This is a genomic window from Paraburkholderia nemoris, from assembly GCF_905221015.1.
Classification (GTDB): Bacteria; Pseudomonadota; Gammaproteobacteria; order Burkholderiales; family Burkholderiaceae; genus Paraburkholderia; species Paraburkholderia nemoris.
The window spans coordinates 115,344-230,686 of sequence record NZ_CAJNBO010000015.1 but is presented as its reverse complement, the minus strand read 5'-3'; the positions used below and the strand labels follow the sequence as shown (position 1 = coordinate 230,686).

Genomic DNA, 115,343 nt, shown 5'->3' with positions numbered 1-115,343 from the left:
GGAAGAGACCATACGACGGTGGATCGCTCGCGTCTGCGCCTTCCCGTTGGAGCGTCACATCTACCGGTCATGAAGTTGGAATCTATCGCTTAGGTTAGGGCAAGAATGGAACCGGATGCAGATGCCAACTGCACACACTTGCTTCCAAGACGTCCTAAGCGCGGAAATTGTGACATCCAGACTCGCGGTACAGAGGGAAATTTCGTGAGAGGAACTCCCGTGAGCAGACGGGAAAAGTGGCTCATCGCACCAATCCAAAACTGGCCCATTACACGTGAGCCCTTTGGCCGCAATATCTGCGGCATCCACTCGCTGCCTTCGACTTGACCGGACGTAGTCAGCAGGTCGATCTATACGCCGTTGTAAAGATGAATGTTCGTCCACTCCACACGCCGTTCTTCTTTTGCGATACGGAGTTCATGATGTGCGCACGATCGCCGTCGCAAGCAACGATTGCCTGTTATTCCAGCCTCGCCAACGAGTCCCGAGAAGTGACACGTATTGCAACCCCGAAAATTGCCGCGTCATTCACGCACCGCGACCACGCTCGAAACCATATTCAAGGCGGCGATGTAAATATTGGTCGTGGAAGGCTTGCAACTGACGAGCCCCAGACACGCGCTCCCGACGTGGAGCCGAAAATCAGAGCATCGTTCTTTCCGGCGCAGATGAACGAACCGGAACCGGCGCCCGCAAAGAACAAGCACTCAACCGTGCCCTTAACTACGGTTGACGGCGATCCAACTGAATTGAACGGCTTCGAGACGTGTCTCGTGTGCGTCAACGAATGGAATGTCGACTTCGCCGCTCCCTGCTTCGTGGCGCAGAGGGCTGACAGTCAGGGAATCATTGATACGTTGTCGTTGTCCGTGACAACCATGGAAGCGACCGCGTACCCCATCAAGGCAACCGCATATTTGTACAACGGAAATTCTGGTGCCTATGTCGGGTCGCTCGATCTCCGGTATTTCGGAATGCGCATGCCGCGTACGCTTGTTTTCGATGTCGCAGAGCACCGCTTACCCATATCGACACTGATTGAGGTCCGCTTCGGTATTGACGGAGGGGGAACGCCGCGGATTCCGCGGCCGCCGATCATTACCAGCGTAGCTCTTCTTCTCGGGGAACGTAAATTCCACGCGCAACAAAGCGTCCGCATCGCGATCGCCAACCCTTGAAGGAGATACTCATGAGTTACCAAACAGGTCTTAGCGGCTTATCAGCAGCGTCCACAGATCTTGATGTGATCGGCAACAATATCGCCAATGCAAATACGGTGGGGTTCAAAAGTTCGACAGCACAGTTCGCAGACATGTACGCGAACGCCGTCGCTACAGCTGCGAACAGCCAGGTGGGAATCGGCACCCGTTTGTCGACCGTTGAACAGAATTTCGCCAACGGCACGTTCACGGAAACCAACCAGCCACTCGACGTAGCCATCAACGGAAACGGCTTCTTCCAATTGTCGAATGGCGGTTCCGTGGTCTATTCGAGAAACGGCGTGTTTCATCTGGACAAGAGTGGTGCAATTGAAAACGCGCAGGGTCAACAACTCATGGGCTATTCTCCCGGACCCAACGGGAAAATGAATGCAGGCAGCGTCGGGCCGATAATCATTTCCACGGCGGACGTGCCTCCTGTAGCGACGAAATCAATTGCAGCCGCTTTCAATCTTACTTCCACCGATCCCGTCCCTTCGAAAACGCCGTTCGATCCATCCGACTCGACGACGTTCAGCTATAGTCAACCGGTGCCGATCTACGATTCGCTCGGCGGCGCTCAGACTGTATCGGTCTACTTCGTGAAAAAAGCAACGGGTTCTTATGAGGTGTACGCGACCTTGGGTTCGTCATTGACTCCAGTCGGTCCGAACCCAGCAGGCGATCTGGGAGCAATCACGTTTGACAATTCGGGCCGCCTGACTTCGCCAGGCGCTTCCAACCTTAGCTTCACCATCCCTAACGGTGCGGACGGTGGGGTCACGACGCAATCCTTGTCGCTTGATTTGACAGGTACGACCCAGTATGGCGGGAAGAACGGCGTAATCAGTTTGCAGCCAGACGGCAATAGTTCGGGGCAACTCACGTCGTTCTCCGTTGGCCCTGACGGAGTATTGACCGGCTCGTTTTCGAACGGCGCCACGCTTGCCCTTGGCCAGGTGGTGCTCGCGACGTTCAACAATCCGAATGGTCTCGTGAATCTTGGAAACAACGCGTACGCGCAGACGTCTGAATCTGGTGTTGCTCAAATTTCCACTCCCGGTTCGACCAACCATGGGGTGCTGCAAGGCGGTGAGACCGAAGACTCGAACGTGGACTTGACCGCGGAGCTTGTTCATTTGATCACGGCGCAGCGCGACTACCAGGCAAATGCACAGACGATCAAGACTCAGCAGACGGTGGATCAGACGCTCATCAATATATAGTGGATACGTCATGCCATGAGTTGATGGACGATTCGATAACGTGATGCTGACATTCTGTTTTTGCGCGAAGCCTTGTACCTTGTGCAGAGACAAGATGCAAACCTTACGAATATCGGACCAGATATGTCTGGCCTCTTCGACGCCTGAGGGACGGCGGGTGGTTTTCGTGCCGACTTGGTCTCGCGTTGATCAGCAATAGCCCGCGATGCCGGCGGTACAGAGAGGCGCGCCCGGTGGCTCTGCCATGGGGGTTCGTGTGCGAGTCCTATGAGCAAGCCACACATAGCAAGGCAGAACCACCGCGACGATGCCCAACAACCACACCTGCCACCCGGCTTGGTGAAGGTGCGCGAACAATGCGCCAAGTCGATCGGCCAACAGCGCACCCGCGAGGAGACCAGCGCATGCCCATACGCTTACGCTGGCGCAGTCGTGCAAGATAAAGGAACGTGTTTTGATCGCCATGGCTCCGCAAAGAGGAACGGCGATCAGCGAAAGCCCGGGAACAAATCGGACAATCATCAACGCACGCGCGCCACGTCGAGAAAAGAAGTACTCGAATCTGGCAATGTACGATTGCCTCGTGAACGACAGCTTGCATATCAGCTGGAGGGCGCGTTTGCCATAGTGCTTGCCGCCTTGAAACCAGAGGAAGTCGCCAAGAACACCGCCAGAAACGGCGGCGCCGAGCAGAATGACGAAGTGAAGCAGGGTACGCGCGAAGTCATATCTCGCAGTAGCGATGCTGGCACCGAGCGTCATTAGCGTCGTGATGGAAGGAAACGGCAGACCGAGCGATGAGGCAAGCACGCTGAAGAATACGATCAGCGCGCCATACCGAGAAAGCAGTTCATGGGAAAACATTGTGTTATCCTGAGAAAATGATTTCGTCGTAGTGGTAGCACTCGAACGGAAAAGACCTGCACGACGGTTATTCGTACCCTTTCCCGGTTGATTCAGAAATCGTTTGCGTTGATAGCGCGCGAAGTAAATTTGAACGCATATCGTATGCGTGTCTTGTTCGGTATAGAAGACTGCGCACTGCGGTTTTCGTGTTGCTGGAAAAGCAACAATCAGCGGGGGCTCACATGAATCTTCTGGCATGGAGTGTGATCAAAAAGGCCGCACGTGTATTTCCCGAGTGCGTCGCCCGCTGACAGGCTGGTCAAGGAACTCGTGCGACTCGCCACGTTGCGATTTGAACTCGGCGCAGCCCCGATGGCTCGCTTCGATAGTCCGATTGTGCGCATACAGGTTCAGACCGCTCCAGCCAGCCACAGCGCGACGTTGACAGAGTAGCGGTGGATGTCCCGCAGGGCTTGCTGCTCGGTCTGCATCCCGTTCCCAGGAGGCTCACTCACAAAGCTCGGACAACCAAGTCGCGTGTCCCAGTTGTAGTCGGCAAAATGATGAAAGGTACTTTGAGCGACTGCGGGACCTCCCCGGATCGAAGGTTCGAATGCGACTGCAAGATTGAAACTCTTTCCCGTTGCTTTGCTTTTGCCTCGTGCGATCACTCGAGCTGGTTCATCGTCAGGAGCGTCAACGGCGCCCTCATGGGGATGTGCTGGCAGGAACCGGATTGCGCCGCTAGGAGAATCAGGGTCCGCCAATACTGGATGTGTGGGGCCAACGATCGTGACCTCCTGAAAGTCTCCGTTTGTGCCCGAGTGAAAATTGGGCCAGGAGATGTGGGTTGAGAACGGGTCGTCGGCCACACGTCTGGATTGGTCGGGATCTAAATTGCGCGTGTGAAAGTGGTGTGCCTTGCCCACCCCGCCTAAACTGCACAGTGAACTGCCCAGATCCATGTGATCCCTGGTGACCAACAGGCCGCGACCTGCGCGTCGGAATCGCGTGATTCCCTCGCAATCTTCCGAGGTCAGACCGTCGCCTTCGTCAACGGCAAACAACCACAACTCGTCGAACCCGGTTTCATCAAGGCGAGAAAGAATTGGGTCCGGCTGCCCGAGCCGCTCGCGGTCCCGAGCAACGACATTGAACGTCACGCGCCCTTCAGAATCCTGACGTGTCCGCAGTAATTCTGCCAGGCGGCTGAATCGCGCAATCGACCAGTTGTCGCTGCAAGGCAGGATGGTCGTTTGAAGCAGGATCTGGATGGTACGCATGATGGTTAGTTAGTCGCGGCGATCAATCACGAGGCGGAACGAGCTGCTTGGTAGAGGAGGGGCACTTTGGCGTTCTCCCGACTTCGGCGCATCCGCGAGCAGGCGGCCGAACGACAGGATGGCGACAAGCTCCGGATAGAGAATGCGTTTCATGGCACCTCTATCATTCGGTTGGTGGATGCGGGATCAGGCGCCTGTCTGCGAGTGACGGAGCCATTCGTCGAATCCGATGCGGCCGAGGCGCGCATCGCCCAACGGCACGAGCGAATGCTCCTCGACCAGGCCGCCGAAATATCGGGCCTTGGGGTCTCTCACGACCTCACGCCGATCGCCGGCGGCCTTCAGATAGCGGGCGATGATTTCGTTGAACGGCACTCGTTCTGGGCCGGCGATCTCGACGATGCCGCTTCGCGGCGCCGTGAGCGCCACATCGGCAACGATCGCAGCAACGTCGTCAGCCGCGATGGGCTGGAACAGGCCTGGTGAAACCCTGATTACGTTTCCATCCGCACTTGACGCGGCGATGCCGCCGAGGAATTCCATGAACTGCGTGGAGCGGATGACGGTGTAGGGGATGCCGGAGGTCACGATCAGCTTCTCCTGCGCGACCTTGGCGCGGAAATAGCCGTTAGCGGGCGTTCGGTCGATTCCGACGATGGACAGCGCGACATGATGCCGGACGCCCGCTGCTGCCTCGGCCGCGAGAAGGTTGCGGCTGGAAGCCTCGAAGAATTCCAGCACCGCTTTGTCTTCAAATGATGGTGAATTAGCGAGGTCGATCACCACCTGCGCGCCGGCCACTGCCTCCTTGAGTCCCTCTCCGGTGATGCTGTTGATACCGCTTCCGGGCGAGGCAGCGACGACCTCGTGGCCGTTCTGGCGCAGAATGGCCACGGCCTTCGAGCCAATCAGGCCGGTGCCGCCGATGACGACGATCTTCATGGTTTGCTATCCTTTGTCGACGACTCGATACCCCAATCGGGCTCGAATGCAGGTGAGGAAAAGTCTGGGATTTTTCGCGGATGAATCGATCTGATTCGCGATATTCCCACGATCAACTCACACTTTAGGGACCGGCAATCGGGCTGCCGTGAGACCGATGACCACGGGTGGCCGGCGCGTGAGTCCAACTGTCCGTCACGGCGTTGGTTTTCGATGGACGGCCATCCTCGGTGTTGCTGGTTGGCGTGGACTCCGACAGAGCATTTTGCGGGTCGGATGTGCCCTGAGCATGCGCTACGCTCGTCTAAGCACATCGTGATCGTAGGCGAGCGGCGCCTGTTGTGGTAGACACGCAAACAGACACACGGTGTTGTCCGCTCGGCACCAGTCAAAAGCGGGCCCACGGACTTTCACCCAGTGGAAAGCGCCGCCCTTTCACTGCGCACGTCATCTACGGACAATTATCCGCACTCACGCTCGGACACTCGGACATCGGCTCCGTTTCTGGCAACGGACGTAAGCGGGGCAATTGATACCGATGCCGTTCCGTCTTGTTGATTGTTGTCGTCGAGACAACATGGTGAGTTCGCTCGCGGGGCTACTAGCCCTCGATGTCGGAGTCTACGATCTGTCCTGACGGTGCCGCGCAAGCGATGCCTGTGATGTCGCTTGTGTGCGCGGCCGCCATCGTTCTCCGAGTTCGGGAATCATACTCAGCGATCTCGACACTCGCCGCTGAATAAAGCAGGCACCCGTTGCTATGAGTTCGGTGCTTATCGTCGACTTCGTAATTTTCCAACCGAAGGCAATAATCATGTCGCAGAAAATCCTGATAGTGGGTGCCGGCTTCGCTGGAGTGTGGGGTGCACTAGGCGCGGCTCGCGTGCTCGATGGTGCAGGCGTAAGGAGCAGTGACGTTGAAATCACCTTGATCTCCCCGAAAGCGGAATTGCAGATTCGTCCGCGGCTGTACGAAAGCGAGCCGCAGCGGATGGCGGCACCGCTGCGTCCGCTGCTGGACGCCGTGGGCGTGAATTTTCTGGAAGGCAGTGTCGAAGAGATATCCGTTCATGACAGGACGGTAAGTGTCGTGTCGGCCAACGGGTCGACGCGTTCGCTCGCCTATGACCGGTTGCTGTTGACCAGTGGCAGCAGATTGAACAGGCCGCCGATTCCGGGTCTGGCGGAGTACGCATTCTCTGTCGATCGCATTGAGGACGCGGTAGCGCTCGACAACCACTTCACAGAGCTGGCGAAACTGCCGGATTCGCCAGCACGCAACACTGTTGCAGTTGTCGGATGTGGCTTTACGGGTATCGAGGTCGCAACTGAATTGCCTAAGCGAATGCGCGAGCAGTTTGGTGATGACGCGGCAGTTCGTGTAGTCGTGATCGGATCCCAGGACGATATTGGTCCCGATCTCGGCCCCAATCCTCGACCGTATGTATCTGAAGCCTTTGACTCGCTGGGCGTTGAGACGGTACTTGGATCTGGCGTGGTCTCGGTCGATGCGGACGGGGTTCGTACTGCGACGGGTACCCGTATCGAAGCCATGACCGTGATCTGGGCGGGTGGAATGCGTGCCAGCTCACTGACAGCGCAAGTTTCTTCGCATCTTGACCCACTTGGACGCGTCGAGGTGACACCTGATCTTCGCGTGGCAGAAGCACCTGAGGTATTTGTAGCGGGCGATGTTGCGCGAGCTCGGAGCGACGATGACGGCCACTATGCATTGATGTCCTGTCAACACGCTATCGTGATGGGGCAATTCGGTGGGCACAACGTAGCCGCAGATCTGATCGGTGTTCCGACACTGGAATATAGACAGCCGTTCTATGCGACTTGCCTCGACCTTGGCGAATGGGGCGCTGTTTACTCGGAAGGCTGGGATCGACAGATCAAACTGACGCATGCGGAAGGAAAGGCGCGCAAACAGATGATCAACACGCAATGGATCTATCCGCCAGCGCCGAACCGTACCGAAGCGTTGGCAGCGGGTAACCCGCAAGCTTCCCCCAGCTAACCCGTTGGCGCCGCCTAAGCTGTTGCGATGAGCGGAGTCGGTCAACCACGTGCGGCAGCGGCAATGAACGTCTTCAACAGGCAATCACACGTTGCTGCCGCTCGAGGGGCGTTGAGTCAGTCAACAACGGTCACGATATTGACAGTCCCTTGTCTGGCCATCTTTGCATACGGACACAGGCGTTCCGCGGTTCGAACCATCTCTTCCGCCACGCATCGGTCAACGCCCGGCATCCGAACCCGGAGATCGATGACCAATGCATAGCCTCCATCCATGGGATCACGACCAAACGAAACCTGCACCTCCACAGCAGTATCGTTGATCTCCATTGCGGCGCGTTTCCCGATCAGGTTTAGCGCCCCGTGAAAACACGCGGCAAAGCCCGCCGCGAACAACTGCTCGGGATTGGTCCCGTTCCCGGGTCCGCCGAACTCGGTGGGTAGCCGCAGTTCCACGACAAGATTTCCGTCATCTGAACGGGCCACGCCAGATGCGCGACCGTGTCCCGTCTCGCCGCCGGAAACGGTGACAGTCGTTGTGTACAGTGGATGAAAATCCCGGCCCCGATACCTGTCGAGGAGGGAAAGCGGGGGAGCTTGCAGCTTCTTGTCGTCCATGGTGCGGTCTCGAGTTCAGTGATGCGCGTTCCGGCTCTCAGTCGTCAATTTGTCGAAGCCTGCCTTATCAGGGCGGCCTGCACCTGCAGGAGCAAGCACGGTCTCCGGGACTTCGAGGCGTTGCATGGAACGAACGATCATATAGTAAATGGGGCGACTTCTCGCCTACCCCGATTTCTGGTTGGCGACGCGACAACGCCGCCCCCATGGTAGATGAGCGCGGATGGTAACGGTAGAGTCGTCCAGGGAGACATGATGTTTCCGGTTTGGCGCCAATCCAAATGGTCACACGAAACTGGAGCGCTTCGACACGCGCTCGTGGCGGTTGATTCCGTGTTCGCGCGCAGGCGTGTCGATGGGCGACGGATATCAAGACTGGCGGGTCTCGATCGAGCCGGGGTAGGCGTATGAAAGTTGCCTAGACCCAAACGCACCGGCTAGATGAGAGCGGCCGCGTTCAGCAATTTTTTTGCAACAGGCAAGTGCTAGACTTCTACACGCCAGACCTCCGTGTGACGGCGCCGCATGCGGAATGCGGCCGTCTCGACGGGTATTGATATTCGGGCGTCAAGCTTCTGTGGATGCACGAAGATCCGGTGAGACGGAGCGGAATAGGAAACGCCTGTAGGGAAATCCTGACAGTCCTTGATGCAGTCGCTGGTATCTGTCCAGCTGGAGGCTGAGTCCCGGACTGTAGTGCGACGGTCGTCTCGGGTTGCATTCACAGGCGTTTCCCGTCTTGCCAGGGCAGCTTCAATCACGGTCACTTCATAGCTTCAACACGATAGTCGTTGTCGGCGCCAGAACGCATGCTGGCGCCCCGGACGGCTCACCCGTTCATGTCTCAGTAGTGGGGCCATCAATGGATCAATCGGATACATCGCAGCGAGGCTTTCGCGTTGGCTTGCCCAATAGCGCTGACGCCTTGTCGACCTGTTTTGCGACGAGCTACGCAGGGATCATCGCGTTCATGGCGGTCGCGACCGAGGGAAGCTTCGCCAAAGCCGGGGAACGATTGGGGGTCGGGCGCTCGGCTGTCTGTCGAAATGTTCAGAAACTTGAAACACAGCTAAGCACTCGCCTTTTTCTCCGAACGACAAGGTCAACAAACCTGACACAAGAGGGCGAGAGGTTCTTCGAGAACTGCAACCAGGGCGTGACCCATATCGTCGAGGCAATGAACGACATGCTGGATCTCCGCCAAGGTCCACCTCGTGGTTTCCTTCGGGTCCGCTCGACAGTTGGATTTGGACGCAAAGTAATTGCTCCGCTGCTTTTCAGGTTTTCCGAGGCCTACCCCGATATCGCAGTCGACCTGCTTCTGGATGAAAGGCCAGCCGATTTCGCTGCAGAACAGATCGATGTCGCGTTTCGCGATGGGTTTATTGAGGACTCCAGCATCATTGCGAAACAGTTGATTCCAATGCAGATGGTACTCTGCGCATCCCGTTCCTATGCCGAAGAGCGGGGACTGCCATCTACGCTGGAAGATCTGGAGCAGCACGACTGTATCAACTTGAGATCCAACGGTCGCGTCTTTGAGTGGGATTTCAAGGTCGACGGCCATATGCGGAAGTATCTGCCGACCGCCAGATTGACTTTCAATGATGCAGACCTGGTATTGCAGGCAGTCCTGGAAGGTCGCGGAATCGCCCAGATGCCGGGCTATCAGATATGTGATTACATCGCGCGCAATGAACTCGTCATGGCCTTAAGGCGGTATGTGCCGGACGACCGGGGTCACTACATCTGCTATCTCTGCCGACAGAATTTGCCGTCACGCATTCGCGTGTTTGTCGATTTCATGACGGAGGAGATTCGGGCGCTCAACCCGTTTTGCCTGGGAGAATTCAATCCGGACTATTTGGAAAGCGGGCGTCAGGCGTGAAGCTATTCATGCCACCCTAGGTGGTGCGATCACAATATCGATATGCTTCGCGGTCACAAATCCTACCCACATTGCACAAAAAAATTGACGGCGATAATGACCGGCTGAGGGCTTCAATCACTTCCCTCCTCAAAGAGCCATCATGGTCGAAGAAATCGTACATATCCCGGCCCGCCCCGAAACCCTTGCGCGCCCTTCAAATACTGCGTTTAGGGCCACCGTGCTCATGTATCGTGGCGCTGCCTCAATTACAAACGTAGCCGCCTCAATTCCGTCAAGATGCCCACATGTCGAACGGACATTGCCGTCCGATGGCGCCGCTTGCCTCAGCATCCATCATTTAGTTTGCAAATCGGTCCATCAATTTGTGTGTGCACGCTCATCCGGCCAGCTTCGGCGAGCGGTACCGTGGCGGCGCCTATTGGTGTCTACGCGGCAACAGTGAGTGGTCTGATGCGTATCTACCGAGGTCGGGACTCGGCGCCTACTATTCCAACATGGCTTCGCGATTGACTCGACTGACTTGACAGGTCGTTGAGATCGTTAGTGGAGGGCGTCATGTTTCGTCTCGGACCCCTGTCGGTGTTTGTAGGCTGGATCATGCTATCCGCGGTCAGTGTCGGACTTGCAATTGCTGTCTCGTTCAGCGGCATTTTCTGAGTCAGATATCTGCTTCCCAAACGCGATCTTCCATAGCCAGCGAAGCATGAGGACTGAAAGACCCGGCTCGCAAGCGGACATCCAACTGGATCGGCAAGCCGCATGGGTGTGATTGAGGCGACCGCGCCGCTCCATCTTCCTGGCCTCCCAATTGTCGGTGGCCGGTGAATGTAAATCCACTGTGATGAAGTGGCCACTTTTCCTGAGGGGAGCCTCCTCGGAAGGACTCGTTTTGCCTTCGGTTCCGGGGAGGGGGATTGGCTCTTCGGTATGTTGATGAACGAGCTCCGCCGGTGGTACTGAACGCATCACGGATATGACATTGGTAGCTCGCCATGGAAACTCCATATGTTGATTGGCTCGCAACTTCGCCGGCGTTGACCGGCACAGAACGCGTCATAGCGGTTGGTGCCCATCTTGTCAGTGAGCGGGAAGGCTATACACACCACGGAATTTATGTCGGAAATGGGCAGGTTATTCATTATGGGGGCTTTCATCATTCCGCGAAACGACGCCCCATTGAATATATTCCATTGCACGGCTTTGCAGCAGGAAAGGGAATAAAAGTTCGGTCTGAACCAGACGCCATTTATACCGGACTTGATGCTGTGGCGAGGGCTAGATCTCGCCTCGGCGAAGACCAATACCGGTTGCTGACCAATAACTGCGAACACTTCTGCACATGGTGTGTACTAGGCGTCGGGCGGAGTGAACAGGTACGTCAGTGCTTAAGGAATCCGTGGACAGGCATCAAGACGCTCTTTGCGCTTGCGAGGACGGAATGTATGCCCCCCATGACCGCGCGAAGCCGACCCGCCGGGGCAGTCGCTGTTTAGGCTGCGCTGCGTGTCGTCGAGGCCGCACCAGATGTGCACCGTGTTTCTCTACGAAGAACTCTTTTACTCAACGATCCGATAGGCCAGAAAATGAGCATTCAGTCACACACCGGACAGCGCGCATCACGCATGCCCAAGCTGGGTGTCTCGGCGATGTTAGCGGCGGTGCTGTCGGCGTGCGTGAACTACGCCGGCATCCACAGCGACGCGAAAACGGCTGAGCCGCAACAGTATGCGACCCAGCAAAGCCTTCCCGCCGAACAAGGCCATTGGCCCGCCGCCAACTGGGCCGACCAGTTCGGCGACGCGCAACTGAAGGCGCTAATCGACGAAGCGTTGAGGAGCAGCCCGACGCTCGACCAGGCGCGTGCCCGTGCTGCGGCTGCATCGGCATACAGCGAAACCGCGAAGGCGAGCACGATGCCACGCGTCGACGCAAGCTATTCGCTTACGCGTCAACAGTTCTCGAATACAACATTCGTGCCGCCTCCATTTGGTGGGGCGTGGCAGACGGAGAACAAGGGCCTGCTGAGCGCTTCCTATGACCTCGATCTGTGGGGCAAGAACCGTGAAGCGCTGAAAGCGGCAATCTCGCAGCTTCAGGCGAGCCAGGCCGACGCGGAAGTTGTCAAACTGACGCTGACCACGTCGATTGCCCGCACGTACAACCAACTTGCGCGTCTGTATGTGTTGCGCGACATCGCGCAACAGGAAATCACGCAGCGCGAGCAGATCGACCGTATCACGGCGGGCCGAATCGCAACGGGCCTGGAAACGGAAGTCGAACGCAAGACCGCACAGGCCAATCTTGCAACGAGCCGCGCGACGCTGAAATCGTTCGATGGGCAGATCCTCAAGACGCGTTATCAGATCGCCGCGCTGCTCGGCGTGGGTCCCGACCGTGGCTTGCAGATCGCACGGCCGACGCTTGGTATTGGCGACGAAGTGCGCCTGCCCGACAACTTGCCCGCCGACCTCGTAAGCCGCCGCCCGGAGATCGTCGCTGCGCGCTGGCGCGTCGACGCGATGACGCACGGCGTGAAGGAAGCGAAGGCCGAGTTTTATCCCGACATCAACCTGAGCGCCGCAATCGGGCTCGACGCTTTCGGCTTCGGCCGCTTCTTGACGGCAGCGAGCCGCACGGCATCGGCCGGTCCGGCGATCCACCTGCCGATCTTCGACGCAGGTGAACTGCGTGCGCAACTGAAGGGCCGCTATGCCGACTTCGACTATGCCGTCGCGACCTACAACCAGGCGCTCGTGACAGCGTTGAGCGAAGTCGCAACGCAACTCGCCGACGTGCGTTCGACGGATGCGCAGCTTGTCGACGCGCAGACCGCGCAGGACGCCGCTGGCAAAGCCGCCGAACTCGCGCTTGTGCAATACAAGGCCGGTCTCACGAATCAACTGACCGTGTTGAACGCCGACGTCAATGCGCTTTCCACCAATCAGAGCCTCGCGAATTTGCGCATGAATCGCGTCGACCAGCAGATTGCACTGGCTGCCGCACTGGGCGGCGGTTTCGTCGACACGTCGAACGCAAACGCCGGAGCAGCGCCGCGCGCCGATGCGTCCGCACCCAACACGCCTGTCGTCGCCGCGCGCTGAGCGGCTGCCTACCGAATCTGTCTGGAGACTTGAAATGAGCGAAATCGATGCAACGGAGCGCCAGGAGACCCAAGTGGCGGGCGCGAAACATGACGCGGCACAGACGAAAGCTTCTGTTGCAACGGAACCCACCACAGGCAAGCGCACGGTACTGCTCGCGCTGCTCGGCGTGGCTGTCGTCGTGTCGGCGGCGGCTTATGGCGCGTATTACATGACCTATGCGCGCTATCACGAATCTACCGACGATGCGTACGTCAGCGGCAACCTCGTGCAACTGACGCCGCAGGTGGCGGGCACCGTCGTCGCCGTGAATGCCGACGATACGCAGATCGTTAAGGCCGGCGACCCGGTCGTCACGCTCGACAACGCTGATGCGAAAGTCGCGCTCGGCAACGCCGAGGCGACGCTGGGACAGACGGTACGGCAGGTGAGCAGCCTGTACGTGAACAACGATTTCTATGCGGCGAACGTCACGCAGAAGCAGTCCGATCTGGCTCGCGCGCAGGACGATCTGCGCCGCCGCCAGGCCGTTGCCGATACGGGCGCCGTGTCGGCCGAAGACATCGCGCACGCGCGCGACACCGTGACGGTCGCGCGGGCCGCGCTCGATGCCGCGCATCAACAGGCACAAGCCAACCGGGCGTTGACCGACCGCACGACGATCGAACAGCACCCGAACGTGCAAGCTGCCGCGTCGAGGGTGCGCGATGCGTATCTCGCCTATGCGCGCAACACGTTGCCCGCGCCCGTCACAGGCTATGTCGCGAAGCGCTCGGTGCAGGTCGGCCAGCGGGTGTCGCCGGGCACGCCGTTGATGGCGATCGTGCCGCTCGACGGCGTGTGGGTCGATGCGAACTACAAGGAAAGTCAGTTGCGCAGCATGCGCATCGGTCAACCCGTCACGCTGACGGCCGATGTGTATGGCGGAAAGGTGAAGTATCACGGCCGCGTCGTGGGCTTCTCGGCCGGCACGGGCAGCGCATTCGCGAGCTTGCCGGCGCAGAACGCGACGGGCAACTGGATCAAGATTGTCCAGCGTCTGCCTGCACGTATTCAGCTCGATCAGAAGGAACTCGAAGCTCATCCGCTGCGCATCGGCCTGTCGATGGATGTCGATGTCGATACGCGCGACGACACAGGCCCGCAGCTCGGCGCGGCGATGAACACGTCGTATCGCACGGATGTGTTTGCCGAATACGGCGCGCAGGCAGATGCCGAGATCGAGAAGATCATCGCGCAGAACATTGTCCCATTGCATGCTGGGTCCACGGGCAACGTCGTATCGTCGATACCGTCCGCAAAGCGCGACGCAAGCGACAAGAGCGGCGCTAAACCGCGAGCAGGTTAAATCGCATCCCTGGGTGCGCCTCGTAGTCACGCCCTGGTTTATTCAATAGTCTGACAGGCCGGATCAATGCGCCGGACCTGTCGAAAACTTCAGACTGGAAGCGAGATGAATTCCTCGACGCAACTTGCACCGCCTCCGCTGACAGGCGGAAAGCTGGTTCTCGCGACAATCGCCGTCGCGCTCGCGACGTTCATGAACGTGCTCGATTCATCCATTGCCAACGTTGCAATTCCAACCATCTCGGGCAATCTCGGCGTATCCGTCGACGAAGGCACATGGGTGATTACGCTGTTCTCGGCGGCCAATGCCGTCGCGATTCCACTGACGGGCTGGCTCACGCAGCGCGTCGGCCAGATCAGGCTGTTCGTGGCTGCGATCGTGCTGTTCGTGTTCTCGTCGTGGCTGTGCGGCGTTGCGCCGAACCTGATCGTGCTACTCGCTGCGCGCGTATTGCAGGGCGCCTTCGCGGGCCCGCTGATTCCCCTCTCGCAGGCGATTCTGCTCGGCTCGTATCCGAAGGAAAAAAGTTCGACGGCGCTGTCGCTGTGGGCGATGACGGCAACGGTCGGGCCGATCGCGGGACCCGCGCTGGGCGGGTGGATCACCGATAGCTACAGTTGGTCATGGATCTTCTACATCAACATTCCAGTGGGTCTGTTTGCCGCGGCCGTGACGTGGATGATCTACCGCGACCGTGAGACGCCGGCGCGCAAACTGCCCATCGACAAGGTTGGCCTGATGTCACTCGTCGTGTGGGTCGCGTCACTGCAAATCATGCTCGACAAGGGCAAGGATCTCGACTGGTTCAGCTCTCCCGTGATCTGCATTCTTGCGGTCGTCGCGGCGATCAGCTTCCTGTTCTTCCTGATCTGGGAGTTCACGGAGAAGAACCCGATTGTCGATCTTCGCCTCTTCGCGGGACGCAATTTCCGAGGCGGCACGATTGCGATCTCGGTCTCGTACGCGGTGTTTTTCTCGAACCTCGTGATCTTGCCGCAGTGGATTCAGGGTTATCTCGGCTATCGTTCGGTGGATGCGGGTCTCGTGACCGCGCCGCTTGGGATTTTCGCCGTGCTGCTTGCGCCCGTGATGGCGAAGATCATGCCGAAGTCCGATGCACGGGTGCTCGCGACGCTGGCCTTCCTCGGCTTTGCAGGCGTGTTCTTCATGCGCTCGCACTACACGACGGGCGTCGACCCTTATACCCTGGTGCTGCCGACGCTGCTGCAAGGCATTCCCATGGCGCTCTTTTTCACGCCGCTTACCGCGATCATCCTGTCTGGGCTGTCACCCGACAGGATTCCGGCGGCCGCCGGCCTGTCCAACTTCGTGCGTGTGTTCGCAGGCGGCGTCGGCACGTCGTTGATCTCGACGGGCTGGAACGACCGCACGATCCTCCACCATGCGCAACTCGCCGAACAGTCGAGCGTGAACAACCCCGACTATATAGGTGCCATCGCGAACCTCCACACGACGCTCGGCGGTGGCATGGATCAGGCCGTGGCGTTTTTCGAACACTCGCTGAATGCGCAGGCTGCGATGCTGGCGCTGAACGATATTTTCTGGCTCTCGTCAATGATCTTCATTGTGATCATTCCGCTCGTCTGGCTCACCAAGCCCGGCAAGGGCGGTGCTGGGGCGGCGGGTGCTCATTGAGTAAGACCACTTCACATACGCGAGGAATTCAATGAAGCTACTTTGCCGTCTTTTGTCCGCCACAAGCCTGTCTATCCTTCTGGCTGCGTCGGCCGTTGCGCAGCCGCCGACCGACTTCAATCTCTCGAGCCCCGACATTGCTCCTGGCGGCAAGGTAGATAACAAATTCGTGCTCAACGCGTTCGGTTGTACGGGTGGAAACGTGTCACCCGCACTTGTCTGGAAAAATGCGCCGGCGGGGACGCGGTCGTTTGCACTGGAGGTATACGATCCGGATGCGCCGAGCGGTAGCGGTTGGTGGCACTGGACGGTTTACAACATTCCCGCAGCCGTTACACAACTGCCGCGAGGTGCCGGCAACGATCCGTCCCGTTTGCCTGTCGGTGCCAATCCCGGCATGAACGACTTCCAGGACACCGGCGCGGTTGGAGCCAACGGTAACTATGGTGGCCCCTGCCCGCCGGTGGGCGACAAGCCACATCGTTATGTCTTTACGTTGTATGCGTTGTCGGTCGACGACTTCTATGCCGCAGCGGGCATTCCGAAGACGGGCACCGCCGCCTTGCATGGCTTTGCACTGAACAAGGCGTTGGGTGACAAGGTGCTCGGCAAGGCGTCTTTTGCTGCTTACTACGGTCGGTAACGTACGGCCGGACGACCGAGCGTGCCCGGTCGCGGTGACAGAAGAGCGCCCTTCGCGGGCGCGTCATACGCAGTCGGAAACGAGCGTTTCAGTCGTTCATGTCGGTTAGCTCATCATAGCGGACCGCCTTACTGCGACAGCACCGGTTTTGTTCATGTTCAAGTTTCCTCAAGGCATCAAGCAGGCGGCGTTATGAGTTGCTGTCGTCGTCCGGCGGCATAAGCGCGACGACGTTCTCAATTCCATGCCGTGCCATCTTGGTGTAAGGACAAAAGCGTTCCGTGTTACGCACCAGTTCCCCGGCGACGGCGCGCTCGACACCGGGCAAACGGACGCGGGTGTGCGCCGTCAGCTTGAACAAGCCATCGATCGGGTCGCGGCCGAAGTCGACCGTGACGTCCACGGAGGCGCCGGGAATCGGAATGCCCGACCGGGCCGCAAGCAGACTCATCGCGCCATGAAAGCAGGCTGCGTAGCCCGCCGCGAATAGCTGCTCCGGATTGGTGCCGTCGCCAGGGCCGCCTAGTGCCTCTGGTATTCGCAGGTCGACTACGAGCTGGCCGTCGTCGGAGCGGGCAATGCCCGACGCGCGTCCGTGACCCGCGTCGCCGCCTGTTACGGTGACAGTGGTCGAATACAGCGTTTGCGCGTCTTGCCCGTAATACTTGTCGAGCAATGTCAGCGGTGGCGGACGCAATGTTGTCATGGCGTGCCTCGTGGGTGCTTGCCGCTTATCGTGCGGCGTGCGTCTCTTTGAACGACGTCGAAGTTCACGGTGCCACGACGTGCGTTGGCGCCCGTCAATGCTTCCTTCAGATCTTCGCCGGTCATTGCGTTGACACCCGATGTGGGCGACGCCGCAACAACGGCGTGACCGCGTGCGCGCAAGTCCTTGGCGACTTTACTGTCGATGAGTTCCGTGCGATCAATCACGACAATTCTCATGATGTCTCTCCATGAGCACGTGCGCGGCTGTCAAGCCGCTGGCAATTTTTAGAATCCGGCTTGCATCAGATTGCGTATGTGCTTTGCGGTGTTTTGCCGGAGGCCGCGATTAGCGTGCCGTGTGTACAGGAAGCATCTTAGGCGTGCGCTACGTCATGCGGTAGGGCCGCCAAGGGATCCGTCGTGTTGCATAAGAAGCATCAGTCAGCGCAGCGTCGTTCTGAGGGGCATCATTCGACGGCCGATAACGTCGTCATCGTTGTCAGACACTGCAGATCGAGTGCTCTCGTGTGCTCGGTCATGTAGTCGATGAACACACGGATCCGGGCCGGAAGATGCTTGCGGCTGAGATAGCAAAGGTAGTGACCGCCGTCTTCGGGTGCATGCTGCGCGAGGCAGCGGAGGAGCTGTCCGTTGCCAAGCAGGTCGCAAACCTGATAGGCCGGCAACTGCGCGATGCCCACCCCATCGAGCACCGCCCGCAGGATCAGATCCTCGTCGTTGAACGTATGCAGCGCGACAGGCTGGCGCCGCTGCGCGAGACCGTCGACCTTGAATTCCCACGCCCGGACGCGGCCGGACGCCGTCCGGAAGTTGATGCAGCAATGATCCGCCAGTTCATCGACATGCCGCGGCAAGCCGTGAATTCGCGCATAGGCGGGCGACGCACAGACGATCATCTGCATCGGAATCAGCTGCCGCGCTACGATTCCGCTGTCCTCCATGCGTCCGTCGCGAAACGATACGTCGACGCGATCGGCAGTGAAATCGGCGGGGCGATCGTTTAGCAACAGTTCCAGGACGATCTCGGGATATTGCGTGTGAAAGCCTCGCAGCAGCGGCGCGACAATCTTGCGGCCGAAGCCGGGCGTCGAGCCGATGAGAAGATGGCCGCGCGGCGGTCCGTTGCGCAGCTCCCGCATGTCTTCCAGCGCCTGGGTGATGCGCTCCATACCCGGTTGACAGTTCTCATAGAAGAGTTCGCCTTCGCGCGTCAGCGATGTGCTGCGAGTCGTGCGCAGGAAGAGACGTGTGTCGAGTTGCGCCTCGAGTTTCTGCACGTTGCGGCTAACCGACGAGCGACCAATGCCGAGGCGATCGCCAGCACGGGCAAAGCTGCCTTCGCTGGCAACGGCCAGAAAAGAGACGACGCCAGCGTAACTGGTCGCAAATCTGCTTGCAAACGGATCGTCGGCGCCGGCGGCGGGGCAGCGTGATGGGAAAGCTGAAAGGGGGGCGGGGGTCGGGGAGTCCATGCTAGGCCAGACGTATCAGCATTGTCATTTGTGACATCGTGCGCCGTTTTTTTTGCGGTGGATGTGTGGGCGTGCTGGCGGCGTTACTTCCCCCGGTACGAGGAATGGCCGAAGCTCTCGATTGGTCAATGGGCCAGGGGCGGCTGGAGGCGGTCGCCCGTGGATTCTTGTGGCGTCGAAGCGTCAGCTTTGACTTCGGTACAGGTCGGGGAAGTCAAGCAACAGGAGCGGGCTCGCATTCTGAGGGAGCAGCGTGCCTGGCGAAGTCCCTTTCTGAATCGTTGTCGTGGTAGCACCGGGCGGATGGATAGCAGGTCTTCCCCGTGGAAGATGGCCTCGGCATCAGCTAACGGTTCGTCATTCTGGAATGACCATCGCCGCCAAGGCGCCTCTTGTGGACACGCCTGCAATCAATGCGCGAAAAGGTTTCTCTCTTCTTCACTGATTGCAGCGTCGCTCATCCCTATTATTGGCTCGACGTCGAAGCCCGCCACACGCCATGCATCGATACCGCCAGTAAGCGGCAATGCAAGCTTGACGCCGGCCAGTCGCAACCGCTTGGCCATCCATGCAGCAGAGACTTCGTTTGGACATGAACAATAGATGACGAGCGTCCGGTTCGCCCCGTGGCGCTCCACGATCTGCGGCAGTTTCCGTTCATCGGCAAATACGGCGCCTGGAATGACAAATGGATCGAGCATTCTCCGCTCGGCGGAGCGGATATCGAACAGGATTGGCCGCGGATTGTTCGCGAGCAATGCATGCAATTCGCCCACGCTGATCCGAGCCTTCTCGAGCGCTTTTGCCAGCATGATTCTCCGGCAGTATCGATACAACACATAAAGCACCAGTGCGATACCAATCACGATCAACGCTTGCCAGCCAAGATGTGAGATAAGTACGAAAACCACGTCGATCTGCGACGCGAATAGCGCACCGATAGCCAGCCCAACGGATGCCCACAGCGCAACGCCCGCGCAATCATGCAAGACAAAGGAACGCAACCTGACCGCCATCGCACCGCACAGCGGCACGGCAACGAGCGACAAGCCAGGTACGAAGCGCGCAACGACCAGCACGCGGACTCCCCAGCGCCCAAAGAAGCGCTCCGTCTTCCTGACGCACGTTTCGCGCGAGAGCGACAGTTTGCAAACGGTATGGAGCGTGCGCTCGCCGTATCGTTTGCCACCCTGAAACCAGATCAGGTCGCCCAGCACACCGCCAATCACAGCGGAGCCTAGTATCGTCGCGAAATGAAACAATGTCGATGACGCAATGTGTATGGCGAGCGCAGTGCCTGCTCCAACGGTGATCAATGTCGGTAAGACAGGCAACGGCAGGCCAAGCGAAGAACCAAGCACGTTCAGGAATACGACTAACATTCCGTACCGCGCGATCAATTCATGGGACAACATGGTGCTCTCCTTGTGGCCTGCACATACCCGTCTTGAGGATCGTTCATCGCTCCGCCTGAACCGGGCTGCCTAACGCTCGCCCCATAGTGACCGGCATATTGACGGTGCAGGAACGAAGAACGCCATCGCCCGACCACAACTCGCTGCGACGCCAGTACATAAACAATGCGGCGATCTGCATGTTGCTGAAGTAGCCTTGCAAGCTCGGCCACACTGCGTCATGAACAGACTGCCGGACCATGGCCGCAAGATGTTCGGCCCAGGAAAGTACAGCTTTCTCACACGGAGAAAATACACCGGCGCAGCGCCATGCGCCAATGTTCTCGGTTTTTGCCGCAGGCACCCCTGCCTTACGGGCACGGCACAGATGATGTTGAACGCACAACAAACAACCATTGATTTGTGACGCGCGCAGATCAAGAAGCGCGATCAGGCTTTCGTCAAGCCTGTTGGTCGCATCAAAACACGGGGTATTTGGCGACGCCGCCGCGCCCTGCATCAGACGGCTGAAGCCCTGATACGACTCCCAGGATGCATACGCCCCGATGCCGCGCTCGCCACATGACCGGACCGTCTTCGTTCTCGTTTGCCATGGCGTCGCGTCATGGCGCACTCGAGGCAGGGATGTCTGGTTCACTTTTGCCTGATCAGCAGAAATGGAACGGCCGAGGGAGGGAGTCGATACGCGCTACTTTGCGCCAGACAGTTCTTCTTCTGGCGAGCGTTTCGATGGCGGCAAAGCTTCTTTGCCCAGCCCGGCGATTTCGTTAACCTCCTGTCGATAGCGATGCACGTCCCGCGTGACGAAGCCGATTTCGCGGCTCGGGATATCGAACCACTCGGGGTGTCCGAACGAACGGCGAATATCCTCGAGGCCGCTCGCCCAATGCTCGCGCATCGTATCCTTGCTGAACTCATAGTCCTTGTAGTGCCCCTCGAACGATTTGTTCTTGTAGATCAGGTGCACGACATTTACCGCACTGCCATCCGCTGTTTTCTGCGCCTCTCGCAACAACGGGTGCGCAAGCCGCACTTTTTCAGGAATGTGCTCGAGCAGCGCCTTGATCATCTGCGCGTGCTTCTGGTTCTGCGACATGAATGCGGTGATCGCTCGCGTACGGCTTGAATATTGAATGTCCTTGGTGCGCTCGCTGACGTCGAGGAAGTCGCCTGGCAGCTTGCCTCGCGAGCTCCACAGATCGATCTGGAAGACGAGTATGTCCTTATGCTGGCTTTCCTTGATGATCTCGGTGAGTGGCGTGTTGGAGACCAGTCCACCGTCCCAGTAGAACTCTCCATCGATCTCGACGGCCGGAAAGCCCGGCGGAAGCGCACCGGATGCGATGAAATGCTCCGGTGCCAGACGCATTGTCGAATTGTCGAAATAGACCAGATTGCCCGTTCGCACATTGACCGCCCCAACGGATACGCGAATATTCCCGTCATTGATGCGATCGAAGTTTGCGTACCGCAAAAGCGTTTCACGCAACGCCGACGTGTCGTAGTAGCTGACCTGATCAGGACGTTTCCTGCCCAGCCCTGCGAGAGACATATGCGTGCGCGGGGAGAAGAACCCGTCCTGACCTTCCACCAGCGTGCGCGTCGCGGCCCATGCGCTCGACCACCTGCGCCCCATATTTTCAAACCCCGGCCATGCCGGAAAGCGTGCACCGATATGTGAGAAAAAATCCGCCGGCTGACTGATCGTGTTCCAGAAGCCGCGCAGCGCTTCCGCCCGGTCCGCAGGCGCATTGCCGGCGATGATCGCCGTATTCAGCGCACCGATGGATACTCCGGATATTCGCGTCGGTTCCACGCCGACTTCGGCCATACCTTCATACACGCCGGCCTGATATGAGCCCAGGGCGCCGCCACCCTGCAGCACGAGTCCGATTTCGTCATATGCGGGGAGCTTGATGCGATGGGGCTGCTGCAGCTTATTGCGCTGGCTCGGATACATGGTCGTCTCCTTACTGCATGAACCAGCCGTGGCTGACCACAATCGACTGTCCGGTGAGCGCGCTCGACTCGAAGCCGGCGAGGAATGCAACCGTGTTCGCGACATCGGCAAGCGACGTGAATTCGCCGTCGACCGTCTCCTTCAACATTACGTCCTTCACAACCTGCTGCTCGGAGATTCCCAAGGCCTTCGCCTGCTCGGGGATCTGCTTGTCGACCAGCGGGGTTCTGACGAAGCCCGGACACACGACATTGGCGCGCACGCCACGCGGTCCGCCCTCTTTCGCGACAACCCGGGCGAGACCGAGCAGCCCGTGCTTCGCGGTCACATACGCCGACTTGAGCTGCGACGCGTCGTGCGAGTGCACCGAGCCCATGTAGATGACAGCGCCACCCTTGTTCGACGCGTACATATGCCTGATGGCAGCCTTGGTCGTCAGGAATGCGCCATCGAGGTGAATGGCCAACATCTTCTTCCAGTCGGAAAATGCGTAGTCCTCGATCCGGTTGACGATCTGGATACCTGCATTCGATACGAGCACGTCGATGCCGCCCAGCCGGCTCACCGTTTCGGCCACACCCGCATTGACCGCTTCTTCGCTGGTTACGTCCATTGCAACGGCGATTGCTTTACCACCGTTAGCAACGATATCTTCAGCGACCTTTTGGGCGTTTGCGAGATTCAGATCCGCGATCACGACCGTCGCGCCGTCTGACGCGAGCTTGCGCGCGCACTGCTCGCCGATACCGCTTGCTGCACCCGTAACGAGCGCGACCTTATCATTCAATGCCATACGTCCTCCGAGAGCTTACTGGTTGACTGCGAGTTTCAACGACTCGGCGGGGGCGAGATAGTCATAGACCACTTCGCCGACATCGAGCGTGAGATTTGCAATGATGTGACGTGCGCCAATCACCTTGCGAACAGGCAGATCGGCAACCGATGCGAGTGCGTGCGGATGCAGCTCGAGCGCTGCAGGCCCTTCCCACGCTCCGATCACATCGACGTCACGCAGGAAGAAGCGCACCAGTTCGCAAATGCGTACCGAGCCATCGACGTGCGGAATGACCTTGAGCAGATAGTTGGGCGTGTCGGCGAGCTTGCGGCGCTCGGCCGCCGTCTCAAGTGCGCGATACTTGTAGCCCATCGTTCCGGTGGCGATACGTTGCGTTCCGTAATCGAGCGTGCCGAGCAGGGTGTCCTTGCCATCGACGCAGAGCTTCGGTGAAGCCAGCTTCTTGGGAAAGCCCCAGATTTCGCGTCCGCCTGCGATTGGACCTTCGTCGTCGAGATACATCGCGTGCGTGAAGTTGGCGCGATTGCCGTCCTCATCCAGCACTGAGATCACCTGGCCGCTTTCCGTGTAGTCGCCGAACCCCGACGAATCGGGCATGCGGATGAATTCGTAGTGGACGATTGCGTTGTCGACCGTCAACGGTTCCGGAACGGCGGCCTTAAGCGCATCCATGTCCGTTTCATACGAAATGATGAAGTATTCCCGATTGATGAAGCGGAAGGGCGGACGCGGATACGCCGGATTGTGCACGGGCATCGCAAATGCGTTGTTGCGGATATCTTCTTCTGTCACGGATCGTTCCTCGGATGGTGAGGGTTGCGTAACGCGCATCGCAACAGCTTTTGCTGCCGCGGCTAATGACGTGCGCGTGCAAGGCAGTGAAGACTTGCTGTGCGCGTATGCACGTTTGTTTTACAGTGTTGTGTTTCACGGCTTACATCAGGCAGCGTGTGCCGTCACCGTCAGGACAAAGCGTAAGCGTGGTCGTCTTGCGGCAGTAGCCCTGCAAAGGAGCTCACCGTGTTGCCTCGGCGACAACAATCAATGACAGGCGGATAGGACTTTGCCGCGTTGTGGAGGTGGTCGCGTAGAATTCTTGAGGTTCCCAGCGACCAATCATGGACTGTTGGTCGAGTCCTGCCAGCCTAACCGGTGCTTTTCTTCTGTCTTGCGATGGAGTTGTTTGCCGGACGTGTGCAGGTAGTGGTTCGTGCTCGTGGGTGAGGCGTGCCGCAGGTTGGCGCGTACTGTACGCAGATCGGTGCCGCCGGCAAAGATGCCCTTGACGATCGTGTGCAGCGCGGCGCGCGTGAGTGGCTTCATCGATCTGCCAAGCGGAAGCACGAGCGGCGTGTCTTCATGGGTTTTGTCGCAGCAGGGCTTGCGGAGTAAAGTCGAATCGGTATGCAACGTACTGTTTACGTTGCCGGTTTGTAGAATTGATCTGCGGTGGACGGATGGGTTCCGCGAGCACATTTCATCTGCCCTTTGATGATCAGGTGCATAGTCTCAATGCCGCACAGAAAGATCCGGGCACAGTGAGAAGTCTTGAATCCCGGCATGGGCCGCGGTCGTCGCTTGACCGCCCGATGGTCCTGTTCGATCAGATGATGGTCACCATCTCAGGCGCGCCATTCTGGAGGCGCGCGTCGAGCTGGGCCTCAAGTTTCTGCACGTTGCGGCTAACGGAGGAGCTGCCGATTCCAAGGCGAACGCCCGCCTTTCCGGGTGCCAGCGCCAATATTCCATACGAAATCATCGCAGGTGGCGCGGCTTGTAACGGTAGACATGTGAACGGACTCACAGTGTTGTTTGCGAGCGACCAATCGCCGAGTTGAGACACGCCCGTGCCGGGGAGAGATCGATGTTCAGCTGTTCAGGTGTGTTGCCGCGACGCGTACGCGCATGTCGGGGTTGCGCTGCATGAGAATACGGACGATACGCTCGCCGTCTGTTTCGAGCGACTGTACCGATTCGAGTTTGCCTTCGATAAAACGCAGCAGCTCCCATCGATCGTTGAGCACAATGAGCTTGACGTCGAGTCTGCTGCCATAACGCAGCGACTACGCATAAAAAATTGCGCGATGCGCCGGCCACCCGTCATCGGTGTCGGGAAGCTTGCGACTTTGCCGCTGCCCTCACCAATCAGCATTGCGTTTTCGGCCAGCAATGTGTTGATCACAGAGAAGTCGCGGCACTCGAGCGCCAGACCAAACGTGCGCAGTGAACGAATCAGCATCTCGCGTGGCACCACATAACGTGGACGTTCGCTGCGTACCTCTGCTTATGCACGGTTTACCAGTTAGCAGCAAGTCGCCTCCGTCTTGCCGATGGCTTGCGAGACTTCGTCATAGTTGGCGTCGAACACCTCACGCAGGGGGAATACTGCCCGTGCTTCCGGCGTCTGTCGCTAGAGCAGCATCAGAAAAGTCAGGGAGACGTCATCGGCGCGTTCCGCAGCCCCCTCTAGCGTAGCCGGGAAATCCTAAGTCATTCCGAAGAGCGGCCCGTGCGCCATATTCACCATCAGCTTGAGTTACTTCGACAGATGCAGTGCCTTCGATAGCACGACCCCCCGCTGTGGGCTCATCAGCCAGATTGCGCGGATATCAACATAGAGCCTGGAGATTCTTATCGTGATGTCAGTAGGCTCGTCATCAGTAGGGTCGCTGTGATCGATCCGGTCGTTGAGATAGGGTGGCACCAGGCGACCTATGAGAACAATCGCGTAGTCCCCATTCGCTTCGGCGTACGCAGCCCGTGAGAGCGTCACGTGTCCGCGAACCGTGGTCTTCTTACTTTCGCCAGACTCGAGTTCAATCATATCGATATGCTGAATGAACCCTTTTGACCTCGCTTCCGGCGCGACCACGAGCCTTCGCCCGCTGGGTCCGCTTATCGTCTTTTTGAGGAGGATGCCTGTGTGATTATCGTCACCAGACAAATCCACGTTTACCGTCAACAGGTGCTTCTCTGCCTGATACCTCATCCCATACTGGACGGGTACAACAAAAGTCAGGTCCCGATCGAGATGGACTACCGTCAAGTCAGTATTGTGGCGCTGCCTGCCGGTGGGAATGCGTATCAGGCTCAGGACACGATCGCTCAAAGAAGGCGAGCCGGCACTCAAGTGCTGATTCACCATCCTGTCCCGAATGGCAACCGGGTCGTCGCCTACGAAAGGGTGCCCTGAAGAAGAATCTTCGAAACCGGAGACTTCAATGTCCGCCGCACGCGACACTGCGGCCGCATTTGCTTGTGTTCCGACTTCTGCCAGCATCAACACACATACGAGGACGCGGGCGGCGTTGGATAAGACTCGTTTGAATTTCAGATGAAACACGATAATACCCCTCGTATTCCAACACGGGCTGTCGCAAAGCCATGCTGGTTCGATTCAGATGCGCGACCGATCCACCCTGACTCCCACCATTGCTTCTGCCTGCAAACTCATGTGTCTAACGGTCAGTGAAACATCCAGACAATGACGACCAAAACCTGGCGGGTTTCGTAATGAGTCCACCGGTGCTCCACACAGTCGAAGGGAGGTAGCGGCTACCATGTTGCTCGGAAGTCATCGTAGGTTCAACGCCTGCATACCGGTAGATAGCTAGAGGAACTCGTAGCGTTGCCTTTGCGGCAACAATTCTCACTGCCGCGATATTTCACAGTGCGTGTGGATCTCAGCCGAGTGGCGTGCATCGAATTGCCGGTCTAGAGAGGCTTCCCGGTAAGCCGGTTTTGTCAACGTCTGAGGTCGGGAACGTCTGGAATCACCGATACCGCCGCGGCGGCGAGGAAAGCCAACAGTCTATGGCATTGGGTTGGGCCGTAGATCGCCGATTTTTATCAGATGAGCGCGCACGGGACGAGACTGCCGAATAGTCGGCGCGATGCGCTAAGAGGGGGCGTGTGCTGCAGGTTTGCTAGAGCATGGTAGGAATCCATATTCGAGATGAGTTAGATCCTCGATCGCGCAGTCGTCCAGAGGAAATCGAGGTGCCAGACGAAAGCAGGGCTCTCTTAATGATAGATTCAGGGAGCTTGATAGAAGAGTAGTGCTAGGGATACCTGATAGGATTCTCCCGCCAAAGTGAGAATCTCACCCGGTAACCGAACCAAAGTAGCATGCCATTTTGGGGATATTTTTGGGGGCATATGTTGTAGCCCTAATTTATCGGATTGCTCACTCGCCTGGCTTTGCGCCAACTGTTCGAGTCCGGTCCCCGCACCAAAGATTCTTCCGACTGATTCCGACGAAATCCGGGAGCTGCCTCCCGCGACATAAGGCACGTCGGCTCTTTATGCTCTGCCGTGTTCCGGCCTATCTCGCGTGTCTTTAGGCGCTGCCGATAGACCAGCTCCCGCTTGCCCCGCACCCACTCACGTCCGCTCCATCTTTCGCATCCTCTTTGCCTCATACATAGCCTGATCGGCCCGATCAATAAGCGTTGTCATCTCGACGCCATCGTCGGGGAGAACGGCTGCGCCGACACTGACATCGAGGTCGAGCGCGCGCCCCTCGAACTCGAACGGCTCACGAACCTGCTCGACCATGCGCATGCCCAGCCTCTCGGCATCTGCTTTGGAGTGGATACCGGGCAGGATGACGGCGAACTCGTCGCCACCCACGCGCGCCACCGTGTCCGAGCACCGCGCCGTCCGGTTCATGCGTAGCGCCGCTTCCCTGATCGCCGCATCGCCCGCGCGGTGGCCATAGCGGTCGTTAATAGGTTTCAGGTCGTTGAGGTCCAGATTGAGAATGCCGAGCGTCGCTGAAGCTCGTTGCGCTTGCTGAATCGCCTGCCGCAGCCGGTCGTAAAACAATGCGCGGTTCGGCAACCCCGTCAGCGCATCGCGCGTGGCCAGATAATAAAGCTCGCTGGTTGCGTGCCTCGCTGCATGAAACATTGCGGCTGCGATCAGTTCGGACATCAGTTCGAGAGCGCGGATATTTTCGTCGGTGAACGCGTTAGCCGCTGCGCCTACGACCTTCAGCACGCCCACCGTCGTATCCCCATGCCTGAGTGGCGTAACGATCATCGAGCGCAGGCCCACTCGCTGACACGCCTCACGGTCGACGCGCGGATCGGTTTCCGAGTCCTCACATCGCAAGATGTCGCCGGTTTCCACGCATAGACCGGACAGGCTGCCAGTACGCTTGAGCCGCAAACCCAGCAGCGAGGAGGCAATGCCCGAACTCGCTCGGTAGACCATTTCATCGCCTTCAGCAAGCTCGACCACCGCGCCATCGGCCTGTGTCAGTTGCTGGACACGTTCGGTGACAAAACTCATGACACCGCCAAGATCCAGTCCGAGCTTGGCAATCTCCGTCTGTGCCCGCACGATCGCCAGAAGCGTCTCGTTGTCGGGCACAACGTTGTTGAAGGCAGTCTGCAAGGGTCTCTCCGAGGACAAATTGTTCGGAGACATTCTACGGGACAAATATTCCATGACCGACCTGCGAATGGATCAAGCATGCGGGTCATGCGGGCGTCGCATCCTCGATCCAACGGGCAACCACGCAGTAAAGCGAGGGCATCGGCGCCGGAACGAGTGTGGCCCGGGATTTCCTGACGTTATTTTCAGCAAAGCCTTACAGGCCCGCCGTGGGAACGAAACATCATCTTCCGCTGTGACGGGCCACGTGCATTTCTGTGAATTCGATCTGGATTCAAGTCTTGAACGTCAGAGTACGCGTGAGATCGCCCATCGGAGCCTGGCCGCGCGCGCGCATTTCGTTGTCGCGTTGCTTGATGCCGTCGAGCGCTTCGAGCCGGAACACGCGGGTAACGAAGCGCAGGATCGACGCAGTGTCATAGACAGTGTGATCGACATAGCCTTTCTTCGCGAACGGCGAGATCACCAGCGCCGGCACGCGCGTGCCCGGCCCCCAGCGATCGCCTTTGGGCGGCGCCACGTGATCCCACCAGCCGCCGTTCTCGTCGACCGTGACGATCACGACCATGTTTTCCCACTGTGGGCTGCTGCGCAATGCCTTCACCGCATGTGTGATGTGCCGGTCGCCAGATGCAACGTCGGCGTAACCGGCATGCATGTTCAGATTGCCCTGCGGCTTGTAGAACGTGACCGGCGGCAGCTTGCCTGCTCGCGCGTCGGCGAGAAAACGGTTCGTGCTTTCGTCGTCGCCGAGTCCGCCGTCGCGCAGGCGCTTCGCACGCGCGGCGGTGCCGGGCGCGAGGTTTTTAAAGTAGTTGAACGGCTGGTGGTGGTACTGAAAATTCGGAATCACCGGCGTGCCGTTCGTCAGATTTGCACCGTGCTTCTCCAGCGTTTCGCGGAACGCGCCCGCGTACCAGGCCCAATCGATGTCGCGCTTGTCGAGCTTGTCGCCGATGTGCTCGTGCGTCTGCGGCGGCACCGCCATCGCATTCGCATCGAGCTTGAAGTCGACCACCGTGCCGCTCGCGTCCAGCGTCATCGGCGTTGGCGCGTACGGCGGCATCATCGTGTTGACCGCGTAGCTGCGCACAGTGCCGTCGGCCAGCGTTTCGGGCGGCGTCAGCGCGCTCGGCCCGAACTTTGGGATGCCATCTTTCGCGCTGGGCGGAGACGCGTCCAGCGGCTTCAGATTGGGATCGTCCGGCTTGCCGCTGACCGTTTCGGCAATCTGGAACTTCGCGATGCTGTTGACCGGGTCGGGATAGCACGGCGGGGTGGCCGAGATCAGATACTGATGGTTCAGGAATGAGCCGCCGAAAGCGCCTTGGAAGAAGTTGTCGCACAGCACGTATTCGGCCGCGAGATCCCATAGCCGCAAGTCGTAGCTGGTGTTCGCATAGTGACCCATCGTGAAACCGGCGGAGTCGGCCCACGCGACGAACATGTTGTTCTTGCCGCCGTTGATCTGCATCTGGTTCTGATAGAACACATGCCACAGATCGTGTGTGACGAGCGACAGCGGCAAATTCTCGCCGCCGGGGCCGCGCAACGGGAACGGTGCATTCGGTAGATTGGTCTGGTATTGCAGTCCGGCTTTGTACGTGACGCCATCCGCGACCTGGTCCTTCAGCAGCCAGCCGCCCGGTACGACGGGCAACTGTTTGAGTACGGTCTTGCCGTCGCGGTCGAGTTGCAGATAGTCCGCGGGCTTGAGCGATGACAGCGGTCTTTCGACGCCCGGAAAATTACCGAACAGATTGTTGAAGCTGCGGTTCTCGGAGAAGATCACGACAACGGTTTTGACATTGTCGCGCAGCGCTTGATCAAGGTCCGGATTCGGCACGTTGTCGGTTTGGCCGCTGGCGGAGCGGTCCGGCGCGACACACCCGCCCAGCCCGCCACCCGCTGCGACGGCGGCAAGTCCGGTGAGAAATGTGCGGCGGCTGGTGTTTGGCTTGTCCAGTTTCTCCTGAGTATCGGAGGGCGGATTCGAAGGGACGGAGGGGGAAGAGGGTGGTTGCTTTTTCAAGTCATTCTCCTTGTATCTATCGTCGTCGATCGGAAAGCCGCACGGCGTGCAGCGATGAGGGTTTCTACTGGATTACAGCGTGCTGCCGGAAGTCAACTCGCTTCGCAGTGCGCGTGAGGCCAGAAGGAAGACGAGCAGGCCGGGCAGCAGAAGGACAAAACTGGCAACTGCGGCAGCGGGAAATATAACCCCCCGCGCCGTCGAGCTGAAAATACAGCAGAACTGGCAGCCAGTTGCGCGAGTAGCGGCACCGGGTGCATTTGCGGATTCGGCATGGTGTCATGCGAGATCAGCCTGAAGCAGGGCGCGTGACGCGTTTATGATCTACGTCCTTCTTCCATGCAGCGCAAACTGCCGTGCAGGTTTCAAACTTGATGCTCCGCTTATCCGTTTCTCTTTTCCGACGCATCCTGATGTCAGCAGAAATCGATTTATGCGTGGCTGCAGTAGCCGGCAATGCCGCAGCGCAGCCACCGTCTGATATCCGGGCCGTGTCTTCAGTTAAAGAATGCAGACCGGACGAATTTGTATTCGCTTCTCGCGCGGGAAAATGGGCTCATCTCGCATTCGGCGTTGACGCGCGAGCAGCGGTACCAGAATGGCTTCCGGCAAACTCGGTCATTTTCGAGGAGGTGAAGGACGTCGAGCATGCTTCAATGTTCTCAGGGTTGAAAGCGATACTGATACGCCCGGACGGGTATGTTGCCCAGAGTGAAGAGGAACATCACGTCGGCGCTGCTTAGCGCGCAATCGAACAGCTCTTATGTTCGTGCCACAATACGCGCGTCGGCACGTCTACATGAAAGGAGACACGTTTGAGCAAGAGCGCCGCGGCGACCACCGAGACATGGCATATGGATGACGCCACGGCGGGCGTGTGGATTCGTGCAGCCCATCTCGGCCGGAAGATCAAGGTCGAGAAGGGCAAGATGATTTATCGTCAAGGCGAACTCGGTTTCACCTTTTACTTTCTGCTTTCCGGTCGTATCCAGGTTTCGATTTTTCAGAGCGACGGTACCGAGTTCATGCTTGAAATGATGGGGCCGTGGTCGATGTTTGGCGAAAGCCCCGCTATGGATGGCTTCCCGCGCATTGCCACAGCCATCGCAGCCGAAGACTCAGAGCTGATCGAGTTTGACATCAGGGTCATCACCGGGACAATTCCGTCCTGTCCGGAACTCGCCATTTCACTGATGCGCATCGTTGCGCTCAAACAGCGGATTCTGGCGTCCCGCATCCAATACCTCGCGCTTCCAAAGCCGGAGATGCGAATCGGCGAGCTACTGGGGCGGATGGCTGAACTGTACGGCGAGAAGCGCGAGGACGGCACGCTGATATCCATCCCTCTGACTCATGAGCAAATCGCCGCCATGACGGGGGCAACGCGAGTCACCGTCACCCGCGCATTGAAGCGGTTGACGACGCTCGGCGCGATTGAACTCCGGCAGCGTCGTATCTGGGTGCTCGACGCGTCCAAACTTCTCGGTTGATTTGGTATCTCGCTATACAGACGGTAGGTCAGCTGGTCACTTAAAGTGGTCACGTAGGAATCAATTTCCCCGTACTACACCAGTTGATTGAAGGACTGTCATGAGCAAAATCGAGCGCCTGCGTCTTCCTGAAGATGATGCAACCTTCGGAAGCAATCGCATTTTCGACCTGTTCCAATACTCGCCGGCGGTGATGGCTAACGGGCTGGTGTTCATCGCTGGGCAAATCGGCCTGCGTGCCGACGGGTCGATTCCCGAAGATCCGAAGGAACAGATCGACGTTGCATTCAAGCGTATCGAAGCCGTGCTCAAGCATATGGACCTCGATTTCACGGATGTCGTCGAGCTCGTTTCCTATCACGTCGATGTCGGTTCGCAACTCGCCACTTTCCGCGAAGTAAAGGAGCAATACATTCGCTCGGACTTCCCGGCGTGGACCATTCTCGGTATCGCCGCGCTGGCTCGCCCCGAGCTTATCGTCGAGATCAAGGTCGTCGCTGCGACCCGCAAGTAAGGTCCACTTTCGCCGGCTGCGGCCTAAATGTCGAATGAGAGTCCGCTCCCTCCGGCTCAATTCACGGCATATATTTTGGAATGCTACTTAGTATCATGACCACTCGAGTGAAAACTGACGGATTTGCGTTCGTCGAATTCGTCTCATCCCGGCCCATGGAGCTCGTCGAGCTATTCGAGCACCTTGGCTTTCGCCTTCGCGGCAAGTCGAAGAGCGACATGCTCCTGATGACGCAAGGCGCGGCTGCATTCATCGTCAACGGGAATCCGAATGCGTTCGAATCTCGGCATGGCGCGTCGGTGCGTGCGATTGGGATTCGCGTCAACGACGCGAAGGCAGCACACGAGCAGGCGTTGTCCGGTGGTGCTGTTAGCGCCTCCGCGGAACAGGAAGGCGAGTTTGTCCTCGACACGCCGACGATTCTCGGTATCGGAGATAGTCTGGTGTACTTCGTTGACCGCGACTTCCGAGAAATCTTCTCGCTTCCGGTCGAAGCCCGAAACACACGGGAAGGTGACGCCAATATCCTGGCCGTCGACCATACGTCGAATATTGTGCACCCCAAGAATCTTGATCTGTGGGCCAACTTCTACCGCGACACGTTTGGTTTTGCGGAGAAACAGTATCTCGAAGTCAAAGGCCACATGTCCGGAATGCGTGCGCGCTCAATGGTGAGCCCGTGCGGTCGCGTGTCGATTCCGGTGGCCGCTGCCGCCCATGACCAACCCGGCGTGCTGAACCAGAACGATGAATTCATCCGCGACTACGGTGGCGAAGGGATTCAACACATCGCGCTGCTGACCTCCGACATCGAAGACACGATTCAAAAGCTCAGTGCTGCCGGCATCGAGTTCATGGCGGCGCCATCGCGGAACTATTACGACGGAATCGATGGGCGTCTTCCGGGGCACGGCCTTGACATCGAACACCTGGCTGAACGCGGCATCCTGGTCGACGGCAAGGGGCCACAGAAGATTTTGCTTCAGCGTTTCACGAAGCGCCAGATTGGGCCGGTCTTCTTCGAAATAATTGAACGCCGTGGAGAAGACGGATTCGGCGAAGGCAATTTCAAGGCCCTGTTCGAATCGCAGGAGAAGGATCAGCAGCAACGCGGCTCGCTCAATTGACCGCATAGCAGGAGGGCGCCCACGGTCCTTGCTGCCGATCCGTTCACTGACCACCATGAAGGAGTGAAGCCATGACAGAACAGGACATTCGGGACCATCTCCTTTCTCGATATGACGTATGGATGACCGCAATAGCGGAGAAGAACATCGACGCGATAGCGTCAATCTACGCGAGTGATGCCGTATATATGCAACCGGGACAGCCGCGGCATGTTGGCAAGGACGCGGTTATCGCCGTATGGCGTACGTATTTCGCGCGCCCTGATTTCAAGGCGCTCTACACCCCATCGCTGACCGTATCCGCGAGCCTTGATATCGCCTACGACGTCGGCAACTACGTCGTCAGCTTGACGCGGGAGGGTGAGCCAATCGAGATCCGTGGAAAATACGTGGTCATATGGAAGATGGAGAAGGGCGATTGGGTCGTTGCTGTCGATATCGATAACACGGACCACCCAGTGTGAGTATTGTGCGCACCGCACGCGAGCGAACAGGTCGCCGTCTCAGGCAGCAAAAAAGATTAGAGACAAATTATGGCGAGACGTCTGCGCTTGAAAGATTCCCGTCGACGCCGCAGATGTTTCGCCAATTAGATGCATAGACGCATATTATGCATGTAGTAGGTACGTGTGCATGAGCATTATTCAGCTAAGCCTGGTTCCCTTCCCACGCTCTATCCACCGGGTAATCGCATATCTCGCCAGCCAAGCGGGTTAACCCCGCTTGGCGTCGCGTCAAAACGATCCTACCGTTACACACATTGATTGAACGACCGGACGGTTTATTAATATCCGAGGCGGTCAATCAGGCGGACGTGTTCCCTCAGATTACCCATCTACTTCCCGTTGCCGGGCAGCGATCCTGCTCGTGCCGACGAAAGCGAAGAACCCGACTCTCCGGCCGCGACGGCAATAAATACGAAACCTATATCTGGAGATACCAACGTGAAGAGCTGGATTGAATGCAATGCCAGGCGACTCGCTGTCGCATTGGCGGTGGGAGGGTGCGTCCTCGCACTTTCGGGGTGTGGTAGTTCGGACAATGTCGCGTCGCCGGCGCCAGTCGATTATGCGGCGCTGTGCACGAAGATAAACGGCCAGCAGTTCAATGGCATTACGGTGACGGCAACTTCACGCATCGCGGCCGCTGGTGGCAATCCGGGTTATTGCAAGGTGAGCGCAACGGGAGCCGCCAGTACCACGCTCGACATCGAGGTCGATCTTCCCGACAACTGGTCGAAGCGGCTGCTGCAGCAAGGTGGTGGTGGTTTCGACGGAAGCATCCCAACCGTCGAAACCACCACCGCACAGTTCCCGCTCATCAAGCCATTGGCTCGGGGGATTGCCTATACCGCTTCGAATGGCGGAAACCGTACCGGTAATCCGGCGGATCTGCTGACGAATGCAACGGCGGAGAAGGACTACGCGTATGCATCGACGGGTATCACGGTTCATTTCGCCAAGGCAGTAATTACCGCCTTTTACGGTTCCGCGCCGAAATATACGTACTTCAGCGGTGCGTCGAACGGTGGCCGCGAGGCCTATCTTGCCGCCCAGAATCAGCCCGGGGACTACGACGGCATCATCGCCGGCGACGAGAGCATGAACATGGGAACTCAGGTAACGGCGATGCTCAATATTGCAACGCTTGCCGGTTCCGCTGCGATGCCCTCAAGTGCTCAGTGGACAGCAGCGTATTCCGCGGCGGTCGCGCAATGTGGGAATGCCAACGGCGTGATTCTGAATCCTGCTGCCTGTACCTTTGATCCATCGACCTTGCAGTGTGGTGCGTCCGGTGCGCCCGCAGCAACCTGTCTTTCGGCGGCGCAGTTGCAAACCGTGCAGCGGATCGTCGCGCCATTGTCGACTAGCGGGGGCCAGTTACTGTTTTCCGGGTACAACTGGGCGGACTTCGGCTCCATGTTCGGAGTCGGCTCGTATGGCGGGCTGGGTGGCGGCTTCGCGGCGATTGCCACGGGCAATGCGAATTGGCTGCTGCCGGCAACGGCATCAGGCAGTCTGCAAGCGAACTTCAACGTCGACACCTCGTATCCGGCCATTGCCGCTGGGCTGCAAAACGTGGGAGCGGATCACAGTCTGCAGGCCATCGCGCAATATCTGATGGCAGGCAAAAAGCTGATTTCGTTCAACGGAGCAGCGGATCCGTTGATTTCACCACGCGACCATCTGCGCAACTGGCAAACCGTCGTACAGCTTGCCGGGTCCGCTGGAGGTAATGCACGCTTCTACCTCGAACCAGGAGTGGGCCACGTACTCGGTGGCAACGGTCCTGATCAGACAGACTATCTCGGCGCGATGATCGCGTGGGTCGAACAGGGTACCGCCCCGGAGCAATTGGTACTGACGAAATTCGATTCCAACGGTAATGCGACGTCGTCCCTGCCTGACTGTCCGTACCCGACCGTGCCGCACTATTCGGGCTCCGGCAGCGTGAGCGCCGCGGCCAGCTACACCTGTGCCGCAAGCTAGACACGCGTGAATACCCGCCAATAAAACGGGGCAATCTTATGAAACGTGCTACATCAATGCTGAGCCTGCTCGCGACCACGTTATTCTTTTCGGTCGCGGCATCGGCGGCGATTATCGTCGACGGGAAGTGGAAGCTGCGCAACGACTGACCGTGTAGCGCCTGGAGTTGAAGCTGGTGTCGAGCCCGCGGCACCAGTTCTACTCAACTCATGGCGGACAAAATGCCTACCTGCAAGAACAGTCAGACTGCACTAGATGTGTGCGTGCATGCAACTGACGTCCTTTCTGCGAATATCTGCGAAAATCCAACCTGAAGAATCGCGCCACACGTCGAAGGCGTGCCAGCATGCACGCCTTCCCGCTGCCTTCACGCGGCAGGCCGCGGCGAGAAATCTGTCAACACAGGGTATCGCAATGCAAATATTCATCGGAAATGGACAGGCGCATGAAAGGTAGTGCAACCGGCATCGGGCGCAAACTCGAACTCCTGTATGGATTGGTTGCCTCGCGGGTATTTCACCACGCGTCGACGATGTTAAGCGGCGACGTGACCTTCGCGCGCGTCATCTCCCTGTTTCACCTCCATCATCACGATTCGCAGACCATTGCTGAACTGGCCGAGGCGACTGGCCTGAGTCATGCTGCGGCCAGCCGTATGGTCGACGGGTTGTACCGGGAGGGCGTGGTGGATCGTCGGGAGGCGGCCGAGGATCGCAGGCAGAAGTGTGTTGAATTGACACCTGATGGCCTGAAAAAGATAGAGGCCATGCGCCAGGTAACAACTGAGGCCTATGCCGAGATGATGGCGCAAGTGCCAAAGGAGCTGCGTATCCGGCTCGACGAGATCCTGGTGGAACTCGCGCCGTACGTGATCCCTTCTGAACCAGAGCGGGGAGACCGTCCGCGTAAACCCCGGTCGCGTCGCTAAAGCTGAGGAAACGCAACCATGAGCGATAAATCGTCGGGCGAATATGAAGAATTGGTGTCAGGCGGCAGCCGCCACCACCAGATTTTTCCAACGCTGAATGAAAGACAGTTTGCACTATTGGAGAGGTACGGTGAGCGACGCAGGCTGAACACGGGTGATGTGCTGTTCTCCGAAGGCGATCGGCACATCCCCATGTTCGCCATCGTCTCGGGAACGATCGAGGCGACCAGAGGCTCAGGAGACGGTCTCCATGTGCTGGGCGTGCACGGTCCAGGCTGCTTCACCGGTGAGGTCGGAACACTTGCCGGCCGCGCCGCGGTGGCATCGGCGCGCGCCACCAGTGATTGCGAAGTCATCGTGATCGACGAGGAATCGCTGCGCGCGCTCGTCATCGCGGAAGCCGAATTAAGCGAAACGATCATGCGTGCGTTCATCCTGCGTCGGGTCGCTTTTATCCGCGACCAGAGCGGGGGAATTGTGGTCATTGGCAGTGCGGCGTCTGCGGCCACGTTCCGTCTTCGGCACTTTCTGAGCCGCAACGGTCAGCCATCTGCCTACTTCGATATCGTCGAGCATCAGGAAGCGCTGGCGCTTCTCGAACGCAATGGCGCGACGGAAGCGGATATACCGGTGGTCATCACGCTACAAGGTCACGTTCTGAAGAGCCCGACCCACCGCGCCGTGGCCGATGCAGTTGGTCTCAGTCCCGACAAACTGAATGGCGAGCGGTTCGATGTGGTCGTGGTCGGCGCCGGGCCGGCTGGTCTTGCGGCTGCGGTATACGCGGCCTCCGAAGGCTTGAAGGTCGCGGTTCTCGACACCAAGGCACCGGGTGGCCAGGCGGGCACCAGTTCAAAGATAGAAAATTACTTCGGATTCCCAACCGGCATCTCGGGTCAAGCGCTTGCCGGTCGCGGCCTGTCGCAATGCCGCAAATTCGGTGCCGAGGTCGGCGTACCCATTGAAGCGCTCGGCATCGATTGCCAGGACGCACCGCCTTTTCACATTCGGCTCAATTACGACGAGCACGTCTATGCTCGCGCCGTCGTCGTCGCGACTGGCGCGCGTTATCGGAAACCGCCGCTGGATCGCCTTGAGAATTTCGAGGGACGCGGCGTTTACTACAGCGCGACTTTCATGGAAGCCGCGTTTTGTGCCAACGATGAGTTGATCATCGTTGGTGGCGGAAATTCAGCCGGTCAGGCAGCGGTTTTCCTCGCGGGATTTGCGCGGCATGTCCACATCGTGATTCGCGGTGACGGACTCGCTACGAGCATGTCGAATTATCTGATCCGACGGATCGATGCGGCGTCCAACATTACCGTTCATCAACGGACCCAAGTTGTGGAGTTGTACGGGGAGGAGCGGCTTGAATCGGTTAAATGGGACCGGCAAGGGCAGGTCGAACACAAGCCGATCCGGCACGTCTTCCTGTTTCTCGGTGCGCAGCCCAGTACCGGCTGGCTCGGCGATTGTGTTGCGCTGGACAAGAACGGCTTCGTGCTCACGGGCACCGATGCGCTTAAGGCGTGTCCGCCAGACCGTCCACCTCGATTTCTGGAGACGAGCCGGCAAGGCATCTTTGCAGTTGGCGACGTTCGCAGTGGTTCGGTGAAGAGGGTCGCAGCTGCTGTTGGAGAGGGCGCCGCTGTCCTTCAGTCGCTGCATGAATATTTGGCTCTCTATGAGTGAAGTCTGACTGCAAGTGTCGGTAAATTAGCGGCGTTCGGACCATGCAACGCCGTAGCAATACGTACCTCATGCGGGTGGTTACGACCAAGCGTCGTAACGCACCCCGCGTCCAATCCGGACGACTTTTCGTCCATGCCGCATCAAGCGCATAGCTCGCGACAAAAGTACACAAATCCAGACAAACGGCTCGTGGACGGAAGAAATACTTCCGTCTAACATTCGCCCGTTCTTGTAAAAAACGGTAATACACAGTCGACGTCAATAGTCGATTTGCCCGATCTCATCAACAGAGAGGTCTGGATTTCCGCCGGGTAATCGCTCTGAAAATCTGGAATTTCATAGTAGATGAAATCATCGATGGAATCGTTCGCTCTCTCGCTGCCGGTACTCATGTACCACCATGTTTCAGAGTCGAATGGCTCGCTGAATATCTCACCCGAGTGTTTCGAATCGCAGATGAACTGGCTGGCACGCAACGGATATGTCACGCTCACCGCGGACGAATTCGCGCGCTTCCTGCGCGGTGCGCCCATGCCTGATAAATCGATTCTTCTGACATTCGACGACGGATACCTGGACAACTATATTCACGCGCATCCATGTCTCGAGCGCTACGGTTTCAATGCCGTTATGTTTCTCGTGACTGGTCGCATTCATGACGGTCCAGTTCGACCCGTCATCACAGCTCGCGCGGCCAGGAGCATGTCGCACGCGGAGTGCGAGCAACGCGTCCAGGCTGGCCGATCGGACGATGTCACGGTGCGTTGGAGCGAGATCGAACTCATGCGTAAGGCCGGAACTTTCGAGTTCCACAGCCACACGCACAGTCATCGCCGCTGGGACATATTGTGCAGTGATTCGGTCAGCAAGCGGCATCGCATCGCACAGGATATCGAAATATCTAAATGTATTCTGGCCGATCGCCTGGGTATGGTATCGACGCATCTGTGCTGGCCAGAAGGCTATTACGACGACGACTATATCGCGGCTGCTCGGGTCGCTGGGTTCGAATATCTATACACAACGAGGAACACTCGCCGCAATCACCCGGGTAGCGATCCATACGAGATTCATCGTATGGCGGACAACGGCAAGAGCGCGGAGTGGCTGGCGCGGAAAGTACGCCGCTATCAGCATCCGCAGTGGGGAGCCGCTTACTACTGGTTCAAACGACTTAGAGAATTCAGAAAGGGCGTGCGTCTATGAGAATTCTCTACACGATGGACGCTGCGCCGCCATGCCAGACACGCTCCTGTTGATCGAAGACGACCTTCCACTCGCTGCACTGACGGCTGAGTTCTTGCGCTCCGAAAATTTCGAGGTTGCGATTGCTCACCGCGGCGACGTGGCTGTGAAGATGATCGATGCGGTACGCCCGGATCTACTCGTTATGGACGTCATGTTGCCGGGCATGGATGGATTCTCCCTGTGCCGCGAGATTCGGTCCTCCTATTCAGGGCGGATTCTCATGATGACGGCACTGGACGAGGACGTAGAACAGTTGATGGGCTTCCATGTCGGCGCCGACGACTTTGTCGTCAAACCGATCGATCCTCTCTTGCTCGTGGCCCGTATTCGCGCCCTGTTGCGAAGGGACATTCGCCGTCCCAAACCTGGCCGGGTGTTCGACCACACGTTCGGGCATTTCCGGCTAGACCTCCATGCTCGAAGGGCCTGGCTGGACGATAAAGCTGTCGCGTTTTCGGTGGCGGAGTTCGACCTCCTGTCGATTTTCGCTCGCCATGCCGGCACGCCGCTCAACCGGGAGCAATTGCTTCAGAACCTCCGCGGCGTGGAGTACGACGGCCTCAATCGTTCGATCGATATGCGTGTGTCCCGGCTGCGGAAAAAGTTGGCGAACCTGCATTGCCCGGTGACGATCCGCACCATCACTACGCAGGGCTACCTGTTTGCCGAGCTATCGGGCGAGGAGTAGTTCATGCGGCTTTCACTGAGACGTTGGTCGATCATTGTGATCGGCGTCGGATGGACTGGCTCGATCCTTGGCCTGTTGTGGCTGTCGGCTTCCGCTGCGGTCGGCATCAGCGAGTACAGTTTCCGCCAGTTGATGACCGGACCCGGCTACCTGCTTGCGGAGCAACTTCGACCGCTGTCGACGGCGCAGCGCGAGCAGCGGTTGATACTGCTACGCCAGCACTTCCAGTATCCGATCGAGCTAGTTGCAGCCGACAGCGTCGAGCTGCCGCCGCAAGCGCGCACCATGCTCCTGCATCTGCAGGCCGCACAGAACAGTGATGAGGAGATCGCCTACTTCTCACTCGACGACGACACGTTGATTCAGTTCGGGCCGATGTGGGGCAGCGCTGCGCTGACGGATGTACTGGGTTCTCCGGTTTTTCTTTTGACCGCCGTAACCGCAAGTGCTCCCATCCTGGGCTTTTCAGTCGTCGCCTGGCGGCGCAAGCAACGATGGTGCCGCGACTTGCAGGAGATCACTGCCTGCCTTTCTGACATGGCGCGCTCGCCGGCCATCATGTTGCCTGCCGTCGACAGGGAATGGATGCCGCTGGTGCTCGCCATGCGCAGGCACGTCGAAGACCTGTCCGCCATGAACGAGCGTCACAAGGAGGTGTCGCAAGCGGTCTCGCACGAGTTGCGTACCCCTCTTGCACGGATGCGCTTTGCCATGATGCTGCTCGGCAGGAGCGAGGACGTCGCGACCCGGAACCGTCTCCAGGAACGACTGCAACTGGATGTCGACCGACTCGAATCGCTTGTACGCGCGAGTCTGCGTTTCGCCAGACTGACCGATGCACCAGCGCGCGTTGCCCGCGAACCTATCGCGGTTCTGACATGGCTGCGTGAAGAGCGCATGGATGTCGACGACAAAGGTTTTGTGATCAACGTCAACGCACAACCGGAACATCTCCAGTTCACTGGCGACAGAGACCTGCTGCATCTGATTGCCCGCAATCTCCTTGAGAACGCGCTCGCGCATGGTCGCTCCCACGTCATTGTGGGTGCCCGCCTCGACGAGACGCGGCAGATGATCCTGGAGGTCGAGGACGATGGCCCCGGCATTGCCGCGGAAGACCGCGAACGCGTGTTCGAACCTTTTGTCAGGCTCGCGCCCGGTGGTGAGGAGAGCTCGGGATTCGGACTCGGACTCGCGCTGGTACGGCGCGCGGTGTATTTGCAGGGCGGCAGCATCGGCATTTCAACCAGCGCTTTGGGCGGTGCGTGCTTCCGTGTGACCCTGCCGTTGCCCGCATGACCCCGCGGCGGTTGCCCTGTTACGCGCGGTGACAACACCGCGTATGCCTGTCACTTATGCTCGTTTCAGACGTTGTGCGCTGACTGCGATGTTGATGCTGCGCTCGATCACAACTTGTCTGCAACGAACCGACTGGGAAGCTCATGCGGGACATCAAATCAAAGTTCATGATTCTTTGCGTAACAGCGTGCCTCGGCGCCTGCGGTGGCGGCGATGATGCGACTGCCAGACCCGAAGCGGCAAAGCGCAGGGTGCAGAAAGTCTTGACGGCAAAACCCTATGTCGGGGGCACGATTCTGCCCAACCACATTTCAGCGGCTGAACGTGACAGCCAGGTGCGGGCATTCTATAGAGAATGGAGAACCAGGTATGTGGTGCAGGAATGTGGAGACGGGCGTTATTTCGTCAAGGTCAATGCGGACCACCGACCTGTTGGCGGTGATACGGCGCCGAAGACAATCACCGTATCGGAAGCCCACGGTTATGGCATGTTGATCACCGTCATGATGGCGGCACATGACAATGACGCTCGCGACATCTTCGACGGTATGGTCCGGTACTTCCGCGACCACCCCGCGGTGTCGAGCCCGCATCTGATGGCCTGGAATCAGGTAGAAGGTCGCGCCAACTCGGGCGGCACGTTCCGCGGGAAAGTCAGTGCGACCGACGGCGATCTGGACATTGCGTATGCATTGTTGCTGGCCGACCGCCAATGGGGCAGCGACGGCGCGATCAACTATCGCCAGGAAGCGCGGGAAGTGATGCAAGCCATTCTGCAGTATGAAGTGCACCCCGCAGGCAAACACCTGATGATCGGTGATTGGGCCGGAACAGATGGCGACCCGGAGATCGAATACACGACACGGTCATCCGATTTCATGCAGTCGCACCTGAAGGCTTTCTTCACCGACAGCGGCGATGCACGATGGCTGGCGGTCCGTGACCGAACCTATGTGATCGTTAGCGATATCCAGCAGCACCACAGCCCGAATACTGCGTTGATGCCGGACTTTATCTTCCACCTGGATGGGGAGCCCAGGCCCGCGAAACCACGTTTGGTCGGGGACCCGAGAGACGGCGAGTATTCGTGGAACGCGGCTCGCTATCCGTGGCGGGTCGGGATGGATTACCTACTCTACGGCGAGCCGCGTGCGTTTAATGTACTCGGCACGTTCAACAGTTGGGCGCGATCCGCCACGGGTGGAGACCCCGCGTCGTTCGCCAGTACCTACCATCTGAATGGCGTGCCCGTTGCGGCTGAGGGCAGGAACAGCCTGGCTTTTGTTTCCGCGTTAGGCGTGTCGGCGATGATTAACCCGGACAACCAGGAATGGCTGAACGCGATCTGGGAAAACCTGCGCGGCCAGAGCCTGGAGAACAACGACTACTACGGCAATACGCTCAAGCTACTGTCGATGATCGTCATGTCGGGCGCGTGGCTGCAGCCCTGATAACGGTCCTAATGTAGTGAACGGAATCGCCGTGTAGGTACCGCGTTATCAGCACTTGTAGTCTGGAAACCCGCGTACTACTGGCTCGAGCAAATCGGAAATTTTGAGGCGACCTGCTGTTATGAAGCTTCTCTACACCAACTTCCACACGGGTGATGGCGGCGGTCATACAACCTATATTCTCAACCTGGCTGCAGCACTAGGCGGGCGCCATCGCGTGACGATCGCGGCACCCCGGTCAAGCCGGCTCTATCTGTACGCGAGGCAGATTCCCGGTGTCGAAGTGGTGGCGATGGGTTTTCGCAATACCCTGACATCGATGGTCGGAACCGGGTTGGCGCTGCGCCGTCTGATCGAACTGAACGGGTTCGATATCCTGCATGTCAATGGCTCCGCGGATCATCGGATCGCGATGCTAGCTACGACGGGATTGGGGAAAAGCAGCCCCTGTATCGTTTATACGAAACACAATGATCTGCCTGCGAGGAGCGTGACCACATGGCTCAAAGGCACGTTGGGGACCGATTCGGTCATTTGTGTTTCAGCGTACACACGCCGCCGGCTGGCGCAAACTGTCTATGGACGCAAGGTTAATTGGGTTGTACGGCACGGTAACGATCTCGGCCGGTTCGCACCTGTGAGTGCTGCTACCGTTAGCAGGATTCGGAGCCGATTTTTGCCTGGGATTCCAGAGGATGCGCTGGTGGTCGGGAGCACTGCAGGCATGGATGACAACAAAGCCTGGCTAGACATGGTGACGGCGGTTGCCATGTTGCCCGATGCATTGCGCAAGCGCGTCCGCATTGTTCTCGCGGGTCACTTACCCGATGCAACACAGCGCTCAAGAGTGGCCGCACTGGGGATGACGAGGCAGGTGATCTACACCGGAATGCTTCGGGACGTTCGGCCTGCAGTAGCGCTTCTGAATGTGGGTTTTGTGCTTTCCCAGCGGGAAACGCTGTCATTCGCGTGCCGGGAAATGATGGCGATGGGCAAGCCGGTGATTGTCTCCGATACCGGTGGCTTGCCGGAGAATGTGACCCCTGGCGAGGATGGCTGGCTGGTCCCGCCAGGTGGACACGGCTACATCGCGCAGCTTCTCATGCTTCTGCTGTGCAATCCGTCCGAGGTCGAGCGGGCCGGCGCCGCTGCACGTGCCAAGAGCGAGGCGGAGTTTTCATTGCAGACTTTCGCGGCCAGTACCGAGGCGGTTTACGTCGAGTGCTTATCAAGAGTCTCGCCGTTGGCAGCAGAAAAAGGTCTCGCTCAACGGGTGACGCGGGGGCGCACCGCCTAGAGCGCGTCGTAATTGAGCGAGTGTGCTGAACACCCGTGACCACTGTGGCGCTCCAGAATCAAATCAACAACATCCAGCTACCTATGAATTTACCACTGTCATCCAACGGCGCAGCGTATACAACTCGGGAAACCCGTAACGGTGTCCCGCTGGCCTATATCAGCGAGAAGCTGGCGTATGCGATTGAAGATACCCATGCGGCCGGGCAGGCGCACCCGGAAATGCGCTTACGTCTTGCCCATGTGATGTATTCGCAAACTCTGGCGTTCCTCGCGCTTCACAATATGCTGGGCGCCGCCAATGACTCGGGATTGCCGGAACGCTTGCTCGATCTGGAGCGCGAGGAACTCAGGAACTGGATCAACGCTGTCGTCAGCTATGGGGATCTGCTGGGAGGGGGTGATGTTGGGGCGCGCAACAGTTCTTGCTAACGCAATGGTCGCTACGGGGAAGCGGGTAGTGCTCATGTTTGAAGCGCGATCCCTATCGATCAGCCACTACATGCTACGATTCCTCGACGATCACGATGGAGACAGCCATGTGGGACAAGATCGAACATAACGGATACGAAGTCTGGGTCCTGCCGATCCTTGCATACGGTCCCCCGGCCCCAACCACCTTGTGGCACTACTCGGCGTACATCTGCCGCCACGGTTCCGATGCCCACCTCGCCGGGCAGAGCATTCGCTTCCAGGAACTTGTCGCCACGTTCGGCAGTGAAGAAGAGGCCCGCGAGGCTGGGTATGTCGAAGGCAAGCGGCGCGTCGACATGATGGTCGAAGGCGGCCCGGTCGGCGGCAACGGCTGATCACTGCGCTAGTTGTTCACAATGGAACTCTGGATTCAACCATGCGCACGGTGCGCTGATCTCTACGGGCAGCCGGCTATCGCGGCTGCGCACGACGACCTGAGGCCTAACGGCGTCGGCACTGTGAAGGATACGCGAGCAGAAGAGCACTACACCTGCGTGCGGTGCGGCGGCGTGTTTGCTCGCATTCTTGCAGGCGCCCCCACGCGGCAGATCTGGATGCTCCTGAACGCGGGACAGCACTGATTCTCTTGCGCCGGAGAGTCGGCTAGCGGCTAGTATCCTTCATACGAGGATACCTCGAAGATACCGAGGGAGGCCGCTATGTGGACCTGTCGAAACTGCAATGTGTCGTTCGACTTTGAGCGCGTCGAGCCGGAACGGGATGAGCAAGGATTCTTTTTCCTCTGTCCTGCCTGTGACTACCGCAACACGCTGGTGGATTCAGGTCCAGACGCAACCGGGCGCCCGAAGCTTGTCCAGAGCGACGACGGTGTCTCGCCTCACGATCAGTCTGACTGACGACAACGCTGCGAATACAATCCGCGGCAATCGCGCTCAAGACACGGCGCGGCAAGGCACGTCGCCGTCGCAGATGACCCGGCAAGAAAATTGGCCGGTGAATCAGAAAAAGAAGCAGCGCATAATGGTGCGATCCCATTGACAGAATGATGGAGGCAGATATGGCTACGTTTGCTATAGACGCCATTCGCATCAATCCGACGAACGACAGGATTACCCACGTGCGTTGGGCTCCCGTCGACCCGGCGACGCGTGACTGGTTGTCCCCTACGTCGATAGTCGAGGTGGCCGAAGTCGTGGCCGCGATCCATCGGGGGAATGCTGTTTGGTCCCTTTTTACGCTCGGCGGCATACGGTTTCTGGGGCCCAAAATCGTCTCGGTTGCTCACGCCGATGGCCATGACGGGATTGACACCGATGTCCCTGGCGAGCATGTCGAGAAATGTATTGACGACTTGCCGCACGTTTGACCGCGCACACCCGGTCAGGCGGACCTTGGCGTAGCGATGCTGTCGTTGCGCACGGGCCACGGCGTCCTCGAAAATCATTCGCAAAGACCGTAAATTGACGTGCAAGGCGGCGCGCCTTCCTGCTTGCCCCTGAGGCGGAACCTATCGAACTGGCGGTCGCCACGGCCCGGATAATTGCGCCGTTGCGCAGAGCGTCGCCATGTTTAATGTAAATTGGTCGTTCTTGAGAGCGCCTTTTTAGCGAAACACCATGAAAAACGGAAAACCAAAACTAACGCGTCGTGATGCAGACGGTCTTTTCCCCGACCTGCAGCAAAGCGGCGCCCGTCTCGCTAGCCGGCCTGATAACCCGTTCGGAGAAGAAGTATCCAGAACAACCGATCGACGCGATCGTGGCGAGGCGAAGCTTTGGAAAGATAACCTCGTTACCTTGCCTGCCGCGATCGAGTTGCCGCCAGGGTACGAGTCGGTGTCGCACGTGCGCGATGCGATGGAGCGAGCCTGGCGTATGAAATGGGTCAGGGAAAGCGGCAATGAGGTCGTCGCGGAATTTCCTGAAGGCTGGGCGGCCGCTCGGCCACCCAGCGGTGCAGTGGAGTTAAAGGACGCAACTGGGGTGGTCCGGGCCGTGTACGGCTGGGCAGGAGATGCCGAAGTGAGACTCCTGCCACGATATCGGGTCGAAACGCAGGAGAACAGTTCGAGCGGTCTTGGCAGTCTGCTTGTCCGTGATCGTGAGAGCGGACAGATTCTCGAGCGGTCGTCGACATGGTCCGCGAAGACTGGGACCAACCACCCTGATTGGACACGGCTGTCGGCGTGGCTCGACAAGCAGTACCCGCTTCACCGGGATCCGCTGCGCCTGTGGACGGATTGCGAAGGCAATCGCGGTTGAATTCGGCTCAACAAAAGTCCGTCGCCGCGAGGCCATCGTCACAAGCAAACCCCATTGCCATGCAACACCTGAAATACCTGACAGGCTACCCAGCCGGGCTGCAGGAAAAAGTCAAAAAGCTGATAGCCGACGAACAACTCGGCCCGTACCTCGTGAAGCGGTATCCCGACACGCACCAGGTGCAAACAGACCGGGCCCTGTACGAATACTGCGCGGAGCTCAAGCGCGAACACCTTCGCAACGGCGCGCAAATCGACAAAGTCACTTACGACAGCAAGCTCGACGTTGTGCGCCACGCACTCGGCCTGCACACAAGCATCTCGCGCGTGCAGGGCGGCAAACTGAAGGCAAAAAAAGAAATCCGCATCGCCTCGCTATTCAGGGAGGCGGCGCCGGAATTCCTGAAAATGATCGTCGTGCACGAACTCGCTCACTTGAAAGAAAGCGACCACAACAAGGCGTTCTACCGCCTCTGCGAGTTCATGCAACCGGGCTACCACCAGATTGAATTCGATCTGCGCTTGTATCTCACGCACCGCGAGCTGACTAAAAACCAGATGTGAGCGTCAAGAGCATCAAGCAGCAACCGCTTCAACAACCGCCGACGCAGTCAACAGCACCGGAATCGACTTCGAAGTCGGCGTCCCCGCGCCGTCGGCAACCGAAGAGAGCGGCACCAGCGGATTCGTCTCCGGATAGTAAGCGCCGAGACACCCACGCGGAATGTCGTATTCCACCAGCAGGAAGCCAGCCGCGTGACGCTCGATTCCATCGGCCCACACGCTCTTGATATCCACGCGCTGGCCCGCAACGAAACCCAGCATCGCCAGATCGTCCTTGTTGGCGAACAGCACGCGCCGCTGCCCATAGACGCCGCGATAACGGTCGTCGAGGCCGTAGATCGTGGTGTTGTACTGGTCGTGTGAACGCGTCGTCATCAAGGTCATCAGACGCTCGCCATGCTCGGCGCGCGCCTGATGAATCGGCGTGTCGACGTCAATCGCGTGCACGAGGAATTGCGCCTTGCCGCTCGGCGTTTTCCAGATCCGCTCGCGCGACGCCACACCCAGGTGAAAACCGCCCGGGTTCTTGAGGCGCTCGTTGTAGTTCTGGAAGCCGTCGATCACCTGCGCGATGCCCTCGCGAATCAATGCGTAGTCAGCGGCCTGAGCGAGCCAATCAACTTTGTTGCTGCCGAGCGTGGCGTGCGCCATGCGCGCGACGATTGCAATCTCCGACAACAGATTCTCCGAGGCCGGCTTGTTCATGCCGTAAGAGATGTGCACCATGCTCATCGAATCCTCGACGCTCACGCCTTGCGCCACACCATTTTGCAGATCGATTTCGGTGCGTCCGAGCGTCGGCAGAATCAGCGCGTCGCGGCCGTGTATGAGGTGGCTGCGGTTCAGTTTGGTCGTGATGTGCACGGTCAGTTCGCACGAGCGCATGGCTTCCCACGTGCGCGGCGTGTCCGGCGTCGCGATCGAGAAGTTGCCGCCGAGGCCGATGAACACCTTCACCTTGCCGTCGAGCATCGCCTGGATCGTGTTGACGACGTCGAGACCATGCTCACGCGGTGGTTCAAAATCGTAGACTTCGCCGAGCCGATCGAGAAACGCCTGAGTCGGTCTTTCTTCGATGCCGACCGTGCGGTCGCCCTGCACATTCGAGTGTCCGCGCACCGGGCACAAGCCCGCGCCGCGGCGGCCGATATTGCCGCGCATCATCATCAGGTTCGACAGGATCTGCACCGTCGGCACGGAGTTCTTGTGCTGCGTGAGGCCCATGCCCCACGTCGAAATCACTGCGCGGCCCTTCACGTAGATGTCGGCGAGCTTCAGCACGTCTTCAAACGGCACGCCCGATTCGGCGACGATGGTGTCCCAGCTTTCGGCACGCAAATCGTCGGCGAACGTATGGAAGCCGACCGTGTGTTCGGCGATGAACGCAGCGTCGAGCACGCGTTCCAGACCAGACGCCAGCGCTTCGTCATCGAGCTCGATCACGCGTTTGGCGACGCCCTTGATCAAGGCGAAATCGCCGCCCACCTTCGGCCGGATGAACACGGAGCTGATCTTCGTGCTGCCCATCGTGATCATTTCCACCGGATGCTGCGGGCTCGCGAAGCGCTCCAGACCACGTTCCTTCAGCGGATTGATCGACACAATGGTTGCGCCGCGCTTCGCGCATTCACGCAGTTCGCCGAGCATACGTGGATGGTTGGTCGCCGGATTCTGGCCGAAGATCAGCAGCGTATCGGCGTGTTCGAAGTCGTCGAGCGTGACCGTGCCTTTGCCGATGCCGACCGTATGCGGCAAGCCGCGGCTGGTCGCTTCGTGGCACATGTTCGAGCAATCGGGGAAATTGTTGGTGCCGTACATGCGCACGAACAACTGGTACAGGAACGCGGCTTCGTTGCTGGCGCGGCCCGATGTGTAGAAGGCGGCGCTATCCGGATCGTCGAGGCGCTTCAGATGATCTGCAATGAGATCGAAGGCTTCGTCCCAGCCGATCGGTACGTAACGGTCGCGCACGGCGTCGTAGACAAGCGGGTCGGTCAGGCGGCCATGTTGCTCGAGTTCGTAATCCGACTGCGCCATCAGTTCTTCAACCGTATGCTCCTCGAAGAACGCGGGCGTCACGCGCTTGCTGGTCGCTTCGGCCGCCACCGCCTTGACGCCGTTTTCGCAGAACTCAAAGGTCGACGCATGCTCGCGGTCCGGCCACGCGCAACCCGGGCAGTCGAAGCCGTCCGGCTGGTTCTGTTTGAACAGCATGCGGTAGTCGCCGCCCGTCACCTTTTCCTTGAGGAGGTTGATGGCGACGTATTTGAGCGCGCCCCAGCCAGCGGCGGGGTGGGTATACGGTTCGATGCGAGCTTCGGGTTTCTTCATGATCTGCCGCCGGATGTGGCTTGGACGAGGCTTTTATGCCGATGCATGAAAGCCTACTGTGTTCCAAAAACGGCGCAGCATACAGAAAATCGGAAAGGAGAGGGGTACAGTTGTGGGAAATTTGTCATAGACTGGCGTTCCACCCATGTTTTTGTTCGAGCCAGGTCCTTGAAACTGTACGAAAAACTCGCTGATGAGATGACCGAAGCCGTACGCCGCGGCGTCTTCGCGGCGGGCGAGCGGATTCCGTCGGTGCGGCAGGCGAGTCAGCAGCACGGCGTCAGCATCAAGACCGTGCTGCACGCGTACGCGTTGCTGGAAAGCCGGGGGATAGTCGAGACCCGGCCGCAGTCGGGCTATTTCGTGCGCGACGCGGTGGCGACGGCGGTTGTGCTCGACGAGCCGCGTCTGAACCGTCAGCCGGCCGCCCAGGCGCCGCCGGTGGCCGCTGCGGTCGACGTGAGCCGCCTCGTGCTGTCGACCCTGCGCAGCATCCGTGCGCACGACGCCGTGCCGCTCGGCTCACCGTATCCCGATCCGTCGTTGTTTCCGTGGCGGCGCATCAACCAGTACGCGAATGCGATCGCCCGGCGTCACGCGAGCTGGAATCTGATCGACGACCTGCCGCCCGGCAATCCCGAGCTGATCCGGCAGATCGCGCGGCGCTATGCCGAGAATGGCGTGCCGGTCGACCCCGACGAAATCATCATCACGCTCGGCGCGACCGAGGCGATCAACCTCAGCTTGCAGGCGGTCGCCAAGCCCGGCGACACGGTCGCTGTCGAGTCACCGACTTACTACGCGATGCTGCACGCCATCGAGCGTCTCGGCATGCGCGCCATCGAAGTGGCGACGCATCCGGTCCACGGCATCGATATCGAGGCGTTGGCCCAGGTCATCGCACGGCAGAAGATCGCCGCGTGCATGGTGATGCCGAACTTCCAGAATCCGCTCGGTTTCCAGATGCCGGACGCGCGCAAGCAGCAACTGGTCGAACTGCTCGCCGCGCACGACATTCCCTCCATCGAGAACGATGTCTATCAGGAGTTGTACTTCGGCGAGGCGCGGCCGTCGACCTTGAAGAACTACGACACCAAGGGACTGGTGCTGCATTGCGCGTCGTTTTCGAAGAGCCTGACCGCGTCGTACCGGATCGGCTGGGCGATGCCGGGGCGCTACCGAGCGCAGGTCGAGAAGCTGAAGTTTCTCAACACACTGACTACGCCTTCGGTGCCGCAAGTCGCTGTCGCCGATTACCTTCGGCAGGACGGCTACGACCGGCATCTGCGGCACGTGCGCAAGGTCTACCGGCAACAGGCGAGCATCATGATGGCGATGGTGCAGCGATTTTTCCCGGCGGGCACGCGCGTGTCGACGCCGCAAGGCGGGTACGTGCTGTGGGTGGAGTTGCCCGAACGGGTCGATTCGATGCGGCTCTATCAGGCGGCGCTCGCGCGCAGCATCACGATCGGGCCGGGCATGATGTTTTCGATGCGCGACGATTTCCGTCACTTCATGCGGCTCAATTACAGCTATCCGTGGACGGCGCAGACCGAGGCGGCATTGAAGACGCTGGGTGAACTGGTGGCGCAGATGGCTTGATCGGCCTTCAGAAAAGCGAGGAGACATTCACGATGGAAGACGATGAACTCGATCCGGTACTGGCCGCCGTGCTCGCGCAGTTGTGGCGCGCGCATCGGGAAACGCCTAGCGGCGCGTGGTCGCTTGCCAAGCTTTCCAAGCAGGCGGACGTGCCGATGAGCGGCTTGCGACGGCAGTTGACGGCGCTGGTCGACGGTGGCCTGGTGGACACCACGTTCAACGAGGAAGGCACGGGAACGGCGCGCCTGAGCGAGATCGGCCAAGGCTTGTGCGCGGATTTGTTCGGTGAGGGCGACTCGCCTGACGATGACGAGGCTGACCCGCCGCCACGCGTGCACTGAGTTTTCGGGCCACCAAAATACAGATTCCGTTATGGGCGGGATAACGAGAAATAATTTTTCCGCGGAAATTGACCTTCGAATATGGCCCCCTATGCTGGAGCCTTGCCCGGGACAGTCCCGGGCACTGTGGCAGGCACCTGGAAACCATCTTCGGAGAATTCATGAAAGCAAAGCTGGCGCGAGTGCTGCATCACTCATTGCGCATCAAAACCGTCCGCACTGTTCTCGCTGCAGCGTTCGGCGCGTCCCTCGTGCTCGGCGCCGGGGCGGCAGCCGCGGCGACTGCGCAGCCGCTCGGCATCGCCTTCGTCTACCTCGGTAATCCTGGCGATGCCGGCTGGACCTACGCGCACGAGCAGGGCGTGAAAGAGGTCGAGGCGAAATTCGGCGACAAGATCAAAGTGACGCGCGTTGAGAACGTGCCGGAGTCGGCGGACTCGGAGCGCGTGTTTCGCGATCTGGCGGCGAAGGGCAACAAGATCGTGGTCGGCTCGAGCTTCGGCTTCCAGGATTTCGAACTGAAGGTCGCCAAGGACTTCCCGGACGCCGTGTTCGAACATGCGACTGGCTACAAGAAGGCCGCCAACTTCGCCACCTATGACGTGCGGACCTACCAGAGCGCCTATCTGGCCGGACTGGTCGCCGGTTATACGACGAAGTCCAACACGCTCGGCTTTGTCGGCTCGGTGCCGGTGCCAGAAGTGGTGCGCAACATCAACGCGTTCACGATGGGTGCGCGCTCGGTCAATCCGAATGCGCGCGTGAAGGTCGTGTGGATCAATAGCTGGTTCGACCCGGGCCTCGAAAAGCAGGCCGCCGAAACGCTGATCGGCCAGGGTGCCGACGTGCTGATCCAGAACACCGATTCGACGGCGACGATGCAGACCGCCGAGCAGAAGAAAGTGCATGCATTCGGCTGGGACTCCGACATGAAGAAGTTCGGGCCGAACGCGCAGTTGGGCGCGTGCGTGAGCAACTGGGGCGTGTACTACACGCATCTGGTGCAGCAGGTGATGGCGGGTTCGTGGAACAACTCGCCGGTATGGTGGGGGCTGAAAGAGAAGGCGATCGATCTGGCCAACATCAACACGAATGCGGTGTCGCCGACGGCGCAAAAGGCATTGAGCCAGAAGCGTGACGACATCATCTCCGGCAAATTCAATCCGTTTGCCGGTCCGATCGCGGATCAGTCCGGCACGGTGAAGGTCGCCGCGGGCAAGTCGTTGAGCGATGCGGAGCTGCTGCGTTTGAACTGGTTCGTGCAAGGCGTCGACGGTTCGCTGCCGAAGTAATGCATTGATTGGTTTGCCTAACTATTATTAAAAATTAAAGGAGATCGCCCGTGAGTCTTACCGTCCCGACCGATGCCGGCGCCGCTGGAGTGGCGCCGGCCTATCCGCCGCAGGGTTTAACGCCGACGCACGAGCAGCTCGTGCGGCATCTGCGGCATTCGAGCCGGGTAGCCGAGCGGGCGACGCTGCTCGGACACCATCCGTTCGGCGCGGTGCTGGTCGGCCCGGATCAGGAGACCGTGTTGATGGAGCAGGGCAATGTCGATACGGTGAATCACGCTGAGTCGGTGCTGGCTCGCGTGGCGGCGTTGAACTTCACGCCGGAGTATTTGTGGAGTTGTACGCTGTACACGTCGGTTGAGCCTTGCTGCATGTGTGCCGGCACGATGTACTGGGCCAATATCGGCCGCGTCGTGTTTGGCATGACCGAGAAGCGCCTGCTGGAGGCGACCGGCGATCATGCCGAGAATCCCACCATGAGCGTGGATTGCCGGTATGTGTTCGATCACTGCCAGAAGCCCGTCGAGGTGATCGGCCCGGTGCCCGAGGTGGAGGCTGAGGTGATGGAGGTTCAGCGGCGCTTCTGGAGCGGCCGGTAGCGTTATTGCACTTCCGCCGGCGCGAGCATCGCCAGTCCGCAGAACCAGTCGCCGCCGTGCGGCTGATATTTCCACTTACCGTTGTTCTCCTTGATCACAGTGGAACACTGGTCATTCACGACGATTCCCGGATCCGCCGCGGTGCATCGAAGCATCGCGGTTTCGGTTTGCTGTAGCGCGGGCATCACCGTCTTACGCTGAGTGTTCGGTTCAGTCGGACTATCCGGGGTTCCCGTTTGCATGCTTTCGATCAGCCGCTGCAGTTCCTCGATCCGCTTCGCATACCACGTCCCCAGACACGCCGCGTCGCGGCAATTCGCTTCCCGCCACGCCCACTTGCTGTCACTGTCCGTGAGGAAGGCGCGACGGTTGACGACCCGGCGCCGCGCTTTCCAGTACAGTTGCCCAAGCGTGTCGTCGAGCTTCGAGAGCGCGGGGTCGTTGCAGATCATCCGCTCGGTGAGCGAGCGCCCCCTCGTACAGTCGAAGCTGGTGGCGTGAGCGGGCAGATGCGTGAGCATCAATGCGGCGACAAAGATTGGGCGGAAAATTTTCATGGCGCTCCCGGCAGTGCATGGGTTTTTCATGCAATGGATGATCGGCCGAGTCGCCGGACTACAGAGGCCCGAAAACAGCGTGAGTTCAGGTGGGTGATTACCAAATCTTGCTTTGCACGGAGCGCGCTGGAACGGCCAGGGCAAGTCCGTAAGCAATTGCCGGGTGGTTTCAGGCATGCGCATTGCAGGTGCGGATGACAGATGCGGATAAGCAAGCGCCGTGGCCGCGACACCGCTTCAAGCGGCGGCCAGACCCGACGCATTCACACGTGCGTGCAGGCAGGTACGCACGCAAACGCGGGACGTAAAAACGGGAGAAAAAAATGAAACAACACCTCGTTCGATGCATGTACGCGGCGGCCAGCCTGCTGGCGCTGCCAGCAGTAGCGTCCGCGCAGTCGCAGGCTTATACGAATAGCACGGTCAACGTGCGCGCCGGGCCGGCTTCGGACTATCCCGTCGTGACGCAATTACCGGGCGGTGTCCCGGTTAATGTGATGGGGTGCATCAGCAACTACCAATGGTGTGACGTCGCCGGTCCGAACCTGCGCGGTTGGGTTTATGCGGCGCGACTCAGCTATCCCTATCAGGGCAGCAATGTGCCGGTGATGAGCTACGGCACGGTGATCGGCTTGCCGATCGTGACGTTCTCGATCGGCACCTACTGGGGCAATTATTATCGCGGCCGGCCGTGGTACGGCCAGCAATCCCGCTGGGCGCATCATCCACCGCCGCCACCGCCGAGGCCCGGTGCTGGACGGCCACCAGGAGGGCGTCCGCCCGGAGGTCGGCCACCGGACAATGCAGGCGGTCGTCCGCCGGGCGGGCAGCAGCCGGGCAATGGAGGCGGTCGTCCACCAGGAGGGCAGCAACCGGGCAATGCAGGTGGCCGTCCGCCGGGCGGCCAACAGCCGGGTAATGCGGGCGGTCGTCCACCGGGTGGGCAGCAGCCGGGCAATGCAGGCGGACGTCCACCGGGTGGGCAGCAGCCGGGCAATGCAGGCGGGCGTCCACCGGGTGGGCAGCAGCCGGGCAATGCAGGCGGACGTCCACCAGGCGGGCAGCAGCCCGGCAATTCAGGTGGCCGCCCACCGGAAGGTCAGCAAGGCGGTGGAGGGAATAACCGCCCTCAAGGTGGGTCTCAACAGGGTGGCGGTAGGCCGCCAGGAAGTGGAAACAACTGAGGCAAGGTGGACCGCGGTCCATCCGGTCCACCTATCCCTTCAGTAGGCCGCGTTCAGAAACGCCGAGCTGACCGCTCGCAAGGTTTCCTGCGAGCGTGGGTCGCTCAGTCGCGTATGCAATACCACTTTCGAAGCCGGCAGCGGCGGCAAGCCGAGTTGCTCGCCGACCTCCACCGCTCCCGCCGGCGCTACGCGCTGCGCCAGCGCGGCTACCGCGAGCCCTGCGCTAACGGCAGCGCCGACAGCCATCACGCCGCCACCAACGAATACCTCGGTCCACGCAATCCCGGCCGCATCGAGCGCGTCCGTGGCAATTGCGCGAATCCCGCATGGCGCGGCGAGCGTCGCCAGCTTCAACGGCTGCCCCTCGCGATGCTGCCAGCCTGGCGCCGCGAACCAGCCGAGCCGTTCCTCAGCCAGCAGTTGCCCATCATGGCGATCTCCTTCGCGACGGCCGATTGCCGCGTCGACTTCACCTCGCTCGAACCATGCAAGCACATCGCGTGACGCGGCAATACGCACTTCAATGACGAGCAGCGGATCGTAAGCCGCAAGCCGCCCCAGCAGCGCCGGCAGATTGGGCCCTGCCACGTGGTCGCTGATGCCGAGCTTGAGCCGGCGTTCCGGCGCGTCGGCGGTCCCCGCCAGCGCTCGCTCATGAGCGAGCAGCAATTGCCGGGCGGCGCCGATGAAGGCATCACCGCGCGGCGAGAGTCTCACCGCGCGCGGGGTGCGCTCCAGCAAGCGGTAACCCAAACGCGCTTCGAGCCGTTTGAGCTTGAGGCTCATCGCGGCTTGTGACGTGTCCATGACTTCGGCGGCGCGCGTGAAGCTGCCGAGATCCGCGACCAGCACGAAGGCCTGGATCGCATCCAGATCGAGAGGGCGGGCGAGGGTGTTCATATCAAAACTTTATCGCAGATATAAATCACCATATCTTGATGTAATGATTGCGCCGGCGCAAGCTCATCCTCAGTCGAAACCACAAGGAGTTCGCCATGCTCGCCAAACAGTATTCGCACCGTCTGCCGTCCACCTATGACATGGGGATCATCCGCGAGCGCGCGACGCGCCGCGGCCCGCTGTGGGACGCGACCGAGGGACTGGGATTCAAGGCGTTCGTCGTCCGTGAACGGGGCCGCTACGGCGCCACCGCGAACGTGTATTCCGCGGTGTATCTGTGGCTCGACGCCGAGCAGACCGCCGACTTCTTCATGGGCTCGCGCTTTCAGAACGTGATCGACGACTTCGGCCGTCCCGAGGTCGAAACCTGGCTGCCGCTCGATGCCCGCAAGGGGCCGGCGCAACGGGCGCTTGCGTTGTATCGCGAGGAACAGCCGATCGGCGAGCAGGACAACCGCGCCGAGTTGCGTGCCGCATTGATCGAGCAGAACCGTCGCATCGCGGAGCAGGACGATACGGTCGCCGTGGTCTCCGCGCTCGATGTCGCGAACTGGAAGCTGATCCGTCTCACGCTGTCGTCGGCGGCGCCGGTCGCCACGGCAGGGCGCACGGTCTACGAGGTGCTGCACCTTGCGCGACCCGGCGTCGCGAGCCTGAAGTGAGCGCTAGCGGCGCGTCCAACGTTAGTGCGGCTGACACCGGTCCGACAGCCGCGCCGGTGGCCCCCGCTCAACCCGTGCTGCTAGCGCCGCTCGATATCCGCGTGGCGCTCGCTGCGCATCTGGCAGGCCTGGCGCTGACGATGGCCGCGATCGTCGGCTTCACCGTGCTCACCGTGCTCACGGGGCAGTCGCTTCATTGGCTGACCGACTAGCCGGTCACACGCTTAGCACGCTATGCATCGCAATTAAAGTGCGCTAGCCTCGCGTAAACCCCGGTGTGCCGCTTACACTAACTTGCCGATGTGGGGTTAGGGGGCGCACAAATGACACGCGAAGCGACATCAGATAGCACGATGGGAGCAACGCCTGAGGGCACCCGCTACGGGCCGGATCGGGCCGAGGGGGTGCTGGCGTCGGAGCGTACGGTGTTGCGGCTGATTACCCGCAACACACCGCTGCCGGAATTGCTCGACGAAGTATGCCGCCGCGCGGAAGCGCTGCTGGGCGATGGCGCGACCTGTTCGATCCTGCTACTGGACGCGGACGGCGTACGCGCGCGCGTGGGCGGCGCGCCTTCGCTGCCGGCGCACTTCAGCGCCGCGATCGACGGCGTCCCGATCGGTCCACGGGCCGGGTCCTGCGGCACCGCGATGTACGAGCGGCGCATGGTCGCCGTCGAAGATATCGAAACTGATCCGCTGTGGGCCGATTTCCGGCACCTCGCGTTGCCGCTCGGTTTGCGCGCGTGCTGGTCGGTGCCGTTTGAAAACGATGCCGGCACGGTGCTGGGTGCGTTCGCGGTCTATCACCGCACATCGCGCCGGCCGAGCGCCGAAGAAGCGGCGATGCTCCACGACATTAGCCACAGTGTCGGACTCGCCGTTCATCAGGACGCGATGGCGCAACGCCTCGCGCACAGCGAGGAGCATCACCGGCTGGTCGTCAACCATCTCAACGAAGGCATCATCGTGCAGTCGCGCGAAGGCGTGGTGCTGGCCTGCAATCCGAGTGCGCAACGCATTCTGCGGGCGAGCGCCGACCTGATCGGCCACGACATTCTGACGGTGATGGTGCGTGCGTATCACGAGGACGGCTCCATCGTCACCGACGCCGATCGTCCGACCAGTCAGGTGCTGGCGACCGGCAAATCCAAGCTCGGCGTCACGATCGGTCTGGAGCTGACGGACGGCGATGTCATCTGGATTACTGAGAATGTCGTGCCGATTATCAAACCGGGCGACAGCGAACCCAGCTCGGTGCTGATCTCGTTCACCGACATCGGGCCGGTACGCGAGGCGCAACGGCAGCTGAAGTTTCTGGCCACCCGCGATCCGCTCACTGGCCTTTACAACCGCGCCTACCTGGCCGAGCGGATGCGCGATCTGTTTTCGCCAGGTGAAGTGGCAGGGATGGGCGAGCTGGCGCGGGTCGCCGTGCTGTTCGTCGACCTGGACGGTTTCAAAAAGGTCAACGACACCGCCGGTCACGAGGCCGGCGATGCGCTTCTGTGCAGCGTGGCGGAGCGGTTGTCGGCGTGTGTCGCGCGCGACGATACGCTCGCGCGCGTGGGTGGCGACGAATTCGTGATCGTGGTCAGCGCTTACGAAAACACGGGCCGGCTGATCGCGCTCGCCCAGCGCATTCTCGATACGATCGCGGTACCGTTCGCGGTGGCGGACAACGAGTACTACATGGGGGCGTCGATCGGCATTAGTCTGTTTCCCGAGGACGGCCAGGACGTGCCCACGTTGATGCGCAACGCCGACTCGGCGATGTACCACGCGAAACAATGTGGCCGCAATAATTTTCAGTTTTTCACCGCCGAGCTGAACCGGCATCTGCAACGCCGCTTCATGATCGAGCAGGCGTTGCGGCGCGCGCTCGCCACGGATGAACTCAGTCTCGTGTATCAGCCGATCGTCGACAGCCAGTCCGGCCGTACGATCGGCGCCGAGGCGCTGCTGCGCTGGTACAACACCGAGCTGGGCAACGTCTCGCCGGTGGAGTTCATCCCCGTGGCCGAAGACGCCGGCCTGATCGTCGAGATCGGTTCCTGGGTGCTGGCGCGGGCCTGCGAGCAGGTCGCGCAATGGCGGCGCACGCTGGCGCCGGAGTTGATCGTCGCGGTGAATCTGTCGCCGCGCCAGTTCAAAGGCGGGCTGGTGGAGCGGATCGAGCGCTGTCTCGAACAGTCCGGGCTCGAGCCGGCGGCGCTGGAGCTGGAGATTACCGAGCGGCTGTTGATGAGCGACAGCGACGCCGTCCTGCCGATGCTCACTGCATTGAGCACGATGGGCGTGCGGATTTCCGTCGACGACTTCGGCACCGGCTATTCGTCGCTGTCGTATCTGAAGCGGTTTCCGCTGCATAACCTGAAGATCGACCGTTCCTTCGTCGCAGGGTTGCCGGATCATCGCGATTCGATCGCGATCACGCAGGCGGTGGTGGCAATGGCCCATTCGCTCGGCATGAATGTCACGGCGGAAGGTGTAGAAACCGCCGAGCAGGCGGCGTTTTTGCGCGGAATCGCTTGCGACAAGCAGCAGGGGTATTTTTATAGCCGACCTGTGGGGGCGAGCGCTTATGCACGTAGCTTGCATGACGCGCAGGTGGGGCTGGCCAGCGCTTCATCACTGTCCTGACGTCTTCAGCCACGGCCGCAGGCGTTGCAATCCCACTTCGGCCGAGTGGCTAATGCAGCAATCGAATCTCGCTGCCGCGGGGGATCCAGTTTTGATTGTTCAGATTCGCAAACAAGTGCCTTCGCGTTCCCGGTATTTATCCGCGGCCCCGGTCTCCCTAAAATCCTCCCATCGAATATACATTCCGCGTCGTGCCAAAACGGCCCAGCGCGATGGGAGCCGTTATGCCAGCCTTAATTCAAAACCAGCTTTATCGACCCGCGGTGATCCTGCCGATGGTCGCCCTCATGCAGGTGATGGTGTCGCAGGATTTCAACCTCGGCCAGGTCGGCTGGGTCGTCGCAGCACGCGGCGCGCAGGCCGCGCTGCAACGCTCGCGCGAGTTGATCTGCGCCGTGCATTGCCACGCCTGAACACAAGCGGGCGCAATTTCCATCAATCGGCCGCGCCGGCCCATCGGCGGCGCGAAAACAGATCGGCAGCCGGCGCGCGAACGTCACCGCGCGCAACAGAAGCAACGAGAAGGGGCGAGAAGGAGCGATAGCGGCAACGCGAGGCGCTGAGGGTAAGATGCTACGACCAGCACCCCAGCCTCGGGAGATCTGCCATGCCACAGCACTTCGACGCAGTCGTGATCGGTACGGGACAAGGCGGGACGCCGCTCGCTGTCCGTCTCGGTCAAAGCGGCCGTAAAACCGCGGTGATCGAACGCGGGGCCTTCGGCGGGACTTGCGTGAATGTCGGCTGCACACCCACCAAGTCGTATGTAGCCAGCGCCCGCGCGGCCCACGTGGCGCGCCACGCCGCGGACCTGGGCGTGCAGCTGAGCGGGGCGGTCAGCGTCGATCTCGCAGCGGTTAAAGCGCGCAAGGACAAGATCATCGGCCAATCGCGCGACGGCGTTGAGAAATGGCTGCGCGGCACGGATAACGTCACCGTCTTCACCGGCCATGCGCGCTTCACCGGCGCGCATACGCTCGCCATCGGCGGCCCGGACGGCTCGGTGCGCGACGAACTCAGCGCCGATGAAATCTTCATTAACACCGGCACGCGCGCCGTCGTGCCGCCGCTCAAAGGGCTTGAGCGCGTTCGCTACTACACCAACTCCAACCTGCTCGAACTGACGGAATTGCCGGAGCATCTGGCGATTGTCGGCGGCAGCTATATCGCGCTCGAATTTGCGCAGATTTTTCGCCGCTTCGGCAGCCGGGTGACGGTGCTGGTGCGCGGCGAGCGCGTGCTGACGCGCGAGGATGCCGACTTCGCCAGCTCCGTGCAGAAAGTGCTGGCGCGTGAAGGGATCGAGTTTGTCTTTGGCGTGCAGCCTTCGCGGGTCGAACCGCATCCGCATCACGAGAACGAGGTGTGCATCGGCTTTGAGCAGAACATTCCCGCGCTCGAAGCGTCGCACCTGCTGTTCGCCACCGGCCGTGAACCGAACACCGACGATCTCCGCCTCGACATGGCCGGCATCGCGACGGACAAGCACGGCATGATTCCCGTCGACGGCCAGTTGCGCACCAATGTGCCGGGCATCTGGGCGATCGGCGACATCAATGGGCGCGGTGCCTTTACCCACACTTCATACGATGATTTTCAGATCGTCGCTGCCAATCTGCTCGACGGCGGCGCGCGCAGCGTCGATACGCGGATCATGACGTATGCGGTGTTCGTCGACCCGCCGCTCGCGCGCGTCGGGCTTTCGGAGACCGACGTGCGCAAAGCCGGTCGCGATGCGTTGATCGCCACCATGCCGATGACACGGGTGGGCCGCGCGCGCGAACGCGGCGAGACCGACGGTTTCATGAAGGTGCTGGTCGACCCGCAAAGCAAGCAGATTCTTGGCGCGGCGATCCATGGCATCGAAGGCGACGAAGCGCTGCACACGTTCATCGACATCATGACGGCCGGCGCGCCGTATCCGACCTTGCAGTACGCGATGCACATTCATCCGACCATCAGCGAACTGGTGCCGACCTTGCTCGATGGCCTCAAGCCGATGAAGTGAGCGGCGGACCCGATGGCAAACCGGGGGCGGGCGCCCTCGACGAAAACGTGCAGCGAACTCAGGTAGCGAGCATGGCCGGAGCACAAGCGATGAAACGCGCGATCAGCAGCGGCAACCTCTTCGATCCCGGTGCGCCAGCGGGCCCCGACGAGCAGGTCGACGCGCTCGTGGAAGACGCCGGCGTGAGCATCGAGCGGATCGTCTCGCGGGGGCACGCAAGCCCGCCGGACTTCTGGTACGACAGTCCGCGCGCCGAGTGGGTCGTACTGCTGAGCGGCGCGGCGGCGCTCGAATTCGAAGACGAGGCTGAGTTGCATCCGATGAAACCGGGCGACCACGTGCTGATTGACGCGCATTGCCGGCATCGGGTGGCATGGACGAGCGACACGGAGCCGAGCGTGTGGCTGGCGGTGTACTACCCCGGCGTTTCCAACTGACCGATAGCTGAGATCACGTCGCCGTAAGGGGATTAAACTCGGGACTGAACTCGGGGATTAAACTCGAACTGGCACGTATCCTGGAGCAAGATCATGAATGATGCTGACCCCAAAAGCACTTTTCGCGGTCTTCCGTTGACCCCCGAACAGGACGCGGAAGTCAGACACTACATAAAAAAGCAGAAGCAGCAGGGCGCGGCGTGGGACACGCCGGAACTGGCGTCCATGCTTCGCGACATGCTGGAACCGCCGGGCGATGACGACGGAGAATTCGATCCCGTCTTCGACGAAACGAAGGCCGCCGCGGAACGTGCGGCGGCCTCGATCGACGAGGCGATGGATCCGATCGAGGCGAGCGAAGAGCGCAACGCCGCGATGGAAATCGAGGCCATGAAGGGCTTGAGACGCTGAGCCTGCATTGCAGAACCACTGACGAGCGGCGTTGATCGACCCGGCGGGAGAAGGTCGCGAGTCCACCACGGATCAGGAAAACAACATGAGCATCAGCATCGTCCAGCTTGGGTCTCCGAGAGCGGCCGACGAAGGGCTGCGCATCGGCACCGTTCGGCGGCCGCCGCGCGGTGTACCCAAGGCTGAATTCGCCACCCGCGACTATTACGACGTCTGGCTGCCCAATCTGTCGCCTGACGCGGAGTTGGTCAAAGAAGCAAAGGCGGTGACGAGCGACCGCGATTGGGCCGCGTTCGCGAAGAAATTCCGCACGGAGATGAATGGCGGCGATGCCAGCAAAGTGTTGGACCTGCTGGCCGCCTTGTCGAAAACGACCAACTTTTCTGTCGGCTGCTATTGCGAGGACGAAAGCCGCTGCCATCGCAGCATTCTTCGTCAGTTGTTGGACGAGCGGGGTGCGCTGATCAGGTGAGGCGTGCATGCGCCACCGGCCCGCATTCGACAAGTCCCGTTGTCATCGCTGATAATCGGCGGCGTAGCGACTACACAATCAGGAAACCGACCGATGGGCAAGGGACGCGTCGAAGCCTTCAGCGATGGCGTGATCGCCATCATCATCACGATCATGGTGCTCGAATTGAAGGTGCCGGACGGCTTCGATCTCGCCGCGCTGCGCCCCGTGATTCCCGTGTTCTGCGCCTACGTGCTGAGTTTTATCTACGTCGGCATCTACTGGAACAATCATCACCACCTGTTCCATACCGTGCAGAAGGTCAACGGCGCGGTGCTCTGGGCCAATCTCCATCTGCTGTTCTGGCTGTCGCTGCTGCCGGCCGTCACGCATTGGGTCGGTGAAAACCATCTCGCCGCCTGGCCGACCGCGATGTACGGCGCCGTGCTGTTCATGTCGGCGATTGCGTATTTCATCCTGACTCGCGTGCTGATCCGCGAGCACGGCACCGACTCGACGATCGCGAAGGCGGTCGGCAACGACTTCAAGGGCAAGGTCTCAGTCATCATCTATCTGGCGGGCATGGCGCTGGCATTCGTTCAGCCGTGGCTCTCGGCTGCGCTCTACACGCTGGCCGCGGCGTGGTGGCTGATACCCGATCGGCGCATCGAACATCTGATGGAAGCGTAAGCATGTTGCTTGCGCTCAAGCTCACGCTGGTGCCCGCGTTTCTCGCCGCGCTGACTGTGGCGGGGCGGGTGTGGGGACCGTCGGTGGCGGGATGGCTGGCAGGGCTGCCGGTGGTGTCCGGCCCGATCGTATTGCTGCTCGCGCTGGAGCGTGGGCCGGCGTTCGCGGCGCTGGCGTCGGCGGCATCGATTGCGGCGATCGCCGCCTCCGAGGCGTTCAATTTTGCGTATTCGTGGACTTGCCGCCGTTCAGCATGGCCGCTTGCGCTTGTGGCCGGCATGCTCGGATGGGTTGGCGTGGCGATGCTGCTCACGCATTTGCCGGGTGGACTGATGTGGGCGGTGGGCGCGAGTTGCGTGGCTGTCGCCATTTCGCAAAGCGGCTTGCCGCGCGTCACGGGCCATGTGCCGGCGACGCGTCTCGGGCTCGGCGATCTTGCGCTGCGCATGCTCGCCGGCGCGTTGCTGACGTTGGCAGTGACGACGCTGTCCGCGTCGATGGGCGCGACATGGAGCGGGCTGCTGTCGGTGTTTCCGTTGCTCGGCATCGTGCTCGCGGTGTCGGCCCAGCGCGCGCATGGCTCGGACTTCGTTGCGTTGTTGATGCGCGGCATGGTGATCGGCCGCGGCTCGTTCGCAGCGTTCTTCGCCGTGACCGCGACGATGTTGCCGCACTACGGTGTGTGGTTCAGTTTTGCGTGCGCGGCGGTGGTGTCGATGGTGGTGCAGGGGGCAACCAGACGTTTGCTTCGCGCGAAGCGGCCGGCGCAGGTTTTGACGCGTGAGCTTGCTGAACAGCAGCCGGCGGATTGAGGCCGTTTGGTCGATACTGACATCATGACTTCGCGCACCCAAGGCTCCATCGTCACTCGAATCGGCTTGATCTCCGACACGCATAACCTCGTGCGCCCCGAAGCCCTGCAGTACCTCGCAGGGTGCGATGCGATCATCCACGCGGGCGATATCTGCAATCAGGCGGTGCTCGATGCGCTCGCACAGATCGCTCCGGTCATCGTCGTGCGCGGCAATAACGACATCGACGAGCCGGTTGCCTCGCTGCCGACACACGTCAAGCTGACCGTGCAAAAGGTGACGATCCTCGTCGTGCATGACATCGCCGATGTGGGCGACGATCCGCGCAGCGAAGGCATCGACGTGGTCGTGACGGGGCACTCGCATAAGCCCGCGATCAGCGAGCGCGACGGCGTGCTGTTCGTCAATCCAGGCAGCGCAGGGCCAAGGCGTTTCAAGTTGCCGATTTCCGCCGGCATGCTGATCGTTGAAGGGGCGCATGCCAGCGCAACGTTCGATTCTCTGGTGACATAAAAAAACGGGCCGGCAAATATTTGCCGGCCCGTTTTCGAACATGCTCACGCTTATTGCTGTGGCTGCCTGCCACCGCCCGTCGTAGCGATTGCGGGCGATACGCGTACAACTTCAGCGGCTAGTTACCGAGCAACTGCGGCGCAACCCAGGATCAGGCACGCGCCGTAGCTGCAGACGCGTAACCTTCATCCATCTCCGCCGCTTCACGCTCGCCGCGCAGCACCGCATGCGCTTCGGCACGCGTCGCGACACACGGACCGGAGCCGAGCAAGGGCTTGCGGGCCGTTTCACGCAGCGCGAACACCGACACGATACCGATCAACGACGCGCCCATCAGGTAGTACGCGGGCATCATCAGATTGCCGGTGCTGTCGACCAGCCATGCCGTCACGAGCGGCGTCGTCCCGCCGAACAGCGACACCGAAATGTTGAAGCCGATCGCGAGTGCACCGTAACGAATCTTGGTCGGGAACAGCGCCGGCAGCGCCGACGGCATCACGCCGGTAAAGCACGACAGCAGCACGCCGAGAATCATCAGGCCGCCGAACACCGGCAGCACCGTGCCCATGCGGATCAGCAGCAGCGCGGGAATCGACAGCACGAACAGACCCACGCAACCGAACAGCATCACCGGCTTGCGGCCGATCGTGTCGGACAGGTGGCCGGCTGCCAGCGTCATCGGCATCATCAGCACCATCACGAGCAGCACGAGGAAGAGACCGTGCGTTTCGTTGAAGTGCAGCGTGGCCGACAGGTAGCTCGGCAGATACGAGAGCGCCATGTAATCGGTGACGTTGAAGATCAGCACGAGGCCAACACACAACAGAAGCGGCTTCCATTGCTGCATCAGCAGCTCGCGGAACGATTGCTTCGGGAGCGCCTTGTCTTCGGCTTCGCGTTGCTCGGCCTGTTTCTTGAACGCGGGCGTTTCTTCGAGCTTCATCCGGATGTAGAGACCTACCAGACCCAGCGGGCCCGCGATCAGGAACGGCACACGCCAGCCCCACGAGAGCAGCGCCTCGTTCGAGAGCGTCGCCGTCAGAACCGCGACCGTACCCGCGCCGAGCACATAGCCGATCAGCGTGCCGAACTCGAGGAAGCTGCCCATGAAGCCGCGACGCTTGTCCGTCGAAAATTCGGCGATGAAGGTCGCCGCGCCGCCGTATTCACCACCCGTCGAGAAGCCTTGCACGAGGCGCGCGACCAGCAACAACGCCGGCGCGAAAATGCCGATCGTCGCGTAGCTCGGAATCAGGCCGATTGCGAAGGTGCCGAGCGCCATCATGATCATGGTCATGGCCAGCACGCGCTGGCGGCCGATGCGGTCGCCCAGCGGCCCGAACACCATGCCGCCGACCGGCCGCACAAGGAACGCCGCGGCAAACGTGCCGAAGGTGGCGATCAACTGGGCGGATGGGCTCGACGACGGGAAGAACACTTTGCCGAGCGTGACAGCGATATAGCTGTACACGCCGAAATCGAACCATTCCATCGCGTTGCCGAGCGCCATGGCGCCGACGGCCCGCTTGAGGAGAGATTTGTCGACGACGGTGATGTCGTCGAGTGAGAGGCGTTGTTCTTCTTTGTGATGTCGCCAGAAGCCGTTGCTGGAAGCGGTCAAGGTGAAAACTCCAATGACTGCGACGAAACTCATGAAAACGCGCATGAACGTTCCGCCACGGGTGCTGGGGAAGTGCAGTTTCGCGAGCAGCGCGATGGCGTCTCTCTCGCCCGAAGGCGATAGAAGAGGGCGTGAAAAAGAAAATAAAACGCCCGTGCCTCGCGAATCATTCGCGAAAAAACACTCGTCTAGATTGTGCTGACGGTTGCATCTGCGTGGCCGTGGAAGGGGGGCAGATGCATGAGGACGCTGGGGTGGCTGAAAGCTGGCCCATGCGCCGCTGGAAGGCTCGAAACGAAAAAGGCCGGTGCTGGATCGCCGCTCATAGTGCGAGCTCAAGCGGGGAAACGACCGACAAGCCTTCTTGTATAAAAACTATTCAATCGGCCCTTGGTACGCACTGCATGCCAAGTTTGAACTGAATGCGAATGAAGGTGAATTGCTGTTGGAACGGTGCACATGATAGCACGATGACGGACGATCGTGCAAACCCAAGGTCCGGTGGGCAGCGCGGGGAGGGCACTCAATCCCTTGCGTGGCGGGGGATTCGGCGGATTGCGGCGGTATGGAAAAGAGGCTTAAAAGTGGCCGAAAATGGTCCGGTTAGTGGATTTTTCCAAGGCTTGAAAGTGGCGAAGTGCGAGGCAAAATTCGCGGCCAGACAGGCGAAAAAAATCCGCGCTCGCGGCGCGGATTTTTTATCAGGCTGGTCGCCAATTCTGGCTCGTAGCGCAGAAAAGCGCCTACTCGGCTGCCGGCGGCACGTAGCCCTGTGCCGTATCCGCGCCTTCGCCGAAGAAGAACTTTTCAGTCTGCTTCATCAGATACTGGCGTGCGCGCGGATCGGCCATGTTCAGGCGGTTTTCGTTGATCAGCATGGTTTGCTGCTTCAACCAGGCCTGCCAGGCTTCCTTCGAAATGCTTTCGTAGATCCGCTTGCCAAGTTCGCCCGGCAGCGGCGGGAAATCGAGGCCTTCGGCTTCCTTGCCGAGCTTCGCGCATTGAACCGTACGAGTCATGCTGTGCTTCTCCTTTAATCGATGTGGGGGCGGGCAGTCGCTTTATATGAGGACGCTCAGAGCTGTTTCATCAGCACGAGTGACTTGCGCTGCCAGTTATAGAGTCGGCGGCGGTCTTCCGGCAGGTCGTCGACCGTGACCTTGACGAAGCCGCGCTTCAGGAACCAGTGTTCAGTGCGTGTGGTGAGCACGAAAATCCGCGTGAGGCCGCGTGCCCGGGCGCGTTGTTCGATGCGCTTGAGCAGGCGCTCGCCGTCGCCGGTGCCTTGCGCTTCAGGCGCGACCGTGAGGCAGGCCATTTCGCCGATGCGCTCCTGCGGGTACGGATACAGCGCCGCGCAGCCGAACAGCACGCCATCGTGCTCGATCACCGAGAAATGGTCGATGTCGCGTTCGATCTGATGGCGGCCGCGCCGTACCAGCGTGCCGTCGGATTCGAGCGGCTCGATCAGCGAGAGAATGCCGCCGACGTCGTCTGGCGTGGCTTCGCGCAGGCTTTCGAGGTTCTCGTACGAGATCATCGTGCCCACGCCATCGTGCAGGAACAGTTCGAGCAGCAGGCTGCCGTCGAGCGCGTAGGGGATGATGTGCGCCCGCGCCACGCCGCCGCGGCAGGCGCGGATCGAATGTTTCAGATAGAAGCCTGCGTCGCCAGTGACTTCGCCGCTTTCATGCAGCTTGTAGGCGTCGTCGAGCGACAGTTCGCGAACGAGTACCGGTCCGTCTTCGCCGGTCTCCATCAGGCCCGGCGTCTCGGTCAGGAACACGATCTTGTCGGCGCGCAGTGCGATCGCCGCCGCCGACGCGACGTCTTCCATCGACAGATTGAAGGCCTCGCCGGTGGGCGAGAAGCCTAGCGGCGACAGCAGCACCAGCTTGCGGCTCGCGAGCGAATGGCGGATCGAATCCGCGTCGATCTTGCGCACCACGCCGGTGTGGGCGAAATCGACGCCGTCCAGAATGCCGACCGGGCGCGCCGTCACGAAGTTGCCGGACACCACGCTGATGTGCGCGTGAGCCATCGGCGTGTTCGGCAAGCCCTGGCTGATCGCCGCCTCGATATCCAGACGCACTTCGCCGGCCGCTTCTTTCGCGGACTCCAAAGCGCGCGCGTCGGTAATGCGCATGCCGTGCGAAAACTCGGATTCCACGCCGTGCAGGCTCATCTGCTCTTCGACCTGCGGTCGCGAGCCGTGCACCAGCACGATCTGGATGCCCATGGCCTGCAGCAGCGCGATATCGGACACGAGCGCATTCAGGAGCCCCTGATGCACCACTTCGCCGCCGAAACCGACGACGAACGTCTTGTTGCGGAACGCATGGATGTAAGGGGCGACTGAGCGCATCCAGTCGACGAATTGCGCGTGCTGTGCGAGGTCTTCCGTTGCTCCGGCGGGGGCCGGAACGCTCGCGGGCGCGGGGACGAGGTCGGTTTGGGAATTCATGCCGGGGATTATAATGCGCCCCCATGTCGAATGTACCCAAAAGTCCCGCTGCGGCGAACGAGAATGTGGCGCCGGCCGCCGATCAGGTGAAGCCCGGCGACGCAGAGCGCCGCGATGCGCAGGACACTAACCGCAACACGCCACCAGCCGCGCGTGAGTCCCTGCGCTCCGCGGATGACGCGCGCGTGTCCGCACAGAAAAATAATCCGCCGCGTGAGGCGCGCCGCGAAGCGGGCGCGCAGGCGCCGAAAGCTGCACATGAGGGGCGCAAGCACACGCCACAGGGCGACGCTGCGCGCAGCCAGCCGACTTCCGGCGGCGTGGAGAAGCCCGCGCGCCGCGACGATGGACGCGTGCAGAACGCGCCTCGCGGCCAACGCCAGCAGCAGGGCGATGAACGGCGCGCGCAGTCCGAAAACACGCGAGCTGCAAATCAGCCGAAGCGTGGCGACGGACGCGCCAATCAGCAAAGCGGTGCGCCCGCGCAGAAATCGCCGCAAGCAGGCGATGCGCAAAACGGGCAGCCGCGTCGCGAGCCGCGGCCACCGCGCGTTCAGCGCGTCGTCGAACCGAATCCGATTCCGCCGATTACTTTTCCTGAAGCGCTGCCGGTGTCCGGCCGCCGGGAAGAAATTGCGCGCGCCATCGCGCAGAATCAGGTGGTGATCGTCTGCGGTGAGACCGGCTCCGGTAAGACGACCCAGTTGCCGAAAATCTGCCTCGAACTCGGGCGGGGCCTCGGCGCGGGCGGTACCGGTTTGATCGGCCACACGCAGCCGCGCCGGATTGCGGCATCGGCGACGGGTCGCCGGATCGCCGAAGAGCTCGGCACGCCGTTTGGTGAAGTGGTCGGCTACAAGGTGCGGTTTACCGACAATCTGTCGCCGGGCGCGTCGGTCAAGTTGATGACCGACGGTATTCTGCTCGCCGAAACGCAGACCGATCCGCTGCTCAAAGCCTACGACACGCTGATCATCGACGAAGCGCACGAGCGCAGCCTGAACATCGATTTTCTGCTGGGCTATCTGAAGGAAATCCTCGTCAAGCGGCCCGATCTGAAGCTGATCGTGACCTCGGCGACGATCGACGCGGACCGCTTCGCGCGCCATTTCGGCCGCGACGACAAGCCCGCGCCGGTGATCGAAGTGAGCGGGCGTCTGTATCCGGTCGAGGTGCGCTATCGGCCGGTCGCGGAGGACAGCCCAGCGGTGAAGGCGGCGGAGGGTTCTTCCTCGTCGTCGCGAGAATCGCGTGACAGGCCGAAGACCCAGCGCGAAACGGATCGCGATCTGATGGAAGCGATCGTCGATGCGGTCGACGAACTGTGTCGCGAAGGCCCCGGCGACGTGCTGGTGTTCCTGCCCGGCGAGCGCGAGATTCGCGACGCCGCCGAGGCGTTGCGCAAGCATCATCCGCCGCACACGGAAATTCTGCCGTTGTTCGCGCGTTTGTCGGCCGCCGAGCAGGAACGCGTGTTCCGCACGTCGAACGCGCGCCGCATCGTTTTGGCCACCAACGTCGCCGAAACTTCGCTGACGGTGCCCGGCATTCGCTATGTGGTCGATACGGGTTTGGCGCGCGTGAAGCGCTACTCATATCGCAACAAGGTCGAGCAGTTGCAGGTCGAGTCGATCTCGCAGGCCGCCGCGAATCAGCGGGCAGGGCGTTGCGGCCGCGTCGCGGATGGCATCTGTATTCGTCTGTACGAGGAAAGCGATTATCAGGGCCGTGTGCGTTTCACCGACCCGGAGATTTTGCGTTCGTCGCTGGCGTCGGTGATTTTGCGGATGAAGTCGCTGCATCTGACGGCGATCGAAACCTTCCCGTTCATCGAGCCGCCGCCGGGCCGCGCGATCGCCGACGGCTATCAACTGCTCAACGAACTGGGCGCCGTCGACGACGACAACCAGCTCACGCCGCTCGGCCGCGAACTCGCGCGCTTACCGCTCGACCCGCGCGTCGGCCGGATGATTCTCGCCGCGCGCGATCAGCAGGCGCTGAAGGAAGTGCTGATCATCGCCAGCGCCTTGTCTGTGCAGGACCCGCGTGACCGGCCGATCGAGGCGCAGGAGCAAGCCGACCAGGCGCACCGCCGCTTCGCCGACGAGCGTTCCGAGTTCCTGCAATGGCTGAAGATCTGGAACTGGTTTGAAGAAGCAATCGCGCATAAGAAGTCGAACCGGCAATTGCAGGACGAGTGCCGCAAGAACTTCCTGTCGCAACTGCGGCTGCGTGAATGGCGCGACGTGCACTCGCAATTGCTGACCGTGGTGCGCGAGCACGGCTGGCGGCTGAACGAAGCCGAAGCAACTTTCGAGCAGATCCACCTCGCGTTGCTGACCGGCCTGCTCGGCAACATCGGCCTGAAAGCCGACGATGAACCGTATTTCCTTGGCGCGCGCAGCATCAAGTTCTACCTCTGGCCGGGCTCGGCGCTGGTGAAGAAAGCCGGCAAGTGGGTGATGGCCGCGGAACTGGTCGAGACGAGCCGTCTGTACGCACGTTGCATTGCGAAGATCGAGCCGGAATGGATCGAAAAGATCGGCGAGCATTTGCTGAAGAAGTCGTTGTCCGAGCCGCATTGGGAAAAGCGCGCGGCGCAGGTGTCGGCGTTTGAGCGAGCGGTGCTGTATGGGCTGCCGATTTACCACCGGCGGCGCGTGAGCTTTGGCAAACAGGATCCGGCGCGGGCGCGCGAGCTGTTCATTCGCGGCGCGTTGGTGGAAGGCGAGTTCGATACGAAGCTCGCGTTCTTCGCGCACAACCGCAAGCTGCTTGCCGATATCGAGCAGCTCGAACACAAGTCGCGCCGCCAGGACGTGCTGGTCGACGACGAACTGATTTTCGGCTTCTACGATCAGGCGCTGCCGAAAGGCATCTATACGGGCGCGTCGTTCGAGCGCTGGTATCGCGACGAGGTGAAGAAGAGCGGCCAGCCGGAAGACAAGCTGCGCCTGCTGTATCTGTCGCGCGACGATCTGATGCGGCACGAAGCCGCCGGCGTGACGACCGATCTGTTTCCGAAGCGGATGACGATGGCGGGCGTCGAGATGGCGCTCACCTACCACTTCGAGCCCGGTTCGCCGCGCGACGGCGTGACGCTTGCCGTGCCGCTGTATGCGCTGAATCAGGTCGACGCGCGGCGCTGCGAATGGCTCGTGCCCGGCATGCTGAAAGAGAAGACGCAACTGCTGCTGAAATCGTTACCGCAGAAGCTGCGGCGCCATTGCGTGCCGCTGCCTGAGTTCGCGGCGGGTTTCGTCGAACGGCATAGCGGTCCGCGCTTCGGCGCGGGCGGTTTGCTCGAGACGCTGATCGCCGACGTTCGCGAACAGACCCAAGTCGCGATGAAGCAATCGGACTTCAAGCTCGAGACGCTGACGCCGCATTTGTTCATGAACTTCAAGGTCGTCGACGAGCACGGGCGGCAGCTTGCGATGGGCCGGAATATGTCGCAACTGCGCGCTGAACTTGGTGGCCAGGCGCAGCAGCATTTTCAGAAGATCGCGTCGGGTGCGGCTGGGGTGGCGTTGGCGGATGCCGGCGGCGTGGCCGCTGGCGTGCAAGCGGGCGGAGCAGCCGGTGTGGCAAGCGGTGGGGCTTCGCGAGGCAAGGGCGCTGCTGCGACCGGTCCGCAAACTGCGTCGCAAGAAGGCGCGGCCGGCACCGCGCTGTACGAAAAACTGACGACGTGGAATTTCGGCAAGCTCCCCGAGTTGCTCGAAATTCGCCGTGGCGGCCAAACCTTGTTTGGCTATCCGGCGTTGGTGGATCGCGGCACGCATTGCGACGTCGAAGTGTTCGATTCACCGGACGAAGCCGCGCGGATTCATCGCGCAGGGCTGCGGCGTTTGTTCGCGTTGCAACTGAAAGAGCCGATCAAGTTTCTGGAGAAAAATCTCCCGGGTTTGCGCGAAATGGCGATGCAGTTCATGCCGCGTGGCACCCAGGAGGAACTGCGCGATCAACTGATCGACACCGCGCTTGATCGCGCCTGTCTGCAGGACCCGCTGCCCGCCGATGACGTCAGTTTCCACACGCGTCGCGACGAAGGCCGCAGCCGTCTGACTTTGTTGGCACAGGAAATCGCCCGGCTCGTCGGCCAGATACTGACCGAGTACGCGACCGTGACGAAGAAACTGGTGCAGGCGAAGTCGTTCACTGCTGCACATGCGGATATGCAGAACCAGCTGGATGGCCTGATCGGCAAACGCTTCGTGGTCGATACGCCGTATCCGCAGTTGGCGCACTTCCCGCGCTACCTGAAGGGCATTGCACTGCGTATCGACAAGCTGAAGGCGGACTCCGCGCGCGACGCACGGCAGTTCGCCGAATTCCATCCCCTGTTGCAGAACTACCAGCGCGCGCTTGCGCAACGCGGCGGCGTGCTGGATCCGCGCTTGTCGGAATTCCGCTGGTTGCTCGAGGAATTGCGGATTTCGCTGTTCGCGCAGGAGTTGCGTACGCCGATGCCGGTGTCGGTGAAGCGTCTCTACAAAGTGTGGGAATCGATGCAGCGTTGAGCGCTGGATGAGGAGGGACTGATGCGGTGCTGAGCGGCGCACGGAGTGGGGCGCCGCGGGTGCTCGCTCCGCTCGTCGAGCAATTGCCTATGCGGTCCTACGCGCGGCGCCGAGCAAAAAAACGCGCGACGCCACTCCTTTTGAGAATGATGTCACGCGCAAAGGGCGCGGGTTCTTGCGGGCCCGCGCCTGCTCGCTGCTGGTACAGCAACGTTAGTGGTCTCGACCTGACTGGTTCAGATCGCGCCAGTCACACTTCTTGCCGAAGTTTTACCAGTGCATGCCGGCGCCGATCGACGCGCCGAACTGGCCGCGCGAGTCAGAGGTGCCTTGTACCTTGTAGACCCACTTGCCGGTTTCCGACAATTGCGACACGCCGATGGCGATCGCCGACTGGCCGCCGTAGGTACCGCCCGCCATCGCCACCATGCCGCGACCCGGCAAGACCGCTTGCGGCAAGCCTGCTGCTGCAAGTGCCGTTGCCGTGCCGCCGTAGGCATCGCGACGGGCCGAGCGGATCTGGTCGTCGGTGTAGCTGTTGGCCTGACCGACTGCGCCGCTCATGGATTGCTGCAACTGATTGACGTTGACTGCATCCGTGCCTTGCACGCCGGCTGCGACGTTGGCGATCTGACGCTCCTGACCTGCTGCGCCGACCGATACCGTGTTCGCACGATCCGCGACCGAGCCTTGACCCAACGCCACCGAGTTGTCGGCGCTGGCGTTCGCCGCGGCACCGAGCGCGGTGGCGTTATTACCGCTTGCCACCGAGTTCGCGCCCATGGCGATCGCGTTCGTGCCGTTGGCGTTGGCGTTGGCGCCCACCGCGACCGAATGCGTGCCGGAGGCCTGTGCGCCTTCCGTGTCGACATTGCCGTCGGCGCTGAAGAACGGCACGTTCGGGTTCACCGTGATGTTCTGCACAGCGTTGCCGATTGCCGCGTTCAGTTGGCCGACGTTGACGGCATCGGTTAAGTCCACGCCATCGGCAACGTTATGGATCACCGTGCCGCCGCTCGTTGCATCGCCAAGCGTGACGCTGTTCTTGTTGACGCTGCCGTCGGCGTTCTTGTCATACATCACGGCGCCGTCGAGCTTGGCGGCGGTCTGTGCGGTAACCTCCTTCAGTTGGGCGACGTTGACGGCGTCGGTGTCGGCGGTGCCTGCTGCGACATTGGTGATCTGGCGTTCTGCGCCCGCTGAACCGACCGATACGGTGTTGACGCGATCGGCGATCGAACCGTTGCCCAGAGCGACCGAATTGGCGGAACTGGCATTTGCCTGGTAGCCGAGGGCCGTCGAGCCTTCGCCTGCTGCTGTGGCGAGGGCGCCGACGGCCGTGCTGTTGTCTCCCTGTGCCCATGAGGAGGTGCCGGCTGCAAATGACGTGTAGCCGGAAGCGTTGGCGTAGGCGCCGATCGCGACCGAGTGGTCGCCGTTTGCAGTGGCGTCGTCCGAGCCGTTATTGGCGCCGCCTGCCTTGAAATAGCGCGAGGCGTTAGCGGCAGCCGCATTCAGTTGGCTCAGGTTGACGGCGTCCGTAGCTTCAGTGCCGGCTGCGACGTTGGTCATTTGACGTTCGCGGCCCGTAGAGCCGACCGAGACGGTGTTCGCGCGGTCGGCGATCGAACCCTGGCCCAATGCGACGGAGCCGTCGGCGCTAGCCTCGGCCATGTTGCCCAGCGCGACGCTGCCGAGTGCCGTCGCAGATGCGTTGGCGCCGATCGCAGCGGCGGCTGAGCCCGTTGCTTCCGCCCCCGTGCCGACCGCAGTGGCCCCGATCACGCTGGCAACGGAATTTGCGCCGAGAGCGGTCGAGTTCGGGCCCGCTGCGCTGGCGTTCGCGCCTGCTGCAACGGCTTGCTTGCCGCTGGCGACCGCGTCATCTGTGCCGTCGTTCGCACCGTCCGCCTTGAAGTAGTGCAGGGTGCCGGTATTAGCGATGGCGTCGACTTTGCCGTCAACTGCGCTGAGCTGGCTGACGTTGACTGCATCAGTCGGGGCCGCGCCGGCGGCGACGTTCGTCACGCGACGTTCGTTGCCAGCAGAGCCGACCGACACTTCGCCGGTTGCGGCGGTGGCGGCGACGGCTGTAGCGCCTGCACCAGTCGGAACGACAGCCGCTTCAGTCAGATCAGCGGTCGTGGTCGAGTTCGCACCCAACGCGATGCTGTTGTCGCGAGTGGCAGTAGCCTTATAGCCGATTGCAACAGAGTTGGTGCCGTCAGCTTCGGAATAAGCGCCGAGGGCCGTCGCTCCCGGCCCCAACGCAGTGGAAAGAGTGCCGACGGCGGTGGCGTAATCAGCTTCGGCCCACGCCGCCGAACCGCCTGCAAATGCACCGAGACCGTTGGTTTGCGCAGCATTGCCAAGCGAGGTTGAACCAGTTCCGATCGCCCACGCCATATTGCCAATTGCCACTGATTGCTGGCCCGCGGCACGTGCTCCTCCGCCAGCTGCAACCGCCCCGGGAGCGGCTGCGGTCGCGTCGCGGTCTCCCACGGGACTTAGCGTGGTGGCATCGAAATAGGTCGTGGCCGCGGTGCCAGCTGCATTTGCCGCCGGCACGCCTCCTACCAATGCTGTCGCGGCCAACACCGCTTGCACGAGAGCCAGCTTCCGAGCTGTTCCGCGCTTGCTCTTCGACCGTGCCGTTTCAGACGTGGCCACCCACGTTCCCGTCGCTTCACACCAAACCGATTTGTAAATCTTGTTCATTATTTAAGAAACTCCGCGGTTATTGCATGCGTAGACTGCAGATGAAAGCGCGGCGATTCGAATAAGGCGTCATCGCCCCGATTTGTCGCGCACAAAATAAGAACATATAGACCGCGGTTTTTCCGTCGTCCGTTTTTCGTGTCCTGCTGAATTTTTCGCGCGTCCGAATCGCCACCTTCACGCTCTTAAGTCCACTGGATTAAGTGCATGGGCGATGATCGGCGGGATTGTCAGGCGTGGAGGGGTGGGGCGGAATAAGCCGATTCCTAAACGATTGAAAATAAATAATGGTTTGTAATCTATTTTGATTAATTGTGGTGTGAATGTGTAAAGTTAGGAAATATAAGGAATCGTCCTTGTTTGTCTTATGTGATATTTGAAAATATAAGAATGTAATAATCCGTCGTCATCGGTCAAATAATGACGTTGTGGAAATAGAGTGGGGGTTTCTTACGTGATGCCGGCGTTATGTCGGCGGCGCAGCGGAATGTGCTGACAGTGTCGTTGCCGCATCCCGCCTGGTTTTCGTTTTCCCCACGCGTCGCACCCGCATCCACGTCAACCGCTGGTCACAGCAAACGTTCTACAATGACGGTTGTTCTCCGAAGTGAGTTTTCATGCGTAAATTTTTTCTTCCCGGCTTGACTGCCACGTTCGCCGCGGGCGCAACGCTGGTCGCCGCCGCAGGCTTTTTTTCTCCGGCGGCCCTCGCCAACAACGTGATCGTGCTCAATTCCGGCGAAGCCACGCTGAGCCTGATCGACGAGACCACCCGCCAGGTCGTCGGCACGGTGCCGACGGGTAAAGAACCCCACCACCTGATGGCCACGCCGGACAATTCGTCGCTGATCGTCGCCAACTCGGTGTCGAACAACCTGATGTTCGTCGATCCGAAGTCGGGCCAGGTTCAGCGCTGGGTCGAGAACATCGAGGATCCGTATCAGATCGGTTTTTCGCCCGACCGCAAGTGGCTCGTTACCACCGGGCTGCGTCTGGACCGCCTCGATATCTATCATTACGACAGCCAGAAGAACCAGATGACGCTGGCCTCGCGTCTGCCGCTCGCGGTGATGCCGAGCCACATGGCGTTCACCAATGACAGCAAGACGGTGTTTGTCACGCTGCAGGTTTCGGGCGAGCTGGCCGCTATCGATCTGGCCACGCAAACCGTCAAGTGGAAGATGAAGGTCGGCAAGGTGCCGGCCGGCCTGTGGATGACCCCGGGCGAGAAGTACCTGCTGATCGGCATGACCGGGGCGGATTACGTCGCGGTGGTCGACTGGCGCAATCAGAAAATCGTCAAGACGATCCAGACCGGCAAGGGCGCGCACAACTTCCGCTCGCTGGTCGACGGCAAGCATGTGGCGGTGTCGAACCGCGTCGCGAGCACGATCAGCATCATCGACGAAGACACGCTCACCAACGTCGGCGACATCACCGGTTTGATGCCGGGGCCGGACGACATGGAACTGTCCGCCGACAAACGCTATCTGTGGGTGACGTTCCGCTTCGCGAAGCATATCGGCATCATCGACCTGAACACGCGTAAGCTGATCCAGACGATTGCCGTCGGCCGTTCGCCGCACGGTATCTATTTCTTCAATCGCGCGCCGGTCACGGCGCCGAACGGCGCTTGACGCTGTTATCAGCGAACCGCCAGGAATGAAGTAACGGGCCAGCACCATGTTCCATCTGATTTTTTCTTCTCTCGACAGCTTCGTCTCGACGGTGCAGACGTTGCTGTACGTCGACGTGGTGCAGCCGCTGCTGTTCCGCTTCAATCTGATGGACTACGACGAAGACACTTTCGACAGCCTGTATTGGGTGATCGTCGGTGTCTTCGAGGTGCTGGCGATGTACGCGATCCTGCGCCCGCTCGAAGCGCTCCGCCCGGTGGAGCAGTGGGAAAACCGCAAGGCCGTGCGGGTCGACGTGATTTACACGTGGATCGTCAAGCTCGGCATCCTCAACCTGTTTTTCTTCTTCGCGCTGCAGCCGTTGTTCGACAATGTGCAGGCCTGGCTGCGGCTGCACAACATCGCGAATATCGAATTCGACAATCTGTGGCCGGGTGTCACCACGCAGCCGCTCGTCACGTTCGTGATGTACCTGCTCGTGCTCGATTTCGCCGGTTACTGGTACCACCGCTGGGAACACCGGATCGGCGTGTGGTGGGAATTGCATGCGGTGCATCACAGCCAGCAGCAGATGTCGCTATGGTCGGACGACCGTAACCATTTGCTCGACAGTTTGTTGCAGGCGTCGTTTTTTGCAGCGATCGCGCTGGTGATCGGCGTGCCGCCGTCGCAATTCGTCGTGCTGGTGGCCATCACGAACCTGGCGCAGAGCGTGCAGCACGCGAACATCCGTCTGTACTTCGGCTGGCTCGGCGAGCGCCTGCTGGTCAGCCCGACCTTCCATCGCCGGCATCATGCAATCGGCTATGGCCACGAAGGGCTGAAGTACGGTTGCAACTTCGGCGTGCTGTTCCCCTGGTGGGACATGCTGTTCCGCAGCGTATCGTGGAGCCGCGAAATGGAGCCCACCGGCATCCGCGATCAACTCGAAGGTCGCCGCTATGGCGACGGTTTCTGGGCGCAGCACTGGCTCGCACTTGTGCGCATCGCCGGGCGGCTTTCGCCGAAGCGCCGCGCCGAAGGCAACGACGCCGCTGCGGTCTGAGCATTCGTCTTCTTCTTACGCCGCCGGTTTCCCCGGCGGCGCGTCACGTGGTTTATCCTGTCCACGTTTGCGCGCACGTTCCTGGCTCGTTTTCCGGTCTGCATTTCGGTCTGTTCACCGGGCTCTTCGCCGGTTCGCCGCGCTATTTCCTTTATTCCATCGTTTTGTTCACCGGCACTGGCTCGCATGAATGATCTGTTGCGCTCGTTCGGGCGCGCACTTGCAAGCGCGCTCCACCCGCGCATGCTCTGGCTGACTTTCCTGCCGTTTCTGGCGGCAACGGTCGGGTGGGGCGTGATCCTGTGGTTTTCCTGGCAGACGCTGATCGGCGCCACGCGCACGTGGCTCGAAAGCTGGTCGTTCACGGTCACGCTCTATCATCTGTTCGACTGGCTTGGCTTTTCGGCGCTGCACACGGCGATCGCACCGTTTATTGTGATTGCGATGGCGATTCCGCTGATCGTCGTCACGGTGTTGCTATTGATCGCCACGCTGTCGATGCCGGCTGTGATCCGCTTTCTGTCGGCGCGGCAATTCCCCGGCCTTGAAATGCGTCGCGGCGGAACGTGGTACGGTAGCTTGGGCCAGGCATTGTGGACCACACTGGTTTGTCTGGTGCTGCTGATCGTCACGTTGCCGCTGTGGCTGGTGCCGCCGTTCTTCGCGCTGATTCCGCCGCTGCTGTGGGGCTGGCTGACGTATCGCGTGATGAGTTACGACGCACTCGCACTGCATGCCACGCGTGACGAGCGGCGTGCACTGGTACGGCGCTTCCGCCTGCCGCTGCTGTTGATCGGCATTGCGAGCGGACTGCTGGGTTCACTGCCGACGCTGCTGTGGGCGTCGTCGGTATGGCTGATCGTGCTATTTCCGGTGATCACCGCGGTGACGATCTGGATCTACGCGTTCATCCTCGTGTTTTCGGCGCTGTGGTTTGGCTACTACTGTCTGCGCGCGCTGCAACGCATGCGTGCGGAAGAGCACGGCCCGCGGCACGCGGCGCCGGTTCCCTACTGATGAATTACTGACAAAGCGAAAGAGGCGGCAATGGCATTTGGCGTCATCATCATCGGCGACGAAATCCTGTCGGGCAGACGGATCGACAAGCATCTGCCGAAGGTCATCGAATTGCTGGGCGCGCGCGGGTTGTCGCTCGGCTGGGCGGAATATATCGGCGACGAACCGGAGCGCATCACAGCCACGTTGCGACGCACGTTCGCCTCGGGCGACATCGTGTTTTCCACGGGCGGCATCGGCGCCACCCCGGACGACCACACCCGCCAGTGCGCGGCAGCCGCGCTCGGCGTGCCGCTCGAACTGCATCCGGAGGCCGCGAAGCTGATTCAGGAGCGCATCCGCGATATGTATCCGGCGAACGCCGCAACGCCGCTCGATCTGAATTCGGCTGAGAACCGGCATCGTCTGAATATGGGCACGTATCCGCAGGGTGCATCGATCATTCCCAACGGCTACAACAAGATTCCTGGCTTCTCGATCAAGCAGCACTACTTCGTGCCGGGCTTTCCGGTGATGGCGTGGCCGATGATCGAGTGGGTGCTGGATACGCAATACGCGCATCTGCATCACGCGATGCCGCATGCGGAAAAGTCACTGCTGGTGTTCGAACTGCCAGAGTCGCGTCTGACGCCGTTGATGGAAAAAATCGAACACGATTTTCCGGGCGTGCGGGTGTTCAGCCTGCCGAGCGTGGGCGATGCGGAGCGCGGCGGCGTGTATGCGCGGCATCACATCGATCTCGGTGTGAAGGGCGAACCGGAAGCGGTGGCGGCGGCTTTTGTGAAGCTGCGAGAAGGTGTGCACTTGCTGGGCGGCGATATCGTTGAGCCCGAGGCGGCTGGAGCTAAACCGCGCGCTTGAGCAGTGATTGAGCCTGGTCGTGCAGCGGTTTGATCGCTGCACATGCCATCCTTCGTTCGAGCGCGCTCGCGCTCGTGCCTGACTGAAAACTCAACGCATCATCGGCCTGTCACATGCAGCGCCGACGATGCGTCTAATTGTCCCGCCCATCTCCCGAAGGCCCCTGCGGATCAACAATCAGGCGCCGATCCACGGCAACCCGCGAAAGCACCAGCCCGACACCGTCTTCCGATGCCCTTGGCCGTCCTTGTCGCCTTCGAAGCCTTCCAGCAGGTCATACGCCTTGGTGAAGCCTGCCTGGGTGGCGGCGATCGCGGCGAGTTTCGAGCGCGCGGCGCTGCGGCACAAAAACAGCACCGGCGTATCGGGCGAGGCGATGTGGCTCAGTTGCTGAAGGAATTCCTGGTTTGGCACGGCGCCCGGATAGCGCGTCCATTCCACGTGGGCGTATTGCCCGTCGCCGATAACCGGCCGGCCGACCCAATCGAGCTCGGCGCGGGTGCGCACGTCGACGAGACGCGTGCGCGGATCGAGTTGCAGCAGTTCGAACGCCTCGGCGGGCGATACCGCGCCTGCGTAGGGCAATTGGTTCTCGGTGCGGCGCTTGTCCGCCTGGGCGTACAACTGTTCGAGCGTGCTCATGAGCGCAAATCTCCGTCGGACCAAATGAACATTCTAGCGCGCGGCGTGCGACGTGCATGCGGTTCAGAGGCGGCGTTCCGTCCGCACGAAGCAGGGAGATGTGCGCTCAAAAATGGTGCATATTCGCGGGAATGCACCAAAATAGAGATGTCACCCGTTGTTGATTTTGTGAATGCACTAACTCGGTGCGCTATGCGGCGTACAGATTTCGGGGCCGCATGCTGTTCGGTGCGCCCATTCCCCGCAAACGCGCGCGCAGTGTGGTTCTGCGCCGGGTTGGCGCATACATGGCACAGAAGCTGCTTTATTGGTGCCGATCGATTTGTTCCAGCAGGCTTTTATGTTCATCCTCAACGATAGAGGGGTGGACGCGCCGGGACGGGTCAGCTAGATTGGGCGGCGGCTGAATCCGCCGAATTCATTAATCAGGAGATAGGTTATGAGTAAATCCGTGGCCGACGTCGTTCAACTCGTCAAGGACGAGGACGTCAAGTTTGTCGACTTCCGCTTCACCGACACGCGCGGCAAAGAGCAACACGTTTCGGTGCCGGTGTCGGCATTCGATGAAGACAAGTTCGAAAGCGGCCATGCGTTTGACGGTTCGTCGATTGCCGGCTGGAAGGGCATCGAAGCATCGGACATGCTGCTGATCCCGGACGCGAACACTGCCTTCATCGACCCGTTCTATGAAGAGTCGACCCTCGTCCTGACCTGCGACGTCGTCGAACCGGCTGACGGCAAGGGCTACGAACGCGACCCGCGTTCGCTCGCGAAGCGCGCTGAAGCGTACCTGAAGAGCACGGGCCTCGGCGATACGGCCTTCTTCGGTCCGGAACCTGAATTCTTCATTTTCGACTCGGTCAAGTGGGGCACGGACCAGTCGGGCACGTTCGTCAAGATCGGTTCGGAAGAAGCACCGTGGTCGTCGGCGATGGACTTCGAAGGCGGCAACACCGGCCACCGTCCGGGCACGAAGGGCGGCTACTTCCCGGTCGCTCCGGTCGACACGTTCCAGGACATCCGTTCGGAAATGTGTCTGTTGCTCGAACAGATCGGCATCCCGGTCGAAGTGCATCACCACGAAGTCGCGGGCCAAGGCCAGAACGAAATCGGCACGAAGTTCTCGACGCTGGTGCAACGCGCCGACTGGCTGCAGCAAATGAAGTACATCATCCAGAACGTCGCGCACACGTACGGCAAGACGGCAACGTTCATGCCGAAGCCGGTGGTCGGCGATAACGGTTCGGGCATGCACGTTCACCAGTCGATCTGGAAAGACGGCACGAACCTGTTCGCAGGCAACGGTTACGCAGGTCTGTCGGAATTCGCGCTGTTCTACATCGGCGGCATCATCAAGCATGCTCGCGCGCTGAACGCAATCACGAACCCGTCGACGAACTCGTACAAGCGCCTCGTGCCGCACTTCGAAGCACCGGTGAAGCTGGCTTACTCGGCTCGCAACCGTTCGGCATCGATCCGCATTCCGCACGTGTCGAACCCGAAGGGCCGCCGTATCGAAACGCGTTTCCCGGATCCGATGGCGAATCCGTACCTGTGCTTCTCCGCGCTGATGATGGCGGGTCTGGACGGCGTGCAGAACAAGATTCACCCGGGCGAAGCTGCCGACAAGAACCTGTACGACCTGCCGCCGGAAGAGGATGCAAAGATCCCGACCGTGTGTGCCGGCCTCGACCAGGCGCTGGACGCACTCGACGCGGACCGCGAATTCCTGACGCGCGGTGGCGTGTTCACGGACTCGATGCTCGACGCGTACATCGAACTGAAGACGGGCGAGCTGCAACGCTATCGTCAGTCGGTGCACCCGATCGAATTCGAAATGTACTACTCGCTGTAAGCGGCAATGGCGCTTCGCCCTTCAAACGGCGAAGCGCTTTGCCCGACGCTCGCGATCGGTCACGAAGGGACGGCGGCGCCGTCCCTTTTTTGTTAGGCGCGAATGAGTCAATTCGCAGCGTTCGCGGCGCAGGGGCAATGAAGTAGCGCATCAGGCAGGACAACAAGCTGTACACCTGATTGATCACCATCTCCTATCGGCCAGACTGCAAGATGGTTCTGAAGAATCTGATGAAGGCAAGGAAAGGGCACGAGCAGACGCTGTCAGACGACGCTCAGCTCGTGAGTTCCGGTTTGCTGCCGGGCTTCGAGGCATTGCCGACGGTCGCGCTGGTGCTCGAGAAACGCACGTTGCGCGTGGTGTTTGCGAACCCGTCGGCGGAATCGATGCTGGAGCTCTCGCGCAAGCAATTGACGCAGATGGCGTGGCCGGACATCTTCTCGAACGCGGACGAACTGCTCGCCACGATTTCGGCGATCGCCGCCCACCGTTTTCACGCGACGCATCTGGACGCCGTACTCGAGCGTCCGGGCCACGAGCCGCTGCATGTGCATGCGGTCGTCGGTCACCTGGAAAGCGCGCAAGACTATGTGCTGCTCGAACTGTTCGAGAACGAGCGGCATATCCGTACCGACCGCGAGGAACGCATCAATGACCTCACGGCGGTCAACAAACAACTGATCCGCAATCTCGCGCATGAGATCAAGAACCCGCTTGGCGGGATTCGCGGCGCGGCGCAACTGCTCGAGTTCGAACTCGGCGAGCGTCAGCGCGACGAGTTGCGCGAGTACACGCAGGTCATCATCAAGGAATCGGACCGGCTGCAAACGCTGGTCGATCGCCTGCTGGAGCCACACCGTCATCCGCATATCGTCGGTGACGTGAATATTCATGAAGTGTGCGAGCGCGTGCGCCAGGTGATTCTCGCGGAGTTTCCGCGCGGTCTCACCATCGAGCGCGATTACGACGTGAGCGTGCCGGACCTGCGCGGCGACAAGGAGCAACTGATCCAGGCGTTGCTGAACATCGTGCGCAACGCCGCCGAAGCATTGCGCGAACGCATCTCGCAAGGCGATGCGCGCATCGAATTGCGCACTCGCATTGCGCGCAAGATCACCGTGTCGAAACGTTTATGTAAGCTGGCACTGGACTTGCATATCACTGACAACGGGCCAGGCATTCCCGAAGAAATCCGTGACCGCATTTTCTATCCGCTCGTGTCGGGGCGCGAGGACGGCAGCGGTCTCGGCCTGACGCTCGCGCAGACTTTCGTGCAACAGCACGACGGGCTGATCGAAGTGGAAAGCCGGCCGGGCCACACCGAGTTTCAGATTCTGCTGCCGCTCGACTGCTAAACATATGTATCTCAAGACTTCTGAACGACCTATATGAAGCCGATCTGGATAGTAGACGACGATCAATCGATTCGCTGGGTGCTCGAAAAAGCGCTCGCTCGCGAAAACTTCGCGACACGCAGCTTCGCGAACGTGCGCGAGGCATCGGCCGCGCTCGATCACGACAGCCCTCAGGTGCTGGTGTCCGACATCAGGATGCCTGGCGGCTCCGGACTCGAATTGCTGCAGACCGTTCGTGACAAGGTGCCTGGCCTGCCCGTCATCATCATGACGGCGTTCTCTGACCTGGACAGCGCGGTCGCCGCATTCCAGGGCGGTGCGTTCGAATACCTCGCCAAACCGTTCGACGTCGACAAGGCGGTCGAGCTGATCCGTCGTGCCGTTGACGAAAGCATGCGCGGCGAGCAGACGTGGGACGACCGCGTCGCCGATGCACCGGAAATGCTCGGCCAGGCGCCGGCGATGCAGGACATGTTTCGCGCGATCGGCCGACTGTCGCATTCCGCGGCCACCGTGCTCATTACCGGCGAATCAGGCACCGGGAAGGAACTGGTTGCGCGTGCATTGCACCGACATAGCCCACGCGCGAACGGTCCCTTCATCGCGCTGAATACGGCGGCGATTCCGAAAGATCTGTTGGAATCCGAACTGTTCGGTCACGAGCGCGGAGCGTTCACCGGCGCGCAGGCGATGCGCCAGGGGCGCTTCGAGCAGGCCGAGAACGGCACGCTATTTCTAGATGAAATCGGCGACATGCCGTTCGATCTGCAGACGCGTCTGTTGCGTGTGCTGTCGGACGGGCAGTTTTATCGCGTCGGTGGGCACAATCCGTTGCGCGCCAACGTGCGCGTGATCGCGGCGACGCACCAGAATCTCGAATCGCGCGTGCGTCAGGGCCTGTTCCGCGAGGACTTGTATCACCGGCTCAATGTGATCCGTTTGCGTTTGCCGGCCTTACGCGAGCGTAGCGAAGACATTCCGCTGCTCACGCGCCACTTCCTGCAAAAGAGTGCGCGCGATCTGGGCGTGGAGCCGAAGCGCGTGTCGGAAGAGGCGCTCGCTTATCTGGCATCGCTGCCGTTTCCGGGCAACGTGCGTCAACTGGAGAATCTGGCCAACTGGCTCACGGTGATGGCGCCGGCGCAGACCATCGAGATCAAGGACTTGCCGCCCGATCTGGGTCCCACGCAAGTCGGCGTGGCCGATCTCGCGGGCGGTGGCAGCGGCGTGATCGGTACGGGTGAAGCAGGGCTCGCCGGTGGCGCGCCGATCAACGGTATCAGCGCGGCCACGCATCCGGCCAGCGCTGCCGGCATGCCCGTCGCGACCGCCGTGGCCGCCTGGGAAGGCGGCTTGCGCACCGAAGTCGCGCGGATGTTGCGCGAGAATGCGGCCGATGTGATGGACGAACTCGCGCGCCGTTTCGAAGCGGCGGTGATTCGCGAGGCGCTGGATTTCACGCGCGGACGCAAGGTTGAAGCGGCGGAGCGGCTCGGCATTGGCCGCAACACGATTACGCGCAAGATTCAGGAACTCAATCTCGAGCCCTGAGTTTGCGCGGTTAGGCGGGGCGGCTTGTCAGCCGCCCCGGCGCGTAGCGTCAAAGGCTATCCGGCTTCCACAAGGCATAATCAACGCTGTTTTCATTCGACAGCTGACGATGCCCGCTTCTCCCGCTCTTTTCTCCTGGCCGCTTTCTCCCGATCCCTTTCTGTCGCTCGAAGCACTCGACGACCCTGACGCGCTTGCGTGGGTCGAAGTGCAGAACGCCCGCACGTGCGCCGCGTGGTGCAGCAGCGCGGAATTCGAATCGCTCAAACAGCGGCTTGCCGACGCTTATCTGCCGCGCGAGCGCCCGGTCATCCCCGATCGCTGGAAGGACTGGGCCTACGACCTGTGGCAGGACGAGCGCAATCCCAAAGGCATCTGGCGGCGCACGACGTGGGCGGCCTGGCGCAGTGGCGCACCTGTCTGGCAGAACCTGCTCGACTTTGATGCGCTCGGTGCGGCCGAAGGCACGCCATGGGTCTGCGCCGAACTCGATATTCTTTATCCGGATGGCGATCGCGCGCTGGTCACGCTGTCGCCGGGCGGCTCGGACGCGCTGGTTGTACGCGAGTTCGATATCGATGCACAACGGTTTGTCGACGACGGTTTCGTGATTGCAAAAGCCGGCAAGCACACGGCTTCGTGGATCGATCGGGACACGCTCTATGTCGGCTGGGACAACGGCCGCAAGACGCTGACGCGCTCCGGCTATCCGCGCGAAGTACGGCGCTGGACGCGGGGTAGTGCACTGGCCGACGCGCCGGTGGTCTTCAAGGGGGCGTTTGGCGACATCGGTGTGGAGGCGCACTATGATCCGGTCGAGCAGCGCCACACGGTGGTGAGCAGCGTCGACTTCTTCGATTCGCAGACGTACTACCTCGATATCGATAGCAACGATGGCGCTGCGGACGGTGCCGATGCATGGCACAAGTACGACGTGCCGTCGCACGTCGCGGTCGGCGGCTGGCAAGGCTGGCTGCTGCTTGAGCCGCGCCTCGATTGGGACTGCCATGGCGTGCGCTATCCGGGCGGCGCGTTGCTGGCAATCCGCGAAGCCGCGTTCCTGCGCGGCGAGCGTGACGTGGTGCCGCTTTTCACGCCGACCTCGCAAACCTCCGCCTGCGAGTGGACACACACGCGCAACTACCTGATCGTGTCGTATCTGGAAGATGTGCAGAGCAGGACCTCGCTGTGGATCCCGTCGCAAGCGGTCGATCAAGCGTGGCACTGGCATCAACGCCTCTTTCCCTCACGTGACGATGTGCAGGCCGACGTCTCACCGATCGAGCCGACGCTGAACGACGAAGTGTTCGTCGACACCGACGACTATCTGCAGCCGCCTGCGTACTGGCTCACCGATCTTGCCCAGAACGACCTGAGCGAGTGGACGTTGCTCGACCGCTGGCCGACCCAGTTCGATGCGACGCCGTTCGCGGTGACGCATGGGCACGCGGTGTCCGCGGACGGTACGCGGGTGCCGTATACCGTGATCGGACCACGGGTAGCGCAACGCGCTGTGCAGGGGCAGATGGCGCAAACAAAGCAGCAGACGCACGAGCAAACCCGCCCATGCCTGCTCAACGGTTACGGCGGTTTCGCGATTCCGTTGCTGCCCGGTTATCTGACCGGGCCGGGCATCGGCTGGCTGGAGCGGGGCGGTGTGTACGTGGTGGCGCATATTCGCGGCGGCGGCGAGTTCGGCACGCGGTGGCATACGGCGGCGCAGGGCGAGCATCGGCAGCGCTCGTTCGACGATTTCATCGCGGTGGCCGAGGCGCTCATCAGCACAGGCGTGACCAGCGCTGCGCAACTCGGCATTCAGGGTGGCAGCAATGGCGGCCTGCTGGTTGCGGCGTGCATGGTGCAGCGTCCCGAGTTGTTCGGCGCCGTGGTGTGCGAGGTGCCGTTGCTCGACATGAGCCGCTATCACCTGTTGCACGCAGGCGCATCATGGATCGATGAATACGGCGACCCGGACGAGCCCGACGAAGCACGCGTGCTGGCCGCTTACTCGCCCTATCACCGTGTGAGTGCCGACGTGGCGTACCCGCCCGTGCTCTTCACCACGTCGACCGCCGACGACCGCGTGCATCCCGGACACGCGCGCAAGATGGCCGCGCGCATGCAGGCGCTGGGCGCAGAAAAGGTCTGGTATCGGGAGAACACGGAAGGAGGGCACGGCGGCTCCGATGAGCTGGAGCAGGCCGAGCATGATGCGATGGTGTTCGAATTCTTGTGGCGCTGTTTGAACGGGGCAGCGTAGGCCCCGCTCGCCGCGCGTTCAGCCGATCTGGGCGACGACCGGTGCGTGGTCCGACGGCTGCTCCCACTTGCGCGGCACCTTGTCGACATCGCATGACGAGCACGCCTCGGCAAGCGCTTTCGACAGCAGAATGTGGTCGATACGCAGCCCCGCGTTGCGGCGGAACGCCATCATCCGGTAGTCCCACCACGAGTAGATCTTCTCCGGCTGCTCGAACTGACGGAACGCATCGACGAGGCCGAGTTCGACCAACCGCACGAACTCGGCGCGCTCTTCGGGCGACACCAGATTCTGGCCTTCCCACGCTTTCGGATCGTGCACGTCGCGATCTTCCGGCGCGATGTTGTAGTCGCCGAGCAGCGCGAGTTTCGGATACAGCGCCATTTCGCTCGCGACCCAGTCGTGCAGGCCGGCGAGCCAGCCCAGCTTGTAGGCGAATTTGTCGGTGCCCGGCGCCTGGCCGTTCGGGAAGTAGGCAGAAATGATGCGCACACCCTCGACGGTCGCGGCGATCACGCGTTGCTGCGGGTCTTCGAAGCCGGGGATATTGCGCACGATGCTGCTTTCGTCGACGTTCAGGCCTTCGCGCACCAGGATGCCGACGCCGTTATACGTCTTCTGGCCCGCGAACCAGCTCCGGTAGCCTTTCGCTTCGAGTTCGGCGCGGGGGAATTTGTCGTCGGTCAGCTTCAATTCCTGCAGGCACAGCACATCTGCATGGCTGGTTTCGAGCCAATCGATGACGTGCTGCAGGCGCACTTTGAGAGAGTTGACGTTCCAGGTGGCGATTTTCATAAAGTTCTCACATTCTTGCTGGGCAAGGCTTTGTGGGGCGCAGGCCCCGCGTTCCGCTTTATTTTTGCTTCAGCGACGACCCATCTGGCGACCCGGATTCGGATTGGCAGGATCGGGTCGATTCCGATAGTCCCGCATCTTATCGCGCGAGACGAGCGTCGGTGAAAATTGCCCCGGCGGCCGTCAAAAATAAAAGCCCGATGCCGTCATGCCACGGCGTATAGTGGGATCACATTTACGCGCATCGGGAATGCATCATGGCCCAACTTTATCCAGCCCTTTATAAGGACTTCGAAGTGCATCCGCTGGTGTTTTCGCGGCAGTTCGACAAGTTCGACGGTCACAAGCGTCATGCCGAAGGCTACGACGTGGCAGTGCGTGTGTGCCGGCCGGGCGCGATTAGCGGCTCGAAGGCAAGCCGCGTGTTTCGTCTGGTGCTGGCGTCCACGTTCTCCGATTTCGGTGTCGCGAAACGCAGCGCGAGCCAGTACGGCGCGGACATCATCGACGGCAAAGTAGAGGGCGCGACGGTCGAGGATCTCTGAGTGGTGCGCCCACGTGCTGCGTTCACTTACTGCATGAGCGCGATCCGCGACAGACACCGCATTTGAAATTATTTCGTCCGATTGTTTGACGTCCCGCGAACCACCCTATATACTCTTTTTCTCTGACGCGGGGTGGAGCAGTCTGGCAGCTCGTCGGGCTCATAACCCGAAGGTCGTAGGTTCAAATCCTACCCCCGCAACCAAGCATTGTTGAAAGCCCGCTAGCGCAAGCTACGCGGGCTTTTTAACTTCTGGCGTTCGCTTTCGCGCGCGCTTGCATTCACACCGACTCGATCGCCCAATCCACCGCCGCTTGCGCATGCAATGCGGTCGTGTCGAATACGGGTAACGCCGAATCTTCCGGCTTGATCAGCAAGGTGATTTCCGTGCAGCCGAGAATCACCGCCTGCGCACCGCGCGCGGCCAGTCCTTCGATCACACGTTGATACACCGCACGCGAGGCGTCATTCACGTTGCCGTGGCACAGCTCGTCGTAGATGATCCGGTGCACATCCGCACGTTCGGCTTCGTCGGGAATCAACGTCTCGAGGTCGTAGCGTTCGCTCAAGCGCCCCGTGTAAAACGTCTGCTCCATCGTATAGCGCGTACCCAGCAAACCTACCCGCGTGATTCCTGCGGCGCGCAGCGCGTTGCCGGTCGGATCGGCGATGTGCAGGAAGGGCACGTCGATCGCCTGTTCAATCGATTCATACACGCGATGCATGGTGTTGGTCGCCAGTATCACCACATCGGCACCGCCTCGTTCGAGTTGGCGTGCGGCGTCGGCCAGCTGATCGCCGAGCGCGGTCCAGTTGCCGGCGCGCTGGTTGGCCTCGATCGGCGCGAAGTCGACCGTCAGCATCAGGCTGCGGGCGTTGTGGTGGCCGCCGAGGCGCGCCTTGGCGTGGCGGTTCAGGAGCCTGTAGTACTCGGTGGACGACTCCCAGCTCATTCCGCCGATCACGCCGATGGTTTTCATGGTCTTGCTCCGTTGGTGGATGATGCAGGCGGTTGCATGTGGAATGCCGGGCATCGAACGTGTGGAAAGTCGAGTATAGGCGGGCGTTGTCATTCGTAGCCGGTACGGATTGCCCTCCGCCTGCCGGTACGGCGTCTTGCTAAAACGCCGGCACACACTTTCTGACGCCGATAGAATCGCAATCAGTCAAAGAGCGGTCAACAGGAGCGAATCATGGATCTGATTATCCGCCGCGCGACGCTGCCGCCGAGCGCCACATCACAGCACAAGCAGCACAAACAGCCGGTCGACATCGGCATCGAAGCGGGCCGCATCGTCGCCGTCGAACCGAATCTGGCTGCGAGCGCGCCCGAAGAAATCGACGCCGCCGGTTCGCTCGTCACGCCGCCATTCGTCGATCCGCATTTCCACATGGACGCGACGCTGTCGTACGGTCTGCCGCGCGTGAATGCGTCGGGCACCTTGCTGGAAGGCATCGCGCTGTGGGGCGAACTGAAGCCGGACCTCACGCAGGAGGCGCTGATCGAGCGCGCGCTGCAGTACTGCGATTGGGCTGTCGCGCGCGGTCTGCTGGCGATTCGCAGTCACGTTGATGTATGCGATCCGCGCTTGCTCGCAGTCGAGGCGCTGCTCGAAGTGAAGCGCCGCGTCGCACCTTATCTCGATCTGCAACTGGTCGCGTTTCCGCAGGACGGCGTCTTGCGCAGCGCCGGCGCATTCGAGAATCTCAAGCGGGCGATTGCGATGGGCGTCGACGTGGTTGGTGGGATTCCGCATTTCGAACGTACGATGGCCGACGGCGCGCAGTCCGTGCGCATGTTGTGCGAGTTTGCGGCGGAGCAGGGCTTGCGCGTCGACATGCATTGCGATGAATCGGACGATCCGATGTCGCGCCACATCGAAACGCTCGCCGCCGAAACGCACCGGCTCGGTTTGCATGGGCGCGTCACCGGTTCGCACCTGACCTCGATGCATTCGATGGACAACTACTACGTCAGCAAGCTCTTGCCGCTGATGCGCGAATCGGGCGTCGCGGCGATCGCCAATCCGCTGATCAACATCACGCTGCAGGGCCGCAGCGACACGTATCCGAAACGGCGTGGCATGACACGCGTGCCGGAGATGATGGCGGCGGGCATCAACGTCGCGTTCGGCCACGACTGCGTGATGGATCCGTGGTACAGCCTCGGCTCGGGCGACATGCTCGAAGTCGCGCACATGGGTTTGCATGTTGCGCAGATGACGGGCGTCGACGGCATGCATGCGTGTTTCGACGCGGTCACGGTGAATGCCGCGCGTATTCTCGGGCTGGAAGGCTACGGCGTCGTGCCGGGTTGTGCGGCGAATCTCGTGCTGCTCGATGCACGCGATCCGGTCGAAGCGATCCGCTTGCGCGCCGCGCGGCTTGCAGTGGTGAGCCGCGGCAAGGTGGTGAGCCGTGCGCCTGCTGCGCGCGCGGCGTTGTCGCTGGAAGGGCGCCCTGCCGAGGTGGATTTCAAACTGCATCGCGGTTAAGCCGCACAGCGTGGGGCATGCCTGCGCGGAAAAAGAAAAAAGCCGGTGCCTGCTCGTGCAGGTCACCGGCTTTTATCTTGAAGTCGACGCCATCCGCAACGTCGACTACTGATGCTTCACCGCAAGCTCAATGCGCCGCGCCAGGCGCCATGCCGTTGTGCCGCAACAAGGCATCGATATTCGGCTCGCGGCCGCGGAACGCCTTGAACGATTCCATCGCGGGACGGCTGCCACCCACTTCCAGAATCTCCTTGCGATAGCGCATGCCGGTTGCCTGATCGAGCACGCTGCCGCTCGCGGCTTGTGCGGCCTCTTCGAACGCGGCATACGCATCGGCGGACAGCACTTCGGCCCACTTGTAGCTGTAGTAGCCTGCCGCATAACCGCCGGCGAAAATATGACTGAACGTATTCGGCCAACGCGAGAACGAAGCTTGCGGCACCACGTGGAAGCGCTCGTTGATCTCGCTCGCGAGTTCTGTGGCGTTCTTCGTGCCGGACGCATCGAAGCCGGTATGCAGTTGCATGTCGAACATCGAGAACACGATCTGGCGCAGCGTGCCGAGACCGCTCTGGAAATTCTTCGCGGCGAGCATCTTGTCGAACAGATCACGTGGCAACGGCTTGGCGGTGTCGACGTGCGAGGTCATGTCGCTCAACACGTCCCACTCCCAGCAGAAGTTCTCCATGAATTGCGACGGCAATTCAACCGCGTCCCACTCCACGCCGTTGATGCCCGACACACCCAGTTCATCGACACGCGTGAGCATGTGATGCAGACCGTGGCCGAACTCGTGGAACAGCGTGATCACTTCATCATGCGTGAAGCAGGCGGGCTTGCCGCCGACCGGCGCCGAGAAGTTACAGGTCAGATACGCCACCGGCGTTTGCACGCTGCCGTGCGTGTGCTTGTGACGGCCGCGTGCATCGTCCATCCATGCGCCGCCGCGTTTGCCTTCGCGTGCATACAGATCGAGATAGAACTGGGCGACGAGGCCGCCGTCCTGATTCTCGACGCGGAAAAAGCGCACGTCCGGGTGCCACACGGCTGCTTCGTCGCGACGGATGCGCACGCCGAACAGCGTTTCGGTGACTTTGAACAGACCCTTGAAGACAGTATCTTCCGGGAAGTACTGTTTGACTTCGTTCTCGGAGAACGAATAGCGCTTCTGACGCAGACGTTCAGCGGCAAACGTCATGTCCCACGGCTGCAGCTCGGCCATGCCGAGTTCCTTCGCTGCAAATTCGCGCAGCTCCTTCCAGTCCTGTTCGGCGTGGGGGCGCGCGCGCGTGGCGAGGTCTTCGAGGAAGGTCATGACTTGCGCCGGCGACTCGGCCATCTTCGGCGCAAGCGAGACTTCGGCGAAGTTGTTATAGCCGAGCATGTGCGCTTCTTCGGCGCGCAGCTTCAACTGATCGGCGAGCACGGCCGTGTTGTCCCATTCCGGCTTGCCGTTGCCATATTGCGGGCCGAGTTCCGACGCGCGCGTCACATACGCGCGGTAAATCGTTTCACGCATCGCGCGATTTTCCGAGTACTGCATGATCGGGAAATATGACGGGAAGTGCAGCGTGAATTTGTAGCCGGTTTTGCCTTCGCGTTCGGCCGCTTCCTTCGCGGCTTCGATCACGTCTTCGGGTAGGCCGGCCAGTTGCGCTTCATCGCCCGCTTCGACGATGTAGGCATACGCGTTGGTCGCGTCGAGCACGTGATCCGAAAACGCTTTCGACAAGCCCGCCTGCTTTTCCTGCAATTCGGCGAAATGCGGCTTCTGGTCTTCCGGCAATTCCGCGCCCGACAGACGGAAATCGCGCAGCGCATTGCCGAGGATCTTCTTGCGCTCGCCGGTCAGCGACGAAAAATCGCTGCTGGCGTGAAGCGCCTTGTACTTCTCATAGAGCGCGAGATTCTGGCCGACGCTCGACCAGAATTCGGTGACGCGCGGCAGATTCTCGCCGTACACGGCGCGCAGTTCCGGCGTATCCGCCACGGCGTTCAGATGGCCGACCACGCTCCAGGCGCGCGACAGCGGTTCGGTGGCGCGTTCGACCGGCTCGACCACATCGGCCCACGAAGCGGGCGTAATGGGCTGGGCGGCGCGCTCGACGGCGGCGGCCGCATCGGCGAGCAGGATATCGAGGGCGGGGGTGACGTGTTCGGGGCGGATTTCGCCAAAGCGCGGCAGGTCGGAGAAATCGAGGAGCGGATTGTCGTGCTTCGAGGGGGTAGTGGACATAAGGCTTCCTGTCTGACGCGGGTGAACGGGTAATCGGTGCATCGACGGGCGCGCGATGACGCCCCAATGACACTCCATATGGACATTATTGGGGCAGGGCGCGCCGATTCCAATCCGTCGGTAGACAAATTATCAGATGTCACGTGACTGTGCCCGGAGGAGCGGATGGCGAATGCGGTTCAGGCGATGGCAATGCGCCAGCGGGTTGCCGCCGCCAGAACCGCTCCAGCTGTGCCGCGGCGCTCTGTGCGAAAGCGAACGGTGCAAATTGCTGCCGTGCCGCATTCTGGCGCGTCGGCACCCGTTAGTGACGCTTTCTTTAAGAGGTATCGATGAACCCGCTTTCGCACGCTCTATCGCGCAACGGCAACAACTTCGATCTCGTGCGGCTCCTTGCCGCCATCGCCGTGGTGTATGGCCATTCGTATCTGCTGCAGGCACCCGACGGCACCACGGATTGGGTCCAGAACGCGCTCGGTTTCGACGGTTTCTGCGCACTCGGCGTCTATGCATTTTTTCTGCTAAGCGGCATGCTGGTGACCGCCAGTTTCGACCGGCAACGGTCGGTGCCCCGTTTTGCCGTGTTGCGCATCGCGCGCCTGTGGCCAGCGGTGGCGGGCGGCTCGCTGGTGACGGTGTTCATCGTCGGGCCGCTGCTGACGACACTGCCGCTGCGCGATTATTTCGCCTCCGGCATGACGTGGGCCAACCTCGACAACTTTTCCACCATCGTGCTGAAAACCGGCTGGGCGCTGCCTGGTGTATTCGAGCACAACCGCTTTCCCGTCGACGTCTGCGCGTCGCTGTGGACGTTGCCGCTCGAAGTGCGCTGCTATCTGATCGTGATGGTGACCGGCATGCTGGGGTTGCTGTCCAGCGCGCGGGGCGCGGCGCTGGCGGCGGCGCTCGGGTGCGTCGCGTTCGTTTTGCGCGTGCATCTGCCGCATCTGGAGATCGGCCTGCGTGATTTCAGCGAAACGCCCAGCGGCTATTCGTTCTGGCCGGAGCCGTTTTTCATGCTTGGGATGCTGCTGTATGGCTGGCGCGAAAGGATCGACATCAACGGCCTGACCGCGCTCGCGCTGGTGATGGTGTTTCTGGTGTTCCGCGACACGGCCGGCGCTCAACCGCTTTTCTATCTGGCTTTTGTTTACGGCGTGCTATGGGTGGGCGCGACGCCGCTCTTGCGGCGCTTCGTGCCGCGCCACGATTACTCGTATGGGATTTATCTGTACGGTTTTATGGTGCAGCAATGCGTCGCGAATATCGCGCCGCAGTTGAGCCATGTGACGGCGGTGCTGATCGCCGCGCCGTTCATCCTGCTGTGCGCGGCGCTGTCGTGGCACTTTGTGGAGCAACCGGTGCTGAAGTGGTGCCGCGGGCGTCTTGCGCGCCGGTCAACGGCGCTTGGCGCTGAGATAGCGACGCGGTGAGTGTCCTGTTTTGCGCCGGCCGGTGTCTGCAACCGGCGCTTACTACCCTGGTTTGACGCTGGAGTCCAAAGGTTTGCATGCCGGCGAAATCATCTCACCGGCATGAGCCCTCAGCTTTGCGCCTTCGCCGCCGCTTCGCGCTCGGCGGCTTCGATCGTATTAACCAGCAGCATCGTGATGGTCATCGGACCGACGCCGCCCGGCACCGGCGTGATGTAGCCGGCCACTTCCTTGACACCCGCGAAATCGACGTCGCCGCACAGCTTGCCGGCTTCGTCGCGATTCATGCCGACGTCGATCACGGCCGCACCCGGTTTCACCATGTCTGCCGTGAGAATGTTGCGCAGGCCCGTGGCGGCGACCACCACGTCGGCGTTGCGGGTGTGGGCAGCCAGATCGCGCGTCTTGCTATGGCAGATCGTCACGGTGGCGCCCGCTTCGAGCAGCAGCAGCGCCATCGGCTTGCCGACGATGTTCGAGCGGCCGATCACCACCGCGTTCGCGCCTTGCAGCGGAATCTCGTAGGCCGCCAGCATTTTCATCACGCCGTACGGCGTGCACGGACGGAACAGCGGGCGGCCGGTCATTAGCGCGCCGGCATTGGCGACGTGAAAACCGTCGACGTCCTTTTCCGGGGCGATCGCCTCGATCACCTTGTGGCTGTCGATATGCGGCGGCAGCGGCAGTTGCACCAGAATGCCGTGGATGCGCGGATCGCGGTTCAGTTCATCGATGCGCGCCAGCAGCTCGGCTTCCGGCAGATCGGCCGGATAGCGGTCGAACGACGAACCGAGGCCGTTGTCATGGCACGCCTTGACCTTGTTGCGCACATAGACTTCGCTGGCTGGATTGTCGCCGACCAGCACCACGGCGAGGCCCGGCTGATGGCCGCGGGCGGTGAGGGCGGCTGCGCGCGTGGCGACGTCGGCGCGCAGGGACTTGGAAAGGGCTAGGCCGTCGATCAGTTTGGCTGTCATGGTCGGTCGAGAAGGGCGGTTTGGAAAGCGGAGCAGGGCGCAGACGCGCGTACGCGGCACGTGCGATGGCGCTTTTCACCGGAAACGGGTCGGCACATGAAAAGCGCGCGGCGCGAATCAGGGATAAGCAGCGCTGCAAAGTCCGTCATTATACCGGCCCGGCATGCCATGCCATGTGCGGATTCCGGGCGAGCGGGCGCGCCGGAATCCGCGATGCCTCCAACCGTCGAGCGACTTTTCCCGCTACTCCTGCACGGCCTGCCAGCTATCGTCCGGGTCGAACGATTTAATGGCGGCCGCGGCACGCGCGGATTGCGGCCCCAGGTTCTTCTGATAGACCTGACCGTCCTGATTGACGATAAAGCTCATCACGCCGGTCTTGCCGTACTCGGCCGGCGAGGCGATCAGTCCGAACCCTTTGGTCAGCACGCCGTTCTCGACGTAGTTCTGCGCGCCCCCCTTCGCGTGCGCACCTTGCGCCGTCAGGATCCGGTAGTGATAGCCGTGGTAGGCCTCTTTCGGCAGGGTGCCGTTGGGCATGGTGGCGGCGAGCGGTCCGAGCGGGCTTTCCGTTTCGCCGGGCGCCGTCGCCCAATACAGGCCATCATGCTGGCCCTGCGTACTGACGAAGCGCTGTGCATAGTGCTGGGTCAGGTTGTGATAGTCGTTCTGCGCGTCGAGATAGGCGAGCGAGGTCAGGATCGCCGCGTGTTCGTTGCGGCCGATGCGGCGCGTCAGCATCTCGTCCTGCGCGGCGGGCGGATCGAAGCGCCAACCCTTGCCAGCCTGCACGAGCGGAATCGGCAAGGTCCAGCCGCTGTCGCCGACCGCCAGATGCGCGGTTGCGCGACCCTTGCTCTTCGCTGGATCTTCGATGATCTGATGCCCCTTCGACCATGCGCCGAGGAACTGGTAGATGTCGTCCTCGCCGATTCCTTCGGAAGGAATGTAGCGATGAAAATCGTTGCCGAGTACGTGTTTGAGCGCGCCTTCGTCGTTGCGGGACAAGGCGTCGACGAACGCATTGGCAGCGTCGTCGGCAGTGGGATAGACCGCCTGCGCGTGTGCGGCGGTCGTGCCGAGCAGAAGTACCGGCGCCATCAGCAGGGTGCCGGTCGTGCCGAGGGCGACGGCGAGTGTCAGAACGTGGGCGCGCAAGGCGCCGCGTGGGAATAAGCGAATCATCAGAGACTCCTCTTGATCGTTCAACGGTTGCGGCCGAGGTGGCGCTCACCGCCGCCGCCACCGCCCAGTCTGCCGCCACCACCACCGCCGCCGAAGTTGCCACCACCGCCGCCGCGCTGGACGCCGCCGCCGTTTGCACCGAGACCACCGCCTGTACGTTGCTGGCCGCCGCCGTTGGCGCCGAGGCCGCTGCCGGAACGGTTCGCGGCTGCGTTGCGGCTTGCCTCGCCGCGTTGCGTGTCCTGCCGCGCGGCATTGCCGTCGCCGGCGCCGCGTAACGCGTTATCGCGATTGGCGTTCTGCGCGCGGTTCTGCAAATCGGCGTTCTGCGTGCCGCCCTGATGAATCCCTTGCACGCGCTGGCTCGCATTGCCGCTCAGGTTCTGGCCGGTGCGGTTCTGCAAGGTCTGCTGCGCCTGGGCACGAGCGGCGTCGTCACGTCCGCGATAGGCATCGTGCTGCGCACTGCCGAGGTTGTTGTTGACGTTGCGGTTGATGTTCGCGTTGTTGACGTTGCGATTGACGTTGGTATTGCGGTTCCAGTTCGTCGTGCTGCTATTCACGTTGAGCCGGTTGTTCACATTGATGTTGTTGTAGTGGTTCACGTTGATGTTGACGTCGTGCGTGTTCCAGTTGAAGCCACCCCACAGCGAATTGGCAACCGCGACACCGGCGCCGAACGCGAGGCCGGCCGCCAGGCCGCTTGCGATTGCATAACCGGGCGGCGGCGGGACATACACGGGTGGGTAGGCGGGATAGGGCCATGTCCCGTAGACGACAGTCGGGTTATATGTCGGCACGTAGACCACTTGTGGATTGGCCGGCACGATCTGAATCGTGCTTTGCTCGACTACGACCTTCTGCTGTGAACTCGTTTTCAGATTGCCCGCCGCTTGAGCCTGTTTGCGCAGGTGTTGCACGGAGTCCATCACGTCGTTTGGCTGGGCCAGAAAGGCGTTGCCGAGTTGCGAGACCCAATCGGGTTTCGACGCCATGGTCGCGAGGACCTGCGGGAAGGCGACGAGTGACTGCACGCTCGGGTCCCAGGGTTCGGACGCGACCGCTTTGACGGCGTCGTCGCCTTGCAATTTCGAGTTTGCCTTCGACCATGCGGCCGCGGCCTGTACGTCTTGTGGGAAGGTGGCGGCCATCAGCACCTGCGCGAGCAGTGCGTCGGGATAGAGCGCGATGGGTGCGGTTAGCGAATCGAGTTGCTGGTTCGACAGCTTCGCGGCGCTTTGCGCGTAAGCCGCGCTCGGCACGGCCAGACCGACGAAGAGTGGTGCGCCCGCAAGTGCGGCGCAAACAAGCAACACACGCGAACGGTGTGTTCCGGATCGTTTCACGATGAAATCCTCCCGGTTGCGTTAGACGCGCGAGGTCGATGCGCAGCGCATGCTGCGTTGATTCGGCGCGATGGAATGGAGAAGGCAGCGAATAACGCGAGTAAAGGTCGGCTCAGCTTTGCCTGAACCGTTCGATATGACTGATGCCTCAGCAAGACGGCCGAACCGCTTTAACTGATTTTCACCACATGGCGACGCCACATACGACAACGACAGCACATTAGTCCTGCGTTCATCGGGCATCAAAGATTCCTGCTGAGGAGTTCTTTGTAAATTAAGGGGCGCAGTCAACCTTGTCAATCTTGTCGGAGGAAAGAAGTTATTGCTGCGCAGCGTAAGCGTTTGCTGAGTAATGCGTAATGATTAGCCGATGAGGGTGCCGTGCGGATGCGCACGCGTCGAGCCATGCCGCGCGTCGCTGTTGCGAAGCGGGGAAAGGGAAGGCAGGGGAATGGAACAAGCCGGACTTTTCGACAGTCCGGCCGTTGAAACGCAATAGCGAGCCGCGGGCCGCGCCGCGGTCGTTATGTTTACTGCGCCGTTTGCGGCTTGTTCGACAGCGCCAGTCGCAGCAGATCGGCGACCGTGTTGACGTTGAGCTTTTCCATGATGTTCGCGCGGTGCGCTTCAACCGTCTTGATGCTGATGCCGAGGTCGTCGGCGATCTGCTTGTTCAGGCGGCCGGCGATGATGCGCTCGAGCACCTGGTGTTCGCGCGCGGTCAGCTTGCCGAGTCGTTCTGCCGCAGCGCGTTGCTGCTGCACGCTGGTGCTTTCGCTGCGCGCCTTGTCGAGCATGCGCTCGACCAGCTTGCGCAGTTCGGCTTCGTCGAACGGTTTTTCGATGAAGTCCATGGCGCCTTTTTTCATCGTCGACACAGCCATCGGCACATCGCCGTGGCCCGTCACGAAGATGATCGGCAACGACGCGTTGTCGGCGATCAGGCGTTCCTGCAACTCGAGCCCGCTCATGCCGGACATCCGCACATCGAGAATCAGACACGCGATCTGGCCCGGATGCGTATGCGGCTGCCATGCGTCGATAAACTGCTCGGCGCTAGAGAAGCATTGCACGCGGTAGCCGTTCGCCTCCAGCAGCCAGCGCAGCGAATCTCGCACGGCCTCGTCGTCGTCGACAACAAATACCGTTTCCTGTGTGGTGACTGGGCTGTTCATATCTCTCCCGTAACGGTTTGTGGTTTCGGCGCCTCTGACCCGCCGTTGCTCGGGCCGTCAGGCTCTCCAATGGGCAGACTGCAATGGAACGTGGCGCCTGTGATGTGGCCGTCAGATTCGACGTTGTTGACCACCCACAGACGGCCGCGGTGCGATTCGATAATCGAACGGCAAATATTCAGCCCCATGCCCATACCATCGGACTTGGTGCTGTAAAACGGTTCAAACAGACGCTCGGCTGTCGCTTCGTCGACACCCGGTCCCTGGTCGACGACGCTGATGCAGACAAACCCGCTTTCCAGTCGCACGACGACGCGAATCACCGGGTCGACCGCATTCGGGCGCGCATCGTGCATGGCCTCGACGCCGTTCTTCAGCAGGTTCACCAGCACCTGCTCGATCAGCACGGGGTCGACGTAAATCACCGGCAGGCGCGAGCGCAGATCGGTCACGATGCGAATCTTGCGCTTGCGCGCTTCGAGTTCTGCGAGACCCACGGCATCGGCGACGATATCGGCCACGCGCGTGGCCTGGCGTTTCGGCTCGCTGCGTTTCACGAACTCCCGAATGCGCTTGATGATCATGCCAGCCCGCACCGCCTGTTGGGCAGTTTTCTCGAGCACAGGCAGAAGATTGTCAGGCGTCGTCCGACCGGATTTAACCAGTGCCACGGTTCCAGAGCAATAGTTATTGATCGCGGCGAGCGGCTGATTCAGTTCGTGCGCGAGCGAGGAGGCCATTTCACCCATCGTCATCAGGCGGCTAGTGAACTGCAGCTTCTCGTCCTGCTGACGCGAGAGTTCCTGAGCCTGCTTGCGGGTGGTGATGTCGGTTGCGATCTGCATTTGCGCGAGGTGGCCGTCCACCCACTGGATGTACTGGCGGCGCACTTCGAACCACTTCTGAATGCTTTGCACGTAGACTTCCTGCGCGTCGGCAGTGCTTTCGGTCAACGCGGCAGCCGGCAGACCCGCGTACGCATCCACCATATCGATCGAATCGGACGACGCCTGTGCGCTATCGAACCCGCCGCCCGCCAATTCCAGATGGCCGTCCGGGCGAATGCCGAAGAGATGGCGGTAGTAGCGGTTAGCGAACAGTAGCTCGGCTTCGTCGGCGGCCAGCACGGAAACGGCGGCGTCGAGACTTTCGAGCACGGTTGTGAAGCGCTCGTGCGCGGCGGCGAGCTCCTCGCGCGCGCGCTTCGGTTCGGTGATGTCGGTCATCGACGACATCCAGCCGGTCTGACGACCCGAGCTGTCGATCAGCGGCGACACATAGAGGCGCGCATGGAAGAGCGATCCGTCCTTGCGGCGCACCCGCAATTCGAAGCCTGAAGAGGGGGCTTTGCCGCGCAGCGTCATGTCGAGCTGACGTTGCATTTCAGGGTAGGCGTCGCGCGGCCAGTAAGCGAACGGCGCGTTCTTGCCGACCAGATCGCTTTCGTCCCAACCAGTCATGCGGCAAAAGGCCGGATTGACGTGAGTGATGCGGCCGTGCATGTCGAGCACGCGCATACCGATCAGCACCGAGTTTTCCATTGCGCGCCGGAAGAACGCTTCGGCGTAGAGCGCCTGCTGCGCCTCGAAACGTTGCCGCGTGTGCTTCCACAAGCTCCACAGACTCCACAACACGAAGCACGACAGGCCGGCCACCAGCCAGACCAGCGTGTTGTTGGTGAAGTTGGTCATCTGCGGGAACGCGTAGACGCGTACCGAGACGCCCTGGCCCGGCGGGTCGAGCGGCAGATCGTAGAACATGTCGCGCGGCAGGCGCGGGCGGGTCGACGTGGTGGTCAACTCGCGGTTGTTCACGTCGATGATCGAGATTTTGTATTTGGCCGACAACTCGGGCGGAATGTCGTGCTTCAGGATGCCTTCCACCGAGAACACGGCGGCGATCGTGCCGAGGAAGTCACGGTCGCGGTAGACCGGCGTCTGCAGCGTGATGTAGCCGTTGCCGAGGTCGTCGTAGATCAGCGGTGAGTACACCTGCCGGCGCGTATTGCGCGCCTCGTTGAAGGCGGCTTTGACGGCTTCGTCCATCTGCGCGTCGTTCGGCTTGGCGAGACGCTGGCCGAACACGGGGAGTGCGGTATTGGGCCAGCGCGGTTGCTGCAGGCTCGTGTACCAGTTCATGTAGAGGATCTCGGGATGCCCCTGCATGATGTCCGTGGTGGACACCTGGAATGAATGCGGATCGGCGTGGCCGGCGACGAGATCGCGGGCGAGAGCCTGAATCTGTTCCTGCGCGCCCGTCATGGACAGGCGGATCTGCTGCTGCGCCCATGCGACATTGCGATAAAGCGTGTCTTCCTGCTGCTGCTGTTCGCGCCGGTTCAGGCTCCACAGAATCAGGCTCATGACGACCAGGAAAACCAGGATCGACAGCAGCGGCGTGAGCAAATAGGAGTTCGACCACCACGGTCCGTGGTGCCAGCGGGAGGACGGCGTCGAATCCGCCGGCGAACCAGCGGTGCGCGCCGAGCGAGCGAAAAGCCGTTCGGTCAACATGCGTGGCATTGTAGCGCAGCGAGTCACTAGCAAATGGCGCAAAAAAGCGCTGAAAGAACCGTTATTCGGCGCAAACTAGCCGACGTATCGGTCGATCGGCAGTCAAATCAGGTTGCGCCGCAACAATTTTCCGCATTATGAGAATCGATCTCGTGATTCGAAATTTTTGTTGCGCAGACGTCGGGACCCCTTTTACAATCGGCCGAAGCTGCCGCGGCCGTGCTTCGTCCGCGTCGTCTGTTCAAAGAGCGTTCCTCTATATCCAGGAGACGAGCATGTCCGCTGTACCCGACGAAGTCATGAAATATGTCGCTGCCGAAAAAGACGACGATCCCCAGGAAACCGGCGAATGGCTGGAAGCGCTGGATGGCGTGATTTCTGCTGTGGGCCCCGATCGCGCTCACTACCTGATCGAGAAACAGATCGAATTCGCCCGTGTACACGGCGAACATCTCCCGTTCTCTGCAAACACCCCCTACATCAATACGATTCCCGTGTCGCGTCAGGCGCCGATTCCCGGCGACCAGGACCTCGAACACAGGATTCGCTCGTACACGCGCTGGAACGCCATCGCCATGGTGCTGCGCGCGGGCAAGGACACGAACGTCGGCGGTCACATCGCTTCGTTCGCGTCGGCTGCCACGCTGTACGACGTCGGCTACAACCACTTCTGGCATGCACCGTCGGCTGAACATGGCGGCGACCTCGTGTTCGTGCAGGGCCATTCGTCGCCGGGTGTCTACTCGCGCGCGTTCCTGCTCGGCCGTCTGACCGAGAACCAGCTCGACAACTTCCGTCAGGAAGTGGGCGGCGAGGGCATCTCGTCGTACCCGCACCCGTGGCTGATGCCGGACTTCTGGCAATTCCCGACCGTCTCGATGGGCCTCGGCCCGATCATGGCGATCTATCAGGCGCGCTTCATGAAGTACCTGCAGGCGCGCGGCATTGCGAAGACCGAAGGCCGCAAGGTCTGGGCCTTCCTCGGCGACGGCGAAACGGATGAACCGGAATCGCTCGGCGCAATCGGCATGGCCGGTCGCGAACGCCTCGACAACCTCGTGTTCGTGATCAACTGCAACCTGCAGCGCCTCGATGGTCCGGTGCGCGGTAACGGCAAGATCATCCAGGAACTCGAAAGCGAATTCCGCGGCGCCGGCTGGAACGTCATCAAGGTCGTCTGGGGCAGCCGCTGGGATGCGCTGTTCCAACGCGACAAATCGGGCGCGCTGATGCGCCGGATGATGGAAGTCGTCGACGGCGAATATCAGACGTACAAGTCGGAGTCGGGCGCGTATGTTCGCGAACACTTCTTCAATACGCCTGAACTGAAGGCGCTGGTTGCCGAGTGGTCCGATGAAGACATCTGGAACCTGAACCGCGGCGGTCATGATCCGCACAAGATCTACGCAGCGTTCTCGGAAGCCTCGAACTCGCAGGGCCAGCCGACCGTCATCCTCGCGAAGACGATCAAGGGCTACGGCATGGGCGAAGCCGGCCAGGCGATGAACATCACCCACCAGCAGAAGAAGCTGCACGTCGATCAGCTGAAGAAATTCCGCGATCAGTTCCGTCTGCCGATCCCCGACGAAGACCTCGTCAACGTGCCGTACCTCAAGTTCGAAGAAGGTTCGAAGGAACTCGAGTACATGCGCGCTCGCCGTCAGGACCTCGGCGGCTATCTGCCGGCGCGTCGTCAGAAGGCCGAGTCGCTGCCGGTGCCGGCGCTCGACGCATTCGAGCCGCTGCTGAAGGGCACGGGCGAAGGCCGCGAGATCTCCACGACGATGGCATTCGTGCGGATCCTGAACATCCTGCTGAAAGACAAGGCGCTCGGTAAGCGCATCGTGCCGATCGTGCCGGACGAGTCGCGTACCTTCGGCATGGAAGGCCTGTTCCGCCAGATCGGTATCTGGAATCAGGAAGGCCAGAAGTACGTGCCGGAAGATTCCGACCAGCTGATGTTCTACCGCGAATCGGAAACCGGCCAGATCCTGCAGGAAGGGATCAACGAAGCCGGCGGTATGTGTGACTGGATCGCAGCCGCGACGTCGTACTCGACGCACGGCGAGATCATGATCCCGTTCTACATCTTCTACTCGATGTTCGGCTTCCAGCGTATCGGCGATCTGGCATGGGCGGCGGGCGACATGCGTTCGCGCGGCTTCCTGCTGGGCGGTACGGCTGGCCGCACGACGCTGAACGGCGAAGGTCTGCAGCACGAAGACGGCCACTCGCTGCTGTGGGCGGCCTCGGTGCCGAACTGCATCAGCTACGACCCGACGTTCGGTTACGAACTCGCGGTCATCATGCAGGACGGTCTGCGTCGCATGGTTGCTGACCAGGAAGACGTGTACTACTACATCACGGTGATGAACGAAAACTACGAGCACCCGGCGATTCCGCAGGGCGATGCTGTAGCGGCCGACATCATCAAGGGTATGTACGCGTTCCGGAAGGCCGATGCTGATAAGAAAGCACCGCGCGTTCAGCTGATGGGCGCAGGCACGATCTTCAACGAAGTGATCGCCGCTGCTGATCTGCTGAAGAACGACTGGGGCGTCGCTGCCGACCTGTGGAGCGTGCCGAGTTTCACCGAACTGGCTCGCGAAGGTCACGAAGTGCAGCGCTGGAACCTGCTGCACCCGACGGAAGAGAAGAAGCTCTCGCACGTCGAGAAGCTGCTGAAGGACGCACAAGGTCCGGTCATCGCTTCGACCGACTACGTGCGCGCGCTGACCGAGCAGATCCGCGCGTTCGTGCCGCAGAAGTTCGTCGTGCTGGGCACGGATGGCTACGGCCGTTCGGACACGCGTGAAAAGCTGCGTCACTTCTTCGAAGTCGACCGCTACTGGGTCACGGTTGCCGCGTTGAATGCACTGGCAGATGAAGGCACGATCGAACGCAAGGTCGTCGCCGAGGCGCTCAAGAAGTACAACCTTGATCCCGCCAAACCCAACCCGATGACCGTCTAAGGCATCATTCCCCGTGTGCCACGGCGTGCGCGCCTGCTCCTGATCGACAGGAGCGGGCGGCGTGCGCGGCCCAGGAGACACTAACAATGAGTCAAGCGATCGAAGTCAAGGTGCCGGACATCGGCGATTACAAGGACATTCCTGTGATCGAGGTGCTGGTGAAGGCGGGTGACACCGTCGAGAAAGAGCAATCGCTCGTTACGCTGGAGTCCGACAAGGCGACCATGGACGTGCCGAGCTCGGCTGCCGGCGTCGTCAAGGAAGTGAAGGTCAAGGTTGGCGACAACGTGTCGGAAGGCTCGCTGATCGTCGTGCTGGAAGGCGCGGGCGCTGCCGCACCGACTCCGGCGCCTGCTGCTGCCCCGGCTCCTGCAGCAGCCCCGGCTGCTACGCCTGCCCCCGCTGCTGCCGGCGGTGGTCTGCAGGAAGTCAAAGTGCCGGATATCGGCGACTACAAAGACATTCCCGTGATCGAAGTCTCGGTGAAGGTCGGCGATCGCGTCGAGAAAGAGCAGTCGCTGGTGACGCTCGAATCCGACAAGGCGACCATGGACGTGCCGAGCTCGGCCGCCGGCGTCGTCAAGGAACTGAAGGTCAAGGTCGGCGATACCGTGTCGGAAGGCTCGGTCATCGTCGTGCTGGAAGCGGATGGCGCGGCTGCGCCGGCTGCGGCCGCCGCACCTGCGGCGAAGCAGGAAGCCCTCGAGAAGCCGTCGGACGCACCGGTTGCTCCTTCGCCCGCTCCGGCTTCACCGTCTGCGCTTGCCCAAGCGCCGCTGATTCAGGCTGGTGAGGGTGGTGCTCGCCGCGCGAGCCACGCTTCGCCGTCCGTGCGCAAGTTCGCGCGCGAACTCGGTGTCGACGTGACGCAGGTGCAGGGCACGGGTCCGAAGGGCCGTATTACACAAGCGGACGTGACCGGCTTCATCAAGGGTGTGATGACGGGGCAACGCGCTGCACCGGCAGGCGCTGCTGCGCCGGCTGCTGCGGGTGGCGGCGAATTGAATCTGCTGCCGTGGCCGAAGGTCGACTTCACCAAGTTCGGCCCGGTCGATCCGAAGCCGTTGTCGCGCATCAAGAAGATCTCGGGCGCGAACCTGCATCGCAACTGGGTCATGATTCCGCACGTCACGAATAACGACGAAGCGGACATCACCGATCTCGAAGCGCTGCGCGTGCAGTTGAACAAGGAAAACGAAAAGGCCGGCGTGAAGTTCACGATGCTGGCGTTCGTGATCAAGGCGGTGGTTGCTGCCTTGAAGCAGTTCCCGACGTTCAATGCGAGCCTCGACGGCGACAACCTGGTGTTCAAGCAGTACTACCACATTGGGTTTGCTGCCGATACGCCGAATGGCCTGGTCGTTCCGGTGATTCGCGATGCGGACAAGAAGGGTTTGATCGACATCGCGAAGGAAATGACCGAGTTGTCGAAGGCCGCGCGTGACGGCAAGCTGAAGCCGGATCAGATGCAAGGCGGCTGCTTCTCGATTTCTTCGCTGGGTGGTATTGGCGGGACTAACTTCACGCCGATTATCAATGCGCCGGAAGTCGCCATTCTCGGCTTGTCGCGTGGCGCGATGAAGCCGGTTTGGGATGGCAAGCAGTTTGTGCCGCGTCTGATTCTGCCGCTGTCGTTGTCGTATGACCATCGGGTGATTGATGGTGCTGCGGCGGCGCGGTTCAATGCGTATCTGGGTGCGATTCTTGCCGATTTTCGGCGTGTGATTCTTTGATGTGGTGATGGCGTTGCGCGGGGCGCGGGTTTTGTTTGTTTTTTCTGTTTATCCGCGTCTCTCTGTAGAACCTGCTTTCTTAGTGGTCTATTAGCGTTGCCCCTGTGCGGGGCGGCACCTACTTTTCTTTGTCTTCCAAAGAAAAGTAGGCAAAAGAAAGGCGCGTCCTTGGGCGGACAGCAAAGGATGTTGCTGTTCGCCGCGCTGCCTGCTTTTAGGCCCTTTTTTTTCTGGTTCTTCGTCTCATCACGATCAATAAGAGAAGGGGACACTATGAGTCTCGTCGAAGTAAAAGTGCCGGATATCGGTGACTTCAAGGACGTCGATGTCGTCGAAGTCAATATCAAACCGGGTGATGTCATCGAGAACGAGCAGGCGCTGATGACGCTCGAGTCCGATAAGGCCTCCATCGAAGTGCCGAGCGATACCGCCGGCACGGTCAAGGAAGTACGCATCAAGGCCGGCGACAAAGTCTCGCAAGGCACGGTCATCGCGCTAGTCGAAACGTCCGCAGACGCAGCACCGGCCAAGACGCCTGAGAAAGCGCCCGCTCCGGCAGCAGCGCCTGCACCGGCGCCTGCGCCTGCGTCCAAAGCGGCAGCGGCAGCGCCCGCGCCGCAAGCCGGTAGCTTCTCCGGCAGCGCCAATATCGAGTGCGACATGCTCGTGCTTGGTTCGGGTCCCGGCGGTTATTCGGCTGCGTTTCGTTCGGCCGATCTCGGCATGAAGACGGTGCTCGTCGAACGTTATTCCACGCTCGGCGGCGTCTGTCTGAACGTCGGCTGTATCCCGTCGAAGGCGCTGCTGCACACGGCGCTCGTTATCGATGAAGCGGAAGCGCTCGGCTCGCATGGCATCACGTTCGGCAAGCCGCAAATCGATCTCGACAAGCTGCGCGACTTCAAGTCGGGCGTCGTCAAGAAGCTCACCGGCGGTCTCGCCGGCATGGCCAAGATGCGCAAGGTCGAAGTCGTGACGGGCACCGGCTCGTTCGTCGATCCGTATCACATGGAAGTCGTGACGGACGCTGGCAAGAAGGTCGTCAAGTTCAAGCAGGCCATCATCGCCGCAGGCTCGGAAGCGGTGAAGCTGCCGTTCATTCCGGAAGATCCGCGGGTGGTCGATTCGACCGGTGCGCTGGAGTTGCGTCAGATTCCGCAACGCATGCTGGTGATCGGCGGCGGCATCATCGGTCTGGAAATGGCGACGGTCTATGCCACGCTCGGCGCGCAAATCGATGTGGTCGAAATGCTCGACGGCCTGATGGCCGGCGCGGATCGCGATCTGGTCAAGGTCTGGGAAAAGTACAACAGCAAGCGTTTTGCCAACGTCATGCTGAAGACCAAAACCACCGCAGCGGAAGCAAAAGACGACGGTATCTACGTGTCGTTCGAAGGCGAAAAGGCCCCGGCCGAAGCGCAACGCTATGACCTCGTGCTGGTCGCCGTCGGCCGCACGCCGAACGGCAAGAAGATCGGCGCGGACAAGGCAGGCGTGGCTGTGACGGATCGCGGGTTCATCGACGTCGACAAGCAGATGCGCACCAACGTGCCGCATATCTTCGCGATCGGCGATATCGTCGGTCAGCCGATGCTCGCGCACAAAGCCGTGCATGAAGCTCACGTCGCCGCTGAAGTGGCTCATGGCGAGAAGGCGTACTTCGATGCACTGCAGATTCCGTCGGTAGCCTATACCGATCCGGAAGTGGCGTGGGCCGGCAAGACGGAAGATCAGCTGAAGGCCGAAGGCGTCAAGTACGGCAAGGCGGTGTTCCCGTGGGCCGCTTCGGGCCGCGCCATCGCCAACGGCCGCGACGAAGGCTTCACCAAGCTGCTGTTCGACGAAGAAACGCATCGCGTGATCGGCGGCGGGATTGTCGGTTTGAACGCCGGCGACCTGATCAGCGAAGTGTGTCTCGCGGTCGAGATGGGTGCGGATGCAACGGATATCGGTAAGACGATTCACCCGCACCCGACGCTCGGCGAATCGATCGGTATGGCTGCCGAGTTGTACGAAGGCGTCTGCACCGACTTGCCGCCGCAGAAAAAGAAGTAATGCTGCCGAACCCGCCTGCATGCAGGCGGGTTCGAACGAAGAAGCAGACGGAAAAAAACGGCGCGCCCCGCAAAGGGCGCGCCGTTTTTTATGCAGCAAGCAGCGTAGAGCGTTTGGCAACATGCGCCGCGCATATCAGGCAGCGGGAAAAAAAATCCCGGCCTTTCGCCGGGCAAACGATACGCTATTCAACGTATCGGAGCGTTCGGCCAGATGAAACCGTGTGAGCGGCAACGGCACGACGCAGTTGCTTGCATGTTGTTGCTGCAATCGCGCCGGCCCTGCCGTGAGGCGGGGCCGGCGTGATGTGCGGCTTGAAACTTAGACTGCCTTCTTTGCCGAGCGCGATGCTTGTGCAGCGGCTTGCGATGCTGCCTTCGATGCGGCCGTTGCGGCTGCATTGAAGTTGCTTTCAGCGATTTCGACAGCTTGCTTGGTTGCCTTGTGGACCGTTTCGTACGTGGTGTTGGCGGCGGTGATTGCCGACTTCAGCACGGCGACAGCGGTTTCCGAACCGGCCGGGGCATTCTTCGCAACGTTTTCGACGAGCGACTGGACCTTGCGGTTTTGCTCTTCGAATTGGGCTTCTGCGACGCGGGTGAACTCACCTTGCGTTGCCGAAACGATCTCATATACGTGACGGCCGTACGACAGCGCCTTTTCAGCCACCGGCTGTGCGAGGCTAGCTTGCAGTGCCAGCAGTTCCTGCGCGTCCTTTACCGACAGGGCGCGTTGGGCATTTTCCTGGCTTTCCGCGAGCGTCGATTTCACGACTTGCAGGTTCAGTTCAACCAGCTTTTCGACGCCTTCAAATGCTTTGGTCGTCAGGCCGAACAGCGTTTCAAAGTTGGCTTTCTGGGCTGCAGCGAATTGCTCAGGGGTCAGCAGAGTCATGGTTTACGCTCCTGGATCGCGGTCTGTCTGTGCGGACCGCATTGGGTTGGTGGCGAGACGCTCTCAGATCGTCTCCCCGGACCGCGATGTTTTGTGCATCGCAGCAATGGTTCCCATTTTAGGATGGTGTTAACGAATGTCAAGTGTTTTTTGTGCGTCGCACAATGTTAAGAAATTGCTGACAAAACAATACGTTATGCGGCGAGCATGACGTTCGGTTGACGCAGGTCGATTTGCCTGTCGCACCGCGCTGGTGCAGGATAAATCCGCATTTGTTACCGATTTCAGGAGCGATTTTGACCGCGAGATGAGGTGCGGCGCGGGTAGCAGGGCAAATCGGCGTTTGACAAAAAACCTGTCGATTGCCCATCCCTGTGTAAACCAGAAAGTGTCACGGAACGTTAATGCTCTATGCCGGTCGAATGCGCGTTGGCGGTCTCCAGCAGGTGTTTAACAGCCTGCAGCAGCATCCGCTCGACGTTCCGATGTTCCGGCGCGCCGGCAAGGCTTTGCATGCCTGCGCTCTGACCGTATTTCCCCTGATCAAGGTTGTCTCGAAATTGCCGTTATGCTGAAAGAATCGGCTCGATTCCGGCATTAGGCGGCAAAGGCGAGGCGAAGCGCGTTGGCGATCGTTTTTTTCGATCGAAACGCGGCACTTATTTGTGTTTTTGCGATCGGAGCTTACAAGCCGGTTTAAGGAGCGCGTATAAGTGCTTCAAATTGCTAATTTTTCGTTGTTTTACTACACTTGCGGAAACCTCTCGCCGCTCCCTACTGAACACCCATGAAAACCGACATGTTTTCGTCGCTAAAAGTGATCCACGGCGCGGCTCGCAGCACCGCTCTGTCGGTGGCCGTCTCCATGGTCATCGCAGCGGCGTTCGCCACGCCTGTCAGCACTTTTGCCGCCACGCCCGCCGCCACGGCAAAAACCTCCAAACACGCGAAAGCGGCCAAAAAGCCTGCCGCGGCCTCCGCCGACAAAGTGTCGAGCAAGAAGGCCGCCAAAGGCGCCGCTGCGAACGTGGCCGCTGCCGCCGGTGACGACGCGCCGCGCACGAGCGTCAAGCGCAAGCGTGTGACCTATTCGTCGAACGGCCGTCATCACTCGGTGATGCGCCGCGTCGCGTACGAACCGCGTCCGCCTAGCGTTGGCCAGGCTTTCGGTCTGCATGACACGCCGGACGCGCTGATGCTGCGTTCAAGCGTTGCCTACGTGATCGATCAGAACACCGGTGAATCGCTGTTCGACAAGAATTCGCGCGCCGTGGTGCCGATCGCGTCGATCACCAAGCTGATGACCGCGATGGTCGTGCTCGATTCGAAAGAGCCGATGACCGATCAGATCGAAGTCACCGACGAAGACCGCGACTACGAGAAGAACACCGGCTCGCGTCTGTCGGTGGGCTCGGTACTGTCGCGTGAAGACATGCTGCACATCGCGCTGATGGCTTCGGAAAACCGCGCGGCCGCGGCGATGTCGCGTTATTTTCCGGGCGGGCGTCCGGCGTTCCTCGCGGCAATGAACGCGAAGGCCAAGCAACTCGGCATGACCGACACGCACTTTGAAAACCCCACGGGTTTGACGAGCCAGAATGTTTCGAGCGCGCGCGACCTCGTGAAGATGGTCAATGCGGCGTATCAGTATCCGATGATCCGCAAGTTCTCGACCGATCACAGCTACGAGGTGTACACGGGCAAGCGTTCGCTGGCATACAACAGCACGAATGCATTGGTGCGTAATCCGACGTGGGACATCGGTCTGCAAAAGACCGGGTTCATCAACGAAGCGGGCGAGTGCCTCGTGATGCAGGCGACCATTCACGGTCGTCCGATGATCATCGTGCTGCTCGACTCGTCGGGTAAGTACTCGCGCTTTGCGGACGCGACGCGTCTACGTACGTGGCTCGATAATGGTGGCGATCAGCCGCGCATTACCAGCGCGGATGCTGGCGGCGCGGGCACCTGAAGCACGCCAGCATGGTCAAGCGGCTGGTTTTCGAACCGGCCAGAAAAAAAGCCTCGCGGATGCGAGGCTTTTTTATTGCATCGGAAGACGCGCCGGTCACCCGCTTAGGCGTGCTGGGGATGCGTATGCTCGTGCGGCGTCTGAGGGCGATAACCAAGCGACGCGGAAATCAACAGCGCCGTTTGGCTGAGCTGCCCCAACCACGAATCCTGCAGGCGATCCGCCGGGGCCGACAGTGACAGGCCCGCAACCAGTTTGCCGGTGTCGTCGTAGATCCCCGCTGCGATGCAGCGCACACCCAACTCCAGTTCTTCGTTATCGCGCGCGCAGGCCTGCTGGCGCACGTGCGACAACTCACGTTCGAGTTTGGTCAGATCGGTAATGCTGTTCTGCGTGTGGCCGGACAGCCCGGTGCGCGTGGCGTAGGCCCGCACGCGGGTCGATTCGTCCGCGGCGAGGAAGAGCTTGCCCACCGAAGTCAGATGCAGCGGCGCCCGGCCGCCGATCGCCCGCACCACCTGCATGCCGGAGCGCTCGGAGTAGGCGCGTTCTATATAGACGATCTCGTCGCCCTGGCGTACTGACAGGTTTACAGTCTGGCCGGTTTGACGGTGCAGTTCGCGCATCGGCGTGAGCGCCGCGTCGCGTACTGACAGCCGCGCCTTCACCAGATTGCCCAGTTCGAGCAGGCGCATACCAAGGCGGTACGTGCCGGGATCCGACCGGTCGACCAGCCGGCACATCACCATGTCGTTCAGGATGCGGTGCGCGGTGGACGGGTGCAGCTCGGTGCGGATGGCGAGTTCTTTCAGGCTGACCGGGTCGCTATGCGCAGCGAGTGCATCGAGCAAGCGCATCATGCGTTCGATCACCTGGATCGAAGTTTTGGGATCCGGGTTCGTATCGCTCATGGGGAGGAATCGGTTGACGCGTCAAACAGCGGAAATTGATTGTATCCCGTATTGTGAAAAGATGGAAAGCAGTTGGAACGTCTATTCCAATTTAACGTGGCATTCGTCCTATGCCTTCCGGCCGTTGGTATTGTGCGGCAAACAGCGGATAATCAGGGACGTTTTCCCGGAGGAGGGCCCATGCGAGTCGGATTGTTCGTCACCTGCCTGATCGACCTGATGCGTCCGGAGATTGGTTTTTCGGTCATCAAGCTGATCGAAGGCGCCGGTTTCGAGGTGGTGGTGCCACCCGCGCAGACCTGTTGCGGGCAGCCCGCGTACAACTCGGGTGAGCGGCGCATCGCACGCGATCTAGCCGAGAAAACGCTGCGCGAATTCGAACAGTTCGACTATGTCGTGGTGCCGTCCGGTTCGTGCGGCGGCATGATCCGCGCGCATTACGGCGATCTGTTTGCCGACGATCCGGAGCTGATGAACCGCTTCGGACGGTTGCGCGCCAAAGTGTTCGAGTTGACTGATTTCCTTGTCAATGTGGCCAAGGTCCAATTGCAGCCCGGTGAGTTTGCGGGCCAGGTGACGTACCACGATTCCTGTTCGGGGCTGCGCGAACTGGGTGTCAAAACGCAGCCGCGGGCGCTGCTGGCGCAGGTGGGCGTGGCAGTGACTGAAATGAAGGATTGCGAGCACTGCTGCGGCTTCGGCGGCACCTTCGCGATCAAGTACGGCGATATCTCCACGGCAATCGTCGACGAGAAATGCGCGAATATCGGCGCGAGCGGCGCCGGCACGGTGGTGCTCGGCGACCTCGGCTGCATGCTCAATATCGAAGGCCGCTTGCGGCGCACCGGCGATACTGCCACACGTGTGCTGCACATCGCCCAGGTGCTGGCCGGCGACGCGTAACGATCGTCGCAACGCCCAAAGCGGGCGGTTGATTCGGTACACGCCATTTCGCGCGCGTCATTCGTTTATTTGATTCGCTCTTCGCTTGCGCATTTCATTCGCGCTTTCATCCGAATACGCTCAAGGCCGCCATGCAAGTTCAATCGATGCATTTCAAGGC

Annotated in this window: 97 protein-coding genes, 1 tRNA gene and 2 pseudogenes (1 of these 100 only partly in view); 62 read left to right on the top strand and 38 right to left on the bottom strand. The window is 60.8% G+C overall.

From position 1 onward, the window contains the following. Window positions 1–368 precede the first annotated feature (368 nt). A complete protein-coding gene (locus KHO33_RS23870) occupies window positions 369–1,178 on the top strand; it encodes a hypothetical protein (RefSeq protein ID WP_200565444.1) in 810 nt (269 codons plus the stop codon). A gap of 11 nt (window positions 1,179–1,189) precedes the next feature. Beyond that, window positions 1,190–2,425, top strand: coding sequence for a flagellar hook protein FlgE (flgE, locus tag KHO33_RS23865; protein WP_200565445.1), 1,236 nt, complete (start codon window positions 1,190–1,192; stop codon window positions 2,423–2,425). Window positions 2,426–2,614: 189 nt separating this feature from the next. Here flgE and KHO33_RS23860 read toward each other — a convergent pair whose 3' ends face one another. The 4 genes from KHO33_RS23860 to KHO33_RS23845 form a co-directional block, all read right to left on the bottom strand. Next, entirely contained in the window at window positions 2,615–3,289 is a 675-nt protein-coding gene (locus KHO33_RS23860; protein WP_200565446.1) for a DedA family protein, read from the bottom strand. A gap of 392 nt (window positions 3,290–3,681) precedes the next feature. Next, a complete protein-coding gene (locus tag KHO33_RS23855) occupies window positions 3,682–4,554 on the bottom strand; it encodes a hypothetical protein (RefSeq protein ID WP_200565447.1) in 873 nt (290 codons plus the stop codon). 9 nt (window positions 4,555–4,563) lie between these two features. Then, window positions 4,564–4,707, bottom strand: a complete 144-nt coding sequence (locus KHO33_RS23850; RefSeq protein ID WP_200565448.1) for a hypothetical protein — start codon at window positions 4,705–4,707, stop codon at window positions 4,564–4,566. 33 nt (window positions 4,708–4,740) lie between these two features. Continuing rightward, on the bottom strand, window positions 4,741–5,496 hold the full coding sequence (locus KHO33_RS23845) for an SDR family oxidoreductase (protein ID WP_200565449.1): 756 nt from the start codon (window positions 5,494–5,496) through the stop codon (window positions 4,741–4,743). An 814-nt stretch (window positions 5,497–6,310) separates the two neighbouring features. On the opposite strand from KHO33_RS23845, the gene KHO33_RS23840 reads away from it, so the two are divergent. Beyond that, complete coding sequence (locus KHO33_RS23840) at window positions 6,311–7,519, top strand: NAD(P)/FAD-dependent oxidoreductase (protein WP_200565450.1); 1,209 nt, start codon at window positions 6,311–6,313, stop codon at window positions 7,517–7,519. Window positions 7,520–7,635: 116 nt separating this feature from the next. Here the strand turns inward: KHO33_RS23840 and KHO33_RS23835 are convergent, their stop codons facing one another. Further along, window positions 7,636–8,136, bottom strand: a complete 501-nt coding sequence (locus KHO33_RS23835) for an Ohr family peroxiredoxin (protein ID WP_097389801.1) — start codon at window positions 8,134–8,136, stop codon at window positions 7,636–7,638. Between the two features lie 862 nt (window positions 8,137–8,998). Between KHO33_RS23835 and KHO33_RS23830 the strand changes: the two genes are divergently transcribed. From KHO33_RS23830 to KHO33_RS23805, 6 genes are all read left to right on the top strand, one after another. Beyond that, complete coding sequence (locus KHO33_RS23830) at window positions 8,999–10,024, top strand: LysR family transcriptional regulator (protein ID WP_200565451.1); 1,026 nt, start codon at window positions 8,999–9,001, stop codon at window positions 10,022–10,024. A gap of 995 nt (window positions 10,025–11,019) precedes the next feature. After that, on the top strand, window positions 11,020–11,520 hold the full coding sequence (locus KHO33_RS23825; protein ID WP_200565452.1) for a lecithin retinol acyltransferase family protein: 501 nt from the start codon (window positions 11,020–11,022) through the stop codon (window positions 11,518–11,520). 90 nt (window positions 11,521–11,610) lie between these two features. Further along, window positions 11,611–13,128: an efflux transporter outer membrane subunit gene (locus tag KHO33_RS23820; protein WP_200565453.1), complete on the top strand. Its 1,518-nt coding sequence runs from the start codon at window positions 11,611–11,613 to the stop codon at window positions 13,126–13,128. Between the two features lie 34 nt (window positions 13,129–13,162). After that, complete coding sequence (locus KHO33_RS23815) at window positions 13,163–14,476, top strand: HlyD family secretion protein (protein WP_200565454.1); 1,314 nt, start codon at window positions 13,163–13,165, stop codon at window positions 14,474–14,476. Window positions 14,477–14,581: 105 nt separating this feature from the next. Continuing rightward, the gene (locus tag KHO33_RS23810; protein WP_200565455.1) at window positions 14,582–16,132 is read left to right on the top strand and encodes a DHA2 family efflux MFS transporter permease subunit; all 1,551 of its coding nucleotides are present in this window, start codon (window positions 14,582–14,584) and stop codon (window positions 16,130–16,132) included. Between the two features lie 31 nt (window positions 16,133–16,163). Beyond that, on the top strand, window positions 16,164–16,775 hold the full coding sequence (locus KHO33_RS23805; RefSeq protein ID WP_200565456.1) for a YbhB/YbcL family Raf kinase inhibitor-like protein: 612 nt from the start codon (window positions 16,164–16,166) through the stop codon (window positions 16,773–16,775). A 190-nt stretch (window positions 16,776–16,965) separates the two neighbouring features. On the opposite strand, the gene KHO33_RS23800 is transcribed toward KHO33_RS23805, so the two are convergent. The 15 genes and pseudogenes from KHO33_RS23800 to acpA all read right to left on the bottom strand — a co-directional run bounded on the left by KHO33_RS23800 (window position 16,966) and on the right by acpA (window position 30,579). Further along, on the bottom strand, window positions 16,966–17,481 hold the full coding sequence (locus tag KHO33_RS23800; RefSeq protein ID WP_200565457.1) for an Ohr family peroxiredoxin: 516 nt from the start codon (window positions 17,479–17,481) through the stop codon (window positions 16,966–16,968). Beyond that, window positions 17,478–17,720 (bottom strand): hypothetical protein, encoded by a 243-nt coding sequence (locus KHO33_RS42965; RefSeq protein ID WP_200565458.1) that lies wholly within the window; start codon window positions 17,718–17,720, stop codon window positions 17,478–17,480. Before KHO33_RS42965 ends, KHO33_RS23800 begins: the two co-directional genes overlap by 4 nt. Before the next feature lie 230 nt (window positions 17,721–17,950). Then, window positions 17,951–18,976 carry a LysR family transcriptional regulator gene (locus KHO33_RS23790; protein WP_200565459.1) on the bottom strand — a complete coding sequence of 342 codons (1,026 nt, stop codon included), beginning with the start codon at window positions 18,974–18,976 and terminating at the stop codon, window positions 17,951–17,953. A 410-nt stretch (window positions 18,977–19,386) separates the two neighbouring features. Beyond that, the gene (locus KHO33_RS23785; RefSeq protein ID WP_200565460.1) at window positions 19,387–20,391 is read right to left on the bottom strand and encodes a DedA family protein/thiosulfate sulfurtransferase GlpE; all 1,005 of its coding nucleotides are present in this window, start codon (window positions 20,389–20,391) and stop codon (window positions 19,387–19,389) included. Window positions 20,392–20,434: 43 nt separating this feature from the next. After that, entirely contained in the window at window positions 20,435–21,028 is a 594-nt protein-coding gene (locus KHO33_RS23780) for a carboxymuconolactone decarboxylase family protein (RefSeq protein ID WP_200565461.1), read from the bottom strand. A 51-nt stretch (window positions 21,029–21,079) separates the two neighbouring features. Beyond that, window positions 21,080–22,351: a DUF3734 domain-containing protein gene (locus tag KHO33_RS23775; RefSeq protein ID WP_200565462.1), complete on the bottom strand. Its 1,272-nt coding sequence runs from the start codon at window positions 22,349–22,351 to the stop codon at window positions 21,080–21,082. 10 nt (window positions 22,352–22,361) lie between these two features. Beyond that, the gene (locus tag KHO33_RS23770; protein WP_200565463.1) at window positions 22,362–23,144 is read right to left on the bottom strand and encodes a 3-hydroxybutyrate dehydrogenase; all 783 of its coding nucleotides are present in this window, start codon (window positions 23,142–23,144) and stop codon (window positions 22,362–22,364) included. 15 nt (window positions 23,145–23,159) lie between these two features. After that, the gene (locus tag KHO33_RS23765) at window positions 23,160–23,939 is read right to left on the bottom strand and encodes an acetoacetate decarboxylase (RefSeq protein WP_200565464.1); all 780 of its coding nucleotides are present in this window, start codon (window positions 23,937–23,939) and stop codon (window positions 23,160–23,162) included. A 324-nt stretch (window positions 23,940–24,263) separates the two neighbouring features. Further along, window positions 24,264–24,470 (bottom strand): hypothetical protein, encoded by a 207-nt coding sequence (locus KHO33_RS23760; RefSeq protein WP_200565465.1) that lies wholly within the window; start codon window positions 24,468–24,470, stop codon window positions 24,264–24,266. Between the two features lie 95 nt (window positions 24,471–24,565). Further along, a pseudogene (locus KHO33_RS23755) lies at window positions 24,566–24,760 on the bottom strand (IS6 family transposase); the annotation flags it as partial. A gap of 26 nt (window positions 24,761–24,786) precedes the next feature. Beyond that, a pseudogene (locus tag KHO33_RS42960) lies at window positions 24,787–24,906 on the bottom strand (helix-turn-helix domain-containing protein); the annotation flags it as partial. 109 nt (window positions 24,907–25,015) lie between these two features. Next, window positions 25,016–25,171 (bottom strand): hypothetical protein, encoded by a 156-nt coding sequence (locus KHO33_RS42815; RefSeq protein WP_200565466.1) that lies wholly within the window; start codon window positions 25,169–25,171, stop codon window positions 25,016–25,018. A 512-nt stretch (window positions 25,172–25,683) separates the two neighbouring features. Continuing rightward, entirely contained in the window at window positions 25,684–26,490 is an 807-nt protein-coding gene (locus tag KHO33_RS23745; protein WP_200565467.1) for a hypothetical protein, read from the bottom strand. 1,040 nt (window positions 26,491–27,530) lie between these two features. Beyond that, complete coding sequence (locus KHO33_RS23740) at window positions 27,531–28,580, bottom strand: diguanylate cyclase domain-containing protein (protein WP_407946194.1); 1,050 nt, start codon at window positions 28,578–28,580, stop codon at window positions 27,531–27,533. A gap of 241 nt (window positions 28,581–28,821) precedes the next feature. Continuing rightward, window positions 28,822–30,579: an acid phosphatase gene (acpA, locus tag KHO33_RS23735; protein ID WP_407946193.1), complete on the bottom strand. Its 1,758-nt coding sequence runs from the start codon at window positions 30,577–30,579 to the stop codon at window positions 28,822–28,824. Window positions 30,580–30,992: 413 nt separating this feature from the next. Here acpA and KHO33_RS23730 point away from each other — a divergent pair, with 413 nt between their 5' ends. The 18 genes from KHO33_RS23730 to KHO33_RS23645 all read left to right on the top strand — a co-directional run bounded on the left by KHO33_RS23730 (window position 30,993) and on the right by KHO33_RS23645 (window position 48,060). After that, a complete protein-coding gene (locus tag KHO33_RS23730) occupies window positions 30,993–31,322 on the top strand; it encodes a hypothetical protein (RefSeq protein WP_200565468.1) in 330 nt (109 codons plus the stop codon). A gap of 72 nt (window positions 31,323–31,394) precedes the next feature. Further along, the gene (locus tag KHO33_RS23725) at window positions 31,395–32,069 is read left to right on the top strand and encodes a Crp/Fnr family transcriptional regulator (protein WP_054039711.1); all 675 of its coding nucleotides are present in this window, start codon (window positions 31,395–31,397) and stop codon (window positions 32,067–32,069) included. A 100-nt stretch (window positions 32,070–32,169) separates the two neighbouring features. After that, window positions 32,170–32,583, top strand: a complete 414-nt coding sequence (locus tag KHO33_RS23720) for a RidA family protein (protein ID WP_054039709.1) — start codon at window positions 32,170–32,172, stop codon at window positions 32,581–32,583. A gap of 80 nt (window positions 32,584–32,663) precedes the next feature. Then, on the top strand, window positions 32,664–33,710 hold the full coding sequence (gene hppD, locus KHO33_RS23715) for a 4-hydroxyphenylpyruvate dioxygenase (RefSeq protein ID WP_328822806.1): 1,047 nt from the start codon (window positions 32,664–32,666) through the stop codon (window positions 33,708–33,710). Window positions 33,711–33,781: 71 nt separating this feature from the next. Next, complete coding sequence (locus KHO33_RS23710) at window positions 33,782–34,174, top strand: YybH family protein (protein ID WP_054039705.1); 393 nt, start codon at window positions 33,782–33,784, stop codon at window positions 34,172–34,174. A 480-nt stretch (window positions 34,175–34,654) separates the two neighbouring features. Next, window positions 34,655–36,199, top strand: coding sequence for a DUF6351 family protein (locus tag KHO33_RS23705; protein ID WP_200565470.1), 1,545 nt, complete (start codon window positions 34,655–34,657; stop codon window positions 36,197–36,199). Window positions 36,200–36,644: 445 nt separating this feature from the next. Then, the gene (locus tag KHO33_RS23700; protein WP_200565471.1) at window positions 36,645–37,127 is read left to right on the top strand and encodes a MarR family winged helix-turn-helix transcriptional regulator; all 483 of its coding nucleotides are present in this window, start codon (window positions 36,645–36,647) and stop codon (window positions 37,125–37,127) included. 18 nt (window positions 37,128–37,145) lie between these two features. Beyond that, the gene (locus KHO33_RS23695) at window positions 37,146–38,819 is read left to right on the top strand and encodes an FAD-dependent oxidoreductase (protein WP_054039697.1); all 1,674 of its coding nucleotides are present in this window, start codon (window positions 37,146–37,148) and stop codon (window positions 38,817–38,819) included. A 345-nt stretch (window positions 38,820–39,164) separates the two neighbouring features. Continuing rightward, a complete protein-coding gene (locus KHO33_RS23690) occupies window positions 39,165–40,025 on the top strand; it encodes a polysaccharide deacetylase family protein (RefSeq protein ID WP_200565472.1) in 861 nt (286 codons plus the stop codon). A gap of 31 nt (window positions 40,026–40,056) precedes the next feature. Continuing rightward, window positions 40,057–40,755: a response regulator gene (locus tag KHO33_RS23685; RefSeq protein WP_200565473.1), complete on the top strand. Its 699-nt coding sequence runs from the start codon at window positions 40,057–40,059 to the stop codon at window positions 40,753–40,755. A 3-nt stretch (window positions 40,756–40,758) separates the two neighbouring features. Continuing rightward, window positions 40,759–42,054, top strand: coding sequence for a sensor histidine kinase (locus tag KHO33_RS23680; protein ID WP_200565474.1), 1,296 nt, complete (start codon window positions 40,759–40,761; stop codon window positions 42,052–42,054). 143 nt (window positions 42,055–42,197) lie between these two features. Further along, the gene (locus tag KHO33_RS23675) at window positions 42,198–43,505 is read left to right on the top strand and encodes a glycosyl hydrolase family 8 (protein ID WP_200565475.1); all 1,308 of its coding nucleotides are present in this window, start codon (window positions 42,198–42,200) and stop codon (window positions 43,503–43,505) included. 121 nt (window positions 43,506–43,626) lie between these two features. Beyond that, window positions 43,627–44,802 (top strand): glycosyltransferase, encoded by a 1,176-nt coding sequence (locus tag KHO33_RS23670; RefSeq protein ID WP_200565476.1) that lies wholly within the window; start codon window positions 43,627–43,629, stop codon window positions 44,800–44,802. 35 nt (window positions 44,803–44,837) lie between these two features. Continuing rightward, window positions 44,838–45,233 carry a hypothetical protein gene (locus tag KHO33_RS23665; RefSeq protein WP_054039687.1) on the top strand — a complete coding sequence of 132 codons (396 nt, stop codon included), beginning with the start codon at window positions 44,838–44,840 and terminating at the stop codon, window positions 45,231–45,233. 107 nt (window positions 45,234–45,340) lie between these two features. Next, window positions 45,341–45,610 (top strand): hypothetical protein, encoded by a 270-nt coding sequence (locus tag KHO33_RS23660; protein ID WP_054039685.1) that lies wholly within the window; start codon window positions 45,341–45,343, stop codon window positions 45,608–45,610. Between the two features lie 683 nt (window positions 45,611–46,293). Then, window positions 46,294–46,602 carry a hypothetical protein gene (locus KHO33_RS23655; protein WP_200565477.1) on the top strand — a complete coding sequence of 103 codons (309 nt, stop codon included), beginning with the start codon at window positions 46,294–46,296 and terminating at the stop codon, window positions 46,600–46,602. Window positions 46,603–46,852: 250 nt separating this feature from the next. Next, a complete protein-coding gene (locus KHO33_RS23650; RefSeq protein WP_200565478.1) occupies window positions 46,853–47,497 on the top strand; it encodes a hypothetical protein in 645 nt (214 codons plus the stop codon). 59 nt (window positions 47,498–47,556) lie between these two features. Then, window positions 47,557–48,060 carry a M48 metallopeptidase family protein gene (locus KHO33_RS23645; RefSeq protein ID WP_200565549.1) on the top strand — a complete coding sequence of 168 codons (504 nt, stop codon included), beginning with the start codon at window positions 47,557–47,559 and terminating at the stop codon, window positions 48,058–48,060. 12 nt (window positions 48,061–48,072) lie between these two features. Here the strand turns inward: KHO33_RS23645 and KHO33_RS23640 are convergent, their stop codons facing one another. Next, window positions 48,073–50,391, bottom strand: a complete 2,319-nt coding sequence (locus KHO33_RS23640) for an FdhF/YdeP family oxidoreductase (protein ID WP_200565479.1) — start codon at window positions 50,389–50,391, stop codon at window positions 48,073–48,075. Window positions 50,392–50,559: 168 nt separating this feature from the next. Between KHO33_RS23640 and KHO33_RS23635 the strand changes: the two genes are divergently transcribed. The 4 genes from KHO33_RS23635 (at window position 50,560) to KHO33_RS23620 (ending at window position 54,225) form a co-directional block, all read left to right on the top strand. Continuing rightward, window positions 50,560–51,993 carry an aminotransferase-like domain-containing protein gene (locus tag KHO33_RS23635; RefSeq protein WP_054039680.1) on the top strand — a complete coding sequence of 478 codons (1,434 nt, stop codon included), beginning with the start codon at window positions 50,560–50,562 and terminating at the stop codon, window positions 51,991–51,993. 32 nt (window positions 51,994–52,025) lie between these two features. Then, entirely contained in the window at window positions 52,026–52,334 is a 309-nt protein-coding gene (locus tag KHO33_RS23630; protein ID WP_200565480.1) for a helix-turn-helix transcriptional regulator, read from the top strand. 161 nt (window positions 52,335–52,495) lie between these two features. After that, window positions 52,496–53,626: a BMP family ABC transporter substrate-binding protein gene (locus KHO33_RS23625; RefSeq protein ID WP_200565481.1), complete on the top strand. Its 1,131-nt coding sequence runs from the start codon at window positions 52,496–52,498 to the stop codon at window positions 53,624–53,626. A 50-nt stretch (window positions 53,627–53,676) separates the two neighbouring features. Then, entirely contained in the window at window positions 53,677–54,225 is a 549-nt protein-coding gene (locus KHO33_RS23620; RefSeq protein ID WP_200565482.1) for a nucleoside deaminase, read from the top strand. 2 nt (window positions 54,226–54,227) lie between these two features. Here KHO33_RS23620 and KHO33_RS23615 read toward each other — a convergent pair whose 3' ends face one another. After that, window positions 54,228–54,782 (bottom strand): lysozyme inhibitor LprI family protein, encoded by a 555-nt coding sequence (locus KHO33_RS23615; protein ID WP_200565483.1) that lies wholly within the window; start codon window positions 54,780–54,782, stop codon window positions 54,228–54,230. 323 nt (window positions 54,783–55,105) lie between these two features. Between KHO33_RS23615 and KHO33_RS23610 the strand changes: the two genes are divergently transcribed. Then, the gene (locus tag KHO33_RS23610; RefSeq protein ID WP_200565484.1) at window positions 55,106–55,966 is read left to right on the top strand and encodes an SH3 domain-containing protein; all 861 of its coding nucleotides are present in this window, start codon (window positions 55,106–55,108) and stop codon (window positions 55,964–55,966) included. Between the two features lie 39 nt (window positions 55,967–56,005). Here the strand turns inward: KHO33_RS23610 and KHO33_RS23605 are convergent, their stop codons facing one another. Further along, window positions 56,006–56,869 carry a LysR family transcriptional regulator gene (locus tag KHO33_RS23605; protein WP_054043346.1) on the bottom strand — a complete coding sequence of 288 codons (864 nt, stop codon included), beginning with the start codon at window positions 56,867–56,869 and terminating at the stop codon, window positions 56,006–56,008. A 95-nt stretch (window positions 56,870–56,964) separates the two neighbouring features. Between KHO33_RS23605 and KHO33_RS23600 the strand changes: the two genes are divergently transcribed. From KHO33_RS23600 to KHO33_RS23550, 11 genes are all read left to right on the top strand, one after another. Continuing rightward, on the top strand, window positions 56,965–57,531 hold the full coding sequence (locus KHO33_RS23600) for a DUF4865 family protein (protein ID WP_054043349.1): 567 nt from the start codon (window positions 56,965–56,967) through the stop codon (window positions 57,529–57,531). Next, window positions 57,528–57,743: a hypothetical protein gene (locus KHO33_RS23595; protein WP_200565485.1), complete on the top strand. Its 216-nt coding sequence runs from the start codon at window positions 57,528–57,530 to the stop codon at window positions 57,741–57,743. The genes KHO33_RS23600 and KHO33_RS23595 overlap by 4 nt, the downstream gene beginning before the upstream one ends. Before the next feature lie 111 nt (window positions 57,744–57,854). Beyond that, the gene (locus KHO33_RS23590; protein WP_200565486.1) at window positions 57,855–60,173 is read left to right on the top strand and encodes a putative bifunctional diguanylate cyclase/phosphodiesterase; all 2,319 of its coding nucleotides are present in this window, start codon (window positions 57,855–57,857) and stop codon (window positions 60,171–60,173) included. A gap of 224 nt (window positions 60,174–60,397) precedes the next feature. Continuing rightward, window positions 60,398–60,586, top strand: a complete 189-nt coding sequence (locus KHO33_RS23585) for a hypothetical protein (protein WP_054043350.1) — start codon at window positions 60,398–60,400, stop codon at window positions 60,584–60,586. Window positions 60,587–60,780: 194 nt separating this feature from the next. Further along, window positions 60,781–62,181: an FAD-containing oxidoreductase gene (locus KHO33_RS23580; protein ID WP_200565487.1), complete on the top strand. Its 1,401-nt coding sequence runs from the start codon at window positions 60,781–60,783 to the stop codon at window positions 62,179–62,181. A gap of 89 nt (window positions 62,182–62,270) precedes the next feature. Then, complete coding sequence (locus KHO33_RS23575; RefSeq protein WP_054043363.1) at window positions 62,271–62,618, top strand: cupin domain-containing protein; 348 nt, start codon at window positions 62,271–62,273, stop codon at window positions 62,616–62,618. Window positions 62,619–62,711: 93 nt separating this feature from the next. Then, on the top strand, window positions 62,712–63,029 hold the full coding sequence (locus KHO33_RS23570; protein WP_054043352.1) for a hypothetical protein: 318 nt from the start codon (window positions 62,712–62,714) through the stop codon (window positions 63,027–63,029). Between the two features lie 85 nt (window positions 63,030–63,114). Next, a complete protein-coding gene (locus tag KHO33_RS23565; RefSeq protein ID WP_054043366.1) occupies window positions 63,115–63,501 on the top strand; it encodes a DUF488 domain-containing protein in 387 nt (128 codons plus the stop codon). A gap of 93 nt (window positions 63,502–63,594) precedes the next feature. Next, window positions 63,595–64,170, top strand: coding sequence for a TMEM175 family protein (locus tag KHO33_RS23560; RefSeq protein ID WP_054043354.1), 576 nt, complete (start codon window positions 63,595–63,597; stop codon window positions 64,168–64,170). A gap of 2 nt (window positions 64,171–64,172) precedes the next feature. Beyond that, window positions 64,173–64,982 carry a hypothetical protein gene (locus KHO33_RS23555; RefSeq protein ID WP_200565488.1) on the top strand — a complete coding sequence of 270 codons (810 nt, stop codon included), beginning with the start codon at window positions 64,173–64,175 and terminating at the stop codon, window positions 64,980–64,982. 24 nt (window positions 64,983–65,006) lie between these two features. Next, the gene (locus KHO33_RS23550) at window positions 65,007–65,495 is read left to right on the top strand and encodes a metallophosphoesterase family protein (RefSeq protein ID WP_054043356.1); all 489 of its coding nucleotides are present in this window, start codon (window positions 65,007–65,009) and stop codon (window positions 65,493–65,495) included. 151 nt (window positions 65,496–65,646) lie between these two features. Here the strand turns inward: KHO33_RS23550 and proP are convergent, their stop codons facing one another. From proP to argA, 3 genes are all read right to left on the bottom strand, one after another. Beyond that, window positions 65,647–67,149, bottom strand: coding sequence for a glycine betaine/L-proline transporter ProP (gene proP / locus KHO33_RS23545; protein WP_234475448.1), 1,503 nt, complete (start codon window positions 67,147–67,149; stop codon window positions 65,647–65,649). Between the two features lie 710 nt (window positions 67,150–67,859). Then, window positions 67,860–68,135: an oxidative damage protection protein gene (locus KHO33_RS23540; protein WP_054043359.1), complete on the bottom strand. Its 276-nt coding sequence runs from the start codon at window positions 68,133–68,135 to the stop codon at window positions 67,860–67,862. Between the two features lie 56 nt (window positions 68,136–68,191). Then, entirely contained in the window at window positions 68,192–69,580 is a 1,389-nt protein-coding gene (argA, locus tag KHO33_RS23535; protein ID WP_054043361.1) for an amino-acid N-acetyltransferase, read from the bottom strand. A gap of 23 nt (window positions 69,581–69,603) precedes the next feature. Between argA and hrpA the strand changes: the two genes are divergently transcribed. Next, window positions 69,604–74,103, top strand: a complete 4,500-nt coding sequence (gene hrpA / locus KHO33_RS23530; RefSeq protein WP_200565489.1) for an ATP-dependent RNA helicase HrpA — start codon at window positions 69,604–69,606, stop codon at window positions 74,101–74,103. Between the two features lie 270 nt (window positions 74,104–74,373). On the opposite strand, the gene KHO33_RS23525 is transcribed toward hrpA, so the two are convergent. Next, the gene (locus KHO33_RS23525) at window positions 74,374–76,821 is read right to left on the bottom strand and encodes a YadA-like family protein (protein ID WP_200565490.1); all 2,448 of its coding nucleotides are present in this window, start codon (window positions 76,819–76,821) and stop codon (window positions 74,374–74,376) included. Window positions 76,822–77,438: 617 nt separating this feature from the next. On the opposite strand from KHO33_RS23525, the gene KHO33_RS23520 reads away from it, so the two are divergent. From KHO33_RS23520 to KHO33_RS23505, 4 genes are all read left to right on the top strand, one after another. Next, the gene (locus KHO33_RS23520) at window positions 77,439–78,458 is read left to right on the top strand and encodes a YVTN family beta-propeller repeat protein (RefSeq protein WP_054037979.1); all 1,020 of its coding nucleotides are present in this window, start codon (window positions 77,439–77,441) and stop codon (window positions 78,456–78,458) included. A 46-nt stretch (window positions 78,459–78,504) separates the two neighbouring features. Beyond that, the gene (locus KHO33_RS23515; RefSeq protein WP_054037982.1) at window positions 78,505–79,503 is read left to right on the top strand and encodes a sterol desaturase family protein; all 999 of its coding nucleotides are present in this window, start codon (window positions 78,505–78,507) and stop codon (window positions 79,501–79,503) included. 186 nt (window positions 79,504–79,689) lie between these two features. After that, window positions 79,690–80,520, top strand: coding sequence for an EI24 domain-containing protein (locus KHO33_RS23510; protein ID WP_054037984.1), 831 nt, complete (start codon window positions 79,690–79,692; stop codon window positions 80,518–80,520). 30 nt (window positions 80,521–80,550) lie between these two features. Further along, complete coding sequence (locus KHO33_RS23505) at window positions 80,551–81,381, top strand: competence/damage-inducible protein A (RefSeq protein WP_054037986.1); 831 nt, start codon at window positions 80,551–80,553, stop codon at window positions 81,379–81,381. Between the two features lie 177 nt (window positions 81,382–81,558). Here KHO33_RS23505 and KHO33_RS23500 read toward each other — a convergent pair whose 3' ends face one another. Next, window positions 81,559–82,023, bottom strand: coding sequence for a rhodanese-like domain-containing protein (locus KHO33_RS23500; RefSeq protein ID WP_054037988.1), 465 nt, complete (start codon window positions 82,021–82,023; stop codon window positions 81,559–81,561). Window positions 82,024–82,462: 439 nt separating this feature from the next. Here KHO33_RS23500 and glnA point away from each other — a divergent pair, with 439 nt between their 5' ends. The 4 genes from glnA to KHO33_RS23480 all read left to right on the top strand — a co-directional run bounded on the left by glnA (window position 82,463) and on the right by KHO33_RS23480 (window position 89,044). Continuing rightward, window positions 82,463–83,878, top strand: a complete 1,416-nt coding sequence (gene glnA / locus KHO33_RS23495; RefSeq protein WP_054037989.1) for a type I glutamate--ammonia ligase — start codon at window positions 82,463–82,465, stop codon at window positions 83,876–83,878. 212 nt (window positions 83,879–84,090) lie between these two features. Further along, entirely contained in the window at window positions 84,091–85,233 is a 1,143-nt protein-coding gene (gene glnL, locus KHO33_RS23490) for a nitrogen regulation protein NR(II) (RefSeq protein ID WP_054037991.1), read from the top strand. Between the two features lie 33 nt (window positions 85,234–85,266). Beyond that, window positions 85,267–86,784, top strand: coding sequence for a nitrogen regulation protein NR(I) (gene ntrC / locus KHO33_RS23485; RefSeq protein ID WP_054037994.1), 1,518 nt, complete (start codon window positions 85,267–85,269; stop codon window positions 86,782–86,784). Between the two features lie 109 nt (window positions 86,785–86,893). Then, complete coding sequence (locus tag KHO33_RS23480) at window positions 86,894–89,044, top strand: prolyl oligopeptidase family serine peptidase (RefSeq protein WP_200565491.1); 2,151 nt, start codon at window positions 86,894–86,896, stop codon at window positions 89,042–89,044. Between the two features lie 18 nt (window positions 89,045–89,062). Here KHO33_RS23480 and xth read toward each other — a convergent pair whose 3' ends face one another. After that, the gene (gene xth / locus KHO33_RS23475; RefSeq protein ID WP_200565492.1) at window positions 89,063–89,839 is read right to left on the bottom strand and encodes an exodeoxyribonuclease III; all 777 of its coding nucleotides are present in this window, start codon (window positions 89,837–89,839) and stop codon (window positions 89,063–89,065) included. Between the two features lie 257 nt (window positions 89,840–90,096). Between xth and KHO33_RS23470 the strand changes: the two genes are divergently transcribed. Together KHO33_RS23470 and KHO33_RS23465 are read left to right on the top strand one after the other, a co-directional pair. Next, window positions 90,097–90,384, top strand: coding sequence for a hypothetical protein (locus KHO33_RS23470; protein ID WP_054038000.1), 288 nt, complete (start codon window positions 90,097–90,099; stop codon window positions 90,382–90,384). A gap of 126 nt (window positions 90,385–90,510) precedes the next feature. Next, a tRNA-Met gene (locus tag KHO33_RS23465) sits at window positions 90,511–90,587 on the top strand. Window positions 90,588–90,664: 77 nt separating this feature from the next. On the opposite strand, the gene KHO33_RS23460 is transcribed toward KHO33_RS23465, so the two are convergent. Beyond that, window positions 90,665–91,363, bottom strand: coding sequence for an aspartate/glutamate racemase family protein (locus KHO33_RS23460; RefSeq protein ID WP_200565493.1), 699 nt, complete (start codon window positions 91,361–91,363; stop codon window positions 90,665–90,667). A gap of 213 nt (window positions 91,364–91,576) precedes the next feature. On the opposite strand from KHO33_RS23460, the gene KHO33_RS23455 reads away from it, so the two are divergent. Beyond that, the gene (locus KHO33_RS23455; protein ID WP_200565494.1) at window positions 91,577–92,878 is read left to right on the top strand and encodes an amidohydrolase family protein; all 1,302 of its coding nucleotides are present in this window, start codon (window positions 91,577–91,579) and stop codon (window positions 92,876–92,878) included. 127 nt (window positions 92,879–93,005) lie between these two features. Here KHO33_RS23455 and KHO33_RS23450 read toward each other — a convergent pair whose 3' ends face one another. Beyond that, entirely contained in the window at window positions 93,006–95,114 is a 2,109-nt protein-coding gene (locus KHO33_RS23450) for a M3 family metallopeptidase (protein WP_200565495.1), read from the bottom strand. Between the two features lie 332 nt (window positions 95,115–95,446). Here KHO33_RS23450 and KHO33_RS23445 point away from each other — a divergent pair, with 332 nt between their 5' ends. Next, the gene (locus KHO33_RS23445) at window positions 95,447–96,547 is read left to right on the top strand and encodes an acyltransferase family protein (protein WP_200565496.1); all 1,101 of its coding nucleotides are present in this window, start codon (window positions 95,447–95,449) and stop codon (window positions 96,545–96,547) included. Between the two features lie 110 nt (window positions 96,548–96,657). Here the strand turns inward: KHO33_RS23445 and folD are convergent, their stop codons facing one another. The 5 genes from folD to fixL all read right to left on the bottom strand — a co-directional run bounded on the left by folD (window position 96,658) and on the right by fixL (window position 103,743). After that, entirely contained in the window at window positions 96,658–97,524 is an 867-nt protein-coding gene (gene folD / locus KHO33_RS23440) for a bifunctional methylenetetrahydrofolate dehydrogenase/methenyltetrahydrofolate cyclohydrolase FolD (protein ID WP_200565497.1), read from the bottom strand. Window positions 97,525–97,767: 243 nt separating this feature from the next. Beyond that, the gene (locus tag KHO33_RS23435) at window positions 97,768–98,709 is read right to left on the bottom strand and encodes a DUF2950 domain-containing protein (protein WP_054038004.1); all 942 of its coding nucleotides are present in this window, start codon (window positions 98,707–98,709) and stop codon (window positions 97,768–97,770) included. A gap of 20 nt (window positions 98,710–98,729) precedes the next feature. Further along, window positions 98,730–100,055, bottom strand: coding sequence for a DUF3300 domain-containing protein (locus tag KHO33_RS23430; RefSeq protein WP_200565498.1), 1,326 nt, complete (start codon window positions 100,053–100,055; stop codon window positions 98,730–98,732). Between the two features lie 530 nt (window positions 100,056–100,585). Continuing rightward, a complete protein-coding gene (fixJ, locus tag KHO33_RS23425; RefSeq protein WP_054038008.1) occupies window positions 100,586–101,230 on the bottom strand; it encodes an oxygen response regulator transcription factor FixJ in 645 nt (214 codons plus the stop codon). Continuing rightward, complete coding sequence (gene fixL / locus KHO33_RS23420; RefSeq protein ID WP_054038009.1) at window positions 101,227–103,743, bottom strand: oxygen sensor histidine kinase FixL; 2,517 nt, start codon at window positions 103,741–103,743, stop codon at window positions 101,227–101,229. Before fixL ends, fixJ begins: the two co-directional genes overlap by 4 nt. A gap of 275 nt (window positions 103,744–104,018) precedes the next feature. Between fixL and aceE the strand changes: the two genes are divergently transcribed. The 3 genes from aceE to lpdA all read left to right on the top strand — a co-directional run bounded on the left by aceE (window position 104,019) and on the right by lpdA (window position 110,503). Further along, window positions 104,019–106,715 carry a pyruvate dehydrogenase (acetyl-transferring), homodimeric type gene (gene aceE, locus KHO33_RS23415; RefSeq protein ID WP_200565499.1) on the top strand — a complete coding sequence of 899 codons (2,697 nt, stop codon included), beginning with the start codon at window positions 104,019–104,021 and terminating at the stop codon, window positions 106,713–106,715. 86 nt (window positions 106,716–106,801) lie between these two features. Then, window positions 106,802–108,448 carry a dihydrolipoyllysine-residue acetyltransferase gene (gene aceF / locus KHO33_RS23410; RefSeq protein WP_200565500.1) on the top strand — a complete coding sequence of 549 codons (1,647 nt, stop codon included), beginning with the start codon at window positions 106,802–106,804 and terminating at the stop codon, window positions 108,446–108,448. Window positions 108,449–108,721: 273 nt separating this feature from the next. After that, window positions 108,722–110,503: a dihydrolipoyl dehydrogenase gene (lpdA, locus tag KHO33_RS23405; RefSeq protein ID WP_200565501.1), complete on the top strand. Its 1,782-nt coding sequence runs from the start codon at window positions 108,722–108,724 to the stop codon at window positions 110,501–110,503. Between the two features lie 321 nt (window positions 110,504–110,824). On the opposite strand, the gene KHO33_RS23400 is transcribed toward lpdA, so the two are convergent. Next, window positions 110,825–111,397 (bottom strand): phasin family protein, encoded by a 573-nt coding sequence (locus tag KHO33_RS23400; protein WP_054038013.1) that lies wholly within the window; start codon window positions 111,395–111,397, stop codon window positions 110,825–110,827. A 787-nt stretch (window positions 111,398–112,184) separates the two neighbouring features. Here KHO33_RS23400 and pbpG point away from each other — a divergent pair. Beyond that, on the top strand, window positions 112,185–113,369 hold the full coding sequence (gene pbpG / locus KHO33_RS23395; protein WP_200565502.1) for a D-alanyl-D-alanine endopeptidase: 1,185 nt from the start codon (window positions 112,185–112,187) through the stop codon (window positions 113,367–113,369). A 104-nt stretch (window positions 113,370–113,473) separates the two neighbouring features. Here pbpG and KHO33_RS23390 read toward each other — a convergent pair whose 3' ends face one another. Then, a complete protein-coding gene (locus KHO33_RS23390) occupies window positions 113,474–114,280 on the bottom strand; it encodes an IclR family transcriptional regulator (protein ID WP_200565503.1) in 807 nt (268 codons plus the stop codon). Window positions 114,281–114,460: 180 nt separating this feature from the next. Here KHO33_RS23390 and KHO33_RS23385 point away from each other — a divergent pair, with 180 nt between their 5' ends. Then, window positions 114,461–115,183: a (Fe-S)-binding protein gene (locus KHO33_RS23385; protein ID WP_054038014.1), complete on the top strand. Its 723-nt coding sequence runs from the start codon at window positions 114,461–114,463 to the stop codon at window positions 115,181–115,183. A gap of 131 nt (window positions 115,184–115,314) precedes the next feature. Beyond that, a protein-coding gene (locus KHO33_RS23380; protein WP_200565504.1) for a lactate utilization protein B crosses the window boundary here: on the top strand, window positions 115,315–115,343 show its 5' portion. 1,387 nt of this gene lie beyond the right edge of the window; the window shows 29 of its 1,416 coding nt (coding positions 1–29); the start codon lies at window positions 115,315–115,317; the stop codon falls past the right edge of the window.

Bases quoted from the DNA above. Each gene is read 5' to 3' on its own strand.
- KHO33_RS23555 (WP_200565488.1), top strand. From the start codon at position 64,173: ATGTTGCTTGCGCTCAAGCTCACGCTGGTGCCCGCGTTTCTCGCCGCG.
- KHO33_RS23565 (WP_054043366.1), top strand. From the start codon at position 63,115: ATGAGCATCAGCATCGTCCAGCTTGGGTCTCCGAGAGCGGCCGACGAA.
- KHO33_RS23810 (WP_200565455.1), top strand. From the start codon at position 14,582: ATGAATTCCTCGACGCAACTTGCACCGCCTCCGCTGACAGGCGGAAAG.
- KHO33_RS23660 (WP_054039685.1), top strand. From the start codon at position 45,341: ATGTGGGACAAGATCGAACATAACGGATACGAAGTCTGGGTCCTGCCG.
- KHO33_RS23770 (WP_200565463.1), bottom strand. From the start codon at position 23,144: ATGGCATTGAATGATAAGGTCGCGCTCGTTACGGGTGCAGCAAGCGGT.
- KHO33_RS23680 (WP_200565474.1), top strand. From the start codon at position 40,759: ATGCGGCTTTCACTGAGACGTTGGTCGATCATTGTGATCGGCGTCGGA.
- xth (WP_200565492.1), bottom strand. From the start codon at position 89,839: ATGAAAATCGCCACCTGGAACGTCAACTCTCTCAAAGTGCGCCTGCAG.
- KHO33_RS23515 (WP_054037982.1), top strand. From the start codon at position 78,505: ATGTTCCATCTGATTTTTTCTTCTCTCGACAGCTTCGTCTCGACGGTG.
- KHO33_RS23855 (WP_200565447.1), bottom strand. From the start codon at position 4,554: ATGCGTACCATCCAGATCCTGCTTCAAACGACCATCCTGCCTTGCAGC.
- KHO33_RS23540 (WP_054043359.1), bottom strand. From the start codon at position 68,135: ATGACTCGTACGGTTCAATGCGCGAAGCTCGGCAAGGAAGCCGAAGGC.
- glnA (WP_054037989.1), top strand. From the start codon at position 82,463: ATGAGTAAATCCGTGGCCGACGTCGTTCAACTCGTCAAGGACGAGGAC.
- KHO33_RS23570 (WP_054043352.1), top strand. From the start codon at position 62,712: ATGAATGATGCTGACCCCAAAAGCACTTTTCGCGGTCTTCCGTTGACC.
- KHO33_RS23455 (WP_200565494.1), top strand. From the start codon at position 91,577: ATGGATCTGATTATCCGCCGCGCGACGCTGCCGCCGAGCGCCACATCA.
- KHO33_RS23585 (WP_054043350.1), top strand. From the start codon at position 60,398: ATGCCAGCCTTAATTCAAAACCAGCTTTATCGACCCGCGGTGATCCTG.
- KHO33_RS23480 (WP_200565491.1), top strand. From the start codon at position 86,894: ATGCCCGCTTCTCCCGCTCTTTTCTCCTGGCCGCTTTCTCCCGATCCC.
- aceF (WP_200565500.1), top strand. From the start codon at position 106,802: ATGAGTCAAGCGATCGAAGTCAAGGTGCCGGACATCGGCGATTACAAG.
- KHO33_RS23670 (WP_200565476.1), top strand. From the start codon at position 43,627: ATGAAGCTTCTCTACACCAACTTCCACACGGGTGATGGCGGCGGTCAT.
- KHO33_RS23385 (WP_054038014.1), top strand. From the start codon at position 114,461: ATGCGAGTCGGATTGTTCGTCACCTGCCTGATCGACCTGATGCGTCCG.
- KHO33_RS23710 (WP_054039705.1), top strand. From the start codon at position 33,782: ATGACAGAACAGGACATTCGGGACCATCTCCTTTCTCGATATGACGTA.
- KHO33_RS23815 (WP_200565454.1), top strand. From the start codon at position 13,163: ATGAGCGAAATCGATGCAACGGAGCGCCAGGAGACCCAAGTGGCGGGC.
- KHO33_RS23695 (WP_054039697.1), top strand. From the start codon at position 37,146: ATGAGCGATAAATCGTCGGGCGAATATGAAGAATTGGTGTCAGGCGGC.
- KHO33_RS42965 (WP_200565458.1), bottom strand. From the start codon at position 17,720: ATGAGAATTGTCGTGATTGATCGCACGGAACTCATCGACAGTAAAGTC.
- KHO33_RS23500 (WP_054037988.1), bottom strand. From the start codon at position 82,023: ATGAGCACGCTCGAACAGTTGTACGCCCAGGCGGACAAGCGCCGCACC.
- KHO33_RS23690 (WP_200565472.1), top strand. From the start codon at position 39,165: ATGAAATCATCGATGGAATCGTTCGCTCTCTCGCTGCCGGTACTCATG.
- KHO33_RS23870 (WP_200565444.1), top strand. From the start codon at position 369: ATGAATGTTCGTCCACTCCACACGCCGTTCTTCTTTTGCGATACGGAG.
- KHO33_RS23645 (WP_200565549.1), top strand. From the start codon at position 47,557: ATGCAACACCTGAAATACCTGACAGGCTACCCAGCCGGGCTGCAGGAA.
- KHO33_RS23590 (WP_200565486.1), top strand. From the start codon at position 57,855: ATGACACGCGAAGCGACATCAGATAGCACGATGGGAGCAACGCCTGAG.
- glnL (WP_054037991.1), top strand. From the start codon at position 84,091: ATGGTTCTGAAGAATCTGATGAAGGCAAGGAAAGGGCACGAGCAGACG.
- KHO33_RS23675 (WP_200565475.1), top strand. From the start codon at position 42,198: ATGCGGGACATCAAATCAAAGTTCATGATTCTTTGCGTAACAGCGTGC.
- argA (WP_054043361.1), bottom strand. From the start codon at position 69,580: ATGAATTCCCAAACCGACCTCGTCCCCGCGCCCGCGAGCGTTCCGGCC.
- KHO33_RS23655 (WP_200565477.1), top strand. From the start codon at position 46,294: ATGGCTACGTTTGCTATAGACGCCATTCGCATCAATCCGACGAACGAC.
- KHO33_RS23835 (WP_097389801.1), bottom strand. From the start codon at position 8,136: ATGGACGACAAGAAGCTGCAAGCTCCCCCGCTTTCCCTCCTCGACAGG.
- flgE (WP_200565445.1), top strand. From the start codon at position 1,190: ATGAGTTACCAAACAGGTCTTAGCGGCTTATCAGCAGCGTCCACAGAT.
- KHO33_RS23820 (WP_200565453.1), top strand. From the start codon at position 11,611: ATGAGCATTCAGTCACACACCGGACAGCGCGCATCACGCATGCCCAAG.
- KHO33_RS23510 (WP_054037984.1), top strand. From the start codon at position 79,690: ATGAATGATCTGTTGCGCTCGTTCGGGCGCGCACTTGCAAGCGCGCTC.
- fixJ (WP_054038008.1), bottom strand. From the start codon at position 101,230: ATGAACAGCCCAGTCACCACACAGGAAACGGTATTTGTTGTCGACGAC.
- KHO33_RS23390 (WP_200565503.1), bottom strand. From the start codon at position 114,280: ATGAGCGATACGAACCCGGATCCCAAAACTTCGATCCAGGTGATCGAA.
- hppD (WP_328822806.1), top strand. From the start codon at position 32,664: ATGCTACTTAGTATCATGACCACTCGAGTGAAAACTGACGGATTTGCG.
- pbpG (WP_200565502.1), top strand. From the start codon at position 112,185: ATGAAAACCGACATGTTTTCGTCGCTAAAAGTGATCCACGGCGCGGCT.
- KHO33_RS23650 (WP_200565478.1), top strand. From the start codon at position 46,853: ATGAAAAACGGAAAACCAAAACTAACGCGTCGTGATGCAGACGGTCTT.
- hrpA (WP_200565489.1), top strand. From the start codon at position 69,604: ATGTCGAATGTACCCAAAAGTCCCGCTGCGGCGAACGAGAATGTGGCG.
- KHO33_RS23600 (WP_054043349.1), top strand. From the start codon at position 56,965: ATGCTCGCCAAACAGTATTCGCACCGTCTGCCGTCCACCTATGACATG.
- KHO33_RS23505 (WP_054037986.1), top strand. From the start codon at position 80,551: ATGGCATTTGGCGTCATCATCATCGGCGACGAAATCCTGTCGGGCAGA.
- KHO33_RS23720 (WP_054039709.1), top strand. From the start codon at position 32,170: ATGAGCAAAATCGAGCGCCTGCGTCTTCCTGAAGATGATGCAACCTTC.
- KHO33_RS23610 (WP_200565484.1), top strand. From the start codon at position 55,106: ATGAAACAACACCTCGTTCGATGCATGTACGCGGCGGCCAGCCTGCTG.
- KHO33_RS23775 (WP_200565462.1), bottom strand. From the start codon at position 22,351: ATGTATCCGAGCCAGCGCAATAAGCTGCAGCAGCCCCATCGCATCAAG.
- KHO33_RS23850 (WP_200565448.1), bottom strand. From the start codon at position 4,707: ATGAAACGCATTCTCTATCCGGAGCTTGTCGCCATCCTGTCGTTCGGC.
- KHO33_RS23785 (WP_200565460.1), bottom strand. From the start codon at position 20,391: ATGTTGTCCCATGAATTGATCGCGCGGTACGGAATGTTAGTCGTATTC.
- KHO33_RS23605 (WP_054043346.1), bottom strand. From the start codon at position 56,869: ATGAACACCCTCGCCCGCCCTCTCGATCTGGATGCGATCCAGGCCTTC.
- lpdA (WP_200565501.1), top strand. From the start codon at position 108,722: ATGAGTCTCGTCGAAGTAAAAGTGCCGGATATCGGTGACTTCAAGGAC.
- KHO33_RS23860 (WP_200565446.1), bottom strand. From the start codon at position 3,289: ATGTTTTCCCATGAACTGCTTTCTCGGTATGGCGCGCTGATCGTATTC.
- KHO33_RS23520 (WP_054037979.1), top strand. From the start codon at position 77,439: ATGCGTAAATTTTTTCTTCCCGGCTTGACTGCCACGTTCGCCGCGGGC.
- KHO33_RS23445 (WP_200565496.1), top strand. From the start codon at position 95,447: ATGAACCCGCTTTCGCACGCTCTATCGCGCAACGGCAACAACTTCGAT.
- KHO33_RS23840 (WP_200565450.1), top strand. From the start codon at position 6,311: ATGTCGCAGAAAATCCTGATAGTGGGTGCCGGCTTCGCTGGAGTGTGG.
- KHO33_RS23575 (WP_054043363.1), top strand. From the start codon at position 62,271: ATGAAACGCGCGATCAGCAGCGGCAACCTCTTCGATCCCGGTGCGCCA.
- KHO33_RS23625 (WP_200565481.1), top strand. From the start codon at position 52,496: ATGAAAGCAAAGCTGGCGCGAGTGCTGCATCACTCATTGCGCATCAAA.
- KHO33_RS23615 (WP_200565483.1), bottom strand. From the start codon at position 54,782: ATGAAAATTTTCCGCCCAATCTTTGTCGCCGCATTGATGCTCACGCAT.
- KHO33_RS23470 (WP_054038000.1), top strand. From the start codon at position 90,097: ATGGCCCAACTTTATCCAGCCCTTTATAAGGACTTCGAAGTGCATCCG.
- KHO33_RS23400 (WP_054038013.1), bottom strand. From the start codon at position 111,397: ATGACTCTGCTGACCCCTGAGCAATTCGCTGCAGCCCAGAAAGCCAAC.
- folD (WP_200565497.1), bottom strand. From the start codon at position 97,524: ATGACAGCCAAACTGATCGACGGCCTAGCCCTTTCCAAGTCCCTGCGC.
- ntrC (WP_054037994.1), top strand. From the start codon at position 85,267: ATGAAGCCGATCTGGATAGTAGACGACGATCAATCGATTCGCTGGGTG.
- KHO33_RS23740 (WP_407946194.1), bottom strand. From the start codon at position 28,580: ATGTCTCCGAACAATTTGTCCTCGGAGAGACCCTTGCAGACTGCCTTC.
- KHO33_RS23640 (WP_200565479.1), bottom strand. From the start codon at position 50,391: ATGAAGAAACCCGAAGCTCGCATCGAACCGTATACCCACCCCGCCGCT.
- aceE (WP_200565499.1), top strand. From the start codon at position 104,019: ATGTCCGCTGTACCCGACGAAGTCATGAAATATGTCGCTGCCGAAAAA.
- KHO33_RS23525 (WP_200565490.1), bottom strand. From the start codon at position 76,821: ATGAACAAGATTTACAAATCGGTTTGGTGTGAAGCGACGGGAACGTGG.
- KHO33_RS23580 (WP_200565487.1), top strand. From the start codon at position 60,781: ATGCCACAGCACTTCGACGCAGTCGTGATCGGTACGGGACAAGGCGGG.
- KHO33_RS23760 (WP_200565465.1), bottom strand. From the start codon at position 24,470: ATGAAGCCACTCACGCGCGCCGCGCTGCACACGATCGTCAAGGGCATC.
- KHO33_RS23460 (WP_200565493.1), bottom strand. From the start codon at position 91,363: ATGAAAACCATCGGCGTGATCGGCGGAATGAGCTGGGAGTCGTCCACC.
- KHO33_RS23790 (WP_200565459.1), bottom strand. From the start codon at position 18,976: ATGGACTCCCCGACCCCCGCCCCCCTTTCAGCTTTCCCATCACGCTGC.
- KHO33_RS23825 (WP_200565452.1), top strand. From the start codon at position 11,020: ATGGAAACTCCATATGTTGATTGGCTCGCAACTTCGCCGGCGTTGACC.
- KHO33_RS23560 (WP_054043354.1), top strand. From the start codon at position 63,595: ATGGGCAAGGGACGCGTCGAAGCCTTCAGCGATGGCGTGATCGCCATC.
- KHO33_RS23630 (WP_200565480.1), top strand. From the start codon at position 52,026: ATGGAAGACGATGAACTCGATCCGGTACTGGCCGCCGTGCTCGCGCAG.
- KHO33_RS23435 (WP_054038004.1), bottom strand. From the start codon at position 98,709: ATGATTCGCTTATTCCCACGCGGCGCCTTGCGCGCCCACGTTCTGACA.
- KHO33_RS23805 (WP_200565456.1), top strand. From the start codon at position 16,164: ATGAAGCTACTTTGCCGTCTTTTGTCCGCCACAAGCCTGTCTATCCTT.
- KHO33_RS23845 (WP_200565449.1), bottom strand. From the start codon at position 5,496: ATGAAGATCGTCGTCATCGGCGGCACCGGCCTGATTGGCTCGAAGGCC.
- KHO33_RS23730 (WP_200565468.1), top strand. From the start codon at position 30,993: ATGTCAGCAGAAATCGATTTATGCGTGGCTGCAGTAGCCGGCAATGCC.
- KHO33_RS23685 (WP_200565473.1), top strand. From the start codon at position 40,057: ATGCCAGACACGCTCCTGTTGATCGAAGACGACCTTCCACTCGCTGCA.
- KHO33_RS23830 (WP_200565451.1), top strand. From the start codon at position 8,999: ATGGATCAATCGGATACATCGCAGCGAGGCTTTCGCGTTGGCTTGCCC.
- KHO33_RS23550 (WP_054043356.1), top strand. From the start codon at position 65,007: ATGACTTCGCGCACCCAAGGCTCCATCGTCACTCGAATCGGCTTGATC.
- KHO33_RS23450 (WP_200565495.1), bottom strand. From the start codon at position 95,114: ATGTCCACTACCCCCTCGAAGCACGACAATCCGCTCCTCGATTTCTCC.
- KHO33_RS23700 (WP_200565471.1), top strand. From the start codon at position 36,645: ATGAAAGGTAGTGCAACCGGCATCGGGCGCAAACTCGAACTCCTGTAT.
- KHO33_RS23800 (WP_200565457.1), bottom strand. From the start codon at position 17,481: ATGACAACATTGCGTCCGCCACCGCTGACATTGCTCGACAAGTATTAC.
- fixL (WP_054038009.1), bottom strand. From the start codon at position 103,743: ATGTTGACCGAACGGCTTTTCGCTCGCTCGGCGCGCACCGCTGGTTCG.
- proP (WP_234475448.1), bottom strand. From the start codon at position 67,149: ATGAGTTTCGTCGCAGTCATTGGAGTTTTCACCTTGACCGCTTCCAGC.